The following is a 114748-nucleotide window of genomic DNA, read 5'->3' as shown; positions in this document are numbered from 1 at the left end:
ACCAGAGGTAGATCACCACGAACTGCCAGAGGAAGACGCCGTAGGAGACGCGGCCGAGGAAACCCATCACCCGGTTGGCGAGCAGGAGCCTGACCGGCGAGTCGCCCGGCGGTGGCAGCGTGGCCGGGACGAGCAGGCAGAACGCCACGACCGTGTAGAGGGCCAGCTCGAACATCCCCGACCAGACACCGTCGATGCCGAGGAAGCGGGTCCCGGTGACCGGGGAGGCCGCGAGCGCGTACGCCATGGCCGCGACCAGCCACCACGAACCGGGGGAGGCGGCCGCCGCCCTCCTGAACCGCCGCGCCGGGGAGCTCTCGTCCGGGTCGGCCTCCACCCAGACCAGCACCACGGCCAGGGCCATCCCGGCGGCGAAGAAGATCATCGACCTGGGCGGCCAGACGTTCAGGTAGGGCCGGTACTGCGGGTAGTAGCTCAGCAGCGTCCAGACGAAGGACAGCGCCGCCAGCGCGCCCAGGCCGACGAGCAGCCGTCCGGCCCGGGCGCGCACGTCCTCGCCGCCGCGCCGGGCGAAGGCCGCCAGGCCCGCCGCGATCAGGGGGAGCGCGACGTAGAAGGCCACCTCGACCGAGAGGCTCCACATCTGGGCCAGGCCCTTCGGTCCCAGGGCGAACCACCAGGGGTCGGTGACGTAGTTCTGGTTCAGGGTGAGGAGCTGGAACCAGGTCCAGCCGTCGGACAGGTGGTCGCGCGACCAGATGAGCATGGCCGTGACGGTCACCAGCCAGTAGGCGGGCAGGATGCGCACGGCCCGCTTCCACAGGTACGCCCGGGTGCGGACGGGGGCGCCGCCGAGCAGCAGCGACGCCGCGAAGGGGCGGTAGAGCAGCAGCCCGGAGAGGGCGAAGAAGATCGGCACGGCCACGTCGCCGCGGGCGAGCAGTGCGCCGCCGAAACCCTCGTCCAGCGCGGCCGCGGACTCGGTCGCCACGTGGAAGACGAGCACCGCGAGTGAGGCGACGGCGCGCACGCCGTCGAGGGCGTCCAGGTGGCCGCCGGTGCGGGGAAGGCCCCCCGGGGAGCCGTCCCGGCGCGCGGGGAGCTCGTCCCGGCGTCCGGGAGAGCCGTCCGGGCACTCGGGGAGCCCGTCCTGGTGCCCGGGAGGGCCGTCCTGGCACTCGGGGAGCTCCCGCCGGGAGAGGGACCCGAATGTAGAACCTGTTTCGGTCACTTTTCCGCATCCCTCGTGACGCCGGTCACTCTCGCCACCTAACATACTGGCCAGTAGCTTTGTTAATCCACAAATCTCCCCCTAAACCCCCCAAGCTGTGATCCCCCCAGGAGGGTAGATGCGCCGGATCGTCGGAGTAATCCTTATAGCCGTCGGGGCGTTCCTCATCGTGCTGGCACCGCTCGTGCGCTTCCAGATCGGTGGCAGCCTGATCGCGGCTCCGGCCGCGCAGTACGGGGTGAGCAAGCTGGAGGCCCAGGGGGCCCAATACTTCTACCCCAAGGCTCTCAAGGTGATGACCGGTGACCTCGGCATCACCGTGACCACCCGCGGAGACGTCTCCCAGTCCCAGGGCGACCGGGTCGTCTGGGACGAGTTCACCGCGGTCAGCGACGTGACCAACGGCAATCCGGACGTCTCCTTCGGCGAGCGGCGCAGCGCCTTCAACAAATACACCGGCGAGGGCGTCGACTGCTGCGCGGTGAACATCGACAAGAAGCCCGTCAAGATGGAGGGCCAGATCTACAAGTTCCCGTTCGACGTCGAGAAGAAGACCTACAAGGTCTTCAACTCCACCGTCGGCAGGGCCTTCGACGCCAAGTTCGTCGACGAGGATACGGTCAACGGGCTGCGGGTCTACCGGTTCGAGCAGGACGTCCCGCCGACGAAGACCGAGACCCGCACCGTCCCCGCCTCGATCCTGGGAGTGACCGACACGACGGGTGACATCCAGGTGGACCGGTTCTACGACGGTAAGAACACGTACTGGATCGAGCCCACCACCGGCTCGCCGGTCAAGCAGGAGCAGCAGCGCCACGAGGTCCTCAAGACCCAGGACGGCGCCAAGAGCACCGTCGCCTTCGTGGCGACGGCGAAGATGACCCCCCAGACGGTCAACGACCTGGTGAAGAACGCCACCGAGGGCAAGAGCCAGATCACCATGATCAAGATGACGATCCCGCTCGTCCTGCTCGTGCTGGGCATCGCCCTGCTGGCCGGCGGGTTCTTCGCGCTCCGCGGCGCCGGCAGGGCCTGACAAGCCGGGGATGAACGAGGAAACGGTGGTCGCGCGGCCGCCGGCGGACCCGCCGGTGGTCGCGCGTGCTGCCCGCGGCTTCTCGCCCGCCGCTCTCGTCCGGGCCTGCCGGCCGCGCCAGTGGTTGAAGAACGTCCTGGTCTTCGCGGCCCCGGCGGCGGCCGGGGTGCTGGTGACCGGTCAGGGGCTGCTGGGCTCGCTGATCGCCTTCGCGGCGTTCTGCGTGGCCGCGAGCGGCACCTACCTGCTCAACGACGCCGCCGACGTCGAGGCCGACCGTCGGCACCCGCGCAAGCGGCACCGCCCGGTCGCGGCCGGCCTGGTCCCGGTACGGCTCGCGCGGGCCGCCGGGGTCCTGCTCGTGGCGCTGGCCCCGGCGGTCGCCGCGCTGTCCGGCGGCTGGCGGCTCCCGGCCGTGGTCGCCGGATACCTGGTGCTGACCTTCTCCTACACCTACTGGCTCAAGCACCGGGAGGTGGTGGACCTGGTGGCGGTCGCGGCCTGTCACGTGGTCCGCGCCTACGCCGGGGCGGTCGCCGTGGACGTGCCGGTGACGCGCTGGTTCCTCGTGGTGGTCTCGCTCGGCTCGCTCCAGCTCGTGGCCGGCAAGCGCGAGGCCGAGCTGCGCGCCTCCGACGGCGGCTCCACGCGGGCCATCCTGGCCGCCTACACTCCCGGATACCTGGCGGGCGTCCGTATGATGTCCTCCGGCGCCATGATCGTGACCTACTGCCTGTGGGCGCTCAGCGACCACCCGGGGCCGTTCCACGGGATCAGCATCGTCCCCTTCGTGCTCATGGTCCTACGGCACAACCTGCTGGTGGACCGGGGAGCGGGGGAGGAGCCCGAGGAGCTCGCCCTGCGCGACCGGCACATCCAGGCGTTCGTCGCACTCCTGCTCGTCTCGCTCGCCCTCGGGATCTATCTGCCATGACCTTCCTGACCGGCTGGGGCCGTACCGCACCGACCCCCGCGCGCCTGGCCCGCCCCCGTTCCGCGAGGGAGGTCGCCGAGCTGGTACGGCGGGCCCCCGGCCGGGGCGTCGCCGCCCGGGGACTCGGCCGCTCCTACGGCGACGCGGCGCAGAACGCCGGGGGGCTGGTCCTCGACTGCACCGCGCTGACCTCGTGGTCCATCGACGAGACCACCGGCCTGGTCACCGCGGCCGCCGGGCTGAGCCTGCACGACCTGATGACCGCCCTGGTGCCCCGGGGCTGGTTCGTCCCGGTCACGCCGGGCACCCGGCACGTGACGGTCGGCGGGGCCGTGGCGGCCGACGTGCACGGCAAGAACCACCACGCCGACTCCTCCTTCGGCGCCCACCTGCGCTCCCTCACCCTGGTCACGGCCGACGGCGCCGGCCGTACCCTCACGCCGGACGACGACCTGTTCTGGGCCACGGTCGGTGGGATGGGGCTCACCGGCGTGATCACCGAGGCGGTCTTCCGGTGCGTCCCGATCGAGACCTCGCGCATGCGGGTGGACGTCGAGCGCACCCGCGACCTGGACCACACGCTGGAGACGATGACCGCCACCGACGACCGCTACCGCTACACGGTCGCCTGGATCGACCTGCTGGCCTCCGGCGGCCGGATGGGCCGCAGCGTGCTCACCCGGGGCGACCACGCGGGCCGCGAGGAGCTGCCGCGCGGCGCCGACCCGCTGGCGTTCGCGCCCGCCGCCCGGCTGAAGGCGCCGCCCTGGGCGCCCGGCGGCCTGCTCAACCCGGTGACCGTGCGGGCGTTCAACGAGGCCTGGTACCGCAGGGCGCGTCCCGCGACCGGCCTCCTGCAGGGGCTCGCGCCGTTCTTCCACCCGCTGGACTCGGTGGACGGCTGGAACCGGGTCTACGGCCCGCGCGGCTTCGTCCAGTACCAGTTCGTGGTGCCGGCCGGTGCGGAGGCGACGCTGCGGCGGATCGTCTCCCGGCTGTCGGCCGAGGGCGTGGTCTCCTTCCTCACCGTGCTCAAGCGGTTCGGCCCCGGCACGCCGGGGATGCTGTCGTTCCCGATCCCCGGCTGGACGCTCGCCCTGGACATCCCGGCGGGCCGCGCCGGGCTGGCCGCGCTGCTGAGGGAGTTCGACGGCTGGGTCGCCGAGGCGGGTGGGCGCGTCTACCTGGCCAAGGACTCGCGGATGTCGGCCGAGACGGCGGCCGCGATGTATCCGCGGCTGGGGGAGTGGCGTAAGGTCCGCGAGGGGGCCGACCCCGGCGGGGTGTTCCGCTCCGACCTGGCGAGGAGGCTCCTGCTGTGAGGCCGGCTGTGCGGTGCGGGCCTGTGGAGCTCGCTGGGAGGCTTGCCCGATGAGGAACGCCCTGGGCGCGGTGGACACGGTGCTGCTGCTGGGCGGGCGCAGTGAGATCGGGCTGGCGATCGTCGAGCGGCTGGTCCGCGACGGCGCCCGCCGGGTCGTGCTCGCCGCCCGTGACGCCGGTGACACGCCCCCGGTGATCGGCGCCGCCGAGGTGCACCTGCTGGACTTCGACGCCTCCCGCCCCGAGACGCACGGTGAGGTGATCGAGGCCGCCGCGGAACTGGTCGGCGACCTCGACGTGGTGATCCCCGCCTTCGGGGTGCTGGGCAGCCAGGCGGCCTACGACGCCGATCCGGTGGCCGCCGCCAGGGCCGTCGCCGTCAACTACGGCGGGCACGTGTCCGCCGGGCTCTTCGCCGCCCGCCGGTTGCGCGAGCAGGGCCACGGCACGCTGGTGGTCCTCTCCTCGGTGGCCGGGGTGCGGGTGCGCCGGGCCAACTTCGTGTACGGCTCGGCCAAGGCGGGCCTGGACGGCTTCGCGCAGGGGCTGGGCGACGCGCTGCACGGTTCGGGCGCCCGGGTGATGGTGGTCCGGCCCGGCTTCGTGATCGGCAGGATGACCGAGGGCATGTCCCCGGCGCCGATGTCCTCCACGCCGGGCCAGGTCGCCGACGCGGTGATCGACGGGCTGCGCTCGGGTGCCGAGGTCGTGTGGGTGCCCGGCAGGCTGCGGGCGGTCTTCGCGGTGATGCGCGTGCTGCCCCGCGCGATCTGGCGCAGGATGCCCCGCTGAAACATGTTCTCGACGAGGCTCCCCGGTGGTGCCGACGGCCTCTCCGGCGGTACCGACGGAAGGTTCTAGACTAGAACGCGTTGCAGTTAGCTGGGTGTGACCGTACCGTGGGCGCATGCGGACACGTGTCACGGACATGCTCGGCATCGAGCTTCCGATCTTCGCGTTCAGCCACTGCCGGGACGTCGTCGCCGCGGTCAGCCGCGCCGGCGGGATGGGCGTGCTCGGCGCCCTCTACTTCACCCCGGAAGAGCTCGAGACGGAGCTCAAGTGGATCGACGACCACGTCGACGGCAGGCCGTACGGCGTCGACGTGGTCATGCCCGCCTCCTACGCGGGGGCCGAGCTGGGCGCCGACTCCTCCGAGGACCTGGTGGAACGGCTCCAGGGGATGATCCCCCACGGCCACCGCGCGTTCGTCGACGGCCTGCTGGCCGCGCACGGCGTCGCGGAGCTGTCCGGCTCCGACGCCGGCAAGGTCCTGCTCGGCTGGACCGACGCCACCGCCCGGCCGCAGGTCGAGGTGGCGCTGAGGCACCCGATCGCGCTGCTGGCCAACGCCCTCGGCCCGCCGCCCGCCGACGTGGTCGAGCAGGCGCATGCCGAAGGGGTGAAGGTGGCGGCGCTGGCCTCCACCCCCCGCCACGCGGTCAAACAGGTCGAGGTCGGCGTGGACATCGTCGTCGCCCAGGGCACCGAGGCGGGTGGGCACACCGGTGAGATCTCCACGATGGTGCTCATCCCGCAGGTCGTGGACGCCGTGGACGTGCCGGTGCTGGCCGCCGGAGGCATCGGCGACGGGCGCCAGATGGCGGCGGGCATGGCGCTCGGCGCCGAGGGCGTGTGGACCGGGTCCATCTGGCTGACCGTCGAGGAGGCCGACACCCCCGAGATGGCCAGGCGGCGCATCCTGGAGGCCACCTCCCGCGACACCGTGCGCTCCCGGTCGTGGACGGGCAAGCCCGCCCGGCTGCTGAAGAACGAGTGGACCGACGCCTGGGAGTCCGCCGAGTCGCCGGGCACCCTGCCGATGCCGCTGCAGTTCATGCTGGTCTCCGACGCCCTGCGCCGGATCGGCCGCTCCGACGCCGCCGAGCTGGCCACCTTCCCCGCCGGTCAGATCATCGGGACCATGAACCAGGTGAGGTCGGCCAAGGACGTGGTCTTCACGATGGTCGAGGAGTACATCGAGGCCACCGAGCGCCTGGGCCGCCTGACCGAGGGATAGGAGTTCCGAGGGAGCGGTGCCGTTACATACCTGCCAGGAGGCGGCGCAGGCCCCAGCGGAACTGGTCGGTCGAGATGTAGGCGGCGATGGCGTCGGCCGCGGCGTGGGTGCGGGGGAAGACGTCGGGATCGACGGCGAGGGTGGCCCGGCGCGCGGCGATCCGCTCGGCCTCGGAGGGGAGGGCGCCCCGCGCCTCCGCCCCCTTGCCGTCCTTGCCTCCCGCGCCCACCAGCTCGGCCGCCTCCAGGGCGATGGAGCCCAGCACGTAGACCATCACGGCGTAGCAGGCGCGCGGGTCCGGCAGCACGCCGAGCATGCTCTCACCGACCCGCAGCGCGACCGGCCCGCTGTAGGCGGCGCCGAGGATCGCGGGCACCGCCGCCGGGTGGCACAGCAGCACTTCGCGCAACGCCAGTGCGAAGTCTTCGATCCGCTGGTGCGGCGGCCTGGCGCGGTCCTCCAGCACACCCAGGTCGGCCTCGGCGAGCAGCCGGTCGGTCAGCGCGTTCATGATGGCGGCCCGGTCGGGGAAGTAGGTGTAGAGCGCGCCGGGAGTCAGGCCCACCCGCGCGGCCAGCGCCCGCATGGTCAGCCCTCCGCCGTCGACCAGCTCCAGGGCCGCGTCCAGGACGGCTCGCGGATCGACCGAGCGCTGAGGTCCTCTCTTCACGGGGAAACTCTAGTCTTCCCAAGAAACTCTGAACGGTGTTTAATATTAAACACCGTTCAGAGTTAAGGAGTCCCATGAGATCGATCCTCGCCCTGGGCGTGATCGCGGCCAACGCGGCCTTCATCGGCCTGGGCGCCGTCTTCGGCTATCCGGACGTGCTCGCCGAGCCGCCCGCGACGGTCCTGGCCAGGTTCGCCGCCGACCAGACAGCCGTCTCCGCCTGGTTCCTGCTGCTGGCGCTCGGCGCCGGCTCGCTGATCCCGGTCGCGGTGCTGCTCGGCCGCCGCCTGCCGGACCGGCCGGTCGCCGCGCTGGCGACGCAGGCCGGGGTGCTGGCCGGGCTGGTCCAGATCATCGGCCTGATCCGCTGGCCGTTCGCGGTGCCCGCACTGGCCCACGCGAGCGATCGGGCGACGGCCGAGACCGTCTTCGCCGTCCTGCACGGCTATCTCGGCACCGGGGTCGGCGAAACTCTCGGCTACCTGTTCACCGCCGCCTGGACCCTCCTGCTCCTGGCGGCCCTGCCCGCGCCGCTGCGCTGGTTCAGGGCGCTGGGCGCCGGCGCGGCGCTGGCCATCCTGGCCGGGCTGCTGGTGCCGCTCAAGCTGCCCGGCGCGGATCTGGTCAACTTCGCCGGATACGTGGCCTGGAGTGTCTGGGCGCTCTGCCTGGCTGCCCTCGCCGACCGGCTGCTCCTGCCGGGAACGGCTCAGGCTCCGGCCCCGGCCGTGAGCGCTTGACGGCCGGCGGAGACTGTTGCAACGGCAGGACCCGCAGCACCGAAGCCCGCTCGCGGTCCAGTCGCAGGTCGGTGTGCCCTGGACGCCGAGCAGGGTTTGGTGCGGTGACCGGGAACTCTTCCGCCAGGGCGCGCCGTTCAGGGGCGCCGGGCGCGCCCGCGTCGGCACCCGCCATGCCGGTGCCCGAGAAACCCCCCGACCTGGTGAAGGTGTGTGGTCACCGCACCAGGGGGGCGGATTGTCGGTTTTATCGCTTAATGGGAAGATTGATGGGCGATGCCTACGGATATAGCTGTCATTCTTAGCGATCAGCCGGGTGAGCTGGCCCGCTTGGGGGAGGTCACCGGCGAGTCCGGCGTGAACATCAAGGGCCTCGCGGCCTTCACCGGGGAGGGCAAGGGCATCGTCCATGTGCTCGTCGATGACGCGGTCGCCGACAGGTGCCGGGAGGTGCTCGAAGGCGCCGGGATGGGGATCGCGGACGAGCGACCGGTGCTGGTGGTGGACCTTGAGGATCGGCCCGGGACGCTCGGCGAGCTGACCAGGCAGCTCGCCGACGCGAACGTCAACATCGACCTCGCCTACACCACCTTCGGGGGCGTGAGGATCGTGATAGCCACCGACGATCTGGAGAACGCGCGCTCGGCGCTCGAATGGTCCGCGGTCATGCGTCAGGAGACGGACACCCCCAGCATCTGGGACCAGCCCGCCTGACGGACGACCGCGTCGCGTCACGGCCCGCTGACGGACGCCCCCGGCACGGTCGGGTGAGATCGGACGAGGTCGATCCAGCGGTCGGCCACGCCACCCCAGAGCGTCCGGAGGGACGGTTCGGCGGCCTCGACCCGGTCGAGCATCGCGGCCACGTCCACTCCCAGCCGCGCGAGCCTGCCCGACTCGTCCTTCGCCCACGCCCGGGCGGAATCGAGCAGCACCTCGGGGTGGAACTGCACGCCCCACGCCGCCGGCCCCAGCCGGAACGCCTGGAAGGGGAAGTCCTCGTCCCACAGGAGGGGCACGGCTCCCGGGGGCAGCGACGTGATCTCGTCCCAGTGCCACTGGACGGCCTGCGCGTCCACGGGGAGAGCGGCGAAGAGCGGGTCGTCGGCGGCGGCCGGATGGGCGTGCAGGCCGTACAGCCCGACCTGGGGACGCGCGGCGACCGCGACCTCGCCGCCACAGGCGGCGGCGAGCAACTGGCCGCCGAGGCAGACCCCGAGGGTGGGCACCTCGTCGCGTACGGCTCCGCGCAGCAGCTCGCCGGCGTGCGGCAGCCAGGGGGCGAGGTCGACGTCGTAGGTGCCCGGGGTGCCGCCGAGCACGAGCAGCCCCTCGTATCCGTCGAGGGACGGGGGCAGGCTGTCGCCCCGGAAGGGGGACCGGAGGTCCAGCGTGACGCCGGCCGCCGCGATGCGCTCGCCGATCAGGCCGGGTCCGGTGCCGTCCTCATGCTGGATCGCGAGAATCACAGACGGCCTGCCGCGATGATCGACTTCAGGAACATTCGGGTGCGCTCCTCTACGGGTTCGGTGAAGATCTGCTCGGGTGGGCCCTGCTCCAGGAGGCTGCCCTGGTGGAGGAAGCAGACCCGGTCGGCCACCTCCCGGGCGAAGCTCATCTCGTGGGTGGCGAGCAGCATGGTCATGCCCTCGGCGGCGAGCTGCCGGACGATGCCGAGCACCTCGGCGACGAGTTCGGGGTCCAGCGCGGCGGTGATCTCGTCCAGGAGGAGGACCCGGGGTTCCATGGCGAGCGTGCGCACGATGGCCACGCGCTGCTGCTGGCCGCCGGAGAGCCGGTCGGGGAAGGCGCCGGCCCGGTCCGCCAGGCCGACACGCTCCAGCAGTGCCGTCGCCCTCTTCCTGGCCTCTTCACGGGAGAGGCCGCCGAGCCGGATCGGCGCGAGCGTGACGTTGTCGAGCACGCTCATGTGCGGGAACAGGTTGTAGCTCTGGAACACCATTCCGACGTCGCGGCGGAGCAGGTTGACGTCCACCCCGGGGCCGGAGACGACCTCGCCGTCGAGCCTGACCTGGCCGCCGTCGATCGTCTCCAGGGCGTTGATGCAGCGCAGGAGCGTGGACTTGCCACTCCCCGAGGCCCCGATGAGGCAGATCACCTCGTGCTGCTCCACCGACAGGTCGATGCCGCGCAGCACCTCGTGGTCCCCGTAGCTCTTGCGCAGCCCGGTGATCTCAAGGAATGCCATCACGCCCCCCGGGCTTTGTCGCGTGCGATCAGCCGGTCGACGAGGCGCGCCTGCGGAATCGTGATCAGGATGAACAGGCCCGCGACGACCGTGACCGACGACAGGTTGAAGTGGTTCGCGGAGAAGATCTTGGCCTGGTTGAACGCGTCGATCGTGCCGATCACGTTGACCAGCGCGGTGTCCTTCTGCAGGCCGATGAAGTCGTTGAGCAGCGGCGGGATGACGCGCCTCGTCGCCTGCGGCACCACGACGTGGCGCATCGTCGCCAGGTGGGAGAAGCCGAGGGAGCGCGAGGCCGACACCTGGCTCGGGTGCACGCTCTCGATGCCCGAGCGGAAGACCTCGGCGACGTAGGCGCCGTAGACGACCGTCAGCGCGAGAACGGCGTACCAGGTCTGGCTCAGGCCGGACAGCACCGGGATCTGCGCGATCGGCAGGCCGAAGCCGATCAGGTAGATGACGATGATCGCGGGCACGGCCCGGATGACGTCGATGTAGACGACCGCCAGAGCCCGGATGGGCCGTCCCACGCGGCCGGGGGCGAGCCGGGCGAGGGCCAGGGCCAGCCCCCAGACCAGCACGAGGACCTGCGCCACGACGGCGATGAACAGGTTCGTGCCGAAGGCCCGGACGATGTCGAGGGTGCTCGTGCCGATCAGTTCGCCCTGGAAGAACGTCCGCTGCACGGCGGCGTCGTTCGCGAGCACGAAGACGAGCAGGGCGAGGGCGCACAGGACGGCGAACGCCGTACCGGCCGCGGTCCACGCGGACTCCCGCACCCGGGCGGCGAGCCCTCGCCGCTCCACGACGTCCGCCGAGGTGGCGCACCGGCCCGAACAGCGCCAGGCGTCGAGCGCCGGGCGGTAGACGAGGAGCACGGCCGCGGCGCCCAGCAGGGCGGCGGCGCCCAGCACCCAGCGCCAGACGCCGGGGCTCGCCGCCTCGAAGAGGACGGCCGCGACGGACCAGGTGGCCACGGTGGCGACCGTGGCCGCCGCGAGACCGGCGAGGGCCGCGCCGCGTCCCGGCGTCGGGACGGGCTGAGCCGTCGCCGTCATGACGCCTGCCACAGCGGAACCCGGGCGGGGTCACCGCCGAACGCCTTGGACAGATACGCCGCGGAGAGCTGGTCGAGGGTCCCGTCGGACTTCATCTGCTCGATGATCTTGTTGATGGTCTCGGCGTTCGCCGAGTCCTTCGGGTACAGGGCGCCGTAGGACTCACCGGTGCTGTACTGGCCGACGACCTCCAGCAGGCCGTTCGACTTGACGGCCGAGCCGAGCATGATGGCCACGTCCTGGAAGGCCGCGTCGAGCTGGCCGGCCTGGAGCGCGGCGCTCATCTCCGAGTCGTTGGCGAAGACCTTGGGCTGCTGCTCCGGCTTGAGGGTGCCGGCCACCCACAGCGCGCCCGCGGTGCCCTGCTTGACGCCGAGGCGGAGCTTGCGGATGTTCCCGGCGGTGACGGACGCCCCCTTCTTCACCATCACGCCGATGTTGGAGGCGAAGTACGGCGCGGAGAAGTTGACGACCTTCTTGCGCTCGTCGGTGATGGAGATCTCGGCGAGGGCCATGTCGAAGTTCTGGGTGCGGCCCGAGACGAGGGCGTCGAAGGGCGTGTTCTCGATCGCCAGCTTGGACAGGCCCGCCCGGTGGGCGATGGTGGCGGCCATGCAGTACTCGTAGCCGTCCTTGATCGCGGCGACGGTGTCGCCGTTCCACCAGCCGGGAGAGGGCAGGTCGCCCTGCACGCTCAGGGTGTCCGCGACGACGGGCTTGAGGGTGAACTCGCCGCGTTTGCCGGTGACCTTGCAGTTGCCGTACGAGCCGCCGCTCGCCTCGGTCGTGTTGGCCGAGGTGGACGGCGTGCCGCACCCGGCGATGGACAGCAGCGCCAGCAGACCTGCGGCGACGATGCGGGGACGGTTAGTGACCATTGGCGCGTCTTTCCTGGTTGGGGGCCTGGCGGAACTGTTGCAAAAGCGTTTTGGCAGAGTCAAGGAATGTTGCCAAAACGTTTTCTCATCCGTGGCACTATGCCTAGGTGACCCCTCGCATCGGCATCCGCGACGTCGCCCGGGCGACCGGGCTGTCGATCACGACGGTCTCTCACGCGCTGAGCGGCAAGGGCCGGGTCTCGGAGCGCACTCGCGACGTGGTGCGAGCGGCGGCGGAAAGGCTCGGCTACCAGCCCGACCCGATCGCGGCCGGGCTCGCCTCCGGCCGGGTCGGCGTGATCGGCATCCTGGTCGAGCACGTCAGTTCACGGCACTGGGAGCACACCTACCGGCCCTACTACGCCGCGTTCATCTCCGGGGCGACCATGCTCGCGGTCGAGCGCGACCACGCGGTGGTGGTCCTGCCCACGGCCCTGTGGGGCAAGGTCCCCCTGGACGGTGTGATCATCGTGGACCCCGCGCACGGCGATCCGATCGTGACCGAGTGCCGCCGACGGGGCAAGCCGGTGGTGACCGACGGCAAGCCCCTCGACCCGGACTGCGCGGACGTGCCCGGCATCGAGAGCGACTCCGACGAGACCCTGCACGTCCTGCTCGGCGGTCTGCGCGACGCGGGGGCCTCGCGCATCGCGCTGCTCACCGGCACCGAGCCTGACTCCTACACCCTCGACACCGAGAGGGCGTATCGATCCTGGGCGGCGGCGAACGGCAACCCTGTGATCATCGAGGCGCTCCAGCCCGGAGAGAGTCCCGCCGTGGCCGCCGAGCGGCTGCTGTCCCGCCCGGACCGTCCCGACGCGGTGCACGGGCTCAACGAGACGTACGGCGAGGCGCTGCTGGGCGCCGCCCGCAGGCTCGGCCTCTCCATTCCCGGCGACCTGCTGGTCACGATCATGTGTGAGACCGCCGAGGACAAGCACTGGGAGGTCCCGCTGAGCGTGCTCAGTCTTGAGGCGGAGCGCCGTGGGGCCGTGGCCGCCGCCGCGCTCGTCGACCTCCTGAGCGGCGAGGAGCCGGGCAGGCTCCGGGTCCCCACCCGCCTGGTGATCAGGGAGTCGACCAGTCGCTCCGGGGCCGGCGACACCGGCGGCGGGACGTGAGCGCCGCCGGCGTCGCGCTCCGGCGACCGGCTCAGCCGAGCTTCCACTCCTGGTTGGCCGCCCCGCCCCAGCAGGTCCACTGGATCACGTCGGCCCCGTCCCGGGTGCTGCCGCCGTAGACGTCCAGGCACTTGCCGCTGTGGCGGGCGACGACGGTGAAGTAGCCGTTGTCCTTCTGGACGAGCTCCCACTGCTGGTTGGCCCCGTTCCCGCAGGTCCACTGGATGACATCGGCCCCGTCCTGGGTGCCGCTGCCGTAGACGTCCAGGCACTTGCCGCTGTGCCCGGCCCGGATGGTGTAGTAGCCGCTGTCGGTCGCCACCAGGCGCCACTCCTGGTTGGCGCCTCCGTGGCAGCTCCAGTGGATGACGTCGGCCCCGTCCTGGGTGCCGCTGCCGTAGACGTCCAGGCACTTGCCGCTGTGCCGGGCGACCAGGGTCGCGGTGAACCTGGTCTCGGGCTCCTGCGGCCCGTCGGCGGCGGACGCCGCCGGCAGGCCGGCGAGTGGGGCGGCGAGCAGACAGGCGGCGAGGGCAATGGCCTGACCAGCGCGGACGAGTGTCATCGGGCCTCCTGAGGCGCGTCGAAGATCAACTCGTTCTTCGTAGCACGAGTCACCCGCCGTATCGGTGAATCACGCTCCGTAAGTGAGGCCGTGTCGTGGCCCGCCGGGCCGCGCCCGCCGTGTCGGCCGCGCTCATCTGCCGTGGTAGACGGCCGGGCGCTTCTCCCGGAAGGCTCGGGAGCCCTCCTTGGCGTCCTCGGAGCCGATCACCGGCCAGCCGATGCCGTCGGAGACCTTCAGGGCCTCGGCCTCGGGCAGGCCGAGGGTCTCGCGGTAGGTGCGCAGGATGGCCTGGACGGCGAGCGGCCCGCACTCGCTGATCTGGCCGGCGATCTCCAGGGCGGTGGCCAGGGCCTGGCCGTCCGGGACGACCCGGTTGACCAGGCCCATGCTCAGCGCCTCCCGGGCGGTGACGGACCGGCCGGTCAGGAGGAGGTCCATGGCGAAGGCGTAGGGGATCTGGCGCGGGAGCCGCACCGCGGAGCCGCCCATCGGGAACAGCGCGCGGCGGGCCTCGAACAGGCCGAGAGTGGCGGACTCGGCGACCACCCGCAGGTCGGTGCCGACGAGCAGCTCGGTCCCCCCGGCCACGGCGTAGCCCTCGACCGCGCAGACGATCGGCTTGGCCGGCAGCGCGGCGCAGTCGCGCAGCAGGCCCTTCCAGTGGAAGTCGGGGATCTCCGAGGCCCGCTGCCGGACCCGGGGGTCGCTCGACGGGGTGCCCATGGCCTTCAGGTCGGCGCCCGCGCAGAAGGTCCCGTCCGCGCCGGTCAGCACGGCGACGCGGACCTCCGGCTCGTCCGACACGTAGGCCCACGCGTCGGCCAGGCCGACCAGCATGTCCGAGGAGAGCGCGTTCTTCGCCTCGGGCCGGTCCAGGGTCACGACGACGACGTGGCCGGCGCGCTCGACGCGGCAGTGCGGGGTGCTGATCGGCAGAAGTTCCACGGGGTCGGCCTCCGTTGTGTTAACAAGCGCTTGTTAGGTGATCCTAGATCCGGTGCGCCCGCTCCGCCAGGCCGCCCCTCCCGCGGTGACCGGCGCCCGCTCCGCCAGGCTGCCCCTCCTGCGGCGACCGGCACCGGCCGCGGCCTTGTCCGTCCGCCCCCGCTGACTCAAGGTGTTCGGTAGGAGGCCCAAAGTGTCCGGCGGTGCGGAGGGGTGGGGGTGCGCTCGGGCTCATGGTCTAGATCAAGCGCTTGCTCGGTATGTCTCGGGCGGGTTAGTCTGCCCCTGCGTATAAGAACAGATTCTTGTTCCATCCTCCCCGCGCCGCCAGAGTTTTTCGCAATATCGAGAACGTGATTCACTTCGGCGGTCCGGGCCTTTCGGCGAGAGAGGATTTCCGATGGGCACGCTCGGTTTCTGGAGACTGGCGCAGGCGGATCCGGACTGGATCGCCGCCGTGGATCCGGACGGCACCGAACATCGCGCCGGTGACCTGCTCGCCCGTGCCAACCGCCTCGTGCACGGCCTCCGGGAGCTGGGGCTCAAGCCCGGCGACGGCCTGTGCGGCCTGGTCCCGAACGGCGCCGACGGGCTGGTGCTCTATCTGGCCGCGCTGCAGGCCGGGTGGTACTACACGCCCGTCAACTGGCACCTCACCGGCCCCGAGATCGGCTACATCGTCGCCGACAGCGAGGCACAGGCGTTCTTCGTCGACGAGCGCTACGCGGAGGAGGGTCTGCGCGGCGTCGCGGAGTCGGGCATCGACCGCGCCCGCGTTTTCGCGTTCGGGCAGGTGGAGGGGGTCCGGCCCGCCTCGGACCTGACCGACGGCCGGTCCGCCGCCGCCCCCGCCGGCCGTACGGCGGGCGCCACCATGCACTACACCTCGGGGACCACCGGCCAGCCCAAGGGCGTGCGCCGGCCGCTCAGCGGCCTGGACCCCGACGACGCGGCCGAGATGATGACGTTCCTGCTCAGCATGTTCGGCATCACCCCGGGCAAGGAGAACGCCCACCTGGTCACCTCGCCGAACTACCACACCGCGGTCACCCAGTTCGGCGGTACGGCCCTGCACATGGGCCACACGCTCGTCTACATGGACCGGTGGGACGCCGAGGAGACGCTCCGGCTCTGCGAGCGGTACCGCGTCAGCAACTCGCACATGGTCCCCACCCACTTCAAACGCCTGCTCACGCTCCCCGAGGAGGTCAGGAGCAGATACGACCTGTCGTCACTCCGGTGGATGATCCACGCCGCGGCGCCCTGCCCGGTCCCGGTCAAGTGGGCGATGTTCGAGTGGTGGGGCGACTGCATCTACGAGTACTACGCCGCGACCGAGGGCGGCGGCACGATCGCCACCCCCGAGGGCTGGAAGAAGCACCCGGGCACCGTCGGCACCGCCTGGCCGATCAGCGAGCTGCTCATCGTGGACGAGAACCTGGAGCCGGTCCCGACGGGGACCCCGGGCACGATCTACATGAAGATGATGGGCGTCCGCTTCGAGTACAAGGGCGACCAGGCCAAGACCGAGGCCGGCCGGCTGAAGGACCACTTCACCGTCGGCGACATCGGCTACCTCGACGAGGAGGGGTTCCTCTTCCTCTGCGACCGCAAGGCCGACATGATCATCTCGGGTGGGGCCAACATCTACCCGGCCGAGATCGAGAACGAGCTGATGGTCCACCCGAAGGTCGCCGACGTGGCGGTGTTCGGCATCCCCGACGAGGAGTGGGGCGAGCAGATCAAGGCGGTGGTCGAGCCCGCGCCCGGCGCCGCCCCCTCGCCTGAGCTGGCCGCCGAGATCCTCGGATCGCTCAAGGGCCGCCTGTCGAAGATGAAGTGGCCGAAATCCATCGACTTCATCGAGGAGATGCCCCGCGAGCCCAACGGCAAGCTCCTCAAACGCAAGCTGCGCGACCCGTACTGGGAGGGGCGAGACCGTGCGATCTGAGCGATCCGCCGGGCCGGAAGCTTCCGCGCCCGGCGGAGTCCGGCGCCCGGCGGAGGGGCCCGGTGGCGACCGGCGCCCGGCGGAGAGGGCCGGTGGCGATCGGCGCCCGGCGCGGACGTCCGGCGACCACGCCCGGCGCCCGGCGGAGGGAGAACGCGCCCGGCGCCCGGAGGAAGAAGGGGAGCGCCGATGAGCCTGGAGGCACGGCACATACTGGAGTTCCCCGGCGGCTACACCCGCACGACGGGGCCGGTGATCGGGCGCTTCCTCACCGAGCTGCGGGACGGGCGCATCGTCGGGGTCCGCACGGCGGACGGCCGGACGCTGGTGCCCCCGCTGGAGTACGACCCCGAGACCGGTGACGCCGTCACCGGCGACTACGTCGAGGTCGGCCCGGCCGGGACGGTGGAGAGCTGGGCGTGGGTGCACAGCCCGCGCGCGGGTCACCCGCTGGACCGTCCCTTCGCCTGGGCCCTGATCCGGCTGGACGGGGCCGACACCTCGCTCGTCCACGCGGTGGACGCCGGCGACGTCAAGGCACTCCGCCCCGGCCTGCGGGTCCGGCCCCGCTGGCGGGCCGGGCGCACCGGGCACATCACCGACATCGAGAGCTTCGTCCCCGAGGTCACCAAGATCGTGTCACCGGTCCGGACCGAGTACGTGATGCGGCCGGGCCTGGCGCTCGCCCGCTTCCTGGAGGGGGTCGCCGGAGGCGTCTTCGTCGGCTGCCGGTGCGGCTCCTGCCACAAGGTCTACGTGCCCTACCGGCTCTCCTGCCCCGAGTGCGGCATCGCGATCACCGAGGAGGTCGAGGTGCCGGACACCGGCACGATCACCACCTTCGCGATCAACAACCTGCCCGACCCGCGCGCCCCCGAGGTGCCGTTCGTCTCGGCCTACGTCCTGCTCGACGGCTCGGACGTCCCGATGATCGCCCTGGTCGGCGGGGTCCCCGCGCACGAGGTGCGGCAGGGCATGCGGGTGCGGGCCGTATGGGTCCCCGAGGAGGAGCGGACGCAGTCCATGGCCAACATCAAGTGGTTCGCCCCCACCGGCGAGCCGGACGCGGAGCTGTAGATGCGTGAGGTAGCGGTCGTCGCGTTCGCGCAGACCCGGCACAGCGCGACCGACGAGGGACAGAGCGAGCCCGAGCTGATCCTCCCCTCGCTGGAGGAGGTCCGGCGGAAGACGGGGCTGCGGAAGTACGGCTTCACCTGCTCGGGGTCATGCGACTATCTGGCGGGCGCGCCGTTCTCCTTCGTCTCCGCGCTCGACGCGCTCGGCGCCTGGCCGCCGATCTCCGAGAGCCACGTGGAGATGGACGCCGCCTGGGCGCTGTACGAGGCGTGGGTCAGGCTCCAGCACGGCGACGTCGACTCGGCGCTGGTCTACGGCTTCGGCAAGTCCTCCCAGGGCGACCTGCGGGAGATCATGACGCTCCAGCTCGACCCCTACTACCTGGCCCCGCTCGGCCTCGACCAGGTCTCCTACGCCGCGCTCCAGGCTTCGGCCGTCAAGGCCGACCGCGCCCGGCTGGACGAGATCGTACGGCGCAGCCGCGCCGACGGCCGGGCCAACCCCCACGCCCTCGACCTGCCCGACCCCGCGGGCGAGGACTTCGAGGTGGAGCCGCTGCGGCCGTACGACATCGCCCCGGTCACCGACGGCGCCGCCGCGGTGGTGCTCGCCGCCGGGGACCTGGCCAGAGAGCTGTGCGAGAACCCGGCCTGGATAACCGGCATCGCCCACCGCATAGAACCGCATTACCTGGGCATGAGAGATCTCGCCCGGTCGGCCTCCGCCGCCGAAGCCGCACGAGCGGCGGGGGTCGGCAAGGGTCACGTCGACGTGGCCGAGATCCACACCCAGTTCAGCCATGAGGAGCTCATCCTCCGCCAGGCGCTGGAGCTCGGTGAGGACACGCTCGTCAATCCCAGTGGCGGACCCCTGGCGGCGAACCCGGTCATGGCCACCGGGCTCATCCGGATCGGCGAGGCCGCCCAGCGCATCCTCGACGGCGGCGCGGCCCGCACCGTCGGGCACGCCGCCGGCGGTCCCTGCCTGCAGCACAACCTCGTCACCGTGATGGAGGCCTGACCATGGGTAACCGCTGCGCGGTGATCGGGATCGGCCAGACCCACTACACGACCAAGCGGCGGGACGTCTCCATCGCCGGGCTGGTCCGCGAGGCGGCGCTGCGCGCGCTGGAGGACGCCGAGCTGACCTGGAAGGACATCGACGCCGTCGTCATCGGCAAGGCGCCCGACCTGTTCGAGGGCGTGATGATGCCGGAGGCGTACCTGGCCGACGCGCTCGGCGCCGCCGGGAAGCCGATGATGCGCGTGCACACCGCCGGTTCGGTCGGCGGCTCCACCGCGCTGGTCGGCGCCTCGCTGATCCAGGGCGGCGTGCACGGCCGGGTGCTGGTGGTGGCCTTCGAGAAGCAGTCGGAGTCCAACGCGACCTGGGCGCTGTCGACGCACCTGCCGTTCAGCGCCTCACTGGTGGTCGGCGCGGGCGGTTACTTCGCCCCCCACATCCGCGAGTACATCCGCAGGTCCGGCGCTCCGGAACACATCGGCCACCTGGTGGCGGTCAAGGACCGGCGCAACGCGCTGAAGAACCCCTACGCCCACCTGAAGATCCCCGGGATCGACCTGAGAATGGTCGAGTCGACCCCGATGCTCTGGGAGCCGATCCGCTACCTGGACACCTGCCCGTCCTCCGACGGCGCGTGCGCGATGGTCCTGTCCGCCGAGGACAAGGTCACCGGCGCCGCCCCAGCCTGGGTCCTGGGCACGGCGATGCGCTCCGAGCCGATCTTCCGCGCCGGGCGGGACACCGTGAACCCGCAGGGCGGCAAGGACTGCGCGGCCGACGTGTACCGGCAGGCCGGGATCACCGATCCGCGCCGGGAGATCGACGTGGCCGAGGTGTATGTCCCCTTCTCCTGGTACGAGCCGATGTGGCTGGAGAACCTCGGCTTCGCCGCGGAGGGGGAGGGGTGGAAGCTCACCGAGTCCGGGGCCACGGCGCTGGAGGGCGACATCCCGTGGAACGCCTCCGGCGGGGTGCTGTCGAGCAACCCGATCGGCGCGTCCGGGCTGATCCGGTTCGCCGAGGCGGCGCTCCAGGTCAGGGGGATGGCGGGGGAGCACCAGGTCGACGGGGCCAGGCGGGCCCTGGGGCACGCCTACGGCGGGGGTGCCCAGTTCTTCGCGATGTGGATGGTCGGCAGCGACAGACCCTGATCTCCCCCCAGGAGGGGCCCGATGGAGTTCAACCACGCAGATCTGTTCGAGGGGCTCGCGGACGCGATCGGGGAGCGCATCGCCGTCGTCTGCGGTGACAGCCGCCTGACCTACGCCGAACTGGACGCGGAGGCCAACCGGCTCGCCCACCACCTGGCGGGCCGGGGCGTGCGGGCCGGGCAGCACGTCGGGATCCACCTCTGCAACGGCGTCGAGTATGTCGTGGGACTGCTTGCCACGCTGAAGATCCGGGCCGTGCCGGTCAACGTGAACTACCGCTACGTCGAGGCGGAGCTGCTCTACCTCTACCAGGACTCCGACATCGTGGCGCTGCTGTTCGACGTGGAGTTCGACGACCGGGTGGCGGCCGTGGCCCCGCGGGCTCCCGAGCTCAGGCACCTGATCGCCGTGGGCGGCCCCTCCCGGATCGAGGCGGCGGTGCCGTACCGGGAGGCGCTGGCGGGCGCGCCGGCGACGCGGGGGTTCCCCGAGCGGTCGGGCGACGACCTCTACATCATCTACACCGGCGGCACGACCGGGATGCCCAAGGGCGTGATGTGGCGGACCGAGGACCTGTTCTTCGCCTTCGGTGGCGGCAACCCCTACGGGGATCCGCGTGCCACGCCGCAGGAGGTCGTCGAGGCGGCCATGACCTCCGAGCCGATGACCATGATGGCGGCGGCCCCGCTGATGCACGGCGCGGCCCAGATGGCCACCTTCATCACCTGGTGGCTGGGCGGCACCATGGTCTACGTCCGCAAGTTCGACCCGGCCGCGGTGCTGCGGGCGATCGAGCGGGAGAAGGTCCTCACGGTCAACATCACCGGCGACGCGATGGCCCGCCCGCTGGCCGACGAGATCGCCACGGGCGCCTACGACCTGTCGACGCTGTTCGTGCTCAGCTCCACCGGCGCCATCCTGACCGGCTCCGTCCGCGACCGCCTCCAGGAGCTGCTCCCCGGCAGGATGATCATCGACAGCTTCGGCTCCAGCGAGTCCGGCTACACCGCCTCGGCGGTCCCCGGCTCCGCGCCCGAGTCGGGGCAGCGCTTCCAGTCCAACGCCACCTCCAACCTGGCCGTGCTCAACGAGATGCTGGAGCCGGTCAAACCCGGCGGGGGCGAGCTGGGCACGGTCGCCAAGAGCGGCCGGATCGCCTCCGGCTACTACAAGGACGAGGCCAAGACCAGCCGGACCTTCGTGACCGACGGGGCGGGCGTGCGCTGGCTGCTCACCGGCGACATCGCCCAGGTCGAGGAGGACGGCACCATCACGATCTTCGGCCGTGGCTCGGTCTGCATCAACACCGGCGGGGAGAAAGTCTTCCCCGAGGAGGTCGAGGCGGTGCTCAAGGGACATCCGGAGGTCTTCGACGCCGTCGTCACCGGCGTCCCCGACGAGCGCTGGGGCAGCCGGGTAGCCGCCGTGGTCGAACCCCGGCCGGGGACGGCGCCGTCGGCCGCGGAGCTGGACGCCCACTGCCGGCAGCGGCTCTCCGGCTACAAGGTGCCCCGCGTCTTCGCCTTCGTCGAGGAGATGGTCCGCTCCCCGGCGGGCAAGGCCGACTACCGCTGGGCCAGGGAGACCGCCCAGGCCGCCCAGGACGCGCGGTCCTGACCGGGACGGGACCGCACGGGCCTGACCGAGGAGTGCTTCGGTCCGGCGGCGAGGGGACCGCCACGACCCGTTGTAAACGGAGGTCATGGGCCCGTCCGTCCCGACATGTCGGCTGACCCTACATTTCCCGGGGAGCGGGGTGGTCGATCCCCATTGACCGGGAGAGACAATTGATCATTCGTCGGGACAAGCGTCGGTTGTGATTAACGTCACAGGGATGCTTTGGCGCGTTCCATGAGCCTGGGCAGCCTGGGCTCATCTTTTCTCCGTCGCGGGGCTTCTCGGTGTTCGCGCACATCAAGGGCTGAGTCATTGATCAGTGTGTCGATGATGGGACGAATAAATCGGTGAAGTTTCACCGGACGTTACATCCGATACAGGTCATTGCTTACAGTGATCATTTACTCGGGTTAACCAGATTCTTACGATCAAGGCGTTTTGCCCCACTTGACCTCTCTGATCTCGTGAGTGGAGCCCGCGTGCGCCTGTTACCCCCCGCCCCCTCCGCCCAGTCCCGGACATCCGGGCCCGAGTCCTACCGGAGCCGTAAACGGTTACGGCGACGGCGTGTGATCGCCACCGCGATCGGTGTCACCCTGCTGGCGTCGATGGCCCCGGCCGGCCCGGCGCTGGCACAGACCTCTGCCGTCGCGGCCGGGCCGGGGCTACTGTCGCAGCTGGCCTCCGGGATCGGCGGCCTGTTCGCCGAGACCCCGCGCGGGCGGATGCGTGCCGGCGCGGGTGCGGCCGCGCTGCCCGGCCGGACAGGCGCGACCGCGCCGGGTGAGCCGGAGCCGCCGGGCAAGCGGGTCAAGGAGCTGACCGGCAAGCGCTTCGCCCACGGCACGGTGTACGAACTCGAAGACGGCCGGCGGCAGGTGGAGCTGTCGACCGTGCCGCGCCACTACCGGGACGGCGACGGTAAGTGGCAGCCGATCGACACGACGATCGGCGCGACCTCCGATGACGGGTTCACGCGCGGCAACGACGCCACCGGTTTCTCCTCCCGGTTCGGCGACGCCACCGGCAAGCTCGCGAGGATCAAGGCCGGGGAACGGCAGCTGACGCTCGGCGTGGTCGGTGACTCCAAGAAGATCATCCCGGAGGTGAAGGGCTCCACCGTCACCTACCGGGGCGTGTGGGACGGCGCGGACGTGGTCTACAAGGTCACTCCCGAGGGGGTGAAGGAGTACCTCGTGCTGTCCAAGCCGCCGGCGGCCGACGCGGAGTTCGCCTTCACCGTCAAGACCGGCGGGGTCGCCGCGCGGCAGAACCCGGATGGGTCGGTCGTCTTCGACGCCGACGACGGTTCGGGGGCGGCGTTCACCATCCCGAAACCCTTCATGATCGACGCCGCCGATGATGTGGCCTCGCCGTACGGCAAGCGTTACAGCACGGCGGTGACGCAGACCGTCGCTCAGCAGGGCGCCGAAACGACGATCACGCTGAAGCCGGACGCGGCCTGGCTGGCCGCGCCGGACCGCAAGTGGCCGGTGGTGATCGACCCGACGATCAACCTGGGCGCCGACAGCCCGAGCAACACCTACGTCGATTCGGCCTCGCCGAGGGCGAACTTCGACTCCTCCTGGAAGCTGCCGGCCGGCAAGACCGCCACCGGCGTCAACCGGGCGCTGCTGTACTTCAACTGGCCCAGCGGGGACGTGCTGCCGCTGGGCGCCCGGATCGACCAGGCGAAGCTGGAGACCTACTTCGACCAGGCACTGGGGACGGCCGGGCCGGTGACGGTGGAGGCCCACGAGATCACCTCCGAATGGGACTCCTTCACCGCTACCTGGAACACCCAGCCGGCCTTCGCGCCCGCGGCGGCGGCCACGGTGACCAAGAACGCCGGAGAACTGTCGCGCTGGCACTCCTTCGACGTCACCGCGGTGGCCAACGCCTGGGCCGCCACCACCGACCCCGCCTGGGGCTTCCTGCTCAAGGCCGCCGACGAGACCTCCACCGCGAAGCTCGGTGGTCCGGTGTACGAGGCGAGCGAGAACGTCTACGGCGGCGACGCGATGCTGGGCGAGAACGCCACGCATCCCCGGCTGCTGATCACCTTCGGCACCCCGTCGGTGCAGCTGAAGCAGCCGGCGGTGGCCACGTCGGTGGGCGCGTCGCTGTCGTGGACGCCGTACGCCGACCCCACCCCGGACGACGCCGCCGACGATCTGGCCGAGTATCGGCTGTATCGGTACTGCCCGTCGGGCTGCCAGCTCAGCGAGGGCTCGGCCGACATGGACCCGCAGCTGGTGACCACGCTGCCGGCAGACGTGACCTCTTACACCGACACCAGCAGCGGCGCCGACCCCGAAGCCGCCGCCGATCCGGCCTACACCCACGAGGCCACCTACTGGGTGGAGGCGGTGCTGGCCAACGGCAAGACCTCGGCGTCCCAGGAGATGCGGGTCATCCTGCCCCGGCCGGGCCAGGTGACCAAGGTGATCGTCGCCGGCGCCGACACCACGTTGGCCTCCGGCGAGCCGTCCGCCGGCCACGACACCGTCGACGGCCAGAAGCGGCTGCAGGTCGGCAACACCGCCACCACGCTGGGCAACACCCGCGCGGTGGTGGACTTCGACGGCTTCGCCACCCAGATCCCGGCCGACGCCCAGATCAGCGAGGCCACCCTGTCGCTGTGGGCGGCCACCGCCACCGGCTCGGGCGCCACCTTCAACGCCCACCGGCTCACCAAGGGCTTCGACGGGGCCGCCACCTGGACCAAGGCCGACGCCACCACCGCCTGGACCACACCCGGCGGTGATTTCACCGCCACCGCGCTCAGCGGCGTCTCGGCCGTCACCGCGCAGCCTCGCTGGCAGCAGTGGAACGTCACCGACGCCGCCAAGGCCTGGATCACCGACCCGGCCGCCGACCACGGTCTGCTGGTCAAGGTCGCGGGCGAGGCCGGCACCGCCAAGCAATCAGTGCAGTTCCTGGCCTCCGAGACCGACGAGCCGCTGCTGCGGCCCCGGCTGCGGGTGACCTACGCCGAAAAGAGCGACGGCTCGGCCACCTTCTACGCCCCGGGCACTCCCGAGCGGCTGGACACCGGCGCCACCCGCCAGGTCACCGTCGCCCTCACCAACACCACCGCCCAGACCTGGCCGGCCGCCTCGACCGCGCTGTCCTACCACTGGAAGCTGCCCGACGGCACCGAGGTCTCCGCTCCCGCCAACCAGGTCAGAACCCAGCTGCCGGTCGACCTGGCACCGGGGGAGTCCACCGTGGTCCACGCCACCGTCAAGGCCCCGGCCGTCACCGGCGAAGGCGGCAACAAGGCCGAAGCCGTGGACCTGGTGTGGGACGTCCAGGACACCGTCACCAACAACTGGAAGTCCGCCTCCCACCAGTTGCCGCAGCTGCCGCAGCAGATCCGCGTGGACTCGCCGACCTCCGACCTGCTGGGGGCGGAGAAGTTCTACGCCTACACCGGTAAGAACACCGGCGCCGGGTCCACCGCGTTGGTCAACCCGTACGCGGGCAACGTGGTGTGGAACTACAACGCCTTCTCCAACCCCTCGCGCGGTGTCTCCACCTTCGTGCGGATGACCTACAACAGCCTCGACACCAGCGCCTCGGCGATGGGCTACGGGTGGTCGTTGCAGACCTCGACGTTGCAGCGGCTCGGCTCGCAGGTCCACTTCCACCCGCCCGGCCAGAACTGGCCCTCCCAGGTGCGGTTGACCGACGGCGACGGCACCACACACGTGTGGACGCTGGACACCCACGGCGCCGACGTGCGTGACTGCACCTACGCCACCTGCGACTACACCCATCCGCGCGGGATCCACCTGTACCTGCAGAAAGTCGACCCCGCCTCCTTCGCGGATCGGGAGCTGGCCGCGCAGCGCACCTGGGTGTTCACCAAGCCCGACCGCACCCAGTTCTTCTACGACCAGGAGGGCTTCCAGTCGGCGATCGTCGACAAGAACGGCAACACCATGTCGTTCGCCTACGAACGGCGCAGGTCCAACAACAAGCCCACCAAGTTCCTGCAGCACATCACCGACGCCGCCGGGCGGCGCACCCTGACCCTGGACTATTTCAAGAAGGGCCAGGACTACACCTACGTCAACGACGCCGGCGCCGAGGTCGCCGACACCAAGCTGACCAACCCGCACATCATCGACAACGTCGAGTCCATCACCGACGTCGCCGGGCGGAAGGTCACCTTCACCTACAGCGACAAGGGCCTGATGGCCAAGATGGTCGACGGCGCCGGTGACCCCGAGGCCAAGACCTTCCGCTTCACCTACGACGCCACCCAGGGCAACAAGAACGTCAAGCTGGTCGCGGTCAAGGACCCGCGGGGCAACACCACCGCGCTGAAGTACTACGAGGCGCCGGTCGACCCCAAGGACAAGTGGAAGGTCGAGACGCTCACCGACCGGCTGAACGGGGTGACGCGGTTCGACTACGTCGACCCTGACGGCCCGCAGGGCGGCGTCATCCACGCCACGGTCACCGACCCGCTGCAGCACGCCACCGAATACGTGCTGGACGCCTACGGCCGGCCCGAGTCGATCACCAACGCCAAGAACGAGACCACGGCGCTGACCTGGGACCCCGACCACAACGTCACCAAGCTGACCGAGGCCAACGGCGCGTTCGCCACCTGGGTCTTCGACCAGAAGACCGGCTACCCGCTGGAGCTGAAGGACGCCGAGGCCAACCACAACGGCACGGCTCCCACGGTGCTGGGCTACCAGACCTTCCTGAACGGCTACGTCGCCGACCTGACCGAGAAGACCTCGCCCGAGGGCCGCAAGTGGGCCTTCGGCTATGACGCCAAGGGCAACCTCAAGACCGTCACCGACCCGCTGGGCGTCGCCTCCCCCACGGCGGGCGACTACACGACGTCCTACGACTACGACCCGCTCGGCCAGCTCGTCAAGACGACCGACGCCAACGGCAACCCGGCCGCCTACGGCGACTACCACCCGACCGGCTACCCGGAGAAGATCACCGACGCGTACGACAACGCCACGGTGACCTCGTACGACGTGCGCGGCAACGTGCTGTCGGTGACCGACGCGCTGGGCAGGAAGACCACCCAGACCTACGACATCTTCACCCGGCCGCTGGAGAGCAAGGTCCCCAAGGACCAGGACGCGGGTGAGTTCATCGTCACCCCCGCCCCCGTCTACGACCCCAACGACAACATCACCAAGGCGACCGCGCCCAACGGAGCGGTGTCGACGGCGCTCTACGACAAGGCCGACCAGCTGCTGGAGTCGCTGCTGCCCAAGGACACCGACACCGGTCCGGAGCGCAAGGCGTCCTTCACCTACGACCTGGCCGGCAACCTGAAGACGCAGACCGAGCCCAAGGGCAACCTCACCGCCGAGGCGGGTGACTTCACCACCACGTATGTGTACGACCCGATCTACCAGCTGACAGACGTGCTCAACGCCGCCCAGCAAAAGATCACCTACACCTACGACAACGTCGGCAACGTCACCAAGGTGGTCGACCCGCGCAAGAACGCCACCACCGACACCGCCGACTACACCACGATCTCCACCTTCGACCGCAACCACCGGGTCACCCACGTGAAGGACGCCGCCGGCCACCAGACGGTGACCGACTACGACCTGGACGGGCTGGTCGAGGCCGCCACCGACCAGGAGGGCAACACGACCCTCATCACGCTGGACAAGCGCGGCGCGGCCGTGGAGACCAAGGTCCCGCACTCGGCCACCGACGGAGTGGTCAAGTACACCGTCACCCAGTTCGTCTACGACCAGGTCGGCAACCGCACCAAGGTCGTCACCCCGCGCGGCGTGGAGACCACCGACGACGCGGCCGACTTCATCGCCGAGACCAAGTACGACAAGCTCAACCGCCCGGCCGAAGAGATCTACCCCTTCGACAAGGACGACCCGAAGTACAACACCCCCGACAGCGTCAAGTACGCCTACGACGCCGTCTCGCGGCTCAAGGAGATCTCCGCGCCGCCCTCGCACGGGCAGACCATCCGCAACATCACCACGATGACCTACTGGGACAACGGCTGGTCCAGGACCACCACCGACCCGTGGGACATCAAGACCACCTACGACTACAACAAACTGGGTCTGCAGACCAACCGCACCGTCACCTCCGCGGGTGGCTCCTCCCAGCGGGCCCTGAAGTGGACCTACTTCCCCGACGGCAAGCTCCACACCCACTCCGACGACGGCGTGCCGCTCGGCCTGGACGTGGTGCTCGGCGACAACTCCGACACCGGCCAGGTCACCGCCACCGGCTCCTGGACCGTCGTCGGCAGCGGTGGGGGGAGCGGGCTCGCCGCCACGGCCACCGTCGGCACCGGCTTCACCGGCTACGACTACGCCACCGCCCCCGCCGGCACCGGCTCCTCGGCCTTCACCTGGAACCTCACCACCCCGTCGGCGGGCAGATACAAGGTTCACGTCAAGTACCCTACCGGGGCGACCGCGACCAACGCGAAATACACCGTCAAGTACGACGGCGGCGAGACGACCGCCACCATCGACCAGACCGCCAAGGCGGGTGAGTGGGTCAGCCTGGGCGAGTTCGCCTTCACCGAGGGCAACGCCCACTCCGTCACGCTGACCGACGAGGCCAACGGCACCGTCGCCGCCGACGCGGTCAAGCTGGTGCGCGACACCACCGGCACCACCGACACCGAGAAGAAGGACTTCGAGTACTTCTACGACCCCAACGCCAACCTGACGAAGCTCCGCGACCACTCGCCCACCGCGAAGATCGATACCTGGGACATCGGCTACACCGGCCTCAACCAGGTCGAGCAGATCGTCGAGAAGCTCGACAGCGTGGTGAAGAACACCACCGGCTACACCTACAACGAGAACAGCGCCGTCACCGAGCGCACCCACGACAAGACCGTCGCCACCTACCGCTACGACGTCCGCGACCTGGTCGAGAAGGTCACCAACGCCAAGTCGGCGGCCGACACCGGGCCGAAGGTCACCTCCTACACCTACACGCCCAAGGCCGAACGGCTGAAGGAGACCAAGGCCAACGGCAACACCGTCGACTACGACTACTTCCTCGACAGCCTGCTGCGGCACTCGATCGAGAAGAAGCCCAACGGCACGGTGGTCTCCGAGCACACCATCGGCTACCAGGGCAACCTGCACCGCGCCCGCGACCTGGCCAAGATCCAGAACGCCGACAACCCCGGCGCCTACCTCGAACACGACTACGCCTACACCTACGACCCGCGCGACCGGATCGCCAAGTCCGTCAAGACCCCCATCGGCGGTGGCGCCGCGGAGACCGACTCCTACCTGCACGACGCCAACAGCAACGTCTACGACCAGACCGTCCAGGGCAAGCAGACCACCTTCACCTTCGACCGCAACCGGCTGATGACCTCCATCACCGCCGGGGCCACCTCCACCTACAACTACGACCCCTACGGCCGGCTGCGCACCATCACCGGCGGCGGCAAGACCCAGGAGAAATACACCTACGACGGCTTCGACCACGTCACCCGGCACGAAAAGCTCGGTGACGCCGGCAGCACCGTCACCACCTACACCTACGACCCGCTGGACCGCACCACCTCCAAGACCGAGAAGACCGGCACCGCGAGCGCGAAGACCACCGCCTACTCCTACCTCGGCCTGTCCGGCGAGGTCCTGGACGAGGAGGTCGCCGGGAAACTCACCAAGTCCTTCCAGTACAGCCCCTGGGGCGAGCGGCTGTCGCAGGTGAAGGTCAAGGCCGACGGCGGCGAGGAGTCCTCCTACTACGGCTACAACGCCCACACCGACGTCGAGACCATCACCTCCGAGACCGGCGATGCCCGCGCCACCTACGGCTACACCGCCTACGGCGGCAACGACGACAAACTCTTCACCGGCGTCGACAAGCCCGACCCTGTCGATCCCACCGCCAAGGAGGAGTACAACCCCTACCGCTTCAACGCCAAGCGCTGGGACAACTCCACCGGCATGTACGACATGGGGTTCCGCGACTACAACCCGGGCCTCAACCGCTTCCTCACCCTCGACTCCTACAACGGCGCCCTGGCCGACCTGAGCCTCGGCACCGACCCCTGGACCAGCAACCGCTACGCCTTCACCGGCGGCAACCCCATCACCGGCATCGAAAACGACGGCCACGACCCGTACGGATGCTCGCCCAACAACTCCAACGACTGCGTCGAGAAGAACAACGCCATAGCTCGCAAGGAGGCCGGGCTTTCCGCCTACGACAAGAGTGGATATGGAGGGACATACACAAACGTAGGCGATCGCGGCGCCGGCAAGACCGGCACCGTTACGGTTCCCGATGGAGTTGACCTCGGCGGCTTCAGAAGCAGCTTCAACAAGTACTACGCCGACATCGCCGGAGCCAGAAACCCCACCGGCATGGAACAAGTTCAGGAAGAACTGAACGCGGCCATCAACGCCTGCCGGGAGATCGGGGAGTATGTATGCGGCGGGTGGTTCGTGACGTTAGTCGCCGATCACACGAATGCGCTCGTAGCCAACGGGAACTCTCCGGTCGGCGAGGGGGGAGGCAGCTTTTCGAGGGGATTCCTTAAGTCTGGTGGAGGCAACAGAGCAGCCAGAGCTCTCGCGAATCCCTGTCAGAGCTTTGTGCCAGGAACCGAAGTCCTCATGGCCGACGGCACCCGCAAGCCGATCGAGGATGTCAAGGTCGGCGATGAGGTGCTGGCCACCGACCCGGAGACCGGCAAGACCGAGGCCAAGCCCGTCATCGCTTTGATCACTGGTGAGGACGACAAGAACTTCGTCCAGGTCACCGTCGACACCGATGGCAGGAAGGGTGACAAGACCGGCCTGGTCATCGCCACCGAGATCCACCCGTTCTGGGTGCCCGCGCTGCACGAGTGGGTCGATGCCAGGGACCTCAAGGCCGGCATGTGGCTGCGCACCTCCGCCGGCACCCGCGTCCAGGTCACCGCGATCAAGAAGTGGACCGCCTACCAGCGGGTCCACAACCTCACCATCGCCGACCTCCACACGTACTATGTGCTCGCAGGCGACCAAGCGGTACTTGTACACAACTCGAACGGGTGTAGAGGGATTGCACTCGGACTCAGTGAAGTCAATGGCGATCCGATGGCTCTTCATGAATTTGCAACTTCGGTTGGCTCGAAGTCGTACCACGATTGGCCATCCGCCGGCGACAAATGGGTCAGCGAATTCAAGGGCTATGTCAAAGACGGGAACACGCCGATCCACTTCAACTTGGATGGCATCGATGATCCAGTGGCGGCGGCCAGCACAGGCAGGGGTATGGATCCCATCTTCGATGGACATGCGACTGCATGGGAGTTAAGCCTCATCCAGGACAATCCGAGCGCCTGGTCTCGCGTCACCTTCTATAGAAACGGAAGTGCCGTTGCCAACCCATTCGATCCCTGAGGAAGGAGCACAGCCAACCGCGAGCCTTCCCCTCTCGTTCGATCGGAAGTTCCGGCCATGGCGGTACAGCGTCAGCCATTCGGAGCTCACGCTGCGAAGTGTCGATCCAGATTCCGCCCGCGACGTTGTCGAGGTGACATTCTATGGCGTCGTCGGAATGAAACTGAAAACCGTGTATCAGTCGCTCACCATCGCCATTGCTGGACCGGCGCAGATTGACGAGATGTTGAAATTCTCCGAAGTGCGAGAATCTCACTCTTCGCGGGTTCGTTGCTTGGCGCTAAAGTCAGACGGTGGTGACGGCCTTGTGGTGTGCCTCAGTTACAGTATCTGGTTGCATCCCAGAGATCTCGATTACGACGCATCGGGAGTTCCGCAGCGAGATTCTGTGCTGATTCTTAGAGGGTAGACGAGGGTCCCGCCGGATTATGTCCGGCGGGGCCTTCGGCGCAGTTGGATCAGAAACCGGTAGAGCTGGTCGAATCGCCAGAAAGCTGGAAAGCTCGCAGAGGCATGTCGCCAGAGCTTTGTGCCAGGAACCGAAGTCCTCATGGCCGACGGCACCCGCAAGCCGATCGAGGATGTCAAGGTCGGCGATGAGGTGCTGGCCACCGACCCGGAGACCGGCAAGACCGAGGCCAAGCCCGTCATCGCTTTGATCACTGGTGAGGACGACAAGAACTTCGTCCAGGTCACCGTCGACACCGATGGCAGGAAGGGTGACAAGACCGGCCTGGTCATCGCCACCGAGATCCACCCGTTCTGGGTGCCCGCGCTGCGCGAGTGGGTCGATGCCAGGGACCTCAAGGCCGGCATGTGGCTGCGCACCTCCGCCGGCACCCGCGTCCAGGTCACCGCGATCAAGAAGTGGACCGCCTACCAGCGGGTCCACAACCTCACCATCGCCGACCTCCACACGTACTATGTCTTCACGGGTAGTACTCCGGTCCTGGTACACAATTCATATTGCCCGCCCGCTGAAATAGTCAATAATCTGCCAGAGGTTACAGCCCCCAAGCCCCTCAAGCCTTCTCAGGTCGATAAGGCATGGAGTGATTTCTTAGGGCCCGGTCCGTACACAAATATTCACCCGCGAACCGGGCAGGTAGACCCCAACCGTCTCGTATCTGCCGATGGGCGCCGCAGCATCCGAGTGGGAGATCATGAGATGAATAGCAAGTCTACGAAGTTCCACTATCATATGGAGACATGGGACTGGAATTCTGTCACCAATACGTGGACTGTCGGTAACACGATGCAGAGAGTTCCCCTGGGGGTGAAGTAGTGAGAGTGGAAGTTCTCCAGGTACTAGACCCTTCGCGAGGGACCGTGTCTTTCAGGTGTGAGTCCGGCGCTGCATCCGGCCGCTGGATGGGCGAGAGTTCCGCAAAGATGGGACAATTCGATGTCGAGATCGAGGTTCCAGAGGAGATCACGGAGTGGACGGAAGTCCCTTCGGGTGTTACTTCGCTCTCGGAAAATCTCGACGTGGAGACCGCCGTCTTCATTACGGGTGAAGTCGTCAGATTTGACGATGGCGATGATTCGGTCGTAGAGATCAGGGTGGGGTCGGACATTCTCCTGATCGAGATTCCGAATCGAAGGTCAGAACTTCCCTCAGAGGGTCTGATCTCCTTCCGGGCACCCGAGATTCAGCTCTACCCGTACGATCTGTAATTGATCTGACTGGAGGGCCTGGAAAGGATTGCACGGAGCCTTTTTCATCCTTGGGCGATCTGGAGCAGCAAGACACGAGCCGCCGCGATCAGGGCGCCTACGCGGGGTCGCCGACGATCACGGCCGGATGGGAACGATCGAACCAGTCGCTCTCCAGGCGCGCGCCGGTGCGCGCCTCCACGATGGCCAGCGCCATGGCCTGTGTGGCCGGCCACGGAGCGCTGATGGTCGGACCCAGGGCCGCCAACTCGGCCTCAACGGCGGCGAGGTCTTCCCCGACGGCGTCGGCGGGATTCAGATGCTGGACCTCGGCCAGAACCCGTCCGCGCGCGGCGTGGATCAGCCTGGAGTTCCCCGTCACCTCCCATGAGACATGCCAGACCTGCGCGTTCACGCTGAGCCGATCGAGAACTCCCGATTCCCAGACATAGTTGTTCCCGAAAGTCTCGACGATCATCGTTGAGTTTCCCATCTGGCCCAGAAGAACGGCATCGGCCTCGTATGCCTCTTCGCTGTCGAGCTCGATCACCGGCGGCTGCCCGTCTCCGATCAGGCGGGTCGCCACCTCGCTCAGCGAGAGCCGTCCTTCGACCGGCAGGACGGCGGTCCAGGCCAACCCCACGGACAACCAGTCCGAACCTTCCTGCATGAAGTTCTCGTAGTGTTCCGTCAATCCCTGGAAAGCCACGTATCCTCCGCTGAAGTTCCGAACGCGATATGGGTTGTCGCGGGCGACGAGCTGCTGGTCACAGCATGATCGCGAGCGCGGCGTTCGCCTGATGACGTAGAGAAGCTCCTGGTAGACGGGTTGATCACCACAATCACATCCGTCACAGCCAGGAGCTTCGGGTGCTGTTCTACCGTGCCGCGGTCGATTTGTCGCGTTCAACGCTGAACTACGTGGCCGGAGCCATCCGACGGCACCGCAAGGCGATCGGCACACCCTGGCGACGGCTCAACCCCGGACAGCAAGCCCTGCTCGTGCTCGTCTACCTGCGCAAGGGCGAGACGTTCACCGAGATCGCCGCCGGGTTCGGCATCGGTACCGCAACCGCCTGGCGCTACGTCCGCGAGACCGTCGCCCTGCTCGCCAAACGCTCACCCACCCTCGACCAGGCGCTACGGACGGCCAAACGCGCCGGATACGCCTTCGTCGTGCTGGACGGCACGCTCATCCCCATCGACCGGGTGGCCGCCGACCGGCCCTACTACTCCGGCAAACACAAGATGCACGGCATGAACATTCAGGCTCTCGCCGCCCCGGACGGCACCCCGCTCTGGACTTCCGGCTCTATGCCCGGCTCGGTCCACGACCTCAAAGCGGCCCGGATCTGGGGCCTCATCCGCCGACTGCAGGCCTCCGGGCTGATCACATTGGCCGACAAGGGATACGTCGGCGCAGGTCAGCGCGTACTCGTGCCGTACAAGGGCCGAGGCAAACCGCAGTCGCAAAAGAGCGCCAACTCCGCCCACGCCAAGCTCCGCGGCCCCGGTGAACGCGCCAATGCCGTCCTGAAGACCTGGCGGATCCTGCGGAAACTCCGCTGCTGCCCTCTGCGAGCAGGTCAGCTCGTCAAGGCCATCTTCGTACTTCAGGCTCTCGAATCGAGATGAAAAACGTTCTATGACGGGAACTTCGACACCCCCTACGTCAAAATCGTCGATGGGATCTCAGAAATTGACGATGCAGTAAGGGAAGCGGGTGCTGACCCGGAAGAGCTGGATGCCCCGTGGCATAACAACTTTCCGCTCTGAGTATTTGTCGTGCGAATTTAATTCGCTAAATGTGTTCGCTCAGATCTAACTGTCCGGGCGCGGGCATTAAGATTTGAGTGACACGAACGGGGCCTCGCTGTATAGCGTTTCAGCGAGGCCCCGTTACGCGCTTGACGGCTACAGACGTTGTGATCGTTTTCTGACGGCTACGGTTCGGGGCGGTCGTCGAGAGTACCTGACATGCGTTCGATGGCGTCGCGTTGGAGGCGGAGTTGGACGTGGGCGTAGACGTCGGCGGTGATCGAGATGTGGGCGTGGCGAGGAGTTCCTTGATCACGACGAGTTCGACGCCCTGCTCCAGGAGCAGGGTGGCGGTCAAGTGGCGTAGGTCGTGGAAGCGGATGCGTCGGAGGCCGGCCTGGTCGAGAAGGCCACGGAAGCGGCGGGTGAGGTTTGCGGGATCAAGGCCGCGCAGAGGGCACAGTGGACGGCTGGAAGCGCGCAGAAGGGCGGACGCCCCCGCGCGGCGAGCATGGAAGGTGACTGGTGATTAACGGGCCGATGAATGCCGCGGATGGAAGGGGCTATGAGCGTGCCACGCAGAGCCATAGGCCGCCGACATGAAAGCCGCCATCTGAAGAGAGACCTCCGTGAAGATTGAATTGACAGACGATCAGGCGCTCGTCCTGTCCGACTGGATGAACCGTGTGATGCATGAGGAAGACTTCTCGGTTCTCGTCGACGATCGCGCAGTTTGGTCTGCTCTGTTGAGAATCAGCGGGACGTTGGAAACGCAATTGTTGTCGATCTTCGATTCTTCTTATTCCGAACAGCTGGATGCGGCCCGCCGGCGGCTAATTGGCGAGCTGGGGGAATTTGGCGAACGATGAAGTGACACACGTGCCGTCATGGCCTGGTAGCCGGCTATGACGAAAACGTCAGCGGACGGCTGATGGGGCGATGGCTCTTCGGGGCCATCGCTCTTCTCCATGAGTGCAGCAATGAGCCCCTTCCATTGTGATGGTGCCGCTCACGATGGGCGTGGAAGGAGCCGGAGCCCCGGCCCGGTGGCAGCCCGAGGCAGCCGTGTCGACGCCACTCGGAGGGACGATCGACTGCTCGGGACGCCGGAGGCGTCCGGATACTGTTCGTGCTCAGCGCGGACCAGCGCAGGGGTGAGAGGAGGGCTGTGAGCACGTTGTCGGGTCTGGCCGTCAACCCCGCCTTGCCGGCGAGTCTTATGCTCCGCATGCTCCAGCCGGAGGTGACGGCTGACGCGTTGCCGTATCTGGCGTGGCGGGCCGACCTGCCGGAGCGGGTGGTGGAGGCCTTCATCGGTCACCACGACGCCAAGGTCAGGGAGTGCTTCGCCGGTAACCCCCACGTCCCGGCCGGGATCCGCTCCAGGCTCGCGGGAGATCCTGTTCTCCGCGTGCGCCGGGCCCTGGCCGAAGATCCGCAGTGGCACCGCTTCCAACCTCGGACCATGCCGTTGACCGACGCCGCCTACGACCTCCTGGCCCATGACCCGTGCATCGAGATCCGGTGCGAGCCGGCCCAGAACCGGCAGACCCCGGCTCGCATCCTGACCACGCTGGCGGCAGATCCGGAAGCTGAGGTGCGAAGAACGGTCTGCTCCGGCTGGAACCTGCTCCCCGCACCTGTCAGAGCGGCCCTCCTGGACGACAAGGATCCGTCGGTACGGCGGGCGGCCGAACTGAAGGGTTACCGAGAGCGGCCGGGACTGCTCGACAAGATCCTCGTGAGCGACGACGCGACGCACGTCGTGGGCGAGGCGCCGCTGCCCAGAGCGATGGCCGAGCGCTGTGCCCGCAGTAGTGACGCCGAGCGCCGTCACCTGGTCGCGGAGAACCCGCACCTGGACCGCGATCTGGTGGAGGAGCTGTCCACCGACCCCGACCCGAGGATCCGCTTGAGGGTCTCGCTCCGTGCGGAACTGACCGAAGCCGAGCGCGCGGCCATCGCCTACGACCCCGAGCTGTACCGTGTGCCTGTCACCCGGATGCCGGCGCTCCTTGACGATTCCGACGAGCAGGTCGCGTTCTCGGCGGCCACCAACCCCGCGCTACCGGTGGAGGCCATGGCTCGGCTCGTCCAGACCGCCGACAATATGGATGAGTGAGCCTTTCGTCCCGGGTGGCGGTCGGCTTCGACGGCCCGCACGACGAGGAACGCTTGCACGATCGCGATGGCGCGACGAGGACAGCAAGGGAGTCGGAATCGATGTCATAGGGTCCGGCGGGAAGGTCCTTACCGACTTCGATGTCGTGACCAAGAATGCAGTGGTCCAGGTGAGAATGGGATAATGGTCACCAGAGATACAAATGTGCTGCTGGACGTCCTGGCACCGTAGCCTTCAGATCTCCCTCGGTGGCTGCCTGACGGACAAGGAGGCGTCGCCATGCGACCTACCATCGTGCTCCTGAGTGATGTGGATACTCACAGAGAGCTCGTGGACCGACTGCGCCATGTCGGCTCCTACAGCGAGGGGGAGTTCTTCGATCGCCTGGAACAAGAGACATGTTCTTTCGGTGTCGACCTGTCCGGGGACGTCATCGCCGAGTTCGAGGAGGAGGAAGTCGCTGAAATTCACCAAGAGCTAGGAGAATTCAGTGCAATCCTCATCGAATATCCTGACATGCCCTGTGTCCGCCGGCTCCTGCCGGGATTGATTCAGGGGCTTGACGGGCTCCTTGATACGAATCACGGTGAGCTCCTGAGGTATGACCGGGTCCTGGAACGGTTCCGTCTAGACCCTTTCTGGGACTGGAGGGATCACGGTCCCGACAAAACTCAGGGAACAGGGAACGGAACCTGACCTCCAGGTCCGTGTGTCCGGCGGGGTAGGAGGCCATCCTCATGGGGGCCTCCGGCGCCGCACCCGGAGCGGCAAGCAGTTGGCGGGACACTCATACGACGCATGGCGCGGCCGGAGCGTCCGGGGTGAGCCGCTATTCCTGGACCCATCATTACTTCTTATGCAAGGAGAATTGGCAGTTCCATGGGATTCTGCAATTATGGCGGATCTTTGATTGAAGCTGTCGTGCTGAGCGATGGGCGGGAGGGGAGCGAGGGGTGGGCGGTGGAATTTTGGGACCTGGCCCCCGAGGGCAGGGGGAGATGATGCATGTACACAAGGATCCTGACGGCGAATATCGTGTCGACACCTTGGGATTGAGGTTGGAGGACAGGCTCATCGGTTGGGCGATTTCCGGCGCAAAATCCGAACTGAACGAGTGATCAAGCCTTTTCCGTCCTGGCGGCGCGGATCGCAGACTCGTTGCGGATCGCCATTCATGGGGCATCCGTGATGAGGCCGAGGGGAGACTGCCTGTCCGCCACCAGGGTTAACTATTCAACACGATAACATGGCTAATTTTTCGACTTGCCCTGGTTCGGCTGCGCGATTCCCTTAGATACGGAACGAATCACGGCACACTCCGACCGATGCCGCCACACGGTCGGGCGACCCTATGGTCCTGGAGTGCCAGAGCCTCGGTGAGTGGCACCATGTGTCACCCCCACCCCATAGCGGGTGCCGCTGACATCAGCCACAGAGCATCGAAGCGCCTTTCAAGGGGCGGCGGGGTTCGCGGGCCTGGGCGGCCACCGCGCGGTGAGCGCCGTTCTCGCCCAGTGTCAGGACGTGCCGCGATGCCAGGCCGTGAGCCGGCGGTCCCGTCGGCGGTCCGGCTTAGGCCCGCGATCACCGGGTACCAGCAGCACATGCTTGACCTTCTGCCCGTGGAGACACTCCGGGAGGTCGTCGACCTGCTCGTCCGTCTCGTCGAGGCGGCCGGCGCGATCGTCATCTTCGCCGGTGCGGCCGTGGCCTTCGTGCGCTTCCTCCTGGTCGCCGTACGGCGGCGCGACGATGACGGGTTCATCGCCGTGCGGCTGTTCCTGGGGCGGTTCCTCGCGCTCGGTCTGGAGTTCCAGCTCGCTGGCGACATCCTGCGCACGGCCATCTCGCCGAGCTTCACGCAGATCGGGCAGCTGGCGGCGATCGCGGCCATCAGGACCGCGCTGAACTTCTTCCTGAGCAAGGAGATCGAGCGGGAGGGACGCACGGTGAGCGGGGCCCATCCGCGTCCGGCCTCCGGTGCCGGAGGTGGCTGAGCTCGTCCGCGCGGCCGCCACCCTGGTCGCCGCCCTGGGACTGGTCGCGGCGGTCGCCGTCCTGCTGTCCGGCGGCGGCCCTCGGGGTGCGATGGCGGTGCTGCTGGACTTCCTCGTCGCGGCGGGGCTGCTCCGCCTCTCCTTGGCGCAGACGTGGACGGCCATCGCCGTGGCGGCGCTCACGATCGCGATCCGCAAGGTCGTCGTCGCCGGGTTCTCCCTCTCCGTCCGATAGGGTCCGCCGGCCACCCCTCCGCCCGCCGGTCCTCCGCTCGCCGATCCGCCGCCCTCCGGCCGATAGGATCTGCCCGCCACTCCTCCGCCCGGTGACGTCCGTACGGTGACTCCCCGCCCGCCGGCTCCTCCGTCGGGTAGGGCGGCGGCCCGGTCCCGGCGGCACGCCCCGCCGTGCCGTCCGGTGGCGTGGCCCCGGCCCTCATCCCGCGCGGGCGTCCGGCGGCACTGTCTTACACAAACGACCAAGACGATCGTCTCGGACTTGGGTAGGCTCGCGGACATGGGAAACCGTGAGGATCTGCTGGCCGGAGCCAAGCGCTGCCTGTACGAGAAGGGCTACACCCGCACGACCGCACGCGACATCGCGGCGGCCTCCGGCGTCAGCCTGGCGGCCATCGGCTACCACTTCAGGTCCAAGGAGGCGCTGATGAACACGGCGCTCTTCCAGGCGATGCAGGAGTGGGGCGACGAGATCGAACGGGCTCTGACCGCCGACGCCGACCCCGGCGCCACGCCCGCCGAGCGTTTCGCGGCCACCTGGGACCGGGTGATCGCCTCCTTCGCCACCCACCGTCCGGTCTGGGTCACCCAGTTCGAGCTCATCGCCCAGATCGACCGCCTGCCGGAGATCCGCGAGCAGCTCGTCGCCTCGATGGACGCCGCCCGCCTCGGACTGGCCGAGATGTTCCGCAACGTCGGCGCCCCGGCGGGGGAGGCGGGCGGCGACAAGGACGCGCGGATCGTCGGCTCGCTCTACCAGGCGATGCTGAGCGGGGTGCTGGTGCAGTGGCTGGTCGATCCGGAGCAGGCCCCGTCAGGCCGTGACCTGGTCGACGCGCTGCGGATCGTCGGCGACGACATGGGTACGGCCTCGACGGCCCGGGAAGCCTGAGCCGCCGGCCCCGGCCCGGAGTCCGCCTCCACGACCGTCTACCGGTTCCGCTGACAGTCCGCGGCCGGCCGCGCCGGTCCCGCCGTCCGGCCTGCTCCTCCGGGTCCCGCTGTCCGGCCTGCTCCTCCGGGTCCCGCCGTCCGGTCTACTCCTCCGGGTCCCACCGTCCGGCCTGCTCCTCCGGGTCCCGCTGTCCGGCCTACTCCTCCCCGGTCGGCCAGAAGTAGAACGTGAGGGAAGGACGCCGCGGGTCACCGCCGACCGCGATCAGACCCAGCCGCACCCTGACTCCGCGGGCCGCCATCGCCTCGCGCAGGCGCAGCAGCGGACCGAGGTCGTGGCCGAAGGCCCGCTGCAGGGAGCCGAGCAGCTCCGCCACCCCTTCCGGGCCGTCCCAGCCCCAGGCCGCGCAGAAGAAGAAGACCTTCTGCCGGGTCCCGGTCCCGTCGTGCGAGAGCTGCAGGAACAGTGACCGGTCGGCGGGTCTCGGCCGTGACGCGGTGACGAACAGGTCGTGCAGCCGCCTGGCGGGCAGCAGGTCCGGATGCGTCCCGGCGCGGTCGCCGAAGGCGCGGTCCGGGTCCGTGGGAAGCCATTTGTAGGTCTTCCAGGCCGTGAGCTCACCGCCCGCCAGGTCGTAGCCCATCACCTCGACGGCTCCGGGGAGCCGGCAGCCGTGCAGGTGCTCGGCCTGCCTGAGGGTCTTCATCCGCAGCGGGAACCTGGCGGCGAGCTCGTCCGGGCCGAGCCAGCCGGTCCTGAAGTAGACCGTTCCGCGCCTGCGGCCCCCGGTGCCGTAGCCCAGGCCGAGCATCAGCGGGGCCGGCAGGTCCGCCGGGGCGCCGGTCAGGTGGGTCCGGAACAGCTCCAGCAGGCAGGCGCTCTGCTCCTCGGTGGAGCATCCGGTGACGGAACGGGCATGTGCCAGCGAATGCTCCCAATCATCGGCGCGATGCTCGACCATGTCGATGACGCAGCGCAGGGTGGGGGCGCCCTGCTCGCCGAGTTTCAGGGAAACCTCAACCGGCACGGCGGAGCCGGTGAGAATGGAGTGCCGGCGCGGCTCCCCGGTGATCCGGAGCAGCTCGGCGGCGGTGGCGCCGGCATCGTCGCGGACGCCGAGCCGTACGGCGAGGTCGCCGAACGCGGCGGCCAGCCGTGCCGTCGCGGTGAGGTCCATGGAGGCCACGGTTGTCTCCTCGGGGCAGGGGGGCGCTTGTGACAGCCGAGACAGCCGACGTAGTGATCGTCGGGGCCGGGGTCGCCGGACTGGCCTGTGCCCGCCGGCTGTCCGCGCGGGGCTTCGACGTCGTGGTGCTGGAGGCCCGGCACGCGATCGGCGGCCGGGTCCGCACCTTCCGGCCGGATCCGGCGGAGGCGGTCGAGCTGGGCGCCCAGGTCGTGCACCCGGCCGGCTGCGACGACTTCGACGATCTCCTCCGCGAGGCGCGGGTCGGCACCGCGCCCATGGAGACGGGCACCGAGCTCGTGGTCGTGGCCGGGGGCGTGCACCGCGGGGCCGCCGCGCTCGCCGCCCGGATCCGGCCGCTGCCGTGGGCGGTGGAGGCGGGGCTGTACGCCTCTCGGCCGCTGTCCGGCACGGTGGACCGGGGGCTGTCCGGCCTCGCCCCGCCCGCCCGCGCGCTGGCGCGCTGCTGGATGGAGCAGGTGGTGGGGGAGGATCCGGCGCTGCTCGACCTGGCGGAGACCGCGGCGACCTACCACGGCCGCGGGCGGGGCGGTGAGCGAGTGGTCGTCGGGGGGTTCGACCGGTTGGTCCACGCGCTGGCCGAGGGGCTGGAGATCCGTACGGACTCCCCGGTCGAGCGGTTGCGCTGGGGCCCGGACGGGGTGGAGGCCGCGACCGCCTCCGCGGTGGTCCGCGCGCGTGCGGCCGTGCTCACCCCGCCCCCGCCGGTGGCCGCCGGTGGGGACCTCGCCTTCGACCCGCCGCTGCCTCGGCGCAAGACCGACGCCGCCGCCGTGCTCGCCTCCTGCGACGCCGTCGCGGTCGTCCTGGTCACCGCCCGGCCGGCGCCCCGCTCCGCGTGGCTCCTCCTGGCCGATCCACCCGGCGGGCTCTGGACCAGCCGAGCCGGTTCGCGTGTCACGGCCGGCCACGTCAAGGGACCCTCGGCGCGGCTGGCCCGGCGGCCGGGCTGGGAGGCCGACCTCCTCAGGTCGCTCGGCCCCCGCCTGGGGGAGGTGGACGACGTGCTCGTCACGGACTGGGGGCGCGATCGGTGGTCGCGCGGCGCCTACAGCGTGCCGGTGGCCGGCGCCGGGGCCGCCTCGGCCGTGTGGGCCGAGCGGCTCGGCGGGACCGTCTTCTTCGCCGGGGAGGCCTCGGCCCGGCCTGACCTGCGCGGTCTCGTCCAGGGGGCGCTGGCCAGCGGGGAGAGAGCGGCGGGCGAGGTGGCGCTCGGCCTGTCCGGCGGGCCTCATGACCAGCGCAGCGGCAGCGAGGCGTAGCCGCGGGGGACCGCGCCCGTACGGCGGGTCGGGCCCGCGCCGCCCGGCCGCGGCTCGGCCGGGCAGCCACGGACCGCCGCGATCAGCAGCCGCGCGAACAGCCTGACAAGGGGTGCGCCGAGACAGGAATGCGGACCCGCCCCGAAGGAGAGGTGCGGGTTGACGCGGCGGCCCAGGTCGAGCCGGTCGGGGTCGGTGAATTTCGCGCCGTCGCGGTTGGCCGCCCCGAGCAGCGGCACGACGCCGTCACCCCGCCGGATCGACCGGCCGCCGATGACGAGGTCCTCCCCGGCGGTGCGGGCGGTGAACTGGATGGGCGGGTCGATTCTCAGCAGCTCCTCCGCGGCCCGCCGCGCCGGCGGTCCACCGGCGTCCGCCAGGTCGCGCCAGCGCCCGGGCTCGGCCAGCATGGCGGCGACGGCGTTGGTGACCATGTCGCCCAGCGGCTCCACCCCGCCGACGACGAGGAGGCCCGCCGTGGCCATCGCCTCCGCCGGGGCGAGCAGCCCTTCGAGGTGTCCCCGCGCGAGGACGGTGAACGCGTCCGGGCGCGGGGTGGTGCTCCGGGCGAACAGGTGGTCGGCGAACCGGTCGCACATCGCCGACATCGCGGCCTCCCCGTCCCGCGCCGGATCGGCGAAGGGGTCGAGGTTGCCCGCGACGGCGTCGGCCCAGCCGCCGAAGTCCGCGAGATCGTCCTCCGGCAGGCCCAGGAAGCCGGCGAGCACCCGGACCGCCAGCGGGCGGGCGAAGTCGGCGGCGAGGTCCGTCTCCCGGCCCGCGAGCGCCGCCTCGCGCACCCGCAGCACCCACGCGCCGACCAGCGGGGCGAGCCAGCGCTCGTGCTCGCGCAGCGCCCCCGGCCGGAACGCCGGCGCCGCGGCCCGCCGCAGCCTCGTGTGGTCGGGCGGGTCGGTGTTCAGCATGGAGGTGGGCAGCGCCGTGCGGCGCTGCCGTAGCCGCTGCCCCTGCCGCGCGGAGAAACGGGGATCGCACAATACGGTGAGGCAGTCTCGGTGCCGGGTGAGGAACCACAGCCGGGCCCCCGGCACCGGATGCACCGGGTCGTGCTCCCGCAGAGCGCGGTAGGCGGGGTAGGGATCGGCGAGGATCCCGGGGTCGCGGGGATCGTAGGCGGGCGCTGTCATCGGCGTCAGTGCATGGTCAGGCCGCCGTCGACCGTGAGCACCTGGCCGCTCATGAACTCCGATTCCGGAGAGCAGAGGAACAGCATGGTGCCGACGAGGTCGCGGGGGTGCTGGTGCCGTTTCACGGACTGGTACTGCAGGATCTCGTCCACCGCCTCCCGGCCCGCGGGGCTGAGCGGCCGGTCGGGGAGGTCGGGGACCACGGCCCCGGGGGCCAGGGCGTTCACCCGGATCCCGTGCTCGCCGTATTCGCGGGCGAGTGCCTTGGTCAGGCCGATCACCCCGGACTTGGCCGCGATGTAGTGGGCCATGTTGGACAGTCCCGACCACACGAGGTTCGTCGCCACGTTGACGATCGCGCCGCGGCCCTGCTTCCGCATCACCGGCAGCACCGCCCGGCTGCACAGGAACACGCTGTCGAGGTTCAGGGCGAGCACCCGCCGCCAGGCGTCGTGGTCGATGTCCTCGAACGCCACGTGCGGGTAGCTGCCGGCGTTGTTGACCAGCACGTCGACGGCCCCGAAACGGGCCAGCACGGTGGCGGCCATGCCGGCGGTCTGCTCCGGTGAGGTCACGTCGACGCCGAGGGGGTGCGCGCGTTCCGAGCCGGTCCGCTCGTTGAGCCAGCCGGCGAAGCCGGCCGCTCCCTCGGCGTCGACGTCGCACACGACGACCCGGGCGCCCTCCTGGACGAGGGCGGTGCAGTACCACCGCCCTATGCCGTTGGCCCCGCCGGTGACGATGACGACGCTGTCGTCCAGCCTGCCCATCAGTTCCTCTCCTGGTCGTCGTCCGGCTGGTAGAACATCAGCCGGTTGCCGTCGATGTCGTGGGCCTCCAGGAAGCGCGCGACGCCCGTGACGGCGCGCATCCGGGCCGGTGGGGTCCTTCCGTCATGGTCGAGCAGCCCGCGCGTGTGCTCCAGGTCGTCGACCCGGAAGTCCAGCACCGCCCCGCCGCTGACCCCGGCGGTGGGGATCTCCGACAGGCCGATGCTCACCCCGGGCACCGGGGAGGTCAGCTCGATCCAGCCGAACTCCGGGATCGCCGCCAGGACCCGGCAGCCGAGCACCCGGCCGTACCACTCCGCCGCGGCCCCGGCGTCGGCCACGGTCAGCACGCACTGCAGCCTGCGCTCGCCGGAACCGCCGGCCGCCGGAGCCTGCGCGGCCATCCGGGCGGCGGCGCTGGCCGGGGCGGCGCTGACCGGGGCGGCAGAGGCCGCCGTCGCGATCAGCTGGTCGTCCAGCGGGAGCGCCCTGAGCTCGTCGATCAGCTCCTCCCGCCGGTCCAGCAGGAAGCCGGCCGCCCCGCCGTCCGCCGGCAGCCCCGAGCGCCACGCCTCCCGCTCCTCCAGGCGGCCCCGGACGGCGGCGGTGAGGAGCCCGAGGACGTCCACGGGCGCGAAGGCGATGTTGACGGCGAGGGAGTGTCCCACCGCCTTCGCGCTGTGCCAGGTCCCCGCGGGCAGGCACAGGACGTCGCCCGGGCTGAGCAGGACCTCGGCGAACGCCTCCTCCTCGATCTCCGGGCACTCCCACGGACGGACCGAGCTGGGGGCGCGCCCGATGTAGCGCACGCCGCCGCCCTCGTCGGCGAAGGCGTTGCCGCGGGGGAAGGGGACACCCGGCGCCCGCGACAGGCGCCACCGCTTGTGCCCGTCGAGCTGGAGCGTCGTCACGACATGGGCGTCGAAGTGGGTGTTGAAGCCGTAGCCGTGCGGTGAGAGGTAGCACTTGACGCCCATGTCGCCGTGGTGGCCGAGCTCGCGCTTGAGCCGGGCGGCCAGGTCGGCGACGCGGGGGGCGGCCCGCTCGACGGGCTCCACGCAGACCGAGGCGCCGCGTCTGAGATGGCCGGCCACGTCGGCGGCCTCCACCGCGACGTGCGCCCCGGCGGCCCCTCCGTCACCCTCCCGGTCGCCGCTGACGCGGATGAGCAGGCCCAGCTCGTTCTGGCGGCCCATCGCCTCGCGCAGGTCCGCCATGGTGAACAGGTCGTCGAAGCGGCCGGCGGGCCCCTGGACGTGCAGCGGCCTGCGCTGCCAGTAGGCGGTGCGGAACACCTCGGGGTCGAGCGGGTGCACGAGCGAGGCCAGCGCGGAGGCGCCCTCCCGGGCCGGCCCGTCAGCGGTGACGCGCAACGGCCACGGGCCGGTCATTCCGGTTCTCGCGGGCCGAGGAGAAGGCAGTAGACGACCGACTCGTGCAGCCCGTCGAAGCCGAGCCGGCCGTCGAGCTCGCGGTCGAAGTAACCGCCGACGGGCACCGCGGCGAGCCCGCGCCCGGACGCGGCGAGCACCGCGTTCTGCACGACGTGCCCGGCCTCGATGAGCACGAAGCGGTAGCCGCGCTCGCCGTATTTGAAGGCGGAGCGGTAGAACACCGCCGACACCAGCACCACGGCCGGCGCCGCGGCGACGAGGTCGGACTGGACGAAGCAGCCGCCGGCCTCGAACTCGCCCAGCTCGTGGAGCTCGTGCGCCGCCGGGTCGTAGTGGTAGAGGCCGGGCACCAGGCCCGACACCTCGCGGGCCCAGAGATAGAGCTCCAGGGGGTAGAGGGCGCCGCCGGACGGGGCGGCGCGGAAGGGACGTGGATACCGGCCGTCGGCGTTGGGCCGCGTCACGCCGTAGGCGCAGCGCAGGATCTTCGACACGTCCGGCAGCCCGACCGGCCCGGGACCGAACCCCCGGGCCGACTCGCGGCCGGTCAGTGCCTCGTCGAGGCCGATGACGGACGGCGGGAGGTCGTACGGCAGGGCGATCCGGGGACGGTCGTGGTACGGCTTGGCCTCGCGCAGCCGGTTCATCATCGCGACGACCGTGCCGTCGGAGGGGTGCCGGTCGAAGTAGAGGTGCGGTGTGGCCCGGGTCGTCTTGGAATTCTCGTGATAGCTCTCCCAGACGGCATCCTCGCTGTCCTCCAGCAGGAACGCGTCGACCGGATGCATGGCTGCCCTTCCTCGTCGGGGGATTTCCCTCGTCAGGGAAACGGGTGGGGATGGGGGTTGTCGTCGCCGGGGGACCAGCCGGGGAGCGCCGCCAGCCGCCGGCCGCCGGTCGCCCGGTTGGAGTGCCCCATGTGCAGCGGATGCAGGCCCGCGACGACCACCCGCACGACCGACAGCCCCAGCTCCGCGATGTCGGGCGTCGTGAGGTCGCACGCGATCACGTCCTCGCCGGCCGCCGCCACGGCCGCGACGAGCGCGCCGAGGGAGCGGTCACGGCCGGGGGAGAGGTCGAGATCGACCTCCTCGGGGGAGTCCCAGGCGAAGCGGGCGTATTCCTTCGACTCCTGCGGGCAGTAGTAGCGCAGATGGGCCCGCTGCCCGTCGACCGCGGGGTGACCGGCCTCCACCTCGACGGGGAGCGGCGGCAGGTAGTTCATCACCTGGACGGAGAACTTCCGCGTGTGCGCCAGCTCCTCCAGGCTCTTACGGCAGGCGACCTCGGCGTCCGGGTGGGAGGCGGCGGCGAAGGCGAGCGCGGGCGAGGTGCGGGTGAAGCCCTCGGCGATCGTCATGACGGACGGGCAGCCGATGTCGGTGCCGATGTCGACGATGTGCACCGCCAGCCCGACGGCCTGGAAGCGCCGCACGAGGTCGGTGAGGGAGTCGGGCAGGCTGTCGTGCCTGATCCGGGGGCGGCTCAGCCGGCCCTGCCACATGAGCGTGAACGCGTCGCGCTCGACGACCTCGCACAGGGCCGACAGGGTGGCCTCCTCCGGGGAGGAGCCGCAGGCCAGCCCCGTGGAGATGGGCTGGGCGATCGCCGCGTCGGCCCGGTAGTGGTAGGGGACGTAGACGAAGGCCGCGGGGACGAGGACCTCGCCCCCGGTGACCAGGGAGCGCCCCGGCGTCCAGGCCACCCGGGTGCCGGAGGTGAACGGCTTCCAGGGGAAGCCCGGCGCGCCGTGCTGCTCCGGGCGGTAGAGGGCGTAGGAGTCCGGCGGGGTGGCGGGCCGGTCGAGCTCGGCGTAGGACGCGATCAGGAGGTCGTCGTAGGAGAAGCAGGCCGAGCAGTAGCGCTCGACCGCCTCGCCGACCGCCTTGGCCAGCGCCCTGCGCCGATCCGTCGCCGCCCCGCCGTTGTTGCCGAAGTTCTTCAGGAAGCCCAGGGCCTCCGCGGAACAGGCTTCGGACAGGTAGTGGACGAAGCGGGGCTCGTCGTCGTCGATCCGGAGCTCGGTGATCTCACGGACGATGCCCGTGCGGGGGTCTACGAGATCGGTCCATGCGTCGAGCAGGTCCATCCACCTCTCCTATCGGGCGGGTTCACTCCGCCAGCTGGGAACCGTGAGTGATCACGGGTGCGCCCTGCCGGGCGGTCCCGCTGCAGTCGGGGCAGCGAGGGACGCGCAGCACCCGGCGGACGGCCGAGTGGAACGGCACCAGGCTGACCTCGATGACGCGGCCGCACGTGGTCACGGGCAGCCCGGCGAGGTGCTTGACGGCCTCGGTGGCCGCGATCTCCCCGGCCACCGCGGGTATCGAGGGGAGGAACCCGGCGCCGGGCGAGGGCTGGGCGCGCAGCAGCGCGTGGGCCTCACGCCACACGTCGTCGGAGTCGGCCCGCAGGAGATAGCAGCGCAGGCACGCGGTGTCGAAGGGATGGGTGAGCGGGCCGACCCGGATGACGAGGTCGTCGATCCAGACGGGCAGCAGGACGGCGCGCGCGTCCAGCGCGCGCCGCGCCACCTCGGCGAGGGTGGGGTCCGCCGGGCCGTCGGCCGCGGCGCACCAGAGATCCCAGCCGTCCTCGCCGGCCGCCGGTGTGGGCCGCGTCTCGACCCGGCCCACACCGCACGCCGCCAGGGAGCGGCCGAGGGTGTCGGCGACCCGGCCGGTGCCGGTCACGAGCACCGCCGACTTGGCGATCCGGCCCGGCCCGTCGGGGGACAGCCGCGCCACACTCGCCCAGAACCGGGCCGAGGGGTCGTCTCCCGCGTCCTCGCGGAGCAGGCCCCGTGACTGCAGGGTGACGGCCACCTGCCGGGCGTCCTCCCGCTCCTGCGGCGGGAAGGCGTCGACGAGCCCGTCCAGCGAACGTGATCCGTCCGCGAGGGCGACGACCTGGCTGAGCAGGGCGCCTATGCCGGGGGCGGCCAGCCGCACCTCCGTCAGCCCGCGTTTGGCGACGGCCTCGTCCGGGCCCAGGTGGGCCACCTGGAGTTCGCGCGCGCTCAACGGCTCCTGGGTCGCCAAGGTGCTAGGAGGCCGTGTGGGCCATGTCGGCCGCCGCGCAGCAGCAGCAGGGGGTGCAGCAGCAGCACGAGACGTCGACGCTGCTCACCGCGCCTCCGTTCCGGATGAGCTCGCCGCCGACGGACCGCTTGAAGTCGAAGAACACGCCCTCCAGGTCCTGGAGGTCGTCGAGGGTCAGCGACGTGACGCGGCGGTTGCCGGTGGGGATGCCGCTGAACTCGGCGGCGAGGTCGTTGAGGTCGTTGACCGTCAGGTCGCGGATCTGGGGCAGCTGCTCCAGCTCGCCGGGGTCGGCCAGACCCAGGTCGCCGACGGTCCGCAGCTGCTCCTTCTTCCTGAGGTTCTCCGCGCGCTGAAGGTCGTCCGGTGACCTTTCGGGCACTCCGGAGAGATCTTTGAACGGATTGTTCTCGGTCATTCTGATCGCCTCTTTCGATTGGGCGCTGTGCCTGTACCATAAGCTTTTGGGGCATGACAAGCAATGGCCGGTAATCATCCGCACAATTGATTTTTAAGGCGAGAGACTCCGCGGGTCCCGACCAACGGAAAGGGGATGGAATTGTCGATCTCCTCAGGGTGGACGCAGCTGGCGTTCGGCGCCGACATCGGTGACGGCGTCACACCTCTCGACCTCGGGGGCCGTCCGCTGATCGCCGTCCGGGAGGGCGGTGACGTGGGGGTTTATGATGCGATATGTCCGCATAGAGGTGCTCATCTCGGATATGGTGGAAAGGTCGATGGAAATGCAATCATTTGCCCTTTCCATGGACACAGGGTGCAATTAGGGGGCGACGGGGGAGGCCGTTTCCAGGTCGGCCGTCACCGTTCGACGGTCCGGGCCGGCGGCCTTTTCGTCCTGTCCGATCCGTCGTGCGACACCGGGCTCGAAGGATTCCTGGACGGCCTGCAGCGGAGCCACCGGATCGTGTCGGGATTCTCGTTACGGGTGAGAGTCCCGGCGGAATACGTCATCGAGAACGTCTTCGACGCCGACCATTTCGCCCCCGTCCACGGCCTCGACAGGCGTCCCCGGCTGAGCGTCCACCCGGCCGAGGGCGGGCCGCTCCGCGTCGAAGGAGACCTCGACATGGCGCGCCCCAACCGCTGGCAGGCGGCCGAGCCGGAGGGAGACCCGGCCAGGGCGCGGTTCCGCGCCCTGGTGTTCAGCCCCAACCTGGTGGCCACGGAATTGGGGCCGCCGGAGGAGCCCAACGTCGTCATCACCGCGGCCACCCCCGCGTGCGACGGGACCTCGACGGTCCGGGTGACGGTCGCGGTGCCCCGCACGAGGGCCGGCGGGCCCTTGACCGTCCGCGAGGTGGCCTCGCTCGTCAGCGGCAGCCGCACGGCCTTCGAGCAGGACGTGGTGATCTGGGAGCACCTCGACACCTCGGTCGTCCCCCGATACACCGAAGGCGACGATCTCGTGCGCGCCTACCGGGCCTACTGCCGGCAGTTCGGCGCCGGCCGGTGAACGGCGCCCCTCCCGGCCCGCCCGGCGGTGACCCGCCCGGTCAGGCCGGCGGTGACCCGACCGGCCCGCCCGGCGGCGACCCGACCGGTCAGGCCGGGCCGGCCGTCACCGGTGACTGGGACGGCCTGGCCGTCATCGGGAGCGGCCGGGGCGGCGGTGCGGGCCGGGGTGACGACACGGGCCGGGATGACGACACGGGCCGGGGCGGCGGCGTGCTGTGGCTGCACGGTTACACGATGGGCGCCGCCATCTGGCCACCGCTCTGGAGGCACCTGCCGGGCCGCGGGCACGTGGCGGTCGACCTCCCCTGGCACGGGCGGTCGAGGCCGCTGCGCGGCGGGGAGGACCGCGCCGCGCTGGCCGACCTGCTGGCGGGCCGCGCGCTGGAGGCGGGGGTCCGGCACGTCGTCGCGCTGTCCTTCGGCACCGTCGTCGCCCTGGAGATGGCGCTACGCCACCCGCGCGCGTTCGCCTCCTGGACGCTCGCCGCGCCGTCCTACGCCGGTGGCCCGCAGGAGCGGGCGGTCGAGCGCCACTACCTCGATCTCGCCCTGCTCCACCGGAGCGCCGGTTCGAGGGCGCGGACGGCCGCGCTCTGGATGTCGTGCCGACCGATCTTCGGCGGGATCGCGGCACGCCCCGCGGCGCACTCCGCGCTCGCCGACGTCATCGGCCGGCACGCCTGGGACGAGCTCGCCGGCGCCGGCATCCGCCCTCTCCTGGAGCCGCGGCAGCCGGTGGCGCGCCTGTCCGCGGTGGCCGCCCCCCTCCTGGTGCTGGTGGGCGACGGCGAGCTCCCGGCGCACCGCGCCTGCGCCGAGACGATCGCGGCGGCGGCCCCCGGCGGCGCCCTGCGGGTGCTCCCCGGCACGGGACACCTCGCCCTGCTCGAGGAGCCACGCGCCGCCCTGCGGATCGTCGGCGCGCACCTCGCCGGGGCGGAGCACGGCGGGCCGCCGGACCCCGCCCCGGCGGAAGTCAGCCGTTGACCCACCGGACCAGCCGGTTGAGCACCCGCATGCCGTCGTGCGGGCGCCCGGCGTATCCGTGTTCGGCGGCGCCGAGCGGGACGACGTTGTCCACCCCGCGGGCGGCGATGGCGTCCCGCAGGGCGAGCCGGGTCCCCTCCGGAGCCACCCCGACCGTCGATACGGCCGGCCCCAGCGACGGGAGCGCCCGGCGCAGGTCGTCGACCGCGCGCACCAGGACGAGCCGGGAGCCGGGATGGTGGGCGAGGTCGAAGGCGCCGTCGACGCGCACGACCGCCGACGACACCTCGGGCCAGTCGCCGTTGACATGCCAGCGCCCGGTGCCGAGCAGCCCCCTGCGCAGCCGGGTGAGGTGTCCCTGGGCCTGCGGCGAGGGCCGGTGCGGCAGCGCCCTGTCCCACTCGGCCAGCACCCGGGCGAGCGTGCGCGCGTAGTCGTCGGCCGTGGCGGTGTCGCACTCCACGACGTGCAGCAGCGAGGAGGTGCAGGCGGCCTGATTGGCGATCAGCGAGTCGACCGCGGCGCGGCGGGCCGCGGCCTCCGGATCCGCCCGCAGCAGCTCGGCGCCGATCATGCTCAGTGAGAACCGCGGCCCCATGACCAGGGTGTCGGTGGCCCCGCCGCGGGCCGTCACGCTGCGGACGGTCTCGGCGCCTCCCCAGACGACCCGCCGGTCGAAGGCTCCGTCGGCGAGCAGGGTCGCCTCCATCCGTTGGTCGCCGCCCCGCCAGTAGGCGAGAGTGGTGTGCCTGGCCAGCGGGTGGGCGGGGTCGGTGTCCCGCAGCGCCGCGCCCAGCGCGACGACGAGTGCGGCGGCCTCGGCGGCGGGTTTGACGACGCAGGCCCCCCTGGTCGCCCACGCCCACAGCAGGGAGACCACCGGCACCACGGGGGCGTTGCCCGCGGTCAGGTGGAGCTGCCTGGTGGGGAAGGCGCGCAGCGCGGGCGGCACCTCGCAGATGTGGTCCGCGAAACGGGCGGTCACTCCGGAGACGGTCGTCTCGTCGATCTTCCGCCAGGTGTCGAGCGAGGCCGTCCCGAGATCGCGCTCGATCATGCGGCCGACGGCGGCGCCGTCGAAGAGCGAGGGCAGCTGGGCGAGGAAGGCGCGGTGCGCGCGGTCGGCGACCAGCGAGGTCGCCGCCAGCAACGCCCCCGCCTCGGCCGCCTCCGGAGAGCCCGACCGCAGCGCCGCCCCGATCGCGTCCACGAAGGTGAGGACCTCCGCCAGGGGCGTGCGGGCCAGCTCCAGCAGCGCGCCCGCGGGGTCCGGTTCGGGCAGCGAGGAGGCGTCCGGGGCGGGGAGCACGAGCACCTGCGTCTCACCGGTGAGCTGGAGGGTGTCGCGGTCCACCACCGCCCGCCCGATCAGGTGGCAGCCGTCGGCGGTCGGGCCCTGGACACGGCGCGACCCCCGCTCGGCGACGGCCCGGCCGACGTCGGCCACCCGGGGCCAGGGCGGCATCACCACTTCCCCCCGCACCACGGCCGGGAGCCGGACGACCTGCGTCCCGGCCACCGTGCGGGCGTCGAGCATCACCCCGCCCCCCCTTCCACGGTGGCGCATCCGCGCTCTCCGGCCCCGGCGGCCCGCACGATGGGGGCGGCCAGGGTCGGTCCCGCCAGGCCGCATCCGCACGGGTCGCGGCGGAGCCGTACGGCGTCGCCGGTCACGACGGACCCCGGGTAGGAGAGGGCGAACGGGTCCAGCACGGCCAGCCTGCCCACCACGTCGTCGCCGTCGACGGGGACCAGGAGGTCGTCCACGACGACCGGCTCGACGCACGGAGGGATGTGGTAGCGATCGTTGACGCAGGTCAGGAAGACCGTGTTCAGCTCCGAGGTGGAGTAGGTGTCGACGCACCGGCCGGGCGGCACGCCGAGGCGGTCGCGGACCCCCTCGACCAGCTCCTCCCGCCGGATCGCGGTGCGGCCCTTCCAGCCGCCGCCGGTGACCACCTGACTGCCCGGGAGCAGCCGTACGTGCCGGCCCGCCGACGCGAGGTGATCGATGAGATCGGAGACTTCCGCGGGCGTCCCGAACACCAGCACGGGCCGCTCGGACCGTGCCAGGAAGTCGGCCGCCGCGTCGTGGTCGGGGGCGCCCGGCGGGCCGGGGCCGCCCGCGAGGGAGCGCAGGTCGAACGGGGCGGCCCGCAGGTGGTGGACGCGCACGGCGCCGGCGGCCAGGCCGGCGGCCCCCGACTGGATGCCGAGGCCCAGCCCGGGGGTGACGAGCTGGAGGAAGTCGTAGGTCCCCGCGCGGAGCGTCCAGGGCAGCCGCACGCCGGAACAGGCGCGGAGGGCGGCGAGGGTCGGGCGGTCCCTCGGCACGAGGGACGGCCGCCCGCCGGTGCCGCTGGAGAAGGTGACGTAGACCCCGTGCCGCTTCAGGGCCGCGCGCCACTGGCTGATGTCGCCGGTGGCGAGGTCCAGGTCGGTGAGCCGCTCGGTGAAGATCGACCCCAGCCAGCGGGTCAGCTCGGCCGGCGCGTCCTCCAGCCAGGCCGGGTCGTAGCTCTTGAAGAGTCCGTCGGTGACCAGGAACCTGTCACGGATGTCGGCCACGGTGACCGCCGGGGCGGCGGGCGACTCGTCGACCAGCGCGGCGTAGGCGGGGATGGCGGCGGCGTAGCGACGGTGGTTGCCGACGAGGACGGCCTCTCTGAGGCGGGCCGCCGCCCCCTCGTCGATCGGGGCTCCCGTGGACCAGAGCCTGGTGCAGACGAGCAGGGCCTGCACATCGGGGACGGCCGTCAGCCGTGGATTCGGACCGGGCACGGTCCGATAGTCGCTCCTATTCGGCGGCCTGAACAGAGCGTGGGGCGAAGAATGCGTGCGACATTCCTGGCCGGCCAACTTGAATTTCGTTATTTAACGGCTGATTGCGTCTTATAAACCCCGGATATGGGTGAGCGGAATGGTCCTGGGGTGCCGCGGTGCCGGGCCACCTGCGGCAGGAGGCGCCGGCCCGACCTGCTCGCAACCGCGACGACTCCAATCCGACGACTCCAACTCCGCAGCGACTCCAGCCCCGAGGTCGTCCCTCACCGCCGGGCGCGCCGACGGGCGGCCGGCGAACGCGTGCCATGAATAATTATTTATGCTGATATATCCATAAAATGCGGACTGCATTCCCCGTCCCCGGACGCCGGCGTCCATGGAAGGCCGCGGACGGATGACGGCCGGGGCCGCCGGGCCTCCCGGCGACGGGAGATGGGCCCTACGCCTTGGCGGCGGCGCTCTCGCCGGTGAACGCGGCCACGGCGCCCAGGCCGAGATAGACCACGCCGCTGGTGACGTCCAGGCGGCGACGGGCGCGGGCGGAGCGGCGCAGGCGGCCCGCCATGGCGGAGGCGAGCAGGGCGAAGGCGCCGTCACTGGCCAGGCCGAGCGCGATCCAGACCGCGCCCAGCAGCAGGATCTGCGGGGCGATCGGCCCCCGGGCGGGGTCGGTGAAGTGCGGCAGGAAGGCCAGGAAGAAGATGGCGGTCTTCGGGTTGAGCACGTTGACCACGAAGCCCTCCCAGAACATCCGGGACCGGTCGGCGACCGGCGGCCCGGAGGTCTCGGCGTCGTCCTGGCGGGACATCAGCTTGCGGACGCCCAGCCAGATCAGGTAGGCCGCGCCCAGATACTTGACCACGGCGAACGCGGTCGCCGAGGCGGCCAGCAGGGCGCTGACCCCGAGGGCGGCGGCGGCCACGTGGACCACGGAGCCGAGGTGGATGCCGAGCACCGACACGATGCCCGCGCCACGGCCCTGGGCGACGCTGCGGGTCACGATGTAGAGCACCGCGGGCCCCGGCACGAGGAGCAGGGCGAGCGTCGCCGCGGCGAACAGGGCGAGTGTCGTCAAATCTGGCATATCAGGATCGTAGGACGGCCCGATCCCTGACCGCCTCAGGTTTTCCGCGGGGTGCTCTCAGGGGCTCTTCGCCGCGCGGAGCAGGTAGCAGCACAGGACGGCGGCCCCCGCCAGTGCCTGGGCGGCCAGGAAACCGCCGAGCGCGGCCGGTCCGACGGTCAGCGCCAGCGCCAGGGGGAGGCAGCCCAGCGCCGCGAGGTCCGCGCCGGTCACTCCCCACAGCACCGGGCCGGTGGGCACCGCCCCGGCGGGCGTCTCGATGACCGGCATCGCGTGGTCGATCGGACGCCGCCGCGCCATCCGCAGGCCCGCGGCGGCGAGGGCCGGGGCGGCCAGCGGCCCGAACAGCCACCACGGACCTCCCGGGAGCATCCCGGTCAGGGTCAGGCCGGTCAGGGCCAGGGTGAGCCAGACGGCGCTCAGCAGTGCCGGCAGCAGCGCCCGGGCGGTGAGGGCGGCACGGGCGTCGACGCCGAGCAGGCGAGCCAGGCCCGGGTTGTCCGCGTCGCGGCGTGCGCCCGAGGTGCCCGCCACCGAGGCGGCCAGCGCACCGGCGAGCACGGCGCCCGCCGTGATCGCGCTGATGCCCCCGGTGGCCTGGGCCACCACCGGGGGCAGCGCGGCGGCTGCGAGCAGGGCGGCCGGCCGTCCCGGGCGCCGGCCGAGGCGGCGCCAGTCCTGCCAGGCCAGGGCCAGCGGGGCGGGTAGCGGCGGCCACGGCCGCGAGCGCAGGGCCCGCCCGCGCCAGTGGTTGTCCTCGGCGATCCAGGTCAGGGCGCCGGGATCCATGCCGACTGTCGCGTCGGCCACATGACCGGCGCGGGTGGAGGCGGCCAGCAGGCTCCGGGCCGGGATGCGGGCCAGGGACGACCAGGCCAGCCGTAGGAGCAGGGCGGCCGCCACGGCGGCCGCGCCCGCGAGGACCGCGCCCGGCGTCGCGGGCGCGGCCGCGACGGTGGGCAGGGACCGGCGCGCGGCTCCCGAGGCCGATAGCGCCGCGGCCGCCGCCAGGACGGTGATCGCGACGAGGGCCACGTTCAGCCACGAGTTCCAGGTCTGCGACGACTGCGAGAGCACGGTCAGCGCCATCCCGCCGGCCGCCGCCGACACCCCCAGGACCATGGCGGCGGCCAGCCGTACCGCCAGCTGGTCCGGCGCGCCCAGGACGGCGAGCAGGCCCATCCCCAGCGCGGCCCCGACCGGTACCGAGACCAGCAGGAGCAGCCTCGCGGTCCGTCCCAGCACTTCCCGGCGGTCCAGCGGGGACAGCAGCAGCCAGGCGGCGTCGGGGCCGGTCAGCGCGACCGGGCCCACCACGCGGGCGACGGCGAGCAGGCCTGTGTAGGCCAGCGCGACCAGGGCGACTCCGGCCCCCATCCGGGACGGATCGGGCTGCCGGACCATGGCCGCCAGCGCGGAGGAGACGGGGTGGGCCAGTACGGCGGCCGCCATCGCCAGCCCGAAGAGGGCGGCGTAGCGGTCCAGCCAGCCCGTGGAGGTGCGGCGGCGCGACCGGATGGACGCGCGGATCGCCGGGACGCCGCTCATGCCCTGCCCGCCGTTCATGCCCCGCCCGCCGCGCGTCCGTCCGCTGTGCCCCTGCCCGCCGCGTGCCCTCCGCCCCCGTGCCCGGTCCCTTCGCCCCCGTGCCCGGTCCCTTCGCCCCCGTGCCCGGTCCCTGCGCGCCCGTCCGCCGCGCGCTCATCGCCCGTGCGCCCGTTGTCCGGGTGCGGGGTCGTGGCCCGCCCGGCCGCCGTGCGCCCGTCGTCCAGGTGTCCGTCCGCCAGTACGGCCTGGCGGGCACCGGTGGCGCCGGCGAGCCCGAGATCGTGGGTGGCCATGACCACCGTGCCGCCGGAGGCCGCGTAGTCCATCAGGATCGCCGCCAGGCGCTGGCGGAAGGCGGAGTCGAGCCCGCGTTCGGGCTCGTCGAGCAGGAGCAGCCGGCTCGGCCGGAGCAGGGCGCTCGCCAGCGAGAGCCGCTGCCGCTGGCCGGTGGAGAGGGTCAGCGGTGAGGCGTCCGCCCGCCGCTCCAGATCGAACAGCTCCAGCGCCGCGTCGACCTCCAGCCGGGGTGGCATGTGGACGGCGCGCACCAGCTCCAGGTGCTCACGGGCGGTCAGCCCCGGATACCAGGCGGGCTCGTCGCCCACCAGGACGACGTCACGCCAGAAGGCGGAGTCGTCCCTCGGTGGGCCGCCCAGGACGTCGAGCTCGCCCGAGCCGGGGGGCTGCAGCCCGGCCAGGCAGCGCAGCAGCGTCGACTTCCCCGCGCCGTTCGCGCCGATCACGGCGACGATCTCGCCGGGCGCGGCCGTCAGGCCGACGGTCCGGAGAACGGGGTTGCCGCCGAGTTCCACCCCGACGTCGCGGACCGTGATGATCGTTGGAGACACCGTTCGAGCGTACTCGGCGCCCTCCGGGTCCGCGCGGGCCCACCGCGGACGGAAGCGGGTGAACCGGCCGCGGCGGGATCGCGGGGACGGATCGGCCGTGGCGGGCCGGCCGGTCATGGGCGGGCGGCTGCGCCCAGGCGCGACGGGGATCGGTCGCCGGCGGCCCGCTCACGGGTGGATCGGCGTACGGGCCGGTTACGGGCGGGTCGCGGAGACGAGGGCGGCCAGCAGGGCGGTGGTCGCCGGGGGGACGGGGGGTTCGCCGTAGGTGGCGGCGTAGACGTGCCGGGTCGAGCCGGGGAGCTCGATCACGTTGACCTTCGGGTGACGGTGCGCCCGCAGTGCGAGGGCCGGCAGCGCCGTCACCCCGATCCCGGCCGCCACCAGGGCCTGGACGGCGACGATGTCGTCGGTGGTGAAGGCGATCTCCGGCTCGAAGCCCGCCTTGGCGCACAGGTCGAGCAGATGGCTCCGGCACCGGTCGCAGCCCCCGATCCAGCGGCTGTCGCGGTGGGAGGCCAGGTCGCCGGGCCGGCCGGCGGTGACCAGATAGCTGGGGTCGTCCAGCAGGTGGACCAGCTGGATGCCGTCGTCCTCCGGGGCGGTGTCGTCGTAGCGGAAGATGACCGCCACGTCCACGTAGCCCGCGCGGAGCATGCGCAGGGCCTCGGGGGGCTCGGTCTCGGTCAGACGCAGTTCCAGACCGGGGTGGTCCCCGGCGAGCAGGGCGGCGGCCTCCGGCACGAACGTGCCCAGGGCCGAGGGGAAGGCGGCCAGCCTGGCCCGGCCCGCGCGCAGGCCCACGTGCGCGGAGAGCTCGGCCGAGGCGGAGTCGATGCGCCCGACGATCTCGATGGCCCGCTCCGCCAGCAGGCGGCCCGCCTCGGTGAGCCGGATGCCCCGGCCGACCCGCTGGATCAGCTTGGCCCCCGTCTCGCTTTCGAGCTTGGCCAGGTGGTGGCTGACCGAGGGCTGGGAGTAGTGCAGTTCCCTGGCCGCGGCGGTGACCGATCCGTGCCTGGCCACGGCGGCGAGCACGCGGAGCCGTACGACATCGAGCATGTATCAACATTATCTATGAATAAGCGGAAAGATAGGCATTAGACGTTATGAGTGGTCCGGCGCACCCTTGAGACATGGGAACGATGACACTCGCCCGTCCCGGCCTGGCGGAACTGGTCGCGGGGGTCCGGGAGCTGGCAGACGGCTCCACCGCCCCCCGGACGACGGCCTTCGCCGTGGCCGACCTGCTGCGCGACCGGCTGCCCTCTCCCGAGATCCTCACCGAGCGGGAACGGCTGGGGGATCCGGACCACTACGTCGGTCACACCCTCCACACCGAGGCCGCCTTCTCGATCCTGGCCGTGGTCTGGCGGCCCGGCCAGGAGACGGTGATCCACGACCACATCGCGTGGTGCGCGTTCGGGGTCCTGCAAGGGATCGAACACGAGACGCTCTACCGTCTCGACGGCGACCACCTGACCGAGATCGGCCGGACGGCCAACCACGTGGGGGAGGTCAGCGGCTTCGCCCCGCCCGGGGACATCCACAAGGTCCGCAACACCGGCGACAGCACGGCGATCTCCCTCCACATCTACGGCGCCGACCTCAGGGCCGCCCCGAGCAGCGTCCGCCGGGTCTACGACCTGCCCGTCCGCTGAGCCTGGCCGGCTCTCCGGAGACGCTGTGCCTCGACGGCTCTCCGGAGACCGGCGCGCCAGCCACCTCCAAGTGACCGACAAGCTCCCGGCGTCACGATGAGGACGTCCCGGTCCCTCCGGAAAAGGAGCGAGTCATGCGGAAGATCACACGCCTGTACGCGCTGGCCATCGCCCTGGCCGTGCCCGCCTTCTCGGTGCTGCTGTCCGGCACCGCGGAGGCGATCCGCATCGCCAACCACTGCGAGCCGTCCGTCGACGGTGATTGACCGGTCCGTCCGGCGCCGCCGGATCAGGATGATCCGGCGGTGCCTCGTACGGGGTGTCTACTGCCGCAGGCGCGGGTGGTACGCCGAGGGCGAGCGGTGGGCGCGGCGGGCGACCGAGGCTGTGGACAGCACGGATCTCGCCGGGCACGCGACGCTCCTGGTGGATCTGGCGTCGCTCTGGCACGGGCTCACGCGCCACACGGAGGCGCATGAGTGCGCCCGGCGGGCGGTGGAGTCGCTGGCCGCGGCACCCCCCGGCCCCGGGCGCGACGGACCGCTCGCCGACGCGCTGATCCGGATGGGCGACGTCGAGCGCAGGTGGGCCCGGTACGCCACAGCCGAGGAGCACCTGCGCCAGGCGTTCGAACTGGTGGACGGGGCCGACCACGAGCGGGGCGCGGCCGTACGGCTGGCCCTGGGCGTGCTGTGCAAGGAGACCGGCCGGTACGGCGAGGCCGAGGAGTGCTACCGGGGAGCGCTGAGCCGCCTGGAGCGGCACGGAGCCGACGACCTGGCGCGCGCCGACGCCCTGCACAACCTGGCGGGGCTCGCGCACGCCCGGGGCGACGACGGCCCCGCCGGAGAGCGCCACGCGCGGGCCGCGATCGAGATCCGGCAGGGAGCGCTCGGCCCCCGCCACGAGCACGTCGCGGCGGACCTGGCCGTGCTCGGCGCGGTCCTGACGGGCCAGGGCAGGCACGCCGAGGCGGAGGAGGCGTTCCACCGGGCCGTCGGCATCTTCCGTGAGCGGCTGGGAGCCGACCACTACGAGGTGGCGGTGTGCCAGGTGAACCTGGCACACCTGGACGACCTCCAGGGCCGTCCGGAGGACGCGGGGCGCCGCTACCGGGAGGCCCTGCGCGTCAAACGTCGTGTCCTCGGCCCCGGTCACCCGGAGGTGGAGCGCCTGTCCGCGTCCGTGCGGACGAGATCCGGCTGAGGGTCCGCGGGGCCCGCGGGGACGGACCGGCGTCCGGGACCCCACGCACCGCCTGGGCGAGGCCGGGGCCGGCTGAGGGGCCGCAGGGCCTGCGGGGACGGGCCGGTGTCCGGAGCCTTCCGCGCGGACCCGGCGCGGTGCCTTCGGCCCCGGGTCACCCTTCGGCCCCGGGGCGGCCTTCGACCTCGGGCTTCCTGTCCAGGCCGAGGCTCTCCTTGATGGCCTCCAGGCGGGCGGCCCCCTCGACGTCGAGGGCGGCGCGTTCGACCTCGATCATCCGGGCCTCGACGGAGTTGGAGGTCAGCTCGGCCTCGCCGAGGGCGCGGGCGTAGCGCTTCTCGATCTTCTCGCGGACCTGGTCCATGGTCGGGGTGTCCCCGGCGGGGGCGAGGCCGGACAGGTCGCCCATGGCCCTGTTGAGCTGCTCCTGCATCTTGGCCTGGTCGAGTTGGGAGAGCAGGCGCATCCGCTCGGCGATCTTCTTCTGCAGAGCCATGGCGTTGTTCTCGACCGCCGCGCGGGCCTGGGCCGAGGCCTGTCCGGCGCGTCCGTGCATGAGCTGCGCGTCCCGCAGCGCGGTCTCGGCCGCCACCAGCCGGGAGGCGAAGGCGCGGGCCGAGTCCTCGTAGGACAGCGCCTTGCGCTCGTCGCCCGCGGCCCTCTCCCGCTCGGCCAGCAGGACGGCCTGGCGGGCGTTGGCCTGGAGCTTCTCGGTCTCCTCCAGCGAGCGGGCGAGCCTCATCCCCAGCTCGCGCTCGTTGCCGATGACCGCGGCCGCCTGCTGGGTCAGCCGCTGGTGCTGCTCCTTGGCCTCCTGGATCGCCTGCTCGATCTGGACCCGGGGGTCGGTCAGCTCGTCCAGCCGGCCGGACACGGCGAAGACCAGATAGCGCCAGGCCCGGCGGATGACCTTGAACATGGGGGGCTCCTTAGAGATCCGGCGGCTCAGCGATCCAGCGCGTCGCGGGTGATCTGTTCGGTTTCGTGCAGGCCCTGGCGGACCCCTTCGAGGCTGTCGGCGAGTTCGTCGAGCACCCGGGCCGGCTCTAGGGCTCCGGTGGCCGACATCGCCGACAGCTCCACTACCCGGGCCAGGAGCCCCTCGATGCTGATCGTGCTCGACTCCATCCGGGCGAGCACCTGGGCGCGGGTCTCGGAGAGCCGCTCGACCACGGCCCGCTGGGCGGCCAGCGAGGCGAGCGCGCGGTCGATGTCGTGGACCAGCCCCTGCTTGGCCCCCTTCCGGGCACGGGTGAGCCGCGCGTGCTCCTGCCGGAGCCGGTCGAGGTCGAACCTGGCGAGCGCGGTCCCGGTGAGCGAGGCCTGCTCGGCCAGGCGTTCCAGCGTGGCCGTGGAGTCGTCGACCTGGGGCCGCATCAGCGCGATCCGCTCGGCCAGCGGGCCGTTCCCCATGGAGGCGCTCAGCTCGCCGAAGCCGTGCGCGGCCGAGCCGGCCCGGCCCAGCCAGTAGGCCTCCTGGCTGCCGGCGGTGACGGCCGGCGCGGCGCGGCCACCGCGGCCCTGGAGGGCGGCGGTGGCCGCCTTGGCCAGCCAGACGGCGACCCCGACGGCCCCGGCGGCGGCCGGGTGCACGCTGACGGCCCACGCGGCGCCGCCGGCGGTGGCGCCGAGCAGCAGGCCCCACGGATCGCGTAATTCGTCGATGAGACGGGACATCAGAAGTTGGATACCACCGCGGTGAACACCTGGTCGATACTTCCGGGCTCGCGAGAGTCGTACGCGGCCGCGTCGGTCGCCTCGGAGATCGTTCTCAGCACGCCGAGGTCGGCGTCCTGGCCGTAGGCGATCGTGAACATCCGCACCGAATCCTCGGCCGACTCGGCGCGCAGGCCGGGCAGCAGGTTCTTCAGCGAGATGCTCTCGACGTCCTCGTTCTTGCCGTCGGTCAGGAAGACCACCGCGTTGATCGCGTCGCCGCTGTGCCGGTCGCGCACGTGCCCGTAGGCGGCGAGCGCGGTGTCGTAGAGGCCGGTCCCGCCGTCGGGGGTCAGGCCGCCGAGCCGGGCCCGCAGGTTCTTGCGCTGGGCGGCGTCCACCGTGGCCAGCGGGGCCAGCTCCAGATGGTCCTTGGCCCCGTCCCGCCTGGTGGAGAACATCCACAGCCCGACCTTGTCGTGCGGGCCGAACTGGGGCAGGGCGTTGATCGCCGCCTGCTTGGCCAGCTCCAGCTTGCTCTTGCCGGTGCCCGGCACGGTGGCGCCCATCGAGCCGGAGACGTCGATCACCATGAGCACGTTCGCGGGCTTGCGCAGGTCGGCCCAGCTGGAGAGCACCTTGTCCAGCACGTTCGGGGCGGGCGGGCTGAGCGTCGTCTCCGGTTCGGCGGCCAGCAGGCCGTTCGCCTCGGTGATCAGCTTGCCCGCCTTCCCCTCGTACGACCGGAAGGCGGACTCGGCGAACCGTCCCTGCTGCTCCGGGGCCTGCAGGTAGGCCAGGAAGTCGGCGGCCACCCGGCGCTTGACGTCGTCCACCCACGGTGCGGTCAGCACGGCGTAGGGGTTGTCGGAGTAGAGGGTGCCCTCCTTGGGGTAGATCGCCACCAGCGGCACCCTGGGCCTGCCGTGCTTGCCCAGCGTCTCGGGGTCGCCCGTGGGGTTGCCCTGGTTGTAGTCCCAGACCGACTTCTCCTCCACGGCCACGGCGGAGATGTAGCTCAGGCCCGCCCCGGCGTCGTCGGCCCGCTGCAGGTTCGACAGGAACGTCAGCGTCGTGTCGCCGTAGTGCACGATCGAGCGCTCCACGTCCCGGACGAAGGTCCGGGCCTTGGCGTCGGCGACGTTCTTCTCCGACAGGTCGCCCGACAGGCCGGTGGCCGCGAAGTAGGCGCCGACGGTGGCGTTCAGGCCGCTGGTGGAGAAGTTGGGGTTGGTCTTCCCCAGGCGGAAGCGGCCCCACTCCGGATGGCCGTACTTGGCCCAGGAACCGGCCGACAGGTCGAGCAGGTCGGACCAGCCGAGCTTTTTGCCCGGCCAGCCCAGTGCCTCGGCCATCGGCTTGGGCATCGCGATGACCAGCGGTGTCTTGGCGATCGACGGGTTGTCCGCGGTGACCAGGGCGCCGGTGTCGTTGCCGGCGGCGCGCTGCTGGAGCAGGGTGACCCAGCCGCTGCTCGCCGGGGACCAGACGTCGGGCCGCGGGCCGTCCTGGCGCTCGTCCCAGCCGCGGGCCAGCGCCTGCATCGCGCCGCCGCTGGCCTTGGTCTCGACGACGACGTCGGCGCAGCGCTCGCCGACCTTCCGGCCGTTGTAGCCGGCCGCGATCTCCCGCAGCAGCTCGGCCTTCTCCGACGACGCGGCCACGGTGAGGGTGACCCCGCCGTCGCCGCAGCGTCTGGACGGGCCGTCCCCCTCCTGCCCGGCCGGCCCGCCGTCGCCGACGTACAGCCGCAGTCCGACGATCAGCGCACCGGCAAGAATGATCGCGATGACGAACGGGGCGAAGTTTCTCCGCGGTCGCTGCGGCTGTTGATACAACCCGGCCTCCCGGTGGTGTCAGTACTTGTCCGACGAACAACCCCCCGCCAGAGTTCGCCGCGGCGGGTGGCCGTTCAGAAGTTGGAGATCACACTGGTGAAGACCTGGTCGATGGTGTCGGCCCGGGAGGAGTCGTAGGCGGCTCCGTCGGTGGCCTCGGCGATCTGCTTGAGCACGCCCTGGTCGGCGCCCTCGCCGTAGCCGATGGTGAACAGGCGCACGTCGGGGCTGAGCTTCCCCAGCAGGTTGTCCAGGTCGATGCCGCCGTTCTTCTCGTTCTTGCCGTCGGTGAGGAAGACCACTGCGTTGATCGCCCCGCTGTCCCTGGCCCCGCGCATCCGCTCGACGGCCGCGAGCGTGGTGTCGTAGAGCCCGGTCCCGCCCCCGGCGGTCAGCTCGCGGAGCCGGTCGCCGAGCGCCGGGCCGATCTTCGACACCGTGTCGACCGGGACCAGCTCCCGGTAGTCCCTGTCGCCGTCCTGCTTGGTGGAGAAGGCCCACAGCCCGACCTTGTCGTCCCCCCGGAACTGCGGCAGCGCGTTGATCGCGGCCTTCTTGGCCAGCTCCAGGCGGCTCTCGCCGGTGCCCGGCGCCTCCTCCTCCATCGAGCCGGACTTGTCCACCACGATCAGCACGTTGGCCCGTTTGCGCAGCTCCGACCAGCTCCGCAGGACCTTGTCCAGGACGGTCGGGGTGGGCAGGTTGAGGGTGGTGACGGCGGCGTCGGGGATGACGCCGTTGTCCTTGGTGGCCCGGGGACCGAGCTTGCCGTCGTGGCCGCGGTAGCCGTACGACTGGAACTCCGCCTGCACCGGGGCGCTGTGCAGGTAGTTCAGGAAGTCGTCGGCGACGGCCTTCTTGGCCGGGTCCATCCAGGTCAGCGGGACGTAGGGGTGGTCGGAGAAGAGCGTCCCCTCCTTGGGGTTGACGGCCACCAGCGGGGTACGCGGCGGGGCGTGCTTGCCCAGCGTGGCCGGGTTGCCCGAGGGGTTGCCCCGGTTGTAGTCGGTGACGGAGTTCTCCTCGATGGTGATCGCGGAGATGTAGGCCATGGACTCGCCCCGGTCGTCGGCGCGGAGCAGGTTGCCCAGGAACGTCATCGAGATGTCGCCGTAGTGCACGATCGACTGCTCGACGCCCTTGACGAAGTCGCGGGTCCTGGCGTCGGAGATGTCACCGGCGGTCAGGTCGGAGGTGGTGCCGGTGGCGGCGAAGTAGGCGCCGATGGTGGCGTTCAGGCCGCTGGTCGAGTAGTTGGGGTTGGTCTTGCCGAGCTTGAACTGGCCCCACTCGGGGTGACCGTACTTCGCCCAGCCCTTGGGGTCGGACGCCAGTTCGGCGAGTTCCGCCCAGCCGATGGCCTTGCCCGGCCAGCCCAGGGCCTCGGCCATCGGCTTGGGCATCGCGAAGACCAGCGGCGCGGTCACGATCGGCACCGGCCTGCCCTCGGGGACCGGCACGGTGCCGTCGGCGCCCGCGGCCTGCTGGCGCAGCAGCGTCACCCACGCGGAGGCGGCGGGGGCCCAGACATCGGGCCGGCTGCCGTCGGTCCGCTCCTCCCACCCCCTGGCCAGCGCCCGCATCGCGGCGCCCGAGTTGGCCTCGTCGATGACGACCTCGGCGCAGCGCCCGGCCACGGTCCTGCCGCTGTAGTCCTTCGCGACCCCCCGCAGGATCCAGATCTTGTCCTGGGAGGACGCCACCCGGATCTTCACCGACTCGCCCGAGCAGGCGCTCGGCTCGCTCCCCGGGTCCTCCCGGCCGAAGAACCAGCGCAGCCCGGCGATCAGCCCGATGGCCAGCACCACGGCGAGGAGGTAGGGCAGAATCCGCCAGCGGGGTCGTGCGGGGGAGTACGCCACCGCATGATCGTAGGAAGAACCGATTTACCTGGACAAGGGGTTACCCGTTTCCCCTGGCCACGGCGGGGACGAGGGCCGGGCCTTCCTGCCGCGCGGACTGCGCGCGCCGCATCGTGCGTGACGGCCACCAGTTCGCCCGGCCGAGCAGCGTCATGGCCGACGGCAGGATCATGACCCGGATGACGAAGGCGTCCAGCAGCACGGCCGCCGCGAGGCTGAAACCGATCTGCTTCATCTCGGCGAGGTGGAGGAAGACGAAGCTGGCGAACACGGTCACCATCACGACCGCGGCGCTGGTCACCACGCCGGCCGAGCGGCCGATGCCGTCCAGCACCGCCTCGCGGGTGGGCACGCCGCGCAGCGCCGCCTCCTTGATCCGGCTGACCATGAACATCTGGTAGTCCATCGACAGCCCGAAGAGGATCACGAAGAGGAACAGCGGCACCCGGGATCCGATCGCGCCGGTGGCGTCGGCGCCGAACAGGCTCTCCCCCAGACTGCTCTGGAAGGCCATGACCAGCAGGCCGAACGAGGCCGCGGCGGACAGCAGGTTGAGCAGGACCCCGATCAGCCCGATGACGACCGAGCGGAACACGACCACCGTCATGACGAAGGTCAGCAGCAGCAGGGCCGTCAGGACCAGCGGCAGTTTCTCGTTCTGATTGGCGAGGTAGTCCGCGTCACGGGCGACGTCCCCGGTGACGTGTGCCTCGACACCGGGGACCCTGCCGACCGTGGCGGGCAGGTAGTCCTCCCGGATGTGCGTCAGCGACTTCATCGCCTCGTCGGAGCTCATCCGGAACGGGACGGCCAGATCGAGCACGCTGATCCGGCTGTCGGCCGAAGTCCGCAGCCTCGGCCGCACGTTCCTGGCGAACAGCGGGTCCGCCTGGGCGCGCCGGCCGAGATCCTTCAGCGCCTCGGTCACCTCTTCGGCGTGGGCGGGGTCGGCGCGGACGACGACGCTGTGCTGGACCCGCAGCTCCGGGAACGCCCCGGTCAGCCGGTCGTAGACCTGTATCGCCGGGACGTCGCGCGGATGGCTGTCCTTGTTCAGCACCCTCAGCTGCATGCCCAGCACGGGGAGCGCCAGGCAGATCATGACGAGCACCGACACGCACAGCGTGATCGCCGGGTGCTTGCTCGCGGGCCGCAGCAGGGCGCTCCACACCCGGCCGATCTCGGCCCCCTCCTTCTTCGGTCGGCGCGGCTCGCCCCGTTCCGCCGCCCGGGCGGTCCGGCGGGCCGCACGGCGTTCGGTCCTGTGGCCGATCGTGACCAGCAGGGCGGGCAGCACGGTCATCGAGCTGAGCACGGCGACCAGCACGACGACGATGGTGCCGGTGGCCAGCGAGGAGAAGATGACGTCCGAGGCCAAGTACAGGGTGGCGCTGGAGACGATCACCGCGAGGCCGGAGACCACGACCGTCCGGCCGGAGGTCGCCGCGGCCAGTTCCACCAGGGCCGCCGAGCCGAGCCTGCCGTCCGAGCGGGTCCGTTCCTCCCGCTCGCGCTTGAGGTAGAAGAGCGTGTAGTCGACGCCGACCGCCATGCCGATCAGCAGGATGACGTTGTTGCCGACACCGGCGTCCGGAACGATGTGCGAGACCACCATCGACAGCCCCATGGCCGCGGCGATCGAGGACAACGCCAGCAGCAGCGGCACGCCGGCCATGACCACCGAACCGAAGACGACCAGCAAGGTGATCAGCGTGACCGGCAGCGTGATCGCCTCGGAGAGCGCGAGGTCGTCACCGCGCTGCTTGTTGAGGCCCTTGCTGATGGAGGGGCCGCCGGTCTCCTCCACGAGGAGGTTCGGATACCCCTTCTGCACGGCGGCGGTCTGTGCGAGCAGCGGATCGACCTTCGTGCTGCCGTCCAGCTCCGCCCCTCTCATGGTCACCTCGACCATGAGGGTCCTGCCGTTCTTCGAGCGGATCGGGGCGGCGACGTCCTCGACCTCGGGTAGCTTCTTCATCCGGACGGTGATGTCCCGTGCGGCGGCGTTGACCGCGGCGGGGTCCTGCGGGCCGGACCTGACCGAGATCAGGATCTGCTCCGTCGGCCTGCGTTGCAGGTCCCCCTCGGCCGCGATGGCCTCGGCGCGGCCGGCCTCGCCGACCCGGTAGTCCTCGCTGGTGGCCTTGTCGGTGCCGATCGCCGAGCCGACCCCCAGGCACAGGACGACGAACAGGAACCATCCGATGATCGCCCGCCACGGATGGGCGGCGCTCCAGCTCGCCACCCGTACGGTCAGTGGCCGCCTTCCGGTCCGCGCGCTCATCGGGTCACACCGCCGGACCCGTATGCCCGGATGGGGGAGCCGTGCTCACGCCGGGTCCGGCCGTGGGACGACGGCGTCCTCACCTCCGCGGGTCCGATCCGCCCATGGAGGGATTTGCATTGGAGCAGCATGAGCTGCTCTCCTTTCTTTGGAGGTCGTGCGTTCGAAGGCACGCCGATTGCGGCGTGGTCGCGCGACTTTCGTTTCCCGGGGTGGCGAGTTGCCGCTCGCCGCCCCGGGCCTGTCACCGCCTGAGGCGGTGTGATGGCGTCATGGGACGCGAAGACTCATCCGACGCTCCGCAGGATCTGCTCCACAGCGGAGACCCGTGCCGTCAACTCGGCGAGCCGGGTGTTGAGCTGCTCCTGGTTCCGCGCCGTCAGCTCGGTGACCTCCCGATACTCCGACATCGCCGCCCGGTGAAGCCGGAAGCAGGCGATGAAGCCCACCACGGCGCCGACGGTGAGGATCAGGATGATCCCGAGGGGGAGGACGACTTCTTTCATCTCCGGGTCTCCTGCACGTCGGGGCCTTCCTGTCCGTCCGCTCGCAGTGCGCCGAGGACCGTGTCCGCTGTCAGGCGCACGTCGAACGGCACCAGCTCGAAATACTTCATCGCCTTGCCGTCCGCCGACAGCTCCAGATCGCCGGCGACCAGGCCCGCCTTCTCCATCCGCTCAAGATGCATGTAGAGCAGCGGCCGAGATATGCCGAGCCGCCGGGCCAGCTCGCTGACATGCACCCGGCCGCCGGACAGCTCGGCGATGATCCGTAGTCGGAGTGGGTGGCCGATGGCGGCGAGCAGCGCCAGCAGCTTCTCACTGGTCAGAATCCCATCCACAGCGTATCGACCTTCCACCTGTAATATAAGACTGACAGGTGGAATCCTCATCGTCAAACCACCTCGGCGACCGCCTGACGGGCGGTGGCCGATGCGGTGGGGCACGACGTGCCGGGACGGCGGTGCTCCAGGTGCCTCCGGCGTCTCCGGGGTCTCCGGGGATCGCAGGAGACGCGGCCAGGACACCTCCTGGTAGCCGCTGGCCTGCGGGGTGAGCGGATGTCTGTGAAGGCGGGATCGCATGGCGCGGGCCTACGACGCCGTCAAGGGCAGGGGCGAGAATCGTCGTGCCGCCGAGCCCTCCACCAGCAGCCGGGCCGAGCCCTCCACCAGGAGCCGGGGAGTCTCGCAGCTCCCGGCTGACGCCGACCAGGACTGACGCCGGCCAGGACTGACATCGGCCAGGACTGACGCCGACCAGGACTGACGCCGGCCAGGACTGACGCCGACCAGGACTGACGCCGACCAGGACTGACATCGGCCCGGACTCTCGGGCCGGCGCAGGCGCCGCGCAGCGGATCCGCGCCGGTCCTCTAGCCGGACACCCCTCTAGCCGGACACCCGTCTGTGGAGGAGATCGACGAGCGTGGCGTGGAGCTGCTCGATCGGGCGGTCGGGGTGGAGCGCCCGGCGCTCGATCGAGACGGTCAGCACCATGCCGAACACGGCCGTCGCCGCGGTCTCCACATCCAGGTCCTCCCGGACCACGCCCTCGGCCACCGCCCGGCGCAGCGCCCCCGCGTAGACCCCCAGCGCCTGCTCGCGCAGCCTGGCCACCGCGTCCTGCCAGGCGGTGCGCCACATCTCGGCGAGCAGCACCCGGGCGAACGCGCCGTACTCCTCGAAGAACCGCAGCTGCGCCATGACCACCGAGTCGAGGGTGTCGAGCGCGGCCTGCCCGGTGTCCGCCTCGCCCAGCGCGTCGGCCAGCCGCTGGATCCCGTGTTCGAGCAGCGCGGCGAAGAGCGCCTCCTTGCTGCCGAAGTTGTAGAACACGGTGCCCTTGGCGACACCGGCCCGTTCGGCGATCGCGTCCACCGTGGCGGCGGTGTAGCCCTGCTCGGCGATCACCTCCACGGCCGCCGTGAACAGCCTGAGCCTCGTCTCGGCCCGGCGGCCGTCTCCCTTCCTCACGGCCGCGCCCGCCCCGGGCCCTCGCCGGTCCCGTTCCGCGCCCGCGCCGGTGTCCGGGGCAGGCTCTCGCCGGTCCCGCTCCGTGCCCGTGGCCGTGCCCGCCCCGGGCCCTCGCCGGTCCTGTTCCGCGCCCGTGTCCACGCTCCCGGCCCCGGCCCGCTGCTGTGTCATGGGGGTAACCGTAGTCACAGTGCCAGCTCGGGGTGGAGGCGCCGCATCGACCAGGTGCGCCCCTTGTGCACGGCGTAGACGGTCAGGCTCAGGCCCAGCGCGGCGGTCAGCGCCAGCACCCCGCCGGCCTGCCAGACCACCGTGAGGTCGCCGCCGCTGATCAGCCGCCGCAGCGCGCTGACCACCCAGCTCATCGGGAGCCACGGTGAGATCGTCTGGAAGAAGCCCGGCGAGGTCTCGATCGGATAGGTCCCGGCGGCCGAGGTCAGCTGGAGCATCAGCAGTGCCAGCACCACGACCCGTCCCGGCGCGCCGAGCAGGGCGTTGACCGCCTGCACGACCGCCAGGAACGCCGCCACGGTGAGAAGCAGGATCCCGGCGATCCCGGCCCAGTGCGCGGCCTCCATGCCGAGCGCGAACCTGATCACCGCCATCAGCACGCCCACCTGGGCGGCGCCCAGGACCAGTCCCGGCAGCCAGCCGGCCACCGCGATCCGCCAGGCGGGAGCCGTACCGGCGAGGAGACGGGGGTTGAGCGGGCGCAGCACCATGTAGCTCACCATCGCGCCGACCCACAGGGCCAGCGGGACGAAGAAGGGCGCGAACCCGGTGCCGTAGTTGGGCACCTCGTTGGCGACCTGGTTGGCCAGCTTGACCGGCTCGCTCATCATCTCGCTCCGGTCGGCGCGCTCGCCCTTGCCGTAGTCCGGGATCTGCTCGGCGCCGTCCCCGAGCTTGTCGCTCAGTTTCCTGGACCCGTCCGTCAGCTTGCCGATACCGGTGGTGAGCTCCCCGGCGCCCTCGTGCAGGCGGCCCACCCCGCTGTCCACCCTGGCCGCGCCGTCGCTCAGCTTGACGATGCCGCCGCCGAGCTGGGTCAGCCCCCGGCTGAGCTGCGCGGAGCCGTCGCCGAGCTGGGAGATCCCAGAAGTGATCTTCCCGTTGGCGTCCGCCGCGTCACCGAGGCCCGCGTGGAGCTTCGCCGAGCCGTCGGCCAGCTTGCCGAGCCCCTCGTCCAGTTGATTGATCTTGTCCCTGGCCTGGTCGAGCTGCTGGCCCGCGGTGGGCGCGACCTCCGCCGTGCGGCCCGCGACCTCCGCGATCCGGCGGGCGTCCCGCTGCAACTGGGCCGCGGCGCCGCTGCCGTCGCCGGCGGCGCCCTCCAGCCCGGTGGCCACCTCCTGGGTGGACCGGGTGAGACGTTCGGCGATGGCCCGCAGCCGCGGGTCGGCGTCCGGATTGCCGTCCAGCCAGCTCTGCAACTGCTGCGCCTGCTGCTGGGCCTGTTCCGCCCCCTGCTTGATCCCGCCGGGCAGCGCTCCCGCGCCGTCGGCGACCAGGCCGGCGCCCCGCTCGACGGCCTCCGCGAGCGACTGCAGCCGCGCCCCGTTCTCCCGCAGCACCGGGACGACCTCGTCGGCCACCTCGTTGATCTTCGACACCTGGGCGTGGACCTGCTTGTAGACCTGCGCGTTGCCGTCGGCGACCTGCTTGGCGCCCTTCTCCAGCTTCGCCAGTCCCTGGCCCAGCTTGCGTGAGCCGCTCTCCGCCTGGCCCAGGCCTCCGGTCAGCTTGTCCGCCCCGGCCGACAGCCGGCCGGTGGCGGTGTTGGCGCTGCCCAGGCCCACGGTGAGCTGGTGGGTGCCGGCCTTGGCCTGGCCGAGGCCGGCGTTCAGGGTGGACGCGCCCTTTCCGGCCTTCGCCGTACCGTCGTGCAGATCGTCCGCCCCGTCGGCGGCCTTGGCGGTGGCGTCGTGCAGCTCGCCGAAGGACACGAAGACGTTGTCCCAGTAGTCCTTCAGCGCGGTACGGCCCGCCGCGTCCTTGACCTCGGTGAACACCGCGTCGGAGATCGTTCCCATGATGTAACTGCGGCCGGTGTCGACCCGCACCCCGAGCTCGGCGGGGGTCGGCGTGCCGTCGCCGGAGGGCGAGGCCAGCCGGGCGCTGAAGTCGGCGGGGATGGTCAGGGACAGGTAGAAGCTGCCGTCGTTCACGCCGTCGGCGGCCTGCCGGGCGTCGACCGTGTGCCAGCCCAGGACCTTGCGCTCACGCAACTCGTCGGCCAGCTCGCGGCCCGCGTCGACCGTCTTGCCGTCGACGGTCGCGGGCCTGTCCTCCACGACCAGCGCCACCGGGATGTTCTCGAGGTTGCCCTGCGGGTCCCAGAACGACCACAGGTACAGCCCGGCGTACAGCAGCGGCAGCATCACCACGCCCGCCAGTGCCGCCCGGGTCAGCCGCGACCGGGTGAACCGCCGCAGCTCCAGCCGTCCCAGCCGCAACGATCTCATCGGTCCCTCTCCTCGCTCGTTACGGTCCGCGCCATGCTCTCCCCGTCCTGTCCGCCGGCCCCCGCAGGCTTTTCGGCGTCAGGAACGGATCCGGGTCCTTCGGGATCCGGCGGGGCCGTGGACCCGGTGACGGCCGGTACGGCCTCCGGCCCGTCCGGGTCCGGTCCGGAGTGCGCCGGGTGGCCGCCGTCCGGTCCGTCCGTCGCGTCCCGCGGTTCGCCGGAGTCCGTCGCGTTCCCGGGTTCCCCGGACTCCGTGGAGTCCGCGGAATCCCCGGAGCCCCCGGAGCCCCCGGAGTCCGTGGACTCCGCGGGATTCCCGGAGGGCAGGCGGACCGCCGCCCGCTCGCTCTCCGTGCAGGCCGCGATGACGGTCAGGCCCAGGGCGCCCAGCTCACCCAGCGTCGCCCAGAGCGCCTCCTGGCGGTCCTGGGCGAGGCCGGTGTCCACGTTGTCGAGGATCAGCAGCCCCGGGGTGTCGAGCAGCGCGAGTGCGATCCCGAGCCGCACCCGCTCCTCCCGGCCCAGGTCGCGGATGAGGGTGCGGTCGCCGGGGGACAGCTCCAGACCGGCCAGGGCCAGCGCGGTCGCGGCCCGTGACTCCTGCCGTCTGCCCCAGAACATGCCCGGTGACCGCTCGTGCAGGTGCTCGCGGACCGTCAGCGCCTTCTCCAGGTCGTTGACCCCGTCCACCAGGCCGAGCGCGGCGACGCGCCGGATCGCCCGCGGCTTGCCGTACCGCCCCACGGTGAGCGTGCCGTCGGTGGGTCTCATCCGTCCGGCCAGGGTCAGCAGCAGGCTCGTCCGCCCGCTGCCCGCCTGTCCGGTGACGGCGGTGAGGCTGCCCGGCTCGGCCGCGAGGCCGACGTCGCGGTAGACCCATCCGTGCTCGCCCTTGAGGGACAGACCGACCGCGCGCACCCCGACCCCCTGGAACACCGCACCCTCCGAAATTTTGAACTGACCGGTCAGTGCAAAAATATCACGCGAGGTATCCCGCGGGTGACCGGCCCGGCAAAGGTGTCGATTCTCACGGAAAGCGGCCGCTCAGCTGAGGGGGCCTGCCGGGTGGTCGAGCACCTCCGGTCTTCTACGGACCACGTCAGCGCCGGCGGCTCGCACCGGATCCACGAGGTGATCCGGCCGCGGGGACCGTGTCCATGGCCGGGCGCCACCCACGTCGACGAGACGGGCGGCCCGCGGCAACGCGGAAGGACCCGCCCCCCGGTCTTGACGGGTGGGACGGGTCCTGCGGATCGCCTGGCTAGACCGTCGCGGAGCCGTACTCCTGGAGGAAGAGCGCCTCGGCGAGGGCCGTGCGGCGCAGTTCCTCGACGTTGACCCGCTCGTTGGGAGCGTGGATCGAGGCGTCGTCGTCCTCGGCGCCGAACAGCAGGATCGAGGCGGCGGGGAACTGCTTGACGAGCGTGGAGACCAGCGGGATCGAGCCGCCGGCGCCGACGTCGCGCGGCGGGCGGCCGAAGGCGCGCTCCATCGCCCGGTTCAGCGCGGCGCGGGCGGCGCCGCCGGAGTCGGCGAGGTAGCCGGAGCCCAGCACGTGGTCGGTGACGTGCACCTCGACGCCCCACGGGGCGACCTGCCGCAGGAAGTCGACCACGGCCTCCACGGTCGTCTTCGGGTCGCCCGCCGGAGGCACGCGCACCGTCACCCGGGCGCGGGCGACCGCCTGGACCGCGTTGATGGCGCCGGAGACGGTCGGCACGTCCAGGCCGGTGACCGTGACGGAGTAGGAGGCCCAGAGCCGGTCGGCCAGCGAGCCGGAGCCGACCAGCGAGACGCCGTCGAGCACGCCCGCGGTGGCCCGGAACTCCTCCTCCGAGGGGCCGGAGCCGAGGAAGGTGCCGCGCGGCAGGCCGGGGACGCGGATGTCGCCGTGGTCGTCGTGGAGGGCGGCCAGCATCCGGATCAGCGCCGCGAGGGCGTCCGGGGCGGCGCCGCCGAACGAGCCGCTGTGCAGCGAATCCTTCAGGGTGCGCACCTCGATGGTGAAGGCGCCCATGCCGCGCAGCGAGGTGGTCACCGCCGGGTCGCCCACGCTCGGGTTGCCGCAGTCGGCGACGATGATCGCGTCGGCGCGGAGCAGCTCGGGGTTCTGCTCGACGAAGGTCTCCAGGCGCTCCCCGGCGTATTCCTCCTGGCCCTCGATGATCACCTTGATGCCCACCGGGAAGTCGCCCCGGAAGGCGCGGAGCGCGGCGACGTGGGAGATGACGCCGGACTTGTCGTCGGCGGCGCCGCGGCCGTAGATGGCGCCGTCGATCTCCGTCGGCTCGAAGGCCGGCGTGCGCCACAGCGCGGGGTCGCCCGCGGGCTGCACGTCGTAGTGCGCGTAGAGCAGCACGGTCGGCGCGCCGGGCGGGGCCGGGGCCTCGGCGAACACGGCGGGGAAGCTCCCCTCCACCGGGATCTGCCGGACGTGCGGCAGGCCGGCGCTGCGCAGCAGCTCCTCGGTCGCCGCGGCGGCCGCGCGCACCGGCTCCTCCGGATGGCCGGGGAAGGCCACCGAGGGGATGGCGACGAGCCGCTTGAGGTCTTCGACCGCCTGGGGCAGGCCCGCGGCGACGGCGCCCTCGATCTCGTCAGGAGTCACGACGTTCCCTCGCATCTCAATATGTGGTCGTCCTATTTGATCACAGTCGGCGGGCGACCGTGTTTCACCCTGATTCCAGCACACCGCGGCCCCGCCGGGTGGGGTCGAGGGCGGCGCAAGATCCGGACACTCCCAAAGTCTGGTCGCGGATTTCGTTGTTGTTACCTACCTGTTTTGCGGATTCCGAAGTTCTTGCACTCTATTGCCACGTTTTCACTTGGCAAGACGTTCTCCGGGCATGCAGACTGTGGGGAGCTCAGACCACCGAGGGAAGATAGCCATGACCCACCCTGAAAACACCGACGTGGCCTCGCTCATGCGGGCCGCGCAGGACAACCTGTGGATGCACTTCAGTCGGCACAGCTCCGACAGGAGCGTCGAAGTCCCGATGATCGTGCGTGGTGAGGGCGCATACATCTACGACGTGCACGGCAAGCGCTACCTTGACGGTCTCGCCGGACTGTTCGTGGTCCAGGCGGGGCACGGCCGCAGCGAGCTGGCCGAGGCCGCCGCCAAGCAGGCCCAGGAGCTGGCGTTCTTCCCGCTCTGGTCCTACGCGCACCCGAAGGCCGTCGAGCTGGCCCAGCGCCTGGCCGCCGAGACCCCCGGAGACCTCAACCGGGTCTTCTTCACCACCGGCGGCGGCGAAGCCGTCGAGAGCGCGTGGAAGCTCGCCAAGCAGTACTTCAAGCTGACCGGCAAGCCGCTCAAGCACAAGGTCATCAGCCGCCAGATCGCCTATCACGGCACCCCGCAGGGCGCCCTGTCGATCACCGGTATCCCGGCCTTCAAGCAGATGTTCGAGCCGCTGGTCCCGGGTTCGGTCCGGGTGCCGAACACCAACCACTACCGCGCCGACGAGATCACCGGCGTCGCCGGCATGACCCCGGAGGAGTACGGCTACTGGGCCGCCGAGCGCGTCGCCCGCGCCATCGAGATGGAGGGCCCGGACACCGTGGCCGCCGTCTTCGTCGAGCCGGTGCAGAACGCCGGCGGCTGCTTCCCGCCGCCGCCCGGTTACTTCCAGCGCCTGCGCGAGATCTGCGACGAGTATGACGTCCTGCTCGTCTCCGACGAGGTCATCTGCGCCTTCGGCCGCCTCGGCACCATGTTCGGCGGGCAGAAGTTCGACTACGTCCCCGACATCATCACCTGCGCCAAGGGCATGACCAGCGGTTACTCGCCGATCGGCGCCATGATCGCCTCGGACCGGCTGTTCGAGCCGTTCAGCAACGGCACCGAGATGTTCGCCCACGGCTACACCTTCGGCGGCCACCCCGTCTCCGCCGCGGTCGCCCTGGCCAACCTCGACCTGTTCGAGCGCGAGGACCTGCTCGGCCACGTGACCCGCAACGAGCCGGTCTTCCGCTCCACCCTTGAGCGCCTCCGCGACCTGCCGATCGTCGGCGACGTGCGCGGCTCCGGCTTCTTCTGGGGCATCGAGCTCGTCAAGGACAAGGCGACCAAGGAGACCTTCAACGCGGACGAGTCCGAGCGTCTGCTGCGCGGCTTCCTGTCCAAGGCCCTCTACGACGCGGGCCTGTACTGCCGCGCCGACGACCGCGGGGACCCCGTGATCCAGCTCGCCCCGCCGCTGATCTGCGGCCCCAAGGAGTTCGACGAGATCGAGTCGATTCTCCGCTCCGTGCTGACGGAGGCCTGGTCCCGGCTGTGAGCGCGCCGCCGTGCACGGCCCCTCCGGAGCCGTGCACGGCCCGCCCATGCCCGAGCCCGTTCGACCCGTGCTTCGCCACCCCGTTGAAACTCCGAAAGGAACCCTGATGAAAATCGGCGTGCCCGCCGAGGTCAAGAACCACGAGTACCGTGTCGCCGCCACCCCGGCAGGCGTGCACGAACTGGTCCGTCACGGCCACGACGTCTACGTCCAGCGTGGCGCTGGCCTCGGCTCCCACCTCCCCGACGAGGACTACCTCTTCGCCGGCGCCAAGATCCTCGACACCGCCGACGAGGTGTGGGGCGAGGCCGACATGATCCTCAAGGTGAAGGAACCGATCGCGGAGGAGTACCACCGCATGCGCGCCGGGCAGGTGCTCTTCACCTACCTGCACCTGGCCGCCGGCCGCGAGTGCGCCGACGCCCTGCTCAAGCAGCAGATCACCGGCATCGCCTACGAGACCGTCCAGGTCGGCAACACCCTGCCGCTGCTGGCCCCGATGTCGGAGGTCGCGGGCCGCCTGGCCCCGCAGGTCGGCGCCTACAACCTGATGCGCTTCAACGGCGGCCGGGGCGTGCTGCCCGGCGGCGTGCCCGGCGTGGCCCCGGCCAAGGTCGTCGTCATCGGCGGCGGCGTCTCCGGCCTCAACGCGGCGCAGATCGCGGTCGGCATGGGCGCCGACGTCACGGTCCTCGACCTCAACGTCGACCGCCTGCGCTCCATCGACGCCATCTACCAGGGCCGTCTGAAGACCCTCGTCTCGACCTCCTACGCGATCGAGAAGGAGGTCCTGGAGGCCGACCTGGTCATCGGCGCGGTGCTGATCCCGGGCGCCAAGGCCCCGACCCTCGTCTCCAACGACCTGGTCTCCCGTATGAAGCCGGGCTCCGTGCTCGTCGACATCGCCATCGACCAGGGCGGCTGCTTCGAGGACTCCCGGCCGACCACGCACGCCGAACCGACCTACCAGGTCCACAACTCGATCTTCTACTGCGTGGCCAACATGCCCGGTTCGGTGGCCAACACCTCCACCTACGCGCTGACCAACGCGACGCTGCCCTACGCGGTCAAGCTGGCCGGCCTGGGCTGGAAGTCGGCGCTCCAGCAGGACCCCGCCCTCGCGCTGGGCCTCAACACCCACGCGGGTGAGCTCACCAACGACCAGGTCGCGCTCGCCCTCGACCTGCCGTACGTGCCGGTCTCCCAGGTCATCGCCGCCTAGACCCGGTCCGCGGGCTCACTCCCGCCCTCCGCCCGGTCGGCGGGCGACCCCATGATCACGTTTGTGGTCATGGGGTCGCTTCTTTCCCGGCCGTCTCGCGTGAGAGCGGGCAGGCCCGCTCTCACGCGGTCCGCGGTCTCAGCGCCCTCTCGGGGCCTGGGGCCGCGACCCCAGCCGGGCCCGCAGGTCACGGGCGGTGGCCAGGACGTGCTCGACCTCGGTGGCGGCCGGCCAGGGGGCGCTGCCGGGACGCAGCAGCGCGGCCCGGACCGAGGCCAGGTGCTCGACCGCCGCCGGACGCAGGCCGCTCTGCCCGGTCAGCCAGGCCGTGACGTCGGCGTGGTCGAGCAGCGGCCGGGTGACCAGGTCCCAGGTGCCGAGGATCTCTGTCAGGTCGCCGACCCGCAGCGGGGAGCCGCTCCGGGCCGCCGCGGCGGCGGCCAGCTCCGCGCGGGCGACGAGCTCGGGCTCGGCGGCCCGATCCCAGATCGGGGGCGGCGGGTCCGACAGCCACCGCTCGTCCTCACCCAGCCACCGCTCGTCCTCACCGGCGGCACCGGTCGCCGACAGCAGCGAGGCGAGCTCGGCCGCCGCCCGGGGGTGCCCGGCCAGCGCCGCCCGGCGGAACCAGTGCCGGCCGCCCCGCAGGTCGTCGTGCTCGGCGATGAGCAGCAGGCCGTAGTTGAAGGCGGCCTCCGGATCCCCGCCGGCCGCCGCCCTGCCGAACCAGTGGCTGGCCGCCCGTGGGTCGCTCAGCTCCACGCACACGAACCCGGCGGTCCGCTGGTCGTCGATCCGCCCGGCGTGGGCGGCCCGCTCGAACCAGGCGCGGGCGGTGCGCAGGTCCCCCCGGGACAGCGCGATCCCGCCGAGCTGCGAGGCGGCCCCGGGGTGCTCGGCCCCGGCGGCCAGCCGGTAGAACGCCTCGGCGCCCTCCGGATCCTGGTTGGCCCGCAGGAACAGCCCCAGGTGGTAGGCCGCGTCGGCGTGGCCGCCCCGGGCGGCGAGGTCCCACCAGCGCAGCGTCTCGTCGTCCTGGCCGGACGCGTAGGCCAGCAGTCCCAGGTCATGCGCGGAGGCCAGGTCGCCCGCCAGCGCGGCCCGCCGGTGCCACTCGACGGCGGCCTCCGGCTCGCCGCCGTCCTCGCAGATCAGCGCGAGCCGCCGGGCGGCCGGGCGGGAGCCCGCCCGGGCGGCCGTCTCGAACCACCGCCGCGCGGCGGGCACGTCGCCGCGCTGTTCGAGCAGGAGCGTCGCCAGGTTGGCCGCCGCCTCGGCGTCGCCGGTGGCCGCGGCCAGTCCGTACCACCTCACGGCCTCCGCCAGGCTGCCGTGCTTCTCGTGCCAGACGCCCAGGTTGTAGGCGCTGTCCATGTTGCCCCCGGCCGCCGCCCGCTCCCACCAGTGCCGCGCCGCCGAACGGTCGCCCCGCTGTGTGAAGTGACGGCCGAGCAGGTGCGCGGCCTGCGCGTCGCCGCCGTGCGCGGCCAGCAGCAGCTCGGCCTCGCCGTCGGCGCTGTGCCCGGCGTGCCGGGGGGCGGGTGGCGAGTCATCAGGCGGCTGCCGGCCCCCCTGCCACCACCCCATGTCGTCCTCCTCGTTGACAATGCACAGGGTGACACGTGACGGCGCGATGGCGGAGCGTAATCACGGACTTGCCTGTCCTCGCGCGCCCGCCCGCCCCCGCCCCTCGGCGCCGGCGTCCGCTCGGAGCGGCGCGGGCGTGTCAGACCCAGCCGGGGCGGACCAGCCCTGACTCGTAGGCGATGACGACGAGTTGGGCCCGGTCACGGGCGTGCAGTTTCATCATGGTGCGGCTGACGTGGGTCTTGGCGGTGGCCGGGCTCATGAAGAGCTTCGCGGCGATCTCGTCGTTGGTCATGCCCGTGCCGACCAGCGTCAGGACCTCCCGCTCGCGGTCGGTGAGCAGGTTCAGGTCCTGGGAGGGGTGGGGCCGCTTGGCGCGGCTGGCGTACTCGGAGATCAGGCGGCGCGTGACGCCGGGGGAGAGCAGGGCGTCGCCGTCGGCGACGACGCGGACGGCCTGGATCAGCTCGGCCGGCTCGGTGTCCTTGACCAGGAAGCCGCTGGCGCCGTTACGGAGCGCCTCGAAGAGGTATTCGTCGAGCTCGAAGGTCGTCAGAATGATGATCTTCGGCCCCGGGGGCATCTCCCGGGTGGCGGTCAGGCCGTCCATGCCCGGCATCCGGATGTCCATCAGCACCACGTCGGGCTCGTGCTCGGCGGCCAGCCGTACGGCCTGGGCGCCGTCGGCGGCCTCGGCCACCACGGTCATCCCCGGCTGCGCGTCGAGCAGGGCCCGGAACCCGGCCCTGACCAGGGCCTGGTCGTCGGCGAGGACGATCTTGATCATTCCCGTCCCTCCGGGATCTCCGGGATCGGCAGCCGCGCCTCGACGCGGAAGCCCTGTCCATGGCGCTCGGCGGTCAGCGAGCCGCCGAGGGCGGCCGCCCGCTCCCGCATGCCGGGGATGCCGTTCCCGCCGCCCAGACTCTCTCCGGGGGGCCCGCCGCCGGAGTCGGTGACCCGGATCAGCAGTTCGCGGGGGCCGTACTCCAGCAGGACGGCGGCCGTGGAGCCCGGCGCGTGCCGCGTGACGTTGGTCAGCGCCTCCTGGACGATGCGGTAGCCGGCCCGGTCCACTCCCGGCGGCAACGCCCTGACCTGGCCGGTGACCCGCCGGGTGACCGGCAGCCCGCTGCGCTCGATGAGCTCCTCCAGCCGTTCCATCCCGGCCGTGGGGGAGCGGGGCGCGCCGTCGCGGAGCACGCTGAGCACCGAGCGCATCTCGGTCAGCACGTCCTTGGAGGCCTGTTTGATCGTGGTGAGCGCGGTGCGGGCCTGCTCGGGCTGGTCGTCGATCAGGTGCAGCGCGGTGGAGGCCTGGACATGGATGAGGGAGATGTTGTGCGCGAGCACGTCGTGCAGCTCCTGGGCCATGGTCAGCCGCTCGTCGCTGGCCTGCCGCCGGGCCTCCTCCTGCACCACCCGCTCGTGCTCGGCCAGCCGCTCCCTCCTGGCCCGGACGAACTCGCCCAGCGCCAGGATGACCCCGATGACCGCCGCTATCGCGAACATGTGCCACAGGCCGGGGCTGGGGACGGGGGCCAGCCAGGTCGTGTAGACGACGAAGAACACGTAGGCCGCGGCCGAGAACGCCCAGACGACGCGCCGGTGGCCGAGGACGACGGCGTTGTAGAACGCGATGACCGGGCTGAAGAAGATCGGGCCGTAGGCGTGGCCCCGGGCGATGAACACGAAGGTCACGGCCAGGGTGGCGATCAGGGTGAGCACCGGGTGGTGGCGCCGTACGGCCAGCGCGAGCGGCCCGGCCACCAGCAGCGCGACGCCGACCGCGTCCACCTGGACGCGGTCGGGCTGGTTCCACTGGGCGCCCCAGGTCGTCGTGACCTGAAGGACCGCCATGAACAGCGGGAGCATCGGGTCGACCCAGCGGAGTTTGGCACGCACGTCCAGAACCCTATGTCCGCCCGCTGAGCGGCACATCCGCCCTGCGGGGCAGCGGGCACTACGTCACCGGTGGTATCGGAGGGGCTGACAGGGCAGGCGAGCTGAGACAAGCTGTCTGTGGGAGGCCATCATGATCGCTCGTCGCTTAGCCGTGCCGCTCGCCGGGATCCTGGCCGGTGGTTCCATCCTGTACGCGCAGCCGGTGGCGGCGTCTCCGCCGCCGGTGAAGAAGGAGCCCGTCGCCGAGGGATACGGCGGAGCGGTCTCGACCGTCGACCTGGACGCGAGCAAGGCCGCGCTGGAGGTGCTGCGCCGGGGCGGCAACGCGGTCGACGCGGCGGTCGCGGCGGCGGCCACGCTGGGCGTGACCGAACCCTACTCGGCCGGGCTGGCCGGGGGCGGGTTCCTCCTCTACTACGACGCCCGGCACAGGAAGGTCCACACGATCGACGGCCGGGAGACGGCGCCCCAGGCGATGACCGCCTCCTCCCTGGAGGGCGTCGCGTTCGACGAGGCGGTCACCAGCGGGCTGTCGGCGGGGGTGCCGGGCAGCGTGGCCCAGTGGGAGCTGGCCCTGCGCCGTTTCGGCACGCTCTCGCTCGGGCAGGCGCTCCGGCCCGCGATCAGGGTCGCCTCCGAGGGGTTCACCGTCGACCAGACCTTCCACGACCAGACCGCCGCCAACGCGGCCCGGTTCAAGGACTTCACCTCCACCGCCAAGCTCTACCTCCCCGGCGGCGCCCCGCCGGCGGTCGGCACCACCTTCCGCAACCCCGAGCTCGCCGACACCTACCGCCGGCTCGGCAAGGAGGGCGGCGGCTGGCTGTACGGCGGGCGGCTCGGCTCGGAGATCGTGGCCACGGTGAAGCGGCCGCCGGTCACGCCCGGCGCCACCCGCAACGTGCGGCCCGGCCTGATGGAGCTGTCGGACCTGCGGGCCTACCGGGCGCTCGAACGGCCGCCCACGAAGATGACCTACAAGGGCATGGACGTGTACGGTATGGCGCCCCCGTCCTCGGGCGGCTCGACGGTCGGTGAGGCGCTCAACATCCTGGAGGCCCTCCCCGAGGTCGGCGTGCACGAGTATCTGGAGGCTTCGCGGCTGTCGTTCGCCGACCGTGGCAAGTATGTCGGCGACATCCCGGGCGTGCCGCTGAAGGAGCTGCTGTCCGACGGGTTCGCCAAGGAGCGCGCCTGCCTGGTCGGCGAGCGGGCGATGGCCCATCCGGCCCCGGCGGGAGAGCCCGACGGCGCCTACGGGCCGTGCGCGGCCGCGACCCCGGCGCAGTCCGCGCAGACGCCCGCCGAGGGACCGGAGACCACCCACCTGGTCGTGACCGACCGCTGGGGCGGCGTGGTCGCCTACAACATCACCATCGAGTCCACCGGCGGCAACGGCATCGTCGTCCCCGGCCGGGGCTTCCTGCTCAACAACGAGCTGACCGACTTCACCTTCGGCCCGGCCCCGGGCGACCCCAACCTGCCCGGGCCCGGCAAGCGCCCCCGCTCCTCGATGGCCCCGACGATCGTCCTGGCCGGGGACCGGCCGCTGCTCGCGCTGGGCTCGCCGGGCGGCTCCACGATCATCACCACCGTGCTGCAGATCCTGGTCAACCGGTGGGACCTCGGCATGTCGCTGCCGGACGCGCTGGCCGCCCCCCGGGCCACCCAGCGCAACACCGCCCAGACCCAGGCCGAGCAGGGATTCATCGACCGCTACGGCGCCGAGCTCGCCGCCAGGGGACACAGCCTCGTGCTGAATCCCGAGATCGGCGCGGCCACCGCCGTCGAGTTCCTCCGCCACGGGAGGCTCCAGGCCGTCGCCGAGCCCACCCGCAGGGGCGGCGGCAGTGCCCTGGTGGTGAGCGGGCACCGGTAGCCCTCCTCGCGTGCCCGCGGCGGGCCGGTCCGGCCCGCCGCGGGCCCGTCAGAGGCCGGCCGGGCCGGCGCACTCCAGGGCGGCGCGGATCTCCTGGGCGGGATCGCCCGCGTGATAGGGCCGTTCGCTGGACTCGATGTTGTCGAGGAACTCCTGATACCGCACGGCGTACGACAGGTGCGCGAGCGGGCCGCCGAGGGCGAGCGCGCGGACCGGGTCGGAGCCGGGGACGCGGGCCGACCACGCCTCGGCCCAGAAGCGGGCCACCCGCGCTGCCCGCTCTCCGTCGGGGGTGAAGTCGCGCATCCGCAGGCCGTCCAGGACGGGGTGCCCGAAATGGCTGTCGGCGAAGTCCACCATGACCGCGCGCCGCCCGTCGGATCTCACGTTGCCGGGATGGAAGTCGCCGTGCACCACGGTGTGCGGCAGGCCGCACGCCTCCAGCGAGGCGATCAGCGCCGGCAGCCGTCCGGCCAGCCGCCGGGCCGAGGACAGCTCGCCGGGGCTCAGCTCCGCGGCCGCCGCGCCGTCGAGCAGCTCGTCGACCATGCCGGCCAGGACCCGCGGCGTACGGTCGGGCAGCCCGGCCGGGACGCCCTCCGCCCGTTCCGCGATCGCCGCCTGCGCGGCGACCAGCCGGTCCACCGCGTCGCGGACGACGTCATCGGGGGCGTCCCAGCAGTCCACACCGGGGACGTGGTCCAGCAGCACCCTGCGGCGCGCCGGATCCGCGGCCACCACGGCCGGCACGGACTCCGGGGCCACCCGGGCGAACGCCCCGATGACGCTCGCCTCGCAGGCCGCGAACCCGGGAGTGGTCTTGAGCCAGACCGGGCCCCGCGCGGTCGGGATCCGGAACAGCCCGGACAGGTTCCACGTCTTCACCTGTCCGGCCGGCCCGCTCGGCGGCCGGCCCGAGGCACGGAGTGCGGAGTCCGCCCACTCCAGCGCCTCCCGCACGCCCGAGGCGGTGGCCCAGTCGGCCCGCCGGGCGGCCGGGCCCACCAGGTCGCCGGAGCCGGCGGGCCAGGGGGACGGCAGCTCGCGGACGGGAGGCCGCAGCGCCTCGACATGGTAGGTCACGTGCCCGTCCCGGGCGCCCTCGCCGCCGTCGACGGTGAGCAGGCGCAGCACCGCCACCGGCACGCCGAGCGCCGGCTCCAGGTGCGAGACGACCGGCCCGACATCGGCCCACCAGGGAGTGTCCACCGGGAACGGGCCGACGGCCCCGAGCCGCCGGCCGTCCACGGTCACCAGCGCACTGACCGTACGGCCCGCCATCTGATCCATCAGGTCAGTCTGCTGGCCGGGGTGGCCGGGGGCGAACGGTTTTCCGGGGTGCCGGCCGTAGGGCCCGCCGTTCGATCTGCGGGCGGAGTTGTGGGCGGTTCTCCGGGGTGCCGGCCGTACGGCCTGCCGTCCGACCCGTCAGGCCGGTCTGCCGTGTGGGGTGGTGGGCGGTTCTCCGGGCGTGGCCGGGCCGTTCAGCTGGTCGGCTCCTTCCGCACCGCCGCCTCCTCGGCGGCCGCCTGCTTCTCCGCCTGGGCCCGCCGCTCCGCCCACTCCTGCGCCCGCTCGTCCGGTGTGGGCTCCTTGAGGCAGGCCGGGGGCGTCCCGTCTTCGGTCCAGGTGGCGTTGACGTTGGAGGCGTTGACCGGCTGCATGTCCGCGGCCACGTAGATCGCCAGGGCGAAGGCCATCACCACCAGGAACATCACCGCGACGCCCGGGAAACCCCCGATGGCCTGGGCCCCCTCCCAGGCGACCGCCCCCACCAGGGCGGACACCGGCAGGGTGAGCAGCCAGACCGCGGCTATCCGGGCCGCCGTACCCCACCGGATCCTGGCGACCCGCCGGCCCACCCCCGAACCCAGGATCGAGCCGCAGCACACGTGGGTGGTCGACAGCGGGAACCCGAAGTTCGACGCGGCGAGGATCATCGCGGCCGAGGACGCCTCGGCCGCGAACCCCTGCGGGCTGTTGATGTCGGTCAGCCCCTTGCCCACGGTCCGGATGATCCGCCACCCGCCGACGTAGGTCCCCAGGGCCATCGCGGTCGCGCTGCTCAAGATCACCCATGTCGGCACGGTGGCGCCGTCGCCGATCGCGCCGTCGGCGAGCAGCGCGAGCATGATGACGCCCATGGCGTTCTGGGCGTCGTTGGTGCCGTGGGCCAGCGACACCAGTGACGCCGAGCCGACCTGCCCGATCCGGAACCCCCGGCTGCGGATACGCGGCGGCACCTTCCTGGTGGTCCGGTGGACGAGGTAGGTGCCGACGGCCGCCGTGAGTATGGCCGCCAGCGGTGAGAGGACCGCCGGGACGAGGATCTCCGAGACGATCCCGGCGCTGTGGACCGCGGAGGAGCCCGCCGAGACGAGCGTCGCCCCCACCACCCCGCCGATGAGGGCGTGGGAGGAGCTCGACGGCAGGCCGAGATACCAGGTCACCAGGTTCCACACCAGCCCGCCCGTCAGGCCGGCGAAGACGACCGTCATCGTGATCGCGTCACTGGACACGATCCGCTCGGCGATCGTCGCCGCCACCTTCAGCGACAGCAGGGCCCCCACGAAGTTCAGTACGGCCGACAGCGCGACGGCCAGATGCGGCCGCAGCGCCCTGGTCGCGATGGACGTCGCCATCGCGTTGGCGGTGTCGTGGAAGCCGTTGGTGAAGGCGAAGACCAGCGCCGTCGTGACCACGACGGCCAGCAGCAGCGGGCCCACATCCATAACGTGCCCCTGATCGCCTCCGGCGATCGATAATCCATCCTTCCCGTAAAAATTCAGAACCCCTGGTGACGGCGCGGGTGAACCTTACGGGCCCGTGGGCGGTTCGGCGGTTCAGTGGATCAGCTCGTAGGCCGCGGGCCTGACCTTCCGGGTGCGCGCCCAGTATTCGAAGGTGAAGCCCGGCCAGACCGTCCGGTTCACGCCGTGCTCGTCCAGGTACCAGCTCTTGCAGCCGCCCTCGTTCCAGACCAGCTCGTGCAGGCGGTCCTGGAGGCGGTCGTTGAACTCACGCTGGACCTCGGGCCGGACGTCCAGGGCCCTGGCGCCGCTCCTCGACAGCAGGCGCAGGCAGTCGATCACGTAGCGGACCTGGGATTCGATCATGAAGACGACCGAGTTGTGGCCCAGGCCGGTGTTGGGGCCGAGCAGGAAGAACAGGTTCGGGAACCCGGCGGTGGTGATCCCGTAGTAGGCCTCGATGCCGTCCTGCCAGGCTTCCTGGATCTTCCGGCCCGCCCTGCCGATGATCCGCTGCTCGTTCAGCGCGTCGGTGACCTTGAATCCGGTGCCGTAGACGATCACGTCCACCTCGATCTCCCGGCCGGTGGAGTCGATGATCGAGTTCTCCCGGATCTCGGCCGCGCCATCGGTGATCACTTCGACGTTCTCCCTGCTCAGGGCGGGATAGTAGTCGTTGGAGATGAGGATGCGCTTGCAGCCGATCGTGTAGTCGGGGGTCAGCTTGGCCCGCAGCCCCGGATCGGGGACCTGCCTGGCCAGGTGGCGCAGGGCCATCGTCCGGTGCGCCTTCATCAGGCGCGGGTCGACGGTGAAGCCGAGCGCGCGGGTCTCCAGCGCCCAGTAGATCGAGTTGCGCAGCGCCCGCGCGGCGCCGGGCAGGGCGAGTGCCCTCTTCATCCGGGGTGAGATGGGGAAGTCGGGTTTGGGCTGGATCCACGGGGGCGTCCGCTGGAACAGGTGGAGCCGGGAGGCCTGCCCGGCGATCTGCGGCACGAACTGGACGGCCGAGGCGCCGGTGCCGATCACCGCGACCCGCTTGCCGGTCAGGTCCACCGAGTGGTCCCACTCGGCCGAGTGGAAGGAGGGGCCCCGGAAGCTCTCGCGGCCCGGGATCTCCGGGAGCGAGGGCACGTGCAGCGCGCCGATCCCCGAGACCACCGCGTTGGTGGTGAAGGTCTCGCCGTCGCCGGTGCTGACCCGCCAGTGGTTGGCGCCGTCGTCGTACTCCAGCCCGACGACCTCCTTGCCGGACCGGAGGTGCGGTGCCAGGCCGTACTTGGCGACGCAGGCCCGCATGTAGTCCCGGATCTCGGTCTGCGGGGAGAACATGCGCGACCAGTTGGGGTTGAGCTCGAAGGAGAAGGAGTACATGTGCGAGGGGACGTCGCAGGCGCAGCCGGGGTAGGTGTTGTCCCGCCAGGTGCCGCCGATGTCGGCCGCCTTCTCCAGGATCACGAAGTCGTGGTAGCCGGCTTCTTTCAGCTTGATCGCCATGCCCAGCCCGGCGAAGCCGGAACCGATGATCGTTATCCCGGGATGCGTGCTCATACGGTCTCCCTGCTGAGTCTCCTGACGGCGCATGGGCGTGGAGCCTCCTGACGTGCGGCCCGGCCGGTGGCGAGGGCGTTCCGTTTTATTGGACTCGCCGTCTAATGTAATCGGCGGATCGTCGCGCCGTCCACACCCCGCGCGGGTGAGCCGCCTCACACCGACCGGTCGGTATGAGACATCCCCAGGGAACGCGAAAAGCGCCGAGGGCGGTGCCGTCGGCGCTGTCGGTCGTCCGGTCCTTAGAGGATCAGGTATGCGGCTATGGCGGCGATCACCAGCACGGCGACCGCCACGGCGACCGGCACGGCCAGCGACCGCTTCTGGGGCGCGGCCTCGGGCTCGCTCCGCTGGGCGAACGCGCGGAACTGCTGGGTGTTGCCGGCCGGGTCGATCTGGGGTTCAGACATGGGACGACTTTAGCGATACGCAGTGCTCCCCGGCGCCGATTTGTGCCACTTTCGCGGAGGGCCCACAGCACGTCGGCCTGTTCTCCGCGCGGGGCACGAGACGCCTGGGACCTGTGGCGCGGGTGAGGCGCGGTACTGGGGACAGGACCGCCGACCGGGGCGGATAGCGTGGTGTCATGCTCCGGATCCTGTTCTCTCCTCGCGTGCTGGCGCTCCACCTGCTCGCGATCGGAGCGCTTGTCGTGTGCGGGCTGCTCGGACGCTGGCAGCTCGGCGTCTTCGAGGACTCCGGCAAGCCCCACGCGACGCGGGACCCCGCCCCGGTGGCGGTCGGCACCCTCACCCAGCCCGGCAGGCACATGACGAGTGAGGCGGTCAGCCGCCGGGTGACGGCGGAGGGGACCTACGACCGGTCCAGGCAGCTCCTGGTGGCCGAACGGGACGGAGGGCTGTGGCTGCTCGCCCCGCTCGACCTCGGCGACGGCACCTCGATCCCCGTCGTGCGCGGCTGGGTGCCCCGGGCCGACGATCCGGCGGCCGCCGTACCCGAGGGCAGGGTGACCGTCACCGGGCGGCTGCAGCCCTCGGAGGCCACCGACAGCGTGCAGCGCCGCACCCGCCGGCTGCCGCAGGGGCAGGTGCTGACCGTCTCGTCGGCCGAGCTGGTCAACCTGTGGCAGGGCGCGAAGCTGCGCGACGGGTTCGTGGTGGCCGCCACGCAGTCCCCGCCCCCGGCCGTCGCGGCCAAGCCGGTGAGCGTCTCCCCGCCGACCGAGGCCGGCGGCCTCACCTGGCGCAACCTCGCCTACGCCGCCCAGTGGTGGATCTTCGGCCTGTTCGCGGTGTTCATGTGGTGGCACTTCGTCCGCGACATCCTGCGCGGCCGTACGGCGGAGCAGGGACAGGATCAGGAGCAGAAGCCCGGCCCCGAACCGGCCGCCGCCTGAGGCCGCATATCGTTTCAGTGTCCGAACCCCAAGACCGAGGTAGATGACCGTGGAATCCGCCCTCAAGCCCTTCCGCATCCTGGCGTACGTCGTCGGCGTGATGCTGCTTGTCCTGGTCACGTGCATCGTGCTCAGATACGGCTTCGACATCGAGGGCCCGTCGAAGGTCGTCTCTCCGATCCACGGCTTCCTCTACATGCTCTATCTGGTGGCCGCGATGAACCTCGGCATGAAGGCCCGCTGGTCGTGGCCGTATGTCGTGGGCGTGATGCTGGCGGGCACCGTGCCGCTGCTGTCGTTCGTGTTCGAGCGCAAGGTCACCCGGCGCGTGGAGGCCGAACTCGCGGCCGCCCCCGCCTGATCGTCGGCCCGGAGCCCGCCCGGCGGGCTCCGGGCCGGGCGGGCTCCCGCCGGGTCAGCGGCCCAGGCCGCGCCTGCGGGCCCGCTTGAGCCGCTCGCGCTGGGACGGGTCGAGCATCATGTATCCCACGACCGGGGCGGCGACGACGCCCAGGAGGACCAGCAGGGTCAGCCAGCCGGGCAGGATCAGCCAGGCCACGACCACGGCTATCCCGGCACCGATCGCGTATTTCTGGACGGGCGACATCGTCAACATCCTCCGAACGCGGAGCCGGCGCCCCGCCTGGTGTCATTCTGCGTCGTCCGTTCAACGTGTGGGCCCGCCGCCATGGTTCCATCCGAGATATATCGTGATTATCCGGCCGGGGACGGGGGTGTCGTGGCACCGCCCCTCAACTGGTCCGCGCGCACCCAGGTGGCGTGGAAGCCGAGCGGCACGCGCCGGGGCAGGACGATCCGGGCGAGCGGCCCGGCGGCCAGGTCGGCGGCGTGCAGGATCTGCACCTCGGAGGTGCCCTCGCGCTCGTCGGTGACGAAGCTGACCAGATAGCCGTCGTCCTCGGCGGTGGAGCCCTCGCGCGGGGCGAACGGGGCCTCGCTGCCGTAGCGGTGCTCGCCGTAGTGGTAGGTCTCCTTGGCGCCGGTCACGTTGTCGTAGCGGACCAGGCCGTCGAAGAGGTTGGTGTCGGCGTCCTTGACCGAGACGTTGTAGGCGTAACGCGACCTGTGGCCGGTCCGGCGGACGTCGATCGACGGGAACTCGGTGTTGTGGTCGGGGTCGACGTACTCCTCGTGGGTCCGGCCGGTGCGCAGGTCGAAGCGGTAGCGGTACATCCTGGCGTCGAGCTTGAGATAGGAGACCATCCGGGCCAGCGGGCTCCCGCTCCCGGCGGGCGCGGGCCGCGACACCCGGCACACGTCCATGATGATCTCCTCGCCCTCCTCCCACGCGTTGACGACGTGGTAGATGTAGCAGGGCCGGGCCTCGAACCAGCGGATCTCCTCCGCCCGGCCGCGGCGGGGGATGATCCCGAAGCGGGCGGGCAGCCCGCGGTCGAAGGTCAGCTTGTAGCGGCCCTGCCGGGCGGCGTCCATGTCCTGATGGAGCGGCAGGTCCATGAGGACCGCGTGGCCGGCGGTGATCGCCATGTCGTGCGGCAGCCGCGCCCCGGGGAGGTCCAGCTCCACGCAGTGCTCGACCCGGCCGCCGGCGCCGACCACCCCGTAGCGCAGGTAGGGCCGGCCGGGCCCGTAGTCGAACCAGAACAGCTCCCCGGTCCGCTCGTCCACCTTGGGGTGCGCCATGAAGTCGCCGGTCAGGGTGTCGAGGAAGGTCTCGACGCCCAGCGTCTCCAGGCTGAGGGGGTCCATGCCGTACGGCGCGCCGCACAGGTACCAGGTCGCGAGGACCCTGCCCCGGTGGAAGACCAGATCGGTGTTGGCCGAGTCCTTGAGGTTGAGCCCGCGGGTGTTGCCGGCCGGGTTGCCCTTGGGGTTCTCCATGACGCCGGTCCACAGCGACCTCCCGGCGGCCGACTCCGCCTCGAACGCCCTGGTCCGCACGTAGCGGTTGCGGTATCGGGCCCTGCCGTCCTCGAAGTGCACGGCGTGCACCATGCCGTCGCCGTCGAACCAGTGGTAGCGCCCCTTCATGGGGAAGCGCGCGTTCGGCCCGTTACGCAGGTAGACGCCGTTGAGATCCTTCGGGATCTCTCCGATGACCTTGAGGTTCTCGGCCGTGATCTCCTCCTGGACCGGGGCGTAGACCCCCAGAAGGTATGGATTCGGCTCCCCGGACTCGTCGATGACCACCACAGGCTCCGCCATATCCGGAAGCTACGATAGGAGAAGTCAGCCCGTCAACGGCCGTTCCGCCCGGGTCATTCCGTCACGGAGTGAGCCAAACTGTCTAACACAAGATCGAGTTGGTCGGTCCGGCATGCTTCGCCGGCGGATCCGAGTGGGCAGCGGAGGATGGATCGTGAGCGGCGCTGAGCGGAAGACGGCGCGAGCTGAGCTCAGTGCGATCGGACAGGCTCTGGCGATCCTGGGAGACCGCTGGGTGCTGCTCATCCTGCAGCGGGCGTTCCTGCTGCGGATCCGGACCTTCGCCGGATGGCGCGACGCGCTGGGGATCTCCGAATCGGTGCTCGCCGGCAGGCTCAAGGAGCTGGTCGGTCACGGCATCTTCGAGCTGGCGGCCTACCGGGACGGGCGGACGCGCCACGAATACCGGCTGACGGAGCGGGGCCTGGCCCTGTGGACGCTGTTGGTGGCCATCCACTCCTGGGAGCGGGACTGGGCGGACCGCAGGCGGCTGCCGCCGCTCCGGCACGAGCTGTGCGGCCACGCCGCCGAGCCGTACCTCGGGTGCGGCGCGTGCCTGCGGCCGATGAGCGCCCGCGACACCCGCACCGAACCCGGCCCGCTGGCCACCTTCTCCCGGATCGGCCCGCCCCGCCGGCACCGGCGCACGGTCCGCCCCGGCGCCGCACCCGACCTGATCGGCTACTGCCCGGACTCGATGGAGATCCTCGGAGACCGCTGGAGCACCGCGATCCTGGCCGCCGCCCTCCTCGGCACCCGCCGCTTCGTCGACTTCCAGTCCAGCCTCGGCCTCGCGCCCTCGGTCCTCACCGACCGGCTGCGCCGCTTCGTCGAGCTCGGAGTCCTCGACCCGCGGCCCGACGGCTCCTACCGGCTCACCGACAAGGGCCTGGCCTTCTTCGAGGTCTTCGCCTTCCTGGTCGACTGGGCCCAGCGCGAGTTCCCCGCCCCCGAGGGCTCGGCCCTGGCCATCACCCACACTCCCTGCGGCGCCGCCCTCGACCCGGTCCTGCTCTGCGCGGCCTGCGGCCGGGCGCTCCGGCGCCGCGAGGTCCGCTCCGTCATGGACCTCTGAACGGAGGCGGCGGCCATGGGTCCGCCGTGCCGGAGCCCGCTCCTGACATCCCGCTCATGCCTTTAGGGTCGCCTTTATGCGTTTTGGAGTGCTGGGACCGGTGACGGCCTGGACCGACGCGGGGGAGGTCGTGACGGTCCCCGGCCTGAAGGTCCGCGCGCTGCTCGCCGATCTGCTCGCCCACGAAGGACGGGTGGTGTCCGCAGACCGGCTGGTCGACGACCTGTGGGGCGACGGACCGCCCGCCAACCCGGCGGCGGCCCTGCAGGTGCGGGTCTCGCAGCTGCGCCGCGCGCTGGAGGATGCCGAGCCGGGCGGGAAGGACCTGGTGGTCTCGCGCGCTCCCGGCTACGCGCTGCGGGCCGGCCCCGACGCGGTGGACGCCGGCCGCTTCGCGCGGCTGGTGGAGGAGGGGGAGCCGGCCGAGGCGCTGGCGCTGTGGCGCGGGGCCGCGTACGCGGATTTCGCCGACGCCGAGTTCCTGCAGCCGGTGATCGCGCGCCTGGAGGAGGCCCGGCTGGCCGCCGTCGAGGAGCACGCGGAGGCCAGGCTGGCCGCCGGCGAACCGGTCGAGGTGGCCGAGCTCGTGGCCGCGCACCCGCTGAGAGAGCGACTGCGCGCCGTACACATCCAGGCGCTGTACCGGGCGGGACGGCAGAGCGAGGCCCTGGCCAGCTACGGCGAGCTGCGCGAGCGGCTCGCCGCCGAGCTGGGGCTCGACCCGTCGCCCGAGCTGGCCGAGCTGCAGGCGCGGATCCTGCGGCAGGACCCCGCACTGAGCGGCAGGACCGAGCGGCCGGTGACGAACGTGCCCGCCCCGGTCGGCGAGCTGATCGGGCGCGGCGAGGCGGTGGCCGAGGTGCGCGCCCTGCTGGAGGCGGGCCGGCTGGTCACTCTCACCGGCTCGGGAGGCGTCGGCAAGACCAGCCTGGCGCTGGAGGTGGCGCGGCAGGTGGCGGGCGCGCACCCCGACGGCGCGTGGCTGGTCGAGCTCGCCCCCTACGACCGGAACACGCCGTCGCTGGCCGAGGCCGTGCTCGTCGCCCTCGACATCCGCGAGGACTCCGCGGGCGTCCTGCCGCGGCTGGCCGACGCGCTACGCGGGCGGCGGATGCTCCTGGTGCTCGACAACTGCGAGCACGTGGTGGACCAGGCCGCCGAGCTGACCGAGGCGCTGCTGCGCTCGGCGCCGGGCCTGCGGATCCTGGCGACCAGCCGCGAGCCGCTGAACGTGGCCGGTGAGGCGCTGTGGAGCGTGCCCGCGCTGGAGCTGCCCGAAGGGTCGGAGCTGCGCACCGTGGCCAAGGCCGACTCCGTGCGGCTGTTCGTGGCACGGGCGACCGCTTCGGCCCGCGGGTTCGCGCTCGACGCCCGCAACGCCGAGGCGGTCGCGCAGCTCTGCCGCAGGCTGGACGGCATCCCGCTGGCGCTGGAGCTGGCCGCCACCAGGGTCAGGGCCCTGGGGGTCCAGGAGCTCGTGGCCAGGCTGGACGACAGGTTCCGGCTGCTGGCGGGCTTCCAGCGCGGGGCTCCGGCGCGCCAGCAGACGCTGATGGCCATGATCGACTGGAGCTGGACGCTGCTCACCGACCCCGAGCGGATCGTGCTGCGCCGCCTGGCCGTGCACGCCGACGGCTGCACGCTGGAGGCGGCCGAGGCGGTGTGCGCCGAGGCCGGCGTCGACGTGCTCGACGTGCTGGCGCAGCTGGTCGACCGGTCGCTGGTGGCGGTCGTGGACGGGCCGTCGGGGGTGCGGTACCGGCTCCTGGAGTCGGTGGCGGCCTACTGCCTGAACCGGCTGGAGGACGCGGGGGAGACCAGGCGGGTACGGCAGGCGCACGTCGACTACTACACGGCGCTGACCGTACGGGCGGAGCCGTGTCTCCGGGGGCCCGAGCAGGTGCGCTGGATGCGGCGGCTGGACGCCGAGGCCGCGAACCTGCGGGCCGCCCTCGACGCCGCCCCGGCGGCCGACGCCCTGCGGCTGGTGAACTCCCTGGCGTGGTACTGGTTCCTCCGCGGCCGGCTCGGCGAGGGGCTGCGCTCGCTGGAGTCCGCGCTGGCCCTCGGACCCGACGGGCCCACCGCCGACCGGGCGAGGGCGCGGGCCTGGCACGCGGGGTTCGCCCTGTCGCTGGGCCAGGACGTCGACTGGGAGCCGGCCCTGCGCCTGGCCGAGCCGGGCGAGCGGGCCAGGGCTGAGCTGTTCGTCGGGCTGTGCGTGGCCGACCCGGCGTCCTCACAGGCGCTGGTCGACAGCGCGCTCGCGACCTTCTCCGAGGTCGGCGACCGCTGGGGCACGGCGGTGGCCCTGAGCCGGCACGCCCGCGACGCCTTCACCCGGCGTGACCTTGAGGCCCTGGAACGCGACGGCGGCCGGAGCGCCGAGATGTTCCGGGAGCTGGGCGACCAGTGGGGCCGGTTGCAGGCCACCGAGTGGCTCGGCGGGCTGGCCGAGATCCGCGGCGACTACGAGCGGGCGAGCACGCTGTTCGCCGAGGGCCTGCGGACGGCCGAGGAGCTCGGGCTGTGGCCCGAGGCCGTGCGGCGGCTGTCGTGGCTGGGCTGGATCGCGATGAACACCGGCGACTACGGGCGGGCCATGGAGCACTGCGGGCGGGCGCTGCGCCTGGCCACCGGGCAGGGCTACCGGGAGGGGCAGATCTTCGCCGAGATGGGGTACGGCTACTCCGCCCGCCGGGCCGGCCTGCTGGAGGTGGCCGAGACGCGTCTGGGCCACCTGCTCGACGGCGTCCCGCGCGACGGCGAGCCCCCGCTGTTCCTGCCCTCGGCCCTGGCCGAGCTGGGCTTCGTCCATGAGCTGCGGGGCGACGCCGAGGGTGCGCGCGAGCTGTTCCTGGAGGCGTTCGCCGCCGCGAGGAGGGTCGGCGATCCCCGCACGACGGCGTTCGCCGTCGAGGGCCTGGCGGCCGCCTCGGCGCCCGAGGAGTGCGCCCGGCTGCTCGGCCTGGCCGCCTCGGCCAGGCGGGCGCACCGGACCCCGGCCTCCCGCTCGGAGGAGGACGAGGTGCGGCGGATCACCGCCGGGGCGATGGACGCGCTCGGGGAGGAGGAGTTCGCCGCCGCCTACGCGCGCGGCTCCGAGCTGACCTTCGACGACGTGGCCTGAACCGCCAGGTGCTCGGCCAGGCGGTCGAAGAACTCCAGCCAGCCCGCCCTGGCCTGCTCGGCGTGCTCGGCGTCGGTGTTGACCCCGAACTGGTGGAAACGCATCGTCGTGCCGTGCTCGTGCTCCTCCAGCGTGAGGGTCGCCACCGAGGCGGGCCCGTCGCCGGGGTCGTCCGGGTCGCCGGTGGTGAAGACCAGCCGGCCCGGCCCGGCGACCTCGCGGTAGACGCCCCGCAGCGTGACCTCGAAGCCCTCCTCGCCGACCAGCGTGGCCTCCCAGGCGCCGGCCGGGCGGACGTCCAGCACGACCCGGTCGGCCGGGGTGGTGAAGACGCGCGGGCCGAACCAGCGGGCGAAGCGCTCCGGCTGGGTCCAGGCGGCGTACACCTGCTCGCGCCGCGCCGTGAAGTCACGGACGATCTCGTACTCGGCGGTCTCCATCTGGTCTTCTCCCTCAGGGCTTCGCGGATCGCTTCCGACGGGATCCACAGTGCCGGAGGCCCCTTACGATCCCCTTCCGCTCCCCTTAAGGGCCGGCGCGCGGGCCCGGAACCGGCCGGCCCGGCGGTGTCCCGACGCCTCCAGCCCCGCCGGTCGCCGGCGGCCGCGCCGTGGCTCAGCCCTTGCGGGTGAGCGCCCCGACCGCCCAGCCGGCCGCGGTGCGGGCGCCCTGCCTGATCTCCTCCTGCGGCTCGCCCGACAGCCGCTGGTACTGGATGTCGATGATCAGATTGTTGACGCGGACGACCACGGTCGCGCCGTAGCCGTAGTTGGTGACCTCGCCGGCGAACGCCTCGTTCCCCAGCCCCTCGACCCTGCGGGGCGGGGTCTGGGTGCGCCCGTCCTTGGTGCCGGCGGTGCGGGTGCCGGCGGCGAAGCGGCCCGCGAACGCCCGGGTGGCCTCGGCCGCCGCCGGATACAGCTTCGCGGTGACGGAGAGCTGGCGCTGCAGGGACGAGGGGGCGGAGGAGTCGGCGGTCCCCCACATGCTGCCGTCCCCCCATTCGCTGGGGTCGGCCACCTCCAGCCGCGCCATCTGCTCCGCGGTGAACAGCCTGTCCAGCCGGGGCGTCCTGGCGAAGGGGCCGGGGTCCACGTAGGGCGCCGGGCGGACCGCCGGAGCCGGTGCCGGGGTGCCTGACATGCTCCACACCACCGCTCCGCCGGCGAGCGCGAGCACGCACGCGACGGCGGCCGCGACGAGGACGGGCCCGCGGCGTGACCTCCTGGGTCCGGGGGCGAGGTTCTCCAGGGACAGGCGGACGGAGGTGGCGTCGGGCCGGTGGGCGGGGTCGGCCGACAGCAGGCCCTCCACCAGCGGGGCCAGCGGGCCGGAACCGGTCGGTCCGGCGGCGGGGGCGGCCACCGGCATCCCGTCCGGCATGCGGGGGACGGTCTGGGAACCGGTGTCCGGGGCCCGCCCCTCGATGGCCGTGAACAGGGTGGCGCCCAGGTCACGCAGGTCGCGCAGGTCGCCGGTGGGCACGGGGGCCGCCACGCCGGTCAGCACGGTCCGCCCGTCAGGGGTGAGCAGCACGGTCTCGGGGGTGGCGGCGAGGTGGATGCCGCGCTCGTGGGCGGCGGTCAGCGTGTCCAGCACGCGCAGACCGACCTCGGCCGCGCGCTCGGCCGGCAGCGGCCCTTCGGAGCGGACGGTCTGGAGCAGCGAACGGCCCTCGACCGACTCCAGGACCAGCCACATCCGGTCGGGGGCGGAGATCACGTCGTGGAGGGTGGCGACGCCCGGGTGCCGGAGGTCGGCGGCGGCGCGGATCTGGCCGAGGAGCCAGTCGCGGTGGGGGCCCGGAGGCGGGAGCCGTACCTCGGCGATCGTGACGTCGCGGTTGAGCAGCTCGTCACGGGAGCGCCAGGTGGTGCCCGCGCGGTCGCGGCGCTCCAGCAGCCGGTAGCGCCCGGCGAGCAGGTTCGGATCGGTCATGACCGCGGCTCCGGCGCGGACGTCTCAGTCACGGCTGTTCAACTCCTCGGCGACCTGGCGCGCGACGTGGAGGGCGTGCCTGCGCAGCTCCGTGCCGGCGCGCCTGCCCTTCTCCGACACGTTGGCCTCGATCAGCAGGTTGCTCACCCGGAAGCGGACGACGGCGTGGACCCGGTCCAGGGCGGTGACGTCGTAGGAGAACGCCTCCGCCCCGACCCGGCCGACGTTCCTGAGCGGGCTGACCGACCCGATGGGGCCGGTGCCCGCATCCGCCCTGGTCCTGGTCCGTTCGGCGGCGAAGAACTCGTGGGCCGCGTCGGGGGCGCTCCGGCCCGGCACGGGCGCCTGGTGGGTGAGGGAGACGCGGATCTGGCGCCCGCCGGCCGAGCTGTCCCAGACGCAGTACGCCTCCCGGTCCTGTTGGGCCGGCATGTCCATGGGCGTCGCGCCCGGCACCACGGCCCGGCTCTGGGCCCCGGTCAGCAGGGTGCAGGGTTCCGGGGCGGCGGTGAAGCGCCCGGCCCGGGGGTCGGGCGCGGTGGGAGAGGCGCCGGGCGCCGCCTGGCCTCCCGAGACCGTCACGAGCACCACCGCGGCCGCGGCCGCCGCCGCGGCCACCCCCGCCCCGACGAGCCACCCGGTACGGCGGGGCCGGGACGGCGCCGCCGGCTCCGGCGGGGCCTGCGGGGAGAGCGGCCCGGCGGGCAGCCCCTGGGCGACCCGGTGCAGCGCCGCGCGGAGAACGGCCTCTCCGGGGCGCTCCCGGGGGTCCTTGGCCAGCACCGCCAGCAGGACGGGGGTCAGGCCGTCCGCCCGCGAGGGGATCGGGGTCTGCTCGGTGAGCACCGCGCCGAGGGTGGCGACCGGCACGCCGCGCTGGAAGGGGCTGCGCCCCTCGACGGCGGTGTAGAGGGCGGCGCCCAGGGACCACAGGTCGGCGGCCGGGCCGTCACCGGTGCCGCGCAGCCGCTCCGGGGCCATGTATCCGGGGGAGCCGACCAGCGCGTCCGGAGAGGTGAGCTGGACGTCGCCCTCCAGCGTGGCGATGCCGAAGTCGGTCAGCAGCACCCCGCCGTCGTGGGCGAGCATGATGTTGGCCGGTTTCACGTCGCGGTGCATGATGCCCCGGCTGTGCGCCAGGGCCAGCGCGTCGAGCACGGCCAGGCCGATCGCGGCCACCCGCGGCGGCGGGAGCGGCCCGTCCTCGCGGATCGCCTGGGCCAGGGAGCGGCCCCGGATCAGGTCCATCACGATCCACGGGCGGCCGTCCTGGGCGATGACGTCGTGCACGGCCACGATGGACGGATGGCCCAGCCGGGCGGCGGCGCGGGCCTCGCGGAGGGTGCGCTCCCGCAACTCGGCCCGCTGCGCCTCGGGGAGGCTCGGGTCGAGCTTGACCTCCTTGATCGCCACCTCGCGGTGGAGCAGCTCGTCCTGGGCACGCCAGACCACGCCCATCCCGCCCGCGCCGAGCCGCTGCAGTGCCCGGTAACGGCCCGCGAGCACGGGCAGCGGCAGCTCAGCCATCGGTCTTCAGGGACTGGGTGAGCCAGCGGGCGACCTTCTGGGCCCCCTCCGCGATCTTTCCGTCCCGGTCGTCCTTGACGCCGCCCCGCTCGTAGTCGACCTGGGCGATCAGGTTGCCGGTCCGGAAGACCACGGTCACCTTGTAGGAGCCGCCGTAGAGGTTGATCGAGCTGTAGCCGGCCGTGCTGAACGCCTCCTCGCCGATCCCCTTCAGGGTCTGGGGCGGCGCGGGCTTCGGCGTCGCGAACTTGCCCCTCTCCACGGAGTCGGTCCTCTTGCCGGCCAGATACTCCTTGGCCCGCTGGACCCCGGAGGCGTCCGCCTTCTGGGCGACCAGCCGTACGCGCAGGTCGAACTTCTCCGGGCCGGGCTTGCGCCAGTCGTGCTGGTTGAGCCAGTCGCATGCGGCGGGCTCGACCTCCGAGCTCCGGAAGCCCGGCACGACCTCGTCCGCCTGCTGGTCGTCGAGCAGGCTGCAGGCGCGGGGAGCTGCGGCGAACAGGCCCTTGCCGGCGGCGACGGGCTCGGCGGTGGGGCCGTCCCCGCCGGAGCCGCCGGGCGGCGAGACCAGCAGGAAGCCGATGGTCGCCGCCATGCCGACGACCAGGACGCCGGTCAGCGCCACGATCGGGCGGGGCACGAGCACCCCGGCCCGCTGCCTGGAGCGTCCGGCCGGGTCCGTGGGCTCGCCCGACGCCGGGGCGGCGGCGAGCGCGTCGCGCGGCCCGGCGGAGGCGGGGACGAGCTCCCGCGAGGCGGGGGCGCCGGGGGGCGCCTGCCGGGGGTCCGGGACGGGAGGGACGGGAGGGATGGCCGACGGATCGGAGGCGGGCCGGGGCGGCATGGTGTCCGCCGAGTCGAAGGGGGGCGGCTCGGCGGGTGCCGAGGCGCCGGGCCGCGCGTCCGCGGGGCCGGACGGCGCGTCCGGGGGGTTCGACAGGGTGCCCGAGGGGGACAGCACGTCCGGAGGGCCCGGCAGGATGGCCGAGGGGGACAGCGCGTCCGGGGGAGACGGCGCGCCGGCGGAGTCCGGCGACGGGCCCAGCAGGTCCGCGGGGGCGGCCAGCACGTCCACGGGGAACGGCGCGCCTGCGGAGGCCGGCGGGCCCGAGGGGGACGGCGCGCCGGCGGAGACCGGCGACGGGCCCAGCAGGTCCGCCGGGACCGGCGGGTCCACGGGGGCGGCCGGCGTGCCCCCCGGGGCGGGGGGCAGCGGGGCGGGGGCCTCACCGCGATTCTGGGAGACGCCGAGCAGGATGTTGCGCAGGGTCCCGGGCTCAGGCCGCTGGGCCGGGTCGCCGGAGAGCAGCTGGAACAGGATCGAGGCGAGCGGGCCCGCGCTGTCGAGGGATCCGCCGGGGGACGGCTGGCGGCCCTCGACGGCGGTGTAGAGGGTGGCACCGAGCGACCACAGGTCGGCGGCCGGGCCCGTCACGCCCTCGGGGGCGGTGAAGGTCGGGGACCGGAAGGTCGGCGCGCTCAGGATGATCTGGTCGTGCGGGCCGAGCAGCACCGAGCCGGGCCGTACGTCGCCGTGGAGCAGCCCCCGGGTGTGCACGGCCACGAGCTGGTCCAGCACGGCCAGGCCGACGGTGGCGGCCTGCTGCGGCGTCATCGGCCCGAGCCGCCCGATCACCTGCTCCAGCGAGGCCTGTTCCAGCACCGCCGGGCTCGGTGCGCCGGCGGGGGCCGGACCGGCGGCGGGCGCGCTGGCGTGCCTGCCCTGCGATCGAGGGACGTCTGGGTGGTTCATCGGGTCGCTTTCTGCTTGTTCAGCGCGTTCGCGATCCAGGTGGCGGCGGTGTGGGTGCCGGCCTGGATCGCGGGGCCGTCCTTGCTGCCGTCCACCACGGTGTAGCTGACGTCGACGACGAGGTTGTCGACGCGGAGCACCGTGTGGCTCTTCTCAAGCCTGCCGGTCTTGCGGTTCTCGTAGAGGTCGTAGCCGAACGCCTCGTCCCCGACCGGTTTGACCTCCAGCGGGCCGGTGGCCCGGGCCGACCGGGTCCCGGCCTGGATGCCCGACCAGCTCCAGGCGGTCTCCCCGTTGGGCAGGGTGCCGTTGCGCTGGTTGACGAAGAGCTCGTGGGCCTGGCGCGGGCTCTTGCCCCACTGCTTGCCGCCGCCCACCGGATACACCTCCAGGCCGATCCCGGAGGTCGTCCACTGGCAGCCGCCCTGGTTGGTCGGCTCTCCCCCGGTCTTCAGGGCCGGCAGGAGCTCCTTGACCCGGGCCGCCGGGACCAGCTCGCACAGGTCCACCGGGGTGGCGAAGACGCCCGGCCGCTCACTGAGCCGCGCCGGCGGGCCCGGGGCCGCGGGGCCGGCGGTCAGGTGGGTCACGCCCATGGCGGCCCCGATGACCGCCGCGACCGCCGCCACCTCGACGGCCGCCCACAGGGCCGTGCGTCCCCTGCGCGGGGCGGGCGCCGGAGGGAGGGGGACGGCCGGTCCGGGGCCGGACGGGAGGGGGAGCGCGGAGGACGGGTGGGACGGGAGGGGGAGCGCGGGTGCCTGGCGGCCGAGCGCGAGCTCCCGCAGGGCCTGGGCGACGGCGTCGAAGGACGGCCGCTCCTCGGGCCGGGGGGCGAGCATGAGCATCAGCAGCGGGCCCAGCGTGCCCGCCCGCTCCGGCGCCCTGGCCGGCTCGGTGAGCACCCGGCTGATCGCCGAGATGGGCGTGTCGGCCGGGTGCGGCGGCACGCCCTCGACGGCGAAGTAGAGCGTGGCGCCCAGGGACCACAGGTCGGAGGCGGGACCGCCGCGCTCGCCGCGCAGGCGCTCCGGGGCGATGTAGTTGGGCGAGCCGACCAGGCGGCTGGTGGGGTCGGCCGTCGCCTCGCCCTCGACCACGGCGATGCCGAAGTCGGTGAGGACGGCCCGGCCGCTCCGGGTGAGGAAGACGTTGCCGGGTTTGACGTCCCGGTGCACCACCCCGGCGGCGTGCGCCGCGGCGAGCGCGCTGAGGATGCCCACGCCGACGCGGGCCGCCTGGTGCGCCGGCAGCGGCTGCCTCTCGCGGACCGTCTGCTCCAGGGAGGCGCCCGACAGCAGCTCCATGACGAGCCAGGGCCGCTCCTGCTCGACGATCACGTCGTGGACGGTCACGATCGACGGATGCTTGAGCCGGGCGGCCAGGTTCGCCTCGCGGAGCGCCGCGGCGCAGGACTCCTCCCGCCGGGCGGGGTCGAGGTCCGGCGGGAGCCGTACCTCCTTGACCGCCACGTCGCGGCCGAGCACTTCGTCGGCGGCCAGCCAGACGGTGCCCATGCCGCCCTCGGCGAGGGGATTGAGCAGCCGGTAGCGGCCCGCTAACACTCGAGTGTCGATCCTGCTCACCCCGTTCGATGTCCCATCGCGGACAGAAACATAGCCACTTAGCGCTCTATGGACCAATGAATGACGATCATCGCCCGATCATCGGCCCCTGGCTTCTGTTTTCATAGTCCGACGGGACGCGCCCGGCCGCGCCGGACGGCCGGCACCGGGCGCTCCACCGGCGGTCAGCGCCGGACGCTCCACCGCTCGTGGGCGCTCCACAGACGCCGCCAGAGCTTGGCGCGCTCGGCGGGGGTGACGTCGTCCAGCGGCATGCCGAAGACGTCGGCTAGCAGTTCGAAGTAGTCGCGCTCGGTCTCCACGGTCATGGTGTGCTCGCGGTCGCCGAGCCGGGTGAGGACCAGGCCCCGCAGGATGTCGACGCCGCCCGCGTCGCGTCGCTGGACCGTGGCCACACGCACGAAGCCGGACTCGGGCGAGGTGGACAGACGCTCGTGCGTCGCCGCGAACGCCTGCATCTCGGCCCGCTCGGCGCGGAAGTCCAGGCCGAAGAAGGTGCCGCGCGGGTCGTGGTCGAACCGCCAGCCGCCGGGCTCGGCCTGCGAGGGGCGCACGCCGTAGGTGAACGGGCCCTGCCGGTAGACGCCCTCGACGAGCGGGAGCGGGTCGTGGAACCCGTCGCCGAGTCCCTGGTCGACCATCCACCGGCCGCCGGGGTTGTCCTCGGAGGGCAGGCCGGAGACCGTGAGGGAGAGGTGGCCGCCGTCGGCGCCCGCCGGGTCCCCGGCGGTGTGCTGGGGCCCGCCGAAGTGGCGGGTCACCTGGTAGCCGAGCGCCTCAAGGAGCAGGGAGAAGGCGCCGTTGAGGTGGAAGCAGTAGCCGCCGCGCCCGCCGATGATCCGCGCGGCCGACTCCACGGGGTCCACCGTCGTGGGACGGCCCAGCCAGATCTCCAGGCATTCGTACGGCACGCGCTCCATATGCGCCCGGTGCAGCAGGTGCAGGGACTCCACGCTCGGAGGGCCGTCGACCTTGGCCCCGATCCTGCGGAGGTACGCCGTCACGTCGGTCACTTCGCCACCATAACGGCTGATTATCTGATTGATATCCGGGTGGACCGTCGGTACGCTGACCGTCCCTTCGAGCACCAAAAGGAGGTGAGGAGCAGATGTTCGCCATCGTGGTCACGCGCTCCCGCCTCGGGCGACAAGCCGCCTGAGAGCCGGAGAGCGCACGCTTTCTGGAGTTCTGACGTGTCTGACCTGTTCTTCCGCCCGCTCGGCGCGGGCGAGTACGACCTGTTCCACAGCTACGGTCCGTTGCCGGCCTCCGGCGTCGGCGCGCGCGGCATCCCCTTCGACGAGCTCGGCTACCGGCCGGACTGGCTCTGGGTGGCGCTGCGCGGCGACGAGGTGGTCGCCCGGGCCGCGTTCTGGGGCCCGCCGGGCTCCGAGCATCCCTTCAGCCTCGACTGGTTCGACCCGGGCACCGGGCCCGACCGGGTCGAGGTGGGCGCCGCCCTGCTGCGGGCCGCCTACGCCGCGCTGGTCACCCCGGAATACTCCGCCCCCTCCGGCGAGCGGCCCGACTTCCACCTGTTCCTGCCGGTCGACTGGCGTGAGCGGCCGGACGCCGTCGCCGACGTCGCCGACCGGGTCGAGGCGGCCGAGCGGGCCGGGCTGCGCCACTCCGTCGAGCGGCTCAACCTGCGCTGGATCCCCGACTACGGCCTGCCGCCCAGGTCGACCCGGCTCACCTTCACCCCGGCCGAGGACGACGGGACCGTGGTGGACCTGCTGGCCAAGATCGCCGAGGGCAGCCTGGACGCCTGGGACCGGCGGAACCTCGCCGAGAAGGGGGTGCGGGCGACCGCGGAGGCGACCCTGGTCGACGTCGCGGGGTTCCCCGGCGGACGCCACCGGTGGCGGCTGGCCCACGACGCCTCCGGTGATCTGGTCGGCATCGTGATGCCCACCCGGAACTCCAAGTTCGCGACGATCGGCTACATCGGGGTGGACCCCGCCCACCGAGGTCACGGCTACGCCGACGACATGGTGGCCGAGACGCTGCACATCTTCACCGCCGAGGGTGAGCCCGAGGTGAGGGACTCCACCGACGTGGGCAACACGCCCATGGCGGCCTCGTTCGCCCGGATCGGCTACCAGGTCGTCAGCCGTCGGATGATCATGATCTGACCCGGCGGGGCCTCCGCGCGGGCGGAGGCCCCGCACCCGCGGGCGCACGCCGCGGTCTCGGACGGGTACGTGCGCAGAACCTTCACAATTCACCACAGGCCGCCTGCACAGGACCGGTCTACGCTGCCCGGCATGACACTCCCTCAACGACGTGTCCTCGTGGTGGAGGACGACGAGACGATCGCGCGGGCCGTACGGCACCGGCTGGCCGCCGAGGGCTTCGACGTCCAGGTCGTCGGTGACGGCCAGGAGGCGCTCGCCGCCTACGCGGGGTCCGCGCCCGACGTGGTGGTGCTCGACCGGCTGCTGCCCGGTCTCGACGGGCTGGAGGTCTGCCGGCGGATGCAGGCCGCCCGGCCGGTGCCGGTGCTCATGCTCACCGCGCTGGGGGAGGAGACCGACCTGCTCGTGGGGCTCGGGGTCGGGGCCGACGACTACATGACCAAGCCGTTCAGCATGCGCGAGCTGGTCGCCCGGGTGCACGCGCTGCTGCGGCGGGTGGAGCGGGCCTCCCAGCTCGCCGTGGCGGACCCGGTCATCCGCGCCGGTGACGTGGAGATCGACACCGCCGAGCGCCGGGTCTACGTGCGGGGCGCCGAGGCCCAGCTCACCCGGACCGAGTTCGACCTGCTCTGCCGCCTCGCCGAGCGGCCGGGCCAGGTGTTCGAGCGGGAGCGGCTGCTGGCCGACATCTGGGGGTTCTCCGAGGCCGCCGCGACCCGCACGGTCGACAGCCACGTGCGCGCCCTGCGCCGCAAACTGGGGCCGGGCGTCGTCCGGACCGTCCACGGGGTCGGATACGCCCTCGTCCGCCGCTGAGCCGGCCTGCGTCCCCGCCACTCCAACACAGGGATGTGACGACCATTGAGACCTCTCGACTTCCTGGGCCGGATCAAGGCCAAGCTCGGCATGGTGATCGTGCTGGCCGTGGCGGCGGCGTTCGTCGTCAACGAGGTCGGCATCAACGCCGGCTACTCGCGTGACGTGCGGGTCGCGGTGGCCGTGGTGCTGGCCCTGATCATGGTGCAGCTGCTGGCCAGGGGGATGACCAGGCCGCTGCGCGAGATGGCCGCCGCCGCGCAGACCATCGCCAAGGGACGCTACGGCCTGCGGGTCAGCGCCACCTCCCGGGACGAGGTCGGCGAGCTCGCCCGGGCCTTCAACGCGATGGCGGCCGACCTGGGGGAGGTGGACCGGCAGCGGCGCGAGCTGGTGGCCAACGTCAGCCACGAGCTCCGCACGCCGATAACCGCACTCCGCGCGGTGCTGGAGAACGTGGTGGACGGCGTCTCGGCACCCGACCAGGCGACGCTGGAGACGGCGCTGGCCCAGACGGAGCGGCTCGGCCGGCTGGTGGCCCAGCTCCTGGACCTGTCCCGGCTGGAGTCGGGCGCCCGGCTGATCGAGCCTGAGGACGTCGAGCTCGCGCCGCTGTGCGGCCAGGCGCTGCGTGAGGCCGTGCTGGCCGGCGGCGGGGTCACGGCCCGTTGCGAGGTGCCCGAGGGGCTGAGCGTCCGGGCCGACTCCGACCTGCTGGCCCAGGTGCTGGCGAACCTGCTGGACAACGCGGTACGGCACAGCCCCGACGGCGGGGCCGTGGTGCTGTCGGCCGCCGCCGAGGGGACCGGGGTACGGCTGCGCGTGACCGACCAGGGACCCGGGATCCCGGCCGAGGACCGGGCCCGGGCGTTCGAGCGCTTCTCCCGCCTGGACGCCGGCCGTGCCGCCGACGGTGGCGGCGCCGGTCTCGGGTTGGCCATCGCCAGGGAGATCGTCGAGCTCCACGGCGGCTCCATCCGCGTCGAGGACGGCGCCGGCTGCCGCGTCGCGGTCGACCTTCCCGGAAGGATCACGACCCTCCGGCCCGCGTCCCCCGCCTCCGGCCTCCCGGCATCCGCGTCCGAGCTCCCGCAGGCCGCCGCCTCCGGGTCCCTCGGGTCTCCTGGGTCTTCCGCGTCCGAGCTTCCGCAGGCTGCCGCCTCCGAGTCCCTTGAGTCTCCTGGGTCTTCCGCGTCCGGGTCTCTGGTGTCTACCGCCTCGGGTCTCCCGGGGCCCGCATCCGAGCTCTCGCCGGCTGCCGCATCCGAGTCCCTCGTGTCTCCCGGGTCCTCCGCCTCCGGGGCTCCCGTGTCTCCCGTGCCTGAGCCCCCTCCGGCCGCCGTCCCCGAGTCCCTCGGGTCTCCCGGGGCCGGGTCCCTCGTGCCTTCCACGCCCGGGACCTTCCCGTCTCCCGCCCCCGGGGCGGTCAGGCCCGCGCCGTCCGCCCCGGGCGGCCCCGGGCCCGGGCACGCGGGCGTCCCCGTGCGTCCCGTCCCGCGGGCCGCCGGGCAGGTTCCGGTGCGCAACTGGGGCGGGGCGGTCGCCGGCGTCCTCCTCGGCGGCCTCGTCGGCCTTCTCTGCGGCGGGGTCGTGGGGATCGCCGTCGGGCTCATGGTGCCCGTGCTGGGCGCGCTGGCGGGCGTCGGCGTAACAGTGGTCGGCGGGTTCATCGGCACGGTCATCGGCGCCACCACGGTCTCGGGCGAGGCTTGGAACGCCTACGGGCCGCCCGCCCCTCTCCCCTCGGCGCAGCCGCCCGCCGCGGGGCGCCCCGCCGTACCGGGGCCGGGCGGCGCGGGGCCGGGTGCCGGGCCGGTGACGGGGGCCGGGCCCCATCCTCACGGAGGCGGCCCGCCCGGAGGTTACGTGGCACCGCCGATCTTCCCGAGGCCGGAGCTGCCGCCCACCCCCCGCTGGCTGCTGCCGGTGTGCGCCGGGGTCGGGCTCGTCGCGGCGGTCGCGCTGCCCTACAGCGCCATGGGGCTGGGGTTCGTGCTCGTCGCCGTCGTCATGGGGGCGGCGCTGCTGCCGGCCGTGCGCCAGAGGGTGACCCCGTGGTCGGCGGGGCTGGGGGTGCTCGCCTACGGGCTGGTCGCAGTGGCGGTGTTCAGGGACGCGGACTGGCTCGTCGGGCTGCTCCTGCTGGCGGGGTTCCTGCTGGCCGCGCTCGCCCTGTCGGGGGCCGGGGCCGGCTGGCTCGCGGTGGCCAGGGGCGGTGTCTCGGTCGTGCTGGGGCTGCTGCCCGCCCCCTGGTTCCTGGCCGCGCCGATGAAGTCAGTGCGGGGGACGGCGCTGCGCAGGCGGGTGGTGCCCGTGCTCGTCGGGATCGGCCTGAGCGTGGTGCTGGTGGTGGTGTTCGGGGCGCTATTCGCCTCGGCGGACGCGGTCTTCGCCGCGGCCGTCGAGCGGGTGTTCGCGGCGCGGGGCTGGGCGGACTCGGTGCCGCTGCGGATCCTGCTGTTCGCGGTGTTCGGGGTCCTGGCCGCCTCGGCGGCACTGGTGGGCCTGCGCCCGGCGGCGCGGCCGCAGGCTCCGGGCCTGCGGCTGAAGGTGAGCCGTGGCCTCTGGGTGACCCCGCTGGCCGCGCTGAACCTGCTGTTCGCGGTGTTCGTGGCGATGCAGCTGACGGTGCTGTTCGGCAGCTCCCGCTGGGTGGTGTCCGCCACCGGGCTGACCTACGCCGAGTACGCCCGCTCGGGGTTCTTCCAGCTCGTCGTGGTCAGCGTGTCCGTGCTGGCGATCGTGGCGGTCGCCGCGGGGGCGCTCAGCCTCGCGGGGCGCGACCGGTGGCTGATGGCGGGGCTGCTCGGCGTGCTCTGCGCGCTGACCATGGTGATCCTGGTCTCCGCGCTGCACCGGCTGGGCCTGTACGTCGAGGCGTACGGGTTCTCGCGGCTGCGGGCCTCGGTGGGGGCCGCCATCTGGTGGCTGGGCGCGGTCTTCGCGCTGATCCTGATCAGCGGTGCGGTACGGCTGACGCGGCGCGGGGGCGCCGGGTGGCTGCCCAGGACCCTGGTCGCGATGACCGGGGTGGCGCTGCTGGCGTTCGCGGTCTGGAACCCGGACCTGCGGGTCGCCGAGACCCAGCTCGCCGTCCGGGGCGTGGACCGGATCGACCAGGACTACCTGGGCGGTCTCGGCGCGGAGGCCGTACCGGCGCTGGACCGGCTGCCCGAACCGGCCCGCAGTTGCGTGCTGCGGGAGGTGGTCCGGGACAACGGCCTGTCCGCACCCGATCCCTGGAACGGCTGGAACCTCGCCCGGCAGCAGGCGCGGGAGCTGCTCGGCCGGCGGCCGGTGCGCACGGACGTCACCTGCCCCCGGACGCTCTCCCGGCTGGACATCCCCTACCAGGACTGAGGCGGTACGGCTCCCGCCGGCGGGCGGGAGCCGTACCGGACGGGCGGGTCAGGGCACCCAGTGGTTGCCGGTCACCGTGATCATGACCTGGAGCTGGATGCTGGTGGAGAAGTAGTCGTTGGAGGTGAACGGGGTGGTCAGCATCTTGTTCCACAGGGCGTCCAGCCAGGCCTGGCTGCCGGAGTCGGTCATCGCCGCCACCGCGAACGGGGCGAAGTAGGCCGGCTCGCTGCCGCTGGAGATCTGCGTGCCGTTCAGGGAGTAGCCGACGGCGATCTTGTTCGGGTCTCCGCCGGTCTTGCCCTTGATCCAGGTGTTCAGCTTCCGCGCGGCGGCGAGCGACTTGGCGTCGCCGCTGGTCACCGCGTCGGCGCCGATCCGCCACGGGTCACGGCAGGCGTTCCACCAGTACTTGCCGTCGTTGGGGTCCTCCAGGACCTTGCCAGGGGCGGGCTTCGGGGTGGTGTTGGTGTTGACCACGAAGTCGGCCAGCAGGCCGGTGCCCGCGGCGTAGGTCGCCTGCTGGGAGGCGATGAGGTTCTGGTGGTTGGCGCGGATGGTGTCCCAGGTCGCGTCGCCGGTGGCCGTGCGGAACGCCCTGAAGTGATCGATCATCCAGTCCGAGGAGCGGCTGATCCAGTAGTACTGGTCGCCGGAGCTGGTCCAGTCACCCAGCTTCATCAGCTTGGTGGTCGGGTTGACCTCAGCGGCCTTGATGGCGTTGATGTGCTTGATCGCGAGCTGCTTGTAGTCGTAGGCGCCCGCGCTGCCCCACTGCCGGTCGGCCAGGAGCAGGCCGTAGGCGACGTCCAGGTCGCCGTCGGTGGCGGAGTCGCCACCGTTGACGCTCTTGCAGGAGGTGTCCTGCTCGGCGGCGAGCAGGCCGGGGGTGACCGACGAGGGGTGGGCCAGGACGTACTTCAGCAGGCCGTCGAAGATCTTCTTGGCGTCGGGGTCGGCCCCCGCCATGGTGGCGGCGATGACCATGCCGTAGCCCTGGGCCTCGGCCACGTACGGGTGGTCGGCGTCGGGGGAGATGATCTGGTACCAGCCGTTGCCGCAGTTCTGCTTGACGAAGGCGGCCTTCCAGCGCTTGTAGTAGTCGACCACCTTCTGGTCGAGCGCGGCCTGGCTCCCGCCGGGCCGCAGCATCCCGGAGGCGTAGGGGATCGTGTGGCCCCCGAAGGGCACGGCCGGTCCACCGGAGGTCGGGGTCGGAGTCGGAGTCGGCGTGGGGGTCGGGGTGGGGGTGCCGCCGGTGCTGCCGTAGACCTCCATCTCGTACAGCGAGTAGCCGTAGGCGGTGCCGCGGGCCGTGCCGTACAGCCGGACGTAGCGGCCGGTGCCGGACAGGGCCAGGTCGTCCACGGCGCCGTCGCCGGAGCTGGTCGAGTAGACGTCGGTCCAGGCCGAGCCGTCGGCCGAGGTCTGGATCCGGTACGCCTTTCCGTAAGCGGCCTCCCAGGTCAGCTTGACCCGGGAGATCGTGGCGGACTGGCCCAGGTCGACGCGGAGCCACTCGGGGTCGTGGCCCTCGGCGGAGGCCCAGCGGGTCGAGCCGTCCGCGTCGAAGGCGTTGCCCGGGGCCAGCGTGGAGTCCTCGCTGGAGGAGGCGGTGGCCGGACGGCCCTGGGACAGGAGGGAGTCGGCGGCGAGGCCGGGCGGCGCCGCCAGCACGGACACCGACGCGATCAGGGCGAGCGCCAGTGCCGGGACGAGGATGGTCGAGGGGTGACGGAGACGCGGTCTCGCATGCACAGGGTCCGCCCTCTCTGCGGTCATCTAGTTAGGAAAGGTTCCTAACTAGATGAAGATGGCATCATTCCTGCCGCGCCGGGGTCAAGGGGTGGGGGGGCCTAATTATCGCCGTCCGGGCCGTCCGGAGCCGTCCGGCCCGGGCGCCGGGCCGGGTGGAGGTGTGCCTGGATGCATGGGGTTCCCGGTGAATGATTGAATCCCAACATGTCATTCGATGTGTTGATCAAGGGCGGCCAGGTGCTGGACGGCACGGGCTCCCCGGCCTTCCGGGCGGATGTCGGCATCACCGGAGACCAGATCGTCGCGGTGGGCCGGCTGGCCGGGGCGGAGGCCGCGACGGTGATCGACGCATCAGGCCGGCACGTCATGCCGGGCCTGATCGACTGCCATGCCCACGGCGACGCCCTGGTGTTCGACCCGGGGGTGCAGCTCGCCGCGCTCCGCCAGGGTGTGACCACGTTCGTCCTGGGCCAGGACGGCCTGTCCTTCGCCCCCGCCTCCACCCCGGAGACCTTCGCCTACGCCACCCGCTACTTCGCCGCGGTCAACGGGACCCACCCGTCGGCCGACGGGCCGCTCGGCGTGCGCGAGCTGCTGGACGGCTACGACCGCGCGACCGCGCTGAACACCGCCTACCTGCTGCCGCACGGCACGATCCGCTACGACGTGATGGGCGCCGCCGAGCGGGCCGCGACCCCCGACGAGCTGGCGGGGATGCTCGCCCGCGTCGAGCGCGGCCTGTCGGAGGGGGCGGTGGGGCTGTCCACCGGACTGGAGTACGCCCCCGGACGCTACGCCGACGCCGAGGAGATCGCCGCGCTCTGCGCGCCGCTGGGCGCCCTGCCGTACGTCACGCACATGCGCGGGTACGGCGCGCAGGCCGGGACGGGCATGGCCGAGGTGACGGACATCGCCCGGCGCTCGGGCGCCGCCGTGCACGTCTCGCACTACCACGGTCCGGCCTCCGCCCTGCTGCCGCTGGTGGACCAGGCCCGGCTCGACGGGCTGGACGTCACCTTCGACACCTACCCCTACCTGCGCGGCAGCACGATCCTGGCGATGGTCGCGCTGCCGTCGTGGATCCCGGCCGCCGACACCGACCGGGCGCTGGAGCTGCTGGAGTCCGAGCCGGTCGACTGGGACCCGGCGCTCTGGCCGCGGATCACCTTCTCCCACGTGCCCGGGGCCGAGTGGGCCGAGGGGCTCTCGCTCCCGGAGGCCGCCGCCAAGGCCGGCCTGGAGCCGGGCGAGTTCTGCCGCCGCGTCCTGATCGACACCCGGCTGGAGGCCGGCTGCGTGACGGCCCGCCCCGACGAGGGTCCCGAGGGCGAGGAGTCGGTGCGCGCGATCCTGCGCCACCCGGCGCACACGGGCGGCTCCGACGGCATCTACGTCGGCGGCCACCCCCATCCCCGGGGCTACGGCGCCTTCGCCCGCATGCTGGGCCACCACGTCCGCGAGACCGGCGACTGGACCCTGGAGCAGGCCGCCGTCCACCTCGCCTCCCACCCGGCCCGCCGCTTCGGTCTCGCCGGCCGGGGGCTGGTCCGCGCCGGGCAGGCCGCCGACGTCGTCGTCCTCGACTCCGGGGCGGTCTCCGACCGGGCGACCTACGCCGCCCCGCGCACCCTGGCCGTCGGCGTCGGCGACGTCCTCGTCTCCGGCGTCCCCGTCCTGGCGGGAGGAGAGCTCACCGGGGCCACCCCCGGACGGGCGCTGCGGCCCTGAGGATAGGGTCCACCAGAGCGGACGAAGGGGGCATCGCATGAAGGGGATCGTGGATCCCGGCAGGGCAGTCGGATCGTCGCTGTTCGGAGGGGCGTTCAGCTTCCCCGTCATGGTGGCGCACCGCAGCGCGCTGGAGCACAACATCGCGACGCTCGCGGCCTTCGCCGCCGAGCACGGGATGATGCTGGTCCCGCACGCCAAGACGACCATGTCGCCCCAGCTCGTCCGGGCCCAGCTCGACGCCGGGGCGTGGGGGCTGACGGTCGCCACCCCCAGCCAGGCGCTCACCCTGCGCGAGTTCGGCGTCTCCCGGATCATCATCGCCAACCAGGTCTTCGACCCGGCGGGGCTCGACGCCCTCGCGGCGCAGCTCGCCGAGGACCCGTCGTTCGAGTTCCTCTGCTTCGTGGACTCGGTGGCCGGGGTGGAGACGCTCGCCAAGCACGCCGGGGCCAGGCCGTTCCGGGTGCTGGCCGAGCTCGGGCACGAGGGCGGGCGGGCCGGCAGCCGCACACTCGGCCGGCTGCTGGAGGTCGCCGCGGCGGCGCAGGCGGCCGACGGCGTGGAACTCGCGGGCGTCGCCGGGTACGAAGGCTCGCTGACGTCGGCCGCGGAGGTGCGGGCCTACCTGCACCGGATGCTGGAGGCGCTGGAGCACCTGCGGGTGCGCGACCCGATCCTGTCGGTGGGCGGGAGCCAGTGGTTCGATGTGATCGGCCGGGAGCTCGCCGCCTGCCAGGCGAGGATCATGCTGCGCAGCGGCGCCTACGTCACCCACGACGACGGCTACTACCGCGAGCGCACGCCCTACACCCGGATCGGGGGCGAGCTGCGGGCCGCGCTGGAGATCTGGGCGCACGTGCTGAGCATCCCCGAGCCGGGCCTGGCCGTCGTCGGGTTCGGCAAGCGGGACGCCCCCTTCGACGAGGGCCTGCCGGTGCCCCGCGGAGCCGTCGCCGACGCCACGGTGCTCAAGATGCAGGACCAGCACGCGGTCCTGCGGCTCGCGCCGGACTCGAAGGTGAAGCCGGGAGACCTGGTCTCGTTCGGCATCTCCCACCCGTGCACCGCCTTCGACAAGTGGCGGGTCATGCCGGTGGTCGACGACGACTACATCGTCGTCGACCTGATCGACACCTATTTCTGATCCCTGAGCGTTTTCCCCGGTCGCTGATCCCAGCGATTCCCGTTGTTCCCGGTTAACGGTTAAAGGAGTGGTGACATGAGTGGCAAGCAGGAGCTGCGGACCGACGAGGGCGCGGCGCCGATCGGGGCCTATTCGCAGGGCCTCGTGGTCGGGGACTTCGTCTACACCTCGGGCGCGGGCCCCCTGGACCCCAAGACCGGCGAGGTCGTCGGGGCGGACGTGGCCGAGCAGACCCACCAGGTGATGCGCAACCTGGGCGCGATCCTCGCCGCCCACGGTCTGGGCTTCGACGACGTGGTGAAGTCGACCGTCCACCTCCAGCACCTCAAGCGGGACTTCGCCGCCTACAACGAGGTCTACAAGTCCTACTTCACCCAGCCGTACCCGGTCCGCACGACCGTCGGCTCCGACTTGATGGACATCCTTGTCGAGATCGACTTCGTGGCCTACAAGCCGCGTTAGAGTCTGACCGACTGCGTGGGAGGGCGGCGGCTTGGACAGCTCGCTATACGTCTATGTCGAGGACGTGCGCGGGGAGGGCCTGGACAAGGTCCTCGACCGCATCACCGGATACGGCGTGGCGGGCGTGACCGTGGCCGCTGCCTACCACTGCGCCCGTGACGTCACCCCCCACGGCCGCCCCCGCGTGACGATCCGCAGGGACGGCGCGCACTTCACGCCGCCCGAAGACCTGTTCGGCGAGCTGCGCCTGGTCCCGCCCGTCCAGGAGGGCGCCGGGGAGCAGCCGCTGGCGGCGCTGCGCCTGGCCACCGCCGAGCGCGGCCTCAAGCTGCACGGCTGGACCGTCTTCCTGCAGAACACCACGCTCGGCCTGGCCAACCCCGACGTGACCGTGCGCAGTTGCTTCGGCGACCGGGGCTCGCCCGCCGACCTGTGCCCCTCCCACCCGGACGTCCGCCGCTACGCGGTCGCGCTGGGCCGGGCGGTGGCCAGGCAGGGGGTCGACAGCGTGGTCGCCGAGGCGCTGCACTTCGGCACCTTCGGCCACGGCTACCACCACGAGCGCAGCTTCGTCCCGCTCGGGCCGATGGACGTCTTCCTGCTCGGCCTGTGCTTCTGCGACTTCTGCATGCGCCGCGCGGCCGACCTGGGCGTCAACGCCGAGGTGGCGCGCGAGGAGTGCGCCAGGGTCGTGGGCGGCGTGCTCGACGGCGACCCGCCCGCGCAGGGCGAGGTGACCCGGGCGGCGCTGACCGCCTACGCCGGGCCCGAGGTGGTCGCCTACGCGCGGGCCCGCTCGGAGGTGGTGACCTCGCTGGTCTCGGAGGTCTCCACGGCCGTCGGCGCGGAGGGCTCCAAGCTGGTCTTCCTCGACGCGACGGGCGCGGTCAAGGGCTACGCCGAGGGCCTGCCCTCGGGAGGGCTCGCCGCGCACGACTCCTGGCAGCTCGGCGTGGACCTGGTCGCCCTCGGCGACCTGGTGCCCTCGCTGGGCGTGCTCGCCTACGCCCGCGACGCCGGCAGGGTCGGCGACGACGTGGGCGCCTACCGCCGCTCGACGGGCAAGGACAAGGAGCTGCGGGTCGTGCTCCGGCCCGGCCTGCCCGACACCGACTCGGCCGACCGGCTCGCCGCCAAGGTCCGGGCCGTCCGGGCCGCGGGGGCCGACGCGGTCGACTTCTACGCCTACGGGCTCATGCCGTACCCGATCCTCGACCGCATCCCGGGCGCGCTCGCGGACTGACCGCCGGGTCTGAGCCGATCCAGCTGTGGGTGTGTTCGCGGACTGACCGCCGGGGCTGAGCTGATCCGGCTCCGGGCGTGCCCGCGGACCGACCGCCGGGTCTGAGCTGATCCAGCTGCGGGTGTGTTCGCGGACCGGCCGGACCCACGCCCGGGGCGCGTTCCCGGACCGCCCGCCCGGGTCCTCAGCGGCGGCCGGCGCGCTCTCGGGTCAGGCCGTCGAGGACCGTGCTCACCGCCTCCGCGGCGAAGCCGTCGTCGAGGGGGAGCCCCCGGAAGACCGTGCGCAGCCATACCGC

Annotated in this window: 96 protein-coding genes (2 of these 96 only partly in view); 44 read left to right on the top strand and 52 right to left on the bottom strand. The window is 71.9% G+C overall.

Going from position 1 to position 114748, the window contains the following annotated elements; translation table 11 throughout:
- On the bottom strand, nucleotides 1-1192 hold the 5' portion of the coding sequence (locus tag J2S55_RS09550; RefSeq protein WP_306858878.1) for an acyltransferase family protein. 143 nt of this gene lie to the left of the window's left edge; 1192 of the gene's 1335 nt are visible here — the first part of the coding sequence; it begins with the start codon at nucleotides 1190-1192; its stop codon lies beyond the left edge, outside the window.
- A gap of 118 nt (nucleotides 1193-1310) precedes the next feature.
- Between J2S55_RS09550 and pgfA the strand changes: the two genes are divergently transcribed.
- The 5 genes from pgfA to J2S55_RS09525 all read left to right on the top strand — a co-directional run bounded on the left by pgfA (nucleotide 1311) and on the right by J2S55_RS09525 (nucleotide 6505).
- On the top strand, nucleotides 1311-2228 hold the full coding sequence (gene pgfA, locus J2S55_RS09545; protein WP_306858876.1) for a cell envelope lipid trafficking protein PgfA: 918 nt from the start codon (nucleotides 1311-1313) through the stop codon (nucleotides 2226-2228).
- A gap of 10 nt (nucleotides 2229-2238) precedes the next feature.
- Nucleotides 2239-3162 (top strand): decaprenyl-phosphate phosphoribosyltransferase, encoded by a 924-nt coding sequence (locus tag J2S55_RS09540; protein ID WP_306858874.1) that lies wholly within the window; start codon nucleotides 2239-2241, stop codon nucleotides 3160-3162.
- Entirely contained in the window at nucleotides 3159-4484 is a 1326-nt protein-coding gene (gene dprE1 / locus J2S55_RS09535; protein WP_306858872.1) for an FAD-binding oxidoreductase, read from the top strand. Before J2S55_RS09540 ends, dprE1 begins: the two co-directional genes overlap by 4 nt.
- Nucleotides 4485-4533: 49 nt before the next feature.
- Nucleotides 4534-5277 carry a decaprenylphospho-beta-D-erythro-pentofuranosid-2-ulose 2-reductase gene (dprE2, locus tag J2S55_RS09530; RefSeq protein WP_306858870.1) on the top strand — a complete coding sequence of 248 codons (744 nt, stop codon included), beginning with the start codon at nucleotides 4534-4536 and terminating at the stop codon, nucleotides 5275-5277.
- A 115-nt stretch (nucleotides 5278-5392) separates the two neighbouring features.
- Nucleotides 5393-6505 (top strand): NAD(P)H-dependent flavin oxidoreductase, encoded by a 1113-nt coding sequence (locus J2S55_RS09525; RefSeq protein WP_306858868.1) that lies wholly within the window; start codon nucleotides 5393-5395, stop codon nucleotides 6503-6505.
- 22 nt (nucleotides 6506-6527) lie between these two features.
- Here J2S55_RS09525 and J2S55_RS09520 read toward each other — a convergent pair whose 3' ends face one another.
- The gene (locus J2S55_RS09520; protein ID WP_306858866.1) at nucleotides 6528-7175 is read right to left on the bottom strand and encodes a TetR/AcrR family transcriptional regulator; all 648 of its coding nucleotides are present in this window, start codon (nucleotides 7173-7175) and stop codon (nucleotides 6528-6530) included.
- Between the two features lie 74 nt (nucleotides 7176-7249).
- On the opposite strand from J2S55_RS09520, the gene J2S55_RS09515 reads away from it, so the two are divergent.
- Both J2S55_RS09515 and J2S55_RS09510 read left to right on the top strand, forming a co-directional pair.
- Nucleotides 7250-7915, top strand: coding sequence for a DUF4386 family protein (locus tag J2S55_RS09515; RefSeq protein ID WP_306858864.1), 666 nt, complete (start codon nucleotides 7250-7252; stop codon nucleotides 7913-7915).
- 330 nt (nucleotides 7916-8245) lie between these two features.
- Complete coding sequence (locus J2S55_RS09510) at nucleotides 8246-8629, top strand: ACT domain-containing protein (RefSeq protein WP_306858862.1); 384 nt, start codon at nucleotides 8246-8248, stop codon at nucleotides 8627-8629.
- Between the two features lie 17 nt (nucleotides 8630-8646).
- Here J2S55_RS09510 and J2S55_RS09505 read toward each other — a convergent pair whose 3' ends face one another.
- From J2S55_RS09505 to J2S55_RS09490, 4 genes are read right to left on the bottom strand one after another with little or no spacing between them, the layout of a single operon-like run.
- A complete protein-coding gene (locus tag J2S55_RS09505) occupies nucleotides 8647-9384 on the bottom strand; it encodes a type 1 glutamine amidotransferase (RefSeq protein ID WP_306858860.1) in 738 nt (245 codons plus the stop codon).
- Nucleotides 9381-10124 (bottom strand): amino acid ABC transporter ATP-binding protein, encoded by a 744-nt coding sequence (locus J2S55_RS09500; RefSeq protein WP_306858858.1) that lies wholly within the window; start codon nucleotides 10122-10124, stop codon nucleotides 9381-9383. Before J2S55_RS09500 ends, J2S55_RS09505 begins: the two co-directional genes overlap by 4 nt.
- Nucleotides 10124-11182: an amino acid ABC transporter permease gene (locus tag J2S55_RS09495; RefSeq protein WP_306858856.1), complete on the bottom strand. Its 1059-nt coding sequence runs from the start codon at nucleotides 11180-11182 to the stop codon at nucleotides 10124-10126. The genes J2S55_RS09500 and J2S55_RS09495 overlap by 1 nt, the downstream gene beginning before the upstream one ends.
- The gene (locus J2S55_RS09490; protein WP_306858854.1) at nucleotides 11179-12060 is read right to left on the bottom strand and encodes an ABC transporter substrate-binding protein; all 882 of its coding nucleotides are present in this window, start codon (nucleotides 12058-12060) and stop codon (nucleotides 11179-11181) included. The genes J2S55_RS09495 and J2S55_RS09490 overlap by 4 nt, the downstream gene beginning before the upstream one ends.
- A 107-nt stretch (nucleotides 12061-12167) precedes the next feature.
- Here J2S55_RS09490 and J2S55_RS09485 point away from each other — a divergent pair, with 107 nt between their 5' ends.
- Complete coding sequence (locus J2S55_RS09485) at nucleotides 12168-13181, top strand: LacI family DNA-binding transcriptional regulator (RefSeq protein ID WP_306858852.1); 1014 nt, start codon at nucleotides 12168-12170, stop codon at nucleotides 13179-13181.
- A gap of 31 nt (nucleotides 13182-13212) precedes the next feature.
- Here J2S55_RS09485 and J2S55_RS09480 read toward each other — a convergent pair whose 3' ends face one another.
- Both J2S55_RS09480 and J2S55_RS09475 read right to left on the bottom strand, forming a co-directional pair.
- A complete protein-coding gene (locus J2S55_RS09480) occupies nucleotides 13213-13746 on the bottom strand; it encodes an RICIN domain-containing protein (protein WP_306858850.1) in 534 nt (177 codons plus the stop codon).
- Between the two features lie 132 nt (nucleotides 13747-13878).
- The gene (locus tag J2S55_RS09475) at nucleotides 13879-14694 is read right to left on the bottom strand and encodes a crotonase/enoyl-CoA hydratase family protein (RefSeq protein ID WP_306858848.1); all 816 of its coding nucleotides are present in this window, start codon (nucleotides 14692-14694) and stop codon (nucleotides 13879-13881) included.
- 400 nt (nucleotides 14695-15094) lie between these two features.
- On the opposite strand from J2S55_RS09475, the gene J2S55_RS09470 reads away from it, so the two are divergent.
- From J2S55_RS09470 to J2S55_RS09435, 8 genes are all read left to right on the top strand, one after another.
- On the top strand, nucleotides 15095-16645 hold the full coding sequence (locus J2S55_RS09470) for an acyl-CoA synthetase (protein ID WP_306858846.1): 1551 nt from the start codon (nucleotides 15095-15097) through the stop codon (nucleotides 16643-16645).
- A 189-nt stretch (nucleotides 16646-16834) separates the two neighbouring features.
- Nucleotides 16835-17722 (top strand): Zn-ribbon domain-containing OB-fold protein, encoded by an 888-nt coding sequence (locus J2S55_RS09465; RefSeq protein WP_306858844.1) that lies wholly within the window; start codon nucleotides 16835-16837, stop codon nucleotides 17720-17722.
- Nucleotides 17723-18742, top strand: a complete 1020-nt coding sequence (locus J2S55_RS09460) for a thiolase family protein (protein ID WP_306858842.1) — start codon at nucleotides 17723-17725, stop codon at nucleotides 18740-18742.
- A gap of 2 nt (nucleotides 18743-18744) precedes the next feature.
- A complete protein-coding gene (locus J2S55_RS09455) occupies nucleotides 18745-19896 on the top strand; it encodes a thiolase family protein (protein WP_306858840.1) in 1152 nt (383 codons plus the stop codon).
- A gap of 21 nt (nucleotides 19897-19917) precedes the next feature.
- Nucleotides 19918-21513: an acyl-CoA synthetase gene (locus tag J2S55_RS09450; RefSeq protein WP_306858838.1), complete on the top strand. Its 1596-nt coding sequence runs from the start codon at nucleotides 19918-19920 to the stop codon at nucleotides 21511-21513.
- Between the two features lie 479 nt (nucleotides 21514-21992).
- Nucleotides 21993-30905 (top strand): DNRLRE domain-containing protein, encoded by an 8913-nt coding sequence (locus tag J2S55_RS09445; protein WP_306858836.1) that lies wholly within the window; start codon nucleotides 21993-21995, stop codon nucleotides 30903-30905.
- A 529-nt stretch (nucleotides 30906-31434) separates the two neighbouring features.
- Nucleotides 31435-32190: a polymorphic toxin-type HINT domain-containing protein gene (locus J2S55_RS09440; protein ID WP_306858834.1), complete on the top strand. Its 756-nt coding sequence runs from the start codon at nucleotides 31435-31437 to the stop codon at nucleotides 32188-32190.
- A 5-nt stretch (nucleotides 32191-32195) separates the two neighbouring features.
- The gene (locus J2S55_RS09435) at nucleotides 32196-32582 is read left to right on the top strand and encodes a hypothetical protein (protein ID WP_306858832.1); all 387 of its coding nucleotides are present in this window, start codon (nucleotides 32196-32198) and stop codon (nucleotides 32580-32582) included.
- A 97-nt stretch (nucleotides 32583-32679) separates the two neighbouring features.
- Here the strand turns inward: J2S55_RS09435 and J2S55_RS09430 are convergent, their stop codons facing one another.
- Nucleotides 32680-33270, bottom strand: coding sequence for a hypothetical protein (locus J2S55_RS09430; RefSeq protein ID WP_306858830.1), 591 nt, complete (start codon nucleotides 33268-33270; stop codon nucleotides 32680-32682).
- Nucleotides 33271-33431: 161 nt separating this feature from the next.
- Between J2S55_RS09430 and J2S55_RS09425 the strand changes: the two genes are divergently transcribed.
- Nucleotides 33432-34196 (top strand): transposase family protein, encoded by a 765-nt coding sequence (locus J2S55_RS09425; RefSeq protein ID WP_306858828.1) that lies wholly within the window; start codon nucleotides 33432-33434, stop codon nucleotides 34194-34196.
- Between the two features lie 250 nt (nucleotides 34197-34446).
- Here the strand turns inward: J2S55_RS09425 and J2S55_RS48260 are convergent, their stop codons facing one another.
- Nucleotides 34447-34773 carry a tyrosine-type recombinase/integrase gene (locus tag J2S55_RS48260; protein ID WP_370879771.1) on the bottom strand — a complete coding sequence of 109 codons (327 nt, stop codon included), beginning with the start codon at nucleotides 34771-34773 and terminating at the stop codon, nucleotides 34447-34449.
- Nucleotides 34774-34948: 175 nt separating this feature from the next.
- On the opposite strand from J2S55_RS48260, the gene J2S55_RS09420 reads away from it, so the two are divergent.
- From J2S55_RS09420 to J2S55_RS09395, 6 genes are all read left to right on the top strand, one after another.
- Nucleotides 34949-35188: a hypothetical protein gene (locus J2S55_RS09420; protein ID WP_306858826.1), complete on the top strand. Its 240-nt coding sequence runs from the start codon at nucleotides 34949-34951 to the stop codon at nucleotides 35186-35188.
- 299 nt (nucleotides 35189-35487) lie between these two features.
- Nucleotides 35488-36441, top strand: a complete 954-nt coding sequence (locus J2S55_RS09415) for a hypothetical protein (RefSeq protein ID WP_306858824.1) — start codon at nucleotides 35488-35490, stop codon at nucleotides 36439-36441.
- 279 nt (nucleotides 36442-36720) lie between these two features.
- Entirely contained in the window at nucleotides 36721-37137 is a 417-nt protein-coding gene (locus J2S55_RS09410; protein WP_306858822.1) for a hypothetical protein, read from the top strand.
- A gap of 908 nt (nucleotides 37138-38045) precedes the next feature.
- The gene (locus J2S55_RS09405; RefSeq protein WP_306858821.1) at nucleotides 38046-38438 is read left to right on the top strand and encodes a DUF1622 domain-containing protein; all 393 of its coding nucleotides are present in this window, start codon (nucleotides 38046-38048) and stop codon (nucleotides 38436-38438) included.
- Nucleotides 38431-38673: a hypothetical protein gene (locus J2S55_RS09400; protein ID WP_306858819.1), complete on the top strand. Its 243-nt coding sequence runs from the start codon at nucleotides 38431-38433 to the stop codon at nucleotides 38671-38673. Before J2S55_RS09405 ends, J2S55_RS09400 begins: the two co-directional genes overlap by 8 nt.
- Before the next feature lie 282 nt (nucleotides 38674-38955).
- On the top strand, nucleotides 38956-39567 hold the full coding sequence (locus tag J2S55_RS09395) for a TetR/AcrR family transcriptional regulator (RefSeq protein ID WP_306858817.1): 612 nt from the start codon (nucleotides 38956-38958) through the stop codon (nucleotides 39565-39567).
- 199 nt (nucleotides 39568-39766) lie between these two features.
- Here the strand turns inward: J2S55_RS09395 and J2S55_RS09390 are convergent, their stop codons facing one another.
- Nucleotides 39767-40756 (bottom strand): hypothetical protein, encoded by a 990-nt coding sequence (locus tag J2S55_RS09390; RefSeq protein WP_306858815.1) that lies wholly within the window; start codon nucleotides 40754-40756, stop codon nucleotides 39767-39769.
- 29 nt (nucleotides 40757-40785) lie between these two features.
- Here J2S55_RS09390 and J2S55_RS09385 point away from each other — a divergent pair, with 29 nt between their 5' ends.
- Nucleotides 40786-42039 (top strand): flavin monoamine oxidase family protein, encoded by a 1254-nt coding sequence (locus J2S55_RS09385; RefSeq protein WP_306858813.1) that lies wholly within the window; start codon nucleotides 40786-40788, stop codon nucleotides 42037-42039.
- On the opposite strand, the gene J2S55_RS09380 is transcribed toward J2S55_RS09385, so the two are convergent.
- Genes J2S55_RS09380 through J2S55_RS09350 form a run of 7 tightly spaced genes read right to left on the bottom strand, consistent with a single transcriptional unit; the run spans nucleotide 42009 to nucleotide 48810 of the window.
- Entirely contained in the window at nucleotides 42009-43187 is a 1179-nt protein-coding gene (locus tag J2S55_RS09380; protein WP_306858811.1) for a cytochrome P450, read from the bottom strand. The genes J2S55_RS09385 and J2S55_RS09380 overlap by 31 nt on opposite strands.
- A gap of 5 nt (nucleotides 43188-43192) precedes the next feature.
- Nucleotides 43193-43957: an SDR family NAD(P)-dependent oxidoreductase gene (locus J2S55_RS09375; RefSeq protein WP_306858809.1), complete on the bottom strand. Its 765-nt coding sequence runs from the start codon at nucleotides 43955-43957 to the stop codon at nucleotides 43193-43195.
- Nucleotides 43957-45348: a JmjC domain-containing protein gene (locus J2S55_RS09370; RefSeq protein WP_306858807.1), complete on the bottom strand. Its 1392-nt coding sequence runs from the start codon at nucleotides 45346-45348 to the stop codon at nucleotides 43957-43959. The genes J2S55_RS09375 and J2S55_RS09370 overlap by 1 nt, the downstream gene beginning before the upstream one ends.
- Nucleotides 45345-46139: a SagB/ThcOx family dehydrogenase gene (locus tag J2S55_RS09365; RefSeq protein WP_306858805.1), complete on the bottom strand. Its 795-nt coding sequence runs from the start codon at nucleotides 46137-46139 to the stop codon at nucleotides 45345-45347. The genes J2S55_RS09370 and J2S55_RS09365 overlap by 4 nt, the downstream gene beginning before the upstream one ends.
- Nucleotides 46140-46171: 32 nt before the next feature.
- Nucleotides 46172-47440, bottom strand: coding sequence for a YcaO-like family protein (locus J2S55_RS09360; RefSeq protein ID WP_306858803.1), 1269 nt, complete (start codon nucleotides 47438-47440; stop codon nucleotides 46172-46174).
- A 22-nt stretch (nucleotides 47441-47462) separates the two neighbouring features.
- Nucleotides 47463-48374, bottom strand: coding sequence for a TOMM precursor leader peptide-binding protein (locus tag J2S55_RS09355; RefSeq protein ID WP_306858801.1), 912 nt, complete (start codon nucleotides 48372-48374; stop codon nucleotides 47463-47465).
- A 22-nt stretch (nucleotides 48375-48396) separates the two neighbouring features.
- Nucleotides 48397-48810 (bottom strand): hypothetical protein, encoded by a 414-nt coding sequence (locus tag J2S55_RS09350; protein WP_306858800.1) that lies wholly within the window; start codon nucleotides 48808-48810, stop codon nucleotides 48397-48399.
- Nucleotides 48811-48945: 135 nt separating this feature from the next.
- Here J2S55_RS09350 and J2S55_RS09345 point away from each other — a divergent pair, with 135 nt between their 5' ends.
- Nucleotides 48946-49866: a Rieske 2Fe-2S domain-containing protein gene (locus J2S55_RS09345; protein WP_306858798.1), complete on the top strand. Its 921-nt coding sequence runs from the start codon at nucleotides 48946-48948 to the stop codon at nucleotides 49864-49866.
- Nucleotides 49863-50855, top strand: coding sequence for an alpha/beta fold hydrolase (locus J2S55_RS09340; protein ID WP_306858796.1), 993 nt, complete (start codon nucleotides 49863-49865; stop codon nucleotides 50853-50855). Before J2S55_RS09345 ends, J2S55_RS09340 begins: the two co-directional genes overlap by 4 nt.
- Here the strand turns inward: J2S55_RS09340 and J2S55_RS09335 are convergent.
- From J2S55_RS09335 to J2S55_RS09310, 6 genes are all read right to left on the bottom strand, one after another.
- Nucleotides 50845-52392, bottom strand: coding sequence for an acyl-CoA reductase (locus J2S55_RS09335; RefSeq protein ID WP_306875272.1), 1548 nt, complete (start codon nucleotides 52390-52392; stop codon nucleotides 50845-50847). The two genes, J2S55_RS09340 and J2S55_RS09335, sit on opposite strands and share 11 nt — an antisense overlap.
- Nucleotides 52392-53636, bottom strand: coding sequence for a LuxE/PaaK family acyltransferase (locus tag J2S55_RS09330; RefSeq protein ID WP_306858794.1), 1245 nt, complete (start codon nucleotides 53634-53636; stop codon nucleotides 52392-52394). The genes J2S55_RS09335 and J2S55_RS09330 overlap by 1 nt, the downstream gene beginning before the upstream one ends.
- A 442-nt stretch (nucleotides 53637-54078) precedes the next feature.
- The gene (locus J2S55_RS09325; protein ID WP_306858792.1) at nucleotides 54079-54723 is read right to left on the bottom strand and encodes a LysE family translocator; all 645 of its coding nucleotides are present in this window, start codon (nucleotides 54721-54723) and stop codon (nucleotides 54079-54081) included.
- Between the two features lie 57 nt (nucleotides 54724-54780).
- Nucleotides 54781-56289, bottom strand: a complete 1509-nt coding sequence (locus J2S55_RS09320) for a DUF6297 family protein (protein ID WP_306858790.1) — start codon at nucleotides 56287-56289, stop codon at nucleotides 54781-54783.
- Entirely contained in the window at nucleotides 56286-57119 is an 834-nt protein-coding gene (locus J2S55_RS09315; RefSeq protein WP_306858788.1) for an ABC transporter ATP-binding protein, read from the bottom strand. The genes J2S55_RS09320 and J2S55_RS09315 overlap by 4 nt, the downstream gene beginning before the upstream one ends.
- Before the next feature lie 195 nt (nucleotides 57120-57314).
- Complete coding sequence (locus J2S55_RS09310; RefSeq protein WP_306858786.1) at nucleotides 57315-58181, bottom strand: LysR family transcriptional regulator; 867 nt, start codon at nucleotides 58179-58181, stop codon at nucleotides 57315-57317.
- Nucleotides 58182-58255: 74 nt separating this feature from the next.
- Here J2S55_RS09310 and J2S55_RS09305 point away from each other — a divergent pair, with 74 nt between their 5' ends.
- The 3 genes from J2S55_RS09305 (at nucleotide 58256) to J2S55_RS09295 (ending at nucleotide 59986) form a co-directional block, all read left to right on the top strand.
- Nucleotides 58256-58780: a cysteine dioxygenase family protein gene (locus tag J2S55_RS09305; RefSeq protein WP_306858784.1), complete on the top strand. Its 525-nt coding sequence runs from the start codon at nucleotides 58256-58258 to the stop codon at nucleotides 58778-58780.
- A 134-nt stretch (nucleotides 58781-58914) separates the two neighbouring features.
- On the top strand, nucleotides 58915-59046 hold the full coding sequence (locus tag J2S55_RS09300) for a hypothetical protein (RefSeq protein WP_306858783.1): 132 nt from the start codon (nucleotides 58915-58917) through the stop codon (nucleotides 59044-59046).
- A 28-nt stretch (nucleotides 59047-59074) separates the two neighbouring features.
- Entirely contained in the window at nucleotides 59075-59986 is a 912-nt protein-coding gene (locus J2S55_RS09295; RefSeq protein WP_306858781.1) for a tetratricopeptide repeat protein, read from the top strand.
- A gap of 154 nt (nucleotides 59987-60140) precedes the next feature.
- Here the strand turns inward: J2S55_RS09295 and J2S55_RS09290 are convergent, their stop codons facing one another.
- From J2S55_RS09290 to J2S55_RS09260, 7 genes are all read right to left on the bottom strand, one after another.
- A complete protein-coding gene (locus tag J2S55_RS09290) occupies nucleotides 60141-60905 on the bottom strand; it encodes a PspA/IM30 family protein (RefSeq protein WP_306858779.1) in 765 nt (254 codons plus the stop codon).
- A gap of 26 nt (nucleotides 60906-60931) precedes the next feature.
- A complete protein-coding gene (locus J2S55_RS09285) occupies nucleotides 60932-61663 on the bottom strand; it encodes a hypothetical protein (RefSeq protein ID WP_306858777.1) in 732 nt (243 codons plus the stop codon).
- Entirely contained in the window at nucleotides 61663-63480 is a 1818-nt protein-coding gene (locus J2S55_RS09280; RefSeq protein ID WP_306858775.1) for a substrate-binding and VWA domain-containing protein, read from the bottom strand. The genes J2S55_RS09285 and J2S55_RS09280 overlap by 1 nt, the downstream gene beginning before the upstream one ends.
- 74 nt (nucleotides 63481-63554) lie before the next feature.
- On the bottom strand, nucleotides 63555-65342 hold the full coding sequence (locus J2S55_RS09275; RefSeq protein WP_306858773.1) for a substrate-binding and VWA domain-containing protein: 1788 nt from the start codon (nucleotides 65340-65342) through the stop codon (nucleotides 63555-63557).
- Between the two features lie 40 nt (nucleotides 65343-65382).
- The gene (locus J2S55_RS09270) at nucleotides 65383-67626 is read right to left on the bottom strand and encodes an MMPL family transporter (protein ID WP_306858771.1); all 2244 of its coding nucleotides are present in this window, start codon (nucleotides 67624-67626) and stop codon (nucleotides 65383-65385) included.
- 287 nt (nucleotides 67627-67913) lie between these two features.
- Nucleotides 67914-68132, bottom strand: a complete 219-nt coding sequence (locus tag J2S55_RS09265) for a hypothetical protein (RefSeq protein WP_306858769.1) — start codon at nucleotides 68130-68132, stop codon at nucleotides 67914-67916.
- On the bottom strand, nucleotides 68129-68467 hold the full coding sequence (locus tag J2S55_RS09260; RefSeq protein ID WP_306858767.1) for an ArsR/SmtB family transcription factor: 339 nt from the start codon (nucleotides 68465-68467) through the stop codon (nucleotides 68129-68131). The genes J2S55_RS09265 and J2S55_RS09260 overlap by 4 nt, the downstream gene beginning before the upstream one ends.
- Before the next feature lie 241 nt (nucleotides 68468-68708).
- Between J2S55_RS09260 and J2S55_RS09255 the strand changes: the two genes are divergently transcribed.
- Complete coding sequence (locus J2S55_RS09255; protein WP_306858765.1) at nucleotides 68709-68846, top strand: hypothetical protein; 138 nt, start codon at nucleotides 68709-68711, stop codon at nucleotides 68844-68846.
- A 170-nt stretch (nucleotides 68847-69016) separates the two neighbouring features.
- Here the strand turns inward: J2S55_RS09255 and J2S55_RS09250 are convergent, their stop codons facing one another.
- From J2S55_RS09250 to J2S55_RS09235, 4 genes are all read right to left on the bottom strand, one after another.
- A complete protein-coding gene (locus J2S55_RS09250) occupies nucleotides 69017-69772 on the bottom strand; it encodes a TetR/AcrR family transcriptional regulator (RefSeq protein WP_306858763.1) in 756 nt (251 codons plus the stop codon).
- A 14-nt stretch (nucleotides 69773-69786) separates the two neighbouring features.
- Nucleotides 69787-72066, bottom strand: a complete 2280-nt coding sequence (locus J2S55_RS09245; protein WP_306858761.1) for a YhgE/Pip family protein — start codon at nucleotides 72064-72066, stop codon at nucleotides 69787-69789.
- A complete protein-coding gene (locus J2S55_RS09240; protein WP_306858759.1) occupies nucleotides 72063-73004 on the bottom strand; it encodes an ATP-binding cassette domain-containing protein in 942 nt (313 codons plus the stop codon). Before J2S55_RS09240 ends, J2S55_RS09245 begins: the two co-directional genes overlap by 4 nt.
- A gap of 325 nt (nucleotides 73005-73329) precedes the next feature.
- Nucleotides 73330-74676: a M20/M25/M40 family metallo-hydrolase gene (locus J2S55_RS09235; protein ID WP_306858757.1), complete on the bottom strand. Its 1347-nt coding sequence runs from the start codon at nucleotides 74674-74676 to the stop codon at nucleotides 73330-73332.
- Nucleotides 74677-74956: 280 nt separating this feature from the next.
- On the opposite strand from J2S55_RS09235, the gene J2S55_RS09230 reads away from it, so the two are divergent.
- On the top strand, nucleotides 74957-76351 hold the full coding sequence (locus tag J2S55_RS09230; protein ID WP_306858755.1) for an aspartate aminotransferase family protein: 1395 nt from the start codon (nucleotides 74957-74959) through the stop codon (nucleotides 76349-76351).
- A 106-nt stretch (nucleotides 76352-76457) separates the two neighbouring features.
- Nucleotides 76458-77573: an alanine dehydrogenase gene (gene ald, locus J2S55_RS09225; RefSeq protein ID WP_306858753.1), complete on the top strand. Its 1116-nt coding sequence runs from the start codon at nucleotides 76458-76460 to the stop codon at nucleotides 77571-77573.
- A 138-nt stretch (nucleotides 77574-77711) separates the two neighbouring features.
- Here ald and J2S55_RS09220 read toward each other — a convergent pair whose 3' ends face one another.
- The 3 genes from J2S55_RS09220 to J2S55_RS09210 form a co-directional block, all read right to left on the bottom strand.
- A complete protein-coding gene (locus J2S55_RS09220) occupies nucleotides 77712-79160 on the bottom strand; it encodes a tetratricopeptide repeat protein (protein ID WP_306858751.1) in 1449 nt (482 codons plus the stop codon).
- Between the two features lie 139 nt (nucleotides 79161-79299).
- Nucleotides 79300-79947, bottom strand: a complete 648-nt coding sequence (locus J2S55_RS09215; protein WP_306858749.1) for a response regulator transcription factor — start codon at nucleotides 79945-79947, stop codon at nucleotides 79300-79302.
- Nucleotides 79944-81065, bottom strand: a complete 1122-nt coding sequence (locus J2S55_RS09210; RefSeq protein WP_306858747.1) for a sensor histidine kinase — start codon at nucleotides 81063-81065, stop codon at nucleotides 79944-79946. The genes J2S55_RS09215 and J2S55_RS09210 overlap by 4 nt, the downstream gene beginning before the upstream one ends.
- 130 nt (nucleotides 81066-81195) lie before the next feature.
- Between J2S55_RS09210 and J2S55_RS09205 the strand changes: the two genes are divergently transcribed.
- A complete protein-coding gene (locus J2S55_RS09205) occupies nucleotides 81196-82944 on the top strand; it encodes a gamma-glutamyltransferase family protein (RefSeq protein ID WP_306858745.1) in 1749 nt (582 codons plus the stop codon).
- Between the two features lie 48 nt (nucleotides 82945-82992).
- Here J2S55_RS09205 and J2S55_RS09200 read toward each other — a convergent pair whose 3' ends face one another.
- The 4 genes from J2S55_RS09200 to J2S55_RS09185 form a co-directional block, all read right to left on the bottom strand.
- The gene (locus tag J2S55_RS09200; protein ID WP_306858743.1) at nucleotides 82993-84234 is read right to left on the bottom strand and encodes a phosphotransferase; all 1242 of its coding nucleotides are present in this window, start codon (nucleotides 84232-84234) and stop codon (nucleotides 82993-82995) included.
- A gap of 194 nt (nucleotides 84235-84428) precedes the next feature.
- Nucleotides 84429-85676: an inorganic phosphate transporter gene (locus J2S55_RS09195; protein ID WP_306858741.1), complete on the bottom strand. Its 1248-nt coding sequence runs from the start codon at nucleotides 85674-85676 to the stop codon at nucleotides 84429-84431.
- Nucleotides 85677-85787: 111 nt separating this feature from the next.
- Nucleotides 85788-87245 (bottom strand): flavin-containing monooxygenase, encoded by a 1458-nt coding sequence (locus J2S55_RS09190; protein ID WP_306858739.1) that lies wholly within the window; start codon nucleotides 87243-87245, stop codon nucleotides 85788-85790.
- A 242-nt stretch (nucleotides 87246-87487) separates the two neighbouring features.
- Nucleotides 87488-87655: a hypothetical protein gene (locus J2S55_RS09185; RefSeq protein ID WP_306858737.1), complete on the bottom strand. Its 168-nt coding sequence runs from the start codon at nucleotides 87653-87655 to the stop codon at nucleotides 87488-87490.
- 176 nt (nucleotides 87656-87831) lie between these two features.
- Here J2S55_RS09185 and J2S55_RS09180 point away from each other — a divergent pair, with 176 nt between their 5' ends.
- Complete coding sequence (locus tag J2S55_RS09180; RefSeq protein WP_306858736.1) at nucleotides 87832-88602, top strand: SURF1 family protein; 771 nt, start codon at nucleotides 87832-87834, stop codon at nucleotides 88600-88602.
- A gap of 43 nt (nucleotides 88603-88645) precedes the next feature.
- The gene (locus tag J2S55_RS09175; protein WP_306858734.1) at nucleotides 88646-88963 is read left to right on the top strand and encodes a DUF3817 domain-containing protein; all 318 of its coding nucleotides are present in this window, start codon (nucleotides 88646-88648) and stop codon (nucleotides 88961-88963) included.
- Between the two features lie 54 nt (nucleotides 88964-89017).
- Here the strand turns inward: J2S55_RS09175 and J2S55_RS09170 are convergent, their stop codons facing one another.
- Nucleotides 89018-89209 (bottom strand): tail-anchor membrane protein, encoded by a 192-nt coding sequence (locus J2S55_RS09170; RefSeq protein ID WP_306858732.1) that lies wholly within the window; start codon nucleotides 89207-89209, stop codon nucleotides 89018-89020.
- A gap of 107 nt (nucleotides 89210-89316) precedes the next feature.
- Nucleotides 89317-90789, bottom strand: coding sequence for a carotenoid oxygenase family protein (locus tag J2S55_RS09165; protein WP_306858731.1), 1473 nt, complete (start codon nucleotides 90787-90789; stop codon nucleotides 89317-89319).
- 154 nt (nucleotides 90790-90943) lie between these two features.
- On the opposite strand from J2S55_RS09165, the gene J2S55_RS09160 reads away from it, so the two are divergent.
- A complete protein-coding gene (locus J2S55_RS09160; protein WP_306858729.1) occupies nucleotides 90944-91864 on the top strand; it encodes a winged helix-turn-helix transcriptional regulator in 921 nt (306 codons plus the stop codon).
- A gap of 76 nt (nucleotides 91865-91940) precedes the next feature.
- A complete protein-coding gene (locus tag J2S55_RS09155; protein ID WP_306858727.1) occupies nucleotides 91941-94994 on the top strand; it encodes an AfsR/SARP family transcriptional regulator in 3054 nt (1017 codons plus the stop codon).
- Here the strand turns inward: J2S55_RS09155 and J2S55_RS09150 are convergent.
- The 6 genes from J2S55_RS09150 to J2S55_RS09125 form a co-directional block, all read right to left on the bottom strand.
- Nucleotides 94952-95434, bottom strand: a complete 483-nt coding sequence (locus J2S55_RS09150) for an SRPBCC family protein (protein ID WP_306858725.1) — start codon at nucleotides 95432-95434, stop codon at nucleotides 94952-94954. The two genes, J2S55_RS09155 and J2S55_RS09150, sit on opposite strands and share 43 nt — an antisense overlap.
- Before the next feature lie 175 nt (nucleotides 95435-95609).
- Nucleotides 95610-96932, bottom strand: a complete 1323-nt coding sequence (locus J2S55_RS09145; RefSeq protein WP_306858723.1) for a protein kinase family protein — start codon at nucleotides 96930-96932, stop codon at nucleotides 95610-95612.
- Between the two features lie 24 nt (nucleotides 96933-96956).
- A complete protein-coding gene (locus J2S55_RS09140) occupies nucleotides 96957-98459 on the bottom strand; it encodes a serine/threonine-protein kinase (protein ID WP_306858721.1) in 1503 nt (500 codons plus the stop codon).
- On the bottom strand, nucleotides 98452-100212 hold the full coding sequence (locus J2S55_RS09135; RefSeq protein WP_306858719.1) for a serine/threonine-protein kinase: 1761 nt from the start codon (nucleotides 100210-100212) through the stop codon (nucleotides 98452-98454). Before J2S55_RS09135 ends, J2S55_RS09140 begins: the two co-directional genes overlap by 8 nt.
- Nucleotides 100209-101798, bottom strand: a complete 1590-nt coding sequence (locus tag J2S55_RS09130; RefSeq protein ID WP_306858717.1) for a serine/threonine-protein kinase — start codon at nucleotides 101796-101798, stop codon at nucleotides 100209-100211. The genes J2S55_RS09135 and J2S55_RS09130 overlap by 4 nt, the downstream gene beginning before the upstream one ends.
- Before the next feature lie 164 nt (nucleotides 101799-101962).
- On the bottom strand, nucleotides 101963-102811 hold the full coding sequence (locus tag J2S55_RS09125; RefSeq protein WP_306858715.1) for an arylamine N-acetyltransferase family protein: 849 nt from the start codon (nucleotides 102809-102811) through the stop codon (nucleotides 101963-101965).
- A gap of 180 nt (nucleotides 102812-102991) precedes the next feature.
- On the opposite strand from J2S55_RS09125, the gene J2S55_RS09120 reads away from it, so the two are divergent.
- The 3 genes from J2S55_RS09120 (at nucleotide 102992) to J2S55_RS09110 (ending at nucleotide 108112) form a co-directional block, all read left to right on the top strand.
- Nucleotides 102992-103933 (top strand): GNAT family N-acetyltransferase, encoded by a 942-nt coding sequence (locus J2S55_RS09120; RefSeq protein ID WP_306858714.1) that lies wholly within the window; start codon nucleotides 102992-102994, stop codon nucleotides 103931-103933.
- 132 nt (nucleotides 103934-104065) lie between these two features.
- The gene (locus tag J2S55_RS09115) at nucleotides 104066-104752 is read left to right on the top strand and encodes a response regulator transcription factor (protein WP_306858713.1); all 687 of its coding nucleotides are present in this window, start codon (nucleotides 104066-104068) and stop codon (nucleotides 104750-104752) included.
- A gap of 45 nt (nucleotides 104753-104797) precedes the next feature.
- Nucleotides 104798-108112: a DUF4153 domain-containing protein gene (locus J2S55_RS09110; RefSeq protein WP_306858712.1), complete on the top strand. Its 3315-nt coding sequence runs from the start codon at nucleotides 104798-104800 to the stop codon at nucleotides 108110-108112.
- 48 nt (nucleotides 108113-108160) lie between these two features.
- On the opposite strand, the gene J2S55_RS09105 is transcribed toward J2S55_RS09110, so the two are convergent.
- Nucleotides 108161-109870 carry a glycosyl hydrolase family 8 gene (locus J2S55_RS09105; RefSeq protein ID WP_306858710.1) on the bottom strand — a complete coding sequence of 570 codons (1710 nt, stop codon included), beginning with the start codon at nucleotides 109868-109870 and terminating at the stop codon, nucleotides 108161-108163.
- Between the two features lie 204 nt (nucleotides 109871-110074).
- Here J2S55_RS09105 and J2S55_RS09100 point away from each other — a divergent pair, with 204 nt between their 5' ends.
- From J2S55_RS09100 to J2S55_RS09085, 4 genes are all read left to right on the top strand, one after another.
- Nucleotides 110075-111598 carry an N-acyl-D-amino-acid deacylase family protein gene (locus tag J2S55_RS09100; RefSeq protein ID WP_306858709.1) on the top strand — a complete coding sequence of 508 codons (1524 nt, stop codon included), beginning with the start codon at nucleotides 110075-110077 and terminating at the stop codon, nucleotides 111596-111598.
- A 37-nt stretch (nucleotides 111599-111635) separates the two neighbouring features.
- Entirely contained in the window at nucleotides 111636-112745 is a 1110-nt protein-coding gene (locus tag J2S55_RS09095) for an alanine racemase (protein WP_306858708.1), read from the top strand.
- 75 nt (nucleotides 112746-112820) lie between these two features.
- Nucleotides 112821-113207, top strand: coding sequence for a Rid family detoxifying hydrolase (locus J2S55_RS09090; RefSeq protein WP_306858707.1), 387 nt, complete (start codon nucleotides 112821-112823; stop codon nucleotides 113205-113207).
- A gap of 31 nt (nucleotides 113208-113238) precedes the next feature.
- Complete coding sequence (locus J2S55_RS09085; RefSeq protein WP_306858705.1) at nucleotides 113239-114450, top strand: hypothetical protein; 1212 nt, start codon at nucleotides 113239-113241, stop codon at nucleotides 114448-114450.
- A 184-nt stretch (nucleotides 114451-114634) separates the two neighbouring features.
- Here J2S55_RS09085 and J2S55_RS09080 read toward each other — a convergent pair whose 3' ends face one another.
- Nucleotides 114635-114748, bottom strand: partial view of a TetR/AcrR family transcriptional regulator gene (locus J2S55_RS09080; RefSeq protein WP_306858703.1) — the 3' portion only. Its footprint extends 456 nt past the window's final position; 114 of the gene's 570 nt are visible here — the last part of the coding sequence; its start codon lies off the right edge, out of view — the gene reads right to left on this strand; it ends in the stop codon at nucleotides 114635-114637.

Source organism: Streptosporangium brasiliense (assembly GCF_030811595.1).
GTDB lineage: Bacteria > Actinomycetota > Actinomycetes > Streptosporangiales > Streptosporangiaceae > Streptosporangium > Streptosporangium brasiliense.
The sequence above is the reverse complement of the archived record's forward strand: the minus strand, read 5'-3'. Positions and strand labels throughout refer to the sequence as shown.

Coding starts and splice junctions, on each gene's coding strand:
- pgfA (WP_306858876.1), top strand. CDS start 1,311: ATGCGCCGGATCGTCGGAGTAATCCTTATAGCCGTCGGGGCGTTCCTC.
- J2S55_RS09540 (WP_306858874.1), top strand. CDS start 2,239: ATGAACGAGGAAACGGTGGTCGCGCGGCCGCCGGCGGACCCGCCGGTG.
- dprE1 (WP_306858872.1), top strand. CDS start 3,159: ATGACCTTCCTGACCGGCTGGGGCCGTACCGCACCGACCCCCGCGCGC.
- dprE2 (WP_306858870.1), top strand. CDS start 4,534: ATGAGGAACGCCCTGGGCGCGGTGGACACGGTGCTGCTGCTGGGCGGG.
- J2S55_RS09525 (WP_306858868.1), top strand. CDS start 5,393: ATGCGGACACGTGTCACGGACATGCTCGGCATCGAGCTTCCGATCTTC.
- J2S55_RS09515 (WP_306858864.1), top strand. CDS start 7,250: ATGAGATCGATCCTCGCCCTGGGCGTGATCGCGGCCAACGCGGCCTTC.
- J2S55_RS09500 (WP_306858858.1), bottom strand. CDS start 10,124: ATGGCATTCCTTGAGATCACCGGGCTGCGCAAGAGCTACGGGGACCAC.
- J2S55_RS09495 (WP_306858856.1), bottom strand. CDS start 11,182: ATGACGGCGACGGCTCAGCCCGTCCCGACGCCGGGACGCGGCGCGGCC.
- J2S55_RS09490 (WP_306858854.1), bottom strand. CDS start 12,060: ATGGTCACTAACCGTCCCCGCATCGTCGCCGCAGGTCTGCTGGCGCTG.
- J2S55_RS09480 (WP_306858850.1), bottom strand. CDS start 13,746: ATGACACTCGTCCGCGCTGGTCAGGCCATTGCCCTCGCCGCCTGTCTG.
- J2S55_RS09470 (WP_306858846.1), top strand. CDS start 15,095: ATGGGCACGCTCGGTTTCTGGAGACTGGCGCAGGCGGATCCGGACTGG.
- J2S55_RS09465 (WP_306858844.1), top strand. CDS start 16,835: ATGAGCCTGGAGGCACGGCACATACTGGAGTTCCCCGGCGGCTACACC.
- J2S55_RS09460 (WP_306858842.1), top strand. CDS start 17,723: ATGCGTGAGGTAGCGGTCGTCGCGTTCGCGCAGACCCGGCACAGCGCG.
- J2S55_RS09455 (WP_306858840.1), top strand. CDS start 18,745: ATGGGTAACCGCTGCGCGGTGATCGGGATCGGCCAGACCCACTACACG.
- J2S55_RS09450 (WP_306858838.1), top strand. CDS start 19,918: ATGGAGTTCAACCACGCAGATCTGTTCGAGGGGCTCGCGGACGCGATC.
- J2S55_RS09410 (WP_306858822.1), top strand. CDS start 36,721: ATGCGACCTACCATCGTGCTCCTGAGTGATGTGGATACTCACAGAGAG.
- J2S55_RS09405 (WP_306858821.1), top strand. CDS start 38,046: ATGCTTGACCTTCTGCCCGTGGAGACACTCCGGGAGGTCGTCGACCTG.
- J2S55_RS09395 (WP_306858817.1), top strand. CDS start 38,956: ATGGGAAACCGTGAGGATCTGCTGGCCGGAGCCAAGCGCTGCCTGTAC.
- J2S55_RS09380 (WP_306858811.1), bottom strand. CDS start 43,187: ATGACAGCGCCCGCCTACGATCCCCGCGACCCCGGGATCCTCGCCGAT.
- J2S55_RS09375 (WP_306858809.1), bottom strand. CDS start 43,957: ATGGGCAGGCTGGACGACAGCGTCGTCATCGTCACCGGCGGGGCCAAC.
- J2S55_RS09370 (WP_306858807.1), bottom strand. CDS start 45,348: ATGACCGGCCCGTGGCCGTTGCGCGTCACCGCTGACGGGCCGGCCCGG.
- J2S55_RS09365 (WP_306858805.1), bottom strand. CDS start 46,139: ATGCATCCGGTCGACGCGTTCCTGCTGGAGGACAGCGAGGATGCCGTC.
- J2S55_RS09360 (WP_306858803.1), bottom strand. CDS start 47,440: ATGGACCTGCTCGACGCATGGACCGATCTCGTAGACCCCCGCACGGGC.
- J2S55_RS09350 (WP_306858800.1), bottom strand. CDS start 48,810: ATGACCGAGAACAATCCGTTCAAAGATCTCTCCGGAGTGCCCGAAAGG.
- J2S55_RS09345 (WP_306858798.1), top strand. CDS start 48,946: ATGGAATTGTCGATCTCCTCAGGGTGGACGCAGCTGGCGTTCGGCGCC.
- J2S55_RS09335 (WP_306875272.1), bottom strand. CDS start 52,392: ATGCTCGACGCCCGCACGGTGGCCGGGACGCAGGTCGTCCGGCTCCCG.
- J2S55_RS09325 (WP_306858792.1), bottom strand. CDS start 54,723: ATGCCAGATTTGACGACACTCGCCCTGTTCGCCGCGGCGACGCTCGCC.
- J2S55_RS09320 (WP_306858790.1), bottom strand. CDS start 56,289: ATGAACGGCGGGCAGGGCATGAGCGGCGTCCCGGCGATCCGCGCGTCC.
- J2S55_RS09310 (WP_306858786.1), bottom strand. CDS start 58,181: ATGCTCGATGTCGTACGGCTCCGCGTGCTCGCCGCCGTGGCCAGGCAC.
- J2S55_RS09305 (WP_306858784.1), top strand. CDS start 58,256: ATGGGAACGATGACACTCGCCCGTCCCGGCCTGGCGGAACTGGTCGCG.
- J2S55_RS09300 (WP_306858783.1), top strand. CDS start 58,915: ATGCGGAAGATCACACGCCTGTACGCGCTGGCCATCGCCCTGGCCGTG.
- J2S55_RS09295 (WP_306858781.1), top strand. CDS start 59,075: ATGATCCGGCGGTGCCTCGTACGGGGTGTCTACTGCCGCAGGCGCGGG.
- J2S55_RS09290 (WP_306858779.1), bottom strand. CDS start 60,905: ATGTTCAAGGTCATCCGCCGGGCCTGGCGCTATCTGGTCTTCGCCGTG.
- J2S55_RS09285 (WP_306858777.1), bottom strand. CDS start 61,663: ATGTCCCGTCTCATCGACGAATTACGCGATCCGTGGGGCCTGCTGCTC.
- J2S55_RS09270 (WP_306858771.1), bottom strand. CDS start 67,626: ATGAGCGCGCGGACCGGAAGGCGGCCACTGACCGTACGGGTGGCGAGC.
- J2S55_RS09265 (WP_306858769.1), bottom strand. CDS start 68,132: ATGAAAGAAGTCGTCCTCCCCCTCGGGATCATCCTGATCCTCACCGTC.
- J2S55_RS09255 (WP_306858765.1), top strand. CDS start 68,709: ATGGCGCGGGCCTACGACGCCGTCAAGGGCAGGGGCGAGAATCGTCGT.
- J2S55_RS09250 (WP_306858763.1), bottom strand. CDS start 69,772: ATGACACAGCAGCGGGCCGGGGCCGGGAGCGTGGACACGGGCGCGGAA.
- J2S55_RS09245 (WP_306858761.1), bottom strand. CDS start 72,066: ATGAGATCGTTGCGGCTGGGACGGCTGGAGCTGCGGCGGTTCACCCGG.
- J2S55_RS09230 (WP_306858755.1), top strand. CDS start 74,957: ATGACCCACCCTGAAAACACCGACGTGGCCTCGCTCATGCGGGCCGCG.
- ald (WP_306858753.1), top strand. CDS start 76,458: ATGAAAATCGGCGTGCCCGCCGAGGTCAAGAACCACGAGTACCGTGTC.
- J2S55_RS09220 (WP_306858751.1), bottom strand. CDS start 79,160: ATGGGGTGGTGGCAGGGGGGCCGGCAGCCGCCTGATGACTCGCCACCC.
- J2S55_RS09215 (WP_306858749.1), bottom strand. CDS start 79,947: ATGATCAAGATCGTCCTCGCCGACGACCAGGCCCTGGTCAGGGCCGGG.
- J2S55_RS09205 (WP_306858745.1), top strand. CDS start 81,196: ATGATCGCTCGTCGCTTAGCCGTGCCGCTCGCCGGGATCCTGGCCGGT.
- J2S55_RS09200 (WP_306858743.1), bottom strand. CDS start 84,234: ATGGATCAGATGGCGGGCCGTACGGTCAGTGCGCTGGTGACCGTGGAC.
- J2S55_RS09195 (WP_306858741.1), bottom strand. CDS start 85,676: ATGGATGTGGGCCCGCTGCTGCTGGCCGTCGTGGTCACGACGGCGCTG.
- J2S55_RS09190 (WP_306858739.1), bottom strand. CDS start 87,245: ATGAGCACGCATCCCGGGATAACGATCATCGGTTCCGGCTTCGCCGGG.
- J2S55_RS09185 (WP_306858737.1), bottom strand. CDS start 87,655: ATGTCTGAACCCCAGATCGACCCGGCCGGCAACACCCAGCAGTTCCGC.
- J2S55_RS09180 (WP_306858736.1), top strand. CDS start 87,832: ATGCTCCGGATCCTGTTCTCTCCTCGCGTGCTGGCGCTCCACCTGCTC.
- J2S55_RS09175 (WP_306858734.1), top strand. CDS start 88,646: ATGACCGTGGAATCCGCCCTCAAGCCCTTCCGCATCCTGGCGTACGTC.
- J2S55_RS09170 (WP_306858732.1), bottom strand. CDS start 89,209: ATGTCGCCCGTCCAGAAATACGCGATCGGTGCCGGGATAGCCGTGGTC.
- J2S55_RS09165 (WP_306858731.1), bottom strand. CDS start 90,789: ATGGCGGAGCCTGTGGTGGTCATCGACGAGTCCGGGGAGCCGAATCCA.
- J2S55_RS09155 (WP_306858727.1), top strand. CDS start 91,941: ATGCGTTTTGGAGTGCTGGGACCGGTGACGGCCTGGACCGACGCGGGG.
- J2S55_RS09150 (WP_306858725.1), bottom strand. CDS start 95,434: ATGGAGACCGCCGAGTACGAGATCGTCCGTGACTTCACGGCGCGGCGC.
- J2S55_RS09145 (WP_306858723.1), bottom strand. CDS start 96,932: ATGACCGATCCGAACCTGCTCGCCGGGCGCTACCGGCTGCTGGAGCGC.
- J2S55_RS09140 (WP_306858721.1), bottom strand. CDS start 98,459: ATGGCTGAGCTGCCGCTGCCCGTGCTCGCGGGCCGTTACCGGGCACTG.
- J2S55_RS09135 (WP_306858719.1), bottom strand. CDS start 100,212: ATGAACCACCCAGACGTCCCTCGATCGCAGGGCAGGCACGCCAGCGCG.
- J2S55_RS09115 (WP_306858713.1), top strand. CDS start 104,066: ATGACACTCCCTCAACGACGTGTCCTCGTGGTGGAGGACGACGAGACG.
- J2S55_RS09100 (WP_306858709.1), top strand. CDS start 110,075: ATGTCATTCGATGTGTTGATCAAGGGCGGCCAGGTGCTGGACGGCACG.
- J2S55_RS09095 (WP_306858708.1), top strand. CDS start 111,636: ATGAAGGGGATCGTGGATCCCGGCAGGGCAGTCGGATCGTCGCTGTTC.
- J2S55_RS09090 (WP_306858707.1), top strand. CDS start 112,821: ATGAGTGGCAAGCAGGAGCTGCGGACCGACGAGGGCGCGGCGCCGATC.